The following is a 115,343-nucleotide window of genomic DNA, read 5'->3' as shown; positions in this document are numbered from 1 at the left end:
GTGCGAAATCCGACAGTTGCGCAAAGGACGGCGCCACCAGGACCACCCGCCCCGCCTCGTCAGCAAGTTCTTCGCGCTGCTCGCTGTTGAGGAACTCCCGGGGGTCCAGGAACAGCAGCGTGGCACCGGGGTTCGCGTCCAGGGCGGCATAGGCCTCGGCCAGGTCCTGCGGATGCTGCACTTTTACGCCTTGGCCGGCCAGGACCTCCGCGACTGCCATGGCACCGTCCGGAGCCGCGTTGTCCGGCGACAGGGGCTCACTGTCCTGCCGGGGGCGGGCAAAGACCGAGAGGGCCGCCACAACGGCCAGGACCAGGACCAGTGCCAGCAGGACCCGGTGCCGGCGGAACCAGCCAAGCACCCGGCCCGGGTCGGCAGCACGGACTGCGGGTGATCCCCCGGGGCTCCCGCCGGTATCCGTTGTGGGCAGGCCGGGCAGGCCGGCGGGGACCGGGGGAGAGGGGATGCGCGTACCGGTCACCGGGGTGCCGCCATGGCAGGTTCGGGGGACAAGGCAGGACGGGCGGATTCCAATGCCCCGTCCAGCGCGGCGGCCCGCCGGCAGTCATCGGAGGAAGCGTGCTCTGTACCGTACATGACCTCATCAAAGCGCCGGCCAAGCCACAGGAGTTCCGTACGGGCTTCGGGGAACGCCGACGCCAGGGCGGCGCCTGCTTCGGCAGCAGTCCGCGAAGGGCGTGCCTCGAAGACGACCCGCTCCTCGGCGGACCGGACCATGGCGCGGAACCGTTCCGCGAGCGCCTCGTTCCAGCGCTGCGCAGCCTCGGCCTGTTCGGCGCGTGCACGGTGCTGCTGCGCCGCTTCGATCAGGTCTTGCGCGAAGACTTTCCCGGGTTTTTTCGCGGCGGAGGAGAAGCGGGGCCGGAATATGAGGACAACAACGACGGCAACCGCCGCGGCGGCCAGCGCCAGGACCAGCGTCCCCGGCCCGGCGTCGAGGCCCTCCAGTCCGTCAAGCAAGTCGCCCAGCCACTCGGTCACGGCCTTCCACGCACGCTGAAGCAGCCCTGGTTCGGCGTCTGCATAGATGTCCCGGGACAGTTCATCGCTTAGCCATTCCCGTGCCTGGTCCGACTCGGGATCCACCGGCACGTCACCGGGAACCCGGGTGGGAATCATGGCATTCCCGGGCCGGGGTAGGTGCCGCCCGGCGCGGCCGGCGCGGCCCTGCCCGGCAGGAAATCGGGGTCCTGGATGCGGGGATTCTCCTGCTCCCTCATCAGGGCGATATCGAACCCTTCACGCCGCATCCGCAGGTCCACGTAAAGCAGGGCAGTCACGGCACCCTGGAAGGTATAGGCGATGCCGGCAACCAGCAGCGAAAGCGCTGTCATGAGCAGCGCGAACGTGCCGCTGTTTGCCGGGTCCGCGCCGAGTGACAGGGACGTGATGAGGCCGAGCGGGACACTCAGGACCTGCATCAGCACCGAAGTGATCAGTCCGGTCAGCAACAGCACCCCGAAGACGCGCCACCAGTTTGTCCGTGTCACCTGCCAGGCCCGGGCCAGGGAACGAAACACGCCGGTTCCTTCCAGGACCAGTACCGCAGGGGCCACCATGAGTTTTACCGATACCCACGCGAGGAGGGCTATCGAAGCCAGCGAACCGAGGACCGTGACGACGATTCCCGCGTCGCCCAGCATGTAGATGACCAGGCTGAAAAGCAGGACCAGCAGGGTGAAGACGGCAAGGAACGCGGCCATCAGCAACAGTATGAGTCCGGCCAGGCGGAGCAGTACCGGACCCAGGATCCGCCACGTTTGGCCGAAACCGGTCTTGAGGTTGAGCACGGCGCGGGCCACCGGGATCACCATAAGGCCCTGGATCAGCAGGGCTCCGGCCGTGTTTCCCAACGCCACCCAGCCGAACAGGGACAGGATGCTGAGCGTGGACCCAAGCACCTCGTCGTCGGACATGCCGGCATCTGACAAGTCACCCGTCACGGGGTCGATGACGATCTGGTCACCGAAAATGAAACCGAGGATAACCGTGACGAGCGCTATGAAAGCCTGGATCAGCAGCGCGCTGCCGAACGTTGCCGCGGCACTGCGACGGCAGGCACGGAAGGCGCCGTCCAGGATTTCGCCCACGCCCAGCCGGCGCAGCGGGACGATGCCCGGCTTGGGCGGGGGCATGTACGCACCAGGAGGCATTGGCCCGCCTGCGGGCTGTCCCCACGGGTTCGGCTGTCCCCACGGGTTGGGCTGCTGGCCCCACGGGTTGGGCTGCTGGCCCCACTGGTTGGGCTGCTGGCCCCACTGGTTGGGGGCGGGTTGCTGCTGGCCCCACTGGTTAGGGGCGGGTTGCTGCTGGCCCCACTGGTTAGGGGCGGGTTGCTGCTGGCCCCACTGGTTAGGGGCAGGCTGCTGCCACGCACCGGGGGTACCATCTGCTGCCCCTGGAGCAGCCGGCGGACCCGGTGTACCCGGACCGGCGTCCGGTCCGTTGCCCGGCCCAGTGTGTTCCTGCTCGCTCATTTGACCCGTTTCCCCCGCAGCCAGTCGTGATAATTACCTCGACTATAGTTATCCGGCCCCGAATCGGCACAGGAGGCGAGCCGCGGCCGGATTTGTGTCCTCTAGGATGATAGGGATTAACTTGGGCGGCAACGCACGCCTTGGGGGAGCGGCAGCCGCCAGGACTGCTGGCCCCGGCGCGCAACTGCGCGCGGACGGACGCAAGCAGCGAAACAGGGAGCTATGAAGTCACGCATACTGGTCGTAGACGACGACGAGGCATTGGCCGAAATGATCGGCATTGTGCTGCGCAACGACGGGTTCGAACCGGTGTTCTGCGCAGACGGCTCCTCGGCACTGGAAATCTTCCGGAACAGCAAGCCCGACCTCGTGCTGCTGGACCTGATGCTGCCCGGTATCGACGGTATCGAAGTATGCCGGCAGATCCGCAGCGAAGCCGATACCCCCATCGTGATGCTCACCGCGAAATCCGACACGGCCGACGTCGTACGCGGCTTGGAATCGGGAGCCGACGACTACGTGCCCAAGCCGTTCAAGCCCGCCGAGCTGGTGGCCCGGGTCCGGGCGCGGCTGCGCCCGGGCGACCAGAAGTCCCCGGAAACGCTGCGTATCGGCGAAGTGTCCATCGACGTGGCGGGCCACTCCGTCTCCCGTGGAGGAGACAGCATTTCGCTGACTCCGCTTGAGTTCGACCTGCTCGTGGCGCTGGCACGCAAGCCGTGGCAGGTTTTCACCCGGGAAATGCTCCTGGAACAGGTTTGGGGATACCGCCACGCTGCGGACACGCGGTTGGTGAATGTGCATGTGCAGAGGCTCCGCTCCAAGATTGAACGCGACCCCGAAGCACCCGAGATTGTACTGACGGTGCGCGGTGTCGGATACAAAGCGGGCCAGAGCTAAGTTGCCGGGATTCCTGGCCGGGGCGGCCGGGAAATCCCCGATCCTCAACAAGTCACTGCAGGCCGCCCGGCGCCTGCGCGAAACCGTCCGCCGAGCGACGCTGCACCGGATCGCGCGGCAGTGGCGGCGGTCCCTGCAGTTCAAGACCGTCGTGTCCACCCTGCTGCTGGTGGCACTCGCCGGTGCGGGCATCGGCGCCTTCCTCTCGCACCAGATAGCCGGTTCCCTCTACGAGGAACGCCTGGCCCAGTTCCAGACCGAAGCCACCACCGGCCTGTCCAACGTGAAGAACAACTTCCGGGACACCACGGCCAGCGACCGGGAGAGCACCGACCGACTGGTCATGGACACGCTTCCACTGCTGCAGGGGCAGGGGGCGGACGCCCAGCGGACCTATCTCCTGACCCCGCTGCCCACCAACGACCCGCTGTTTGTGAACTACTCCATTAACAGCGGCAACATTACTGCCGGCGGAATCCCGGTGGCCCTGAGCGACGCCGTCGCCGCGGGCAAAGCCGGCGACGCCGACGCCGGCAACGTCTACTGGTCCCCGCTTGAGCTGGCCCACGGCGAACCCGGTATCGCCTTTGGCACCAAGGTCACGCTGCCGCCGAACAATGCGGAGTACGCGCTCTACCTGATCTATGACCTGTCCTCCATGCAGGAGACGCTCAACAAAATCCACCGCATCCTCTGGATCGCCGGGTTCCTGCTGCTGGCCATCAGCGGCACTATTGCCTGGATTGTGGCCAAGGCCGGCCTGGGCGCAGTCAGCGACGCGGCGGCAGTGTCGGAGAAGCTGGCCGCCGGCGAGCTGCAGGAGCGCATGGAAGTCAAGGGAGAGGACGAAGTGGCGCGCCTCGCGGCGTCCTTCAACCACATGGCCGGAACCCTGCAGGACCAGATCACCCAGCTCGCTACACTCTCCCGTATGCAGCAGGTTTTCGTCTCGGACGTCTCGCACGAACTGCGGACCCCGCTCACCACCGTACGCATGGCTGCCGAGGTCCTCTACGATGCCCGCGAAAGCTTCGACCCCATGTACCGGCGCTCCACGGAACTGCTCTACCACCAGGTGGAACGCTTCCAGGCGCTGCTGGCCGACCTGCTGGAGATCTCCCGGTTCGACGCCGGCGCCGCAGCTTTGGACCTTGAACCCACCGATGTCTTCCACATTGTGCGCGACGTCATGGACGCCACCGAACCGCTGGCGAATAACTCCGGCTCGGAAGTCACGGTTGTTTCCAAGGAGTCCAGTTGCGTGGTGGACGCCGATCCGCGGCGCATCGAACGCATCCTGCGCAACCTCCTGGTCAACGCACTGGAACACGGGGAGGGCGAGCCCATCGAGATAGCGGTGGCCGCAAATGCCGACGCCGTCGGCATTGCCGTGCGCGACCACGGGATCGGCATGACCGAGGAAGATGCCGGGCACGTGTTCGACCGCTTCTGGCGGGCGGATCCGGCCCGGGCACGCACTACGGGCGGCAGCGGCCTGGGCCTGTCCATTGCGGCCGAAGACACCAGGCTGCACGGCGGATGGCTCGAGGCGTGGGGCGAGCCCGGCAACGGTTCCTGCTTCCGGCTTACGCTTCCGCGGCGCCACGGAGGGGACTTCGAAGCCTCGCCAGTGCCGCTGTCACCCCGCAAGGCGGCTGCCGAACCGTTGGCACTGACCGCGGCAGTTTCCTCGGAGGAGACCGATGTCCTTTAGCCCAATGCCGTCCGCCGAGCCGGCCCCGTCCCCACACGCTTCCATTGGGCTAACCGCTGTCCGGGGACCCGGGCAGTTCGCCCGCCTGCTGGCCCTGGTGCTCGGTGCTGCCTTGGCGCTGGCAGGATGCTCCTCCATACCCACCGTCGGCCCGGTGGGCACCGCCTCCGCCCAGCGCGGAGACGAGCAGCAGGAGGAAGCGGTCTTTTCGCCCGAAGGCCCGGCTGCCGGCGCTACGGCACAGGAAACCATCCGCGGCTTCATGGAGGCAGGCAAGGGGGCCGCCGACGACTACAGCGTGGCCCGCCAGTTCTTGTCCCCGGGGATGGCCGAAACGTGGTCTCCGGCCCAGCGGGCCACTGTTTACCGCTCGTCACGGGTTGTCGCTACTCCGGATCCGAACCTGTTCCAGATCCAGCTGGAGGTACAGAGTACCGTTGACATCCAGGGGATCCGGATCGAAGCACCGGCGGGAAGCACCGAGAGCATTCCGGTGCAGGCGGAAAAGGTCGACGGCGAGTGGCGGCTCACCGCCGTTCCGGACGGCATCATGCTGTCCCTGGCCAGCTTCCCGGCCGTCTTTATGGCCCACAACCTGTACTTCTACTCAAGCGACTACGAGTACTGGGTGCCGGACACCCGGTGGTTCATCCGGCGCGCAGGCATAGCTGCGAACATCGTCAACGCGGTCCTGGTGGGGCCGGCACCCCACCTGCAGGGCGCCGTCGTCAGCGCTTTCCCGTCCGGTACCGAACTTGCCCGCGACGCCGTGCCCGTGGCCTCCGGAGAAGCCACCGTGGATTTGGCCGCGGATTCGCTGAGCGACGCCACCGACCTGAACCGGCAGCAGATGACCGCACAGCTGCAACAGAATCTCCGGAGCCTGAACAACATCACTTCGGTTGCCATGACCGAAGGCGGGCATTCCGTGGACCTCGGCAAGGGCAACGGCGAAGTACGGTCCGCCATTGCCGATCCGTCAGCCGGCGCCACCCAGATTGTGGTCTATCAGGGCGAACTGGCCTTTTACGGCGACGGTCCGACCGCCGTCGAGGGTGTGCCGTCGGTGGCCGGATACGGACCCAGGAGCCCCGCGATGTCTGCCGACGGGGCCACCATTGCCTTCCTGGACAGCCAGGAAGACACCCTCCTGGTTACCGGAAAGGGTCAGGAAGTCCGGGTAGCGGCCGAGGGCGCCCGGTTCACCGCGCCCAGCGTGGATCCGAAACAGTGGGTCTGGACCACTCAGCCCTCCGGTTCCGGCACCGCGGTCCTGGCCATTCCCCCCGGCGGCAACCGTGACTCGGCAGCAGTTCTGTCAGCGCCTTGGCTCGAAGGGCTGGGCGTCACCGAGCTCAGGGTTTCCCGTGACGGCACGCGGGTACTGGTTGCGGCCGCCCAGGGCGGGAACAGCAGTGTGATGATTGCCGGGATCGTCCGTTCGGCAGAAGGCGTTCCGGTATCGCTGACGACGCCGGCAACGCTGCAGGTGCCGGCCGAAGCGGGTGCAGTGGACCGGGTGAAGTGGGCAAGCGAGGATACGGTTGTCGCTGTCCGGACCGGGGCGCAGGAGTCCGTCCCGGTGATCCTTGGTCCCGGGCGGGAAGCACAGCTGCTCGCGCCGAAGGAAGGGATCCTGGGGCTCAGCGCCGGCAACGGTACCGAGGACGTCTTTATCCAGACCGACGCCGGCATCTTCAACAAGGTCGGCAGCAGCTGGGCGCTTCGGTCCGAAGGGGTGCGGGACCCGGCCTTCCCGGGCTGACGCTTCCGCACCGCTCCTCCACAGCCGGCGGTCGGTGCTCCCGCGGGCCGTAGCGGTGCACCTTGCCGTCCACGGTGCGGACGGCGCCGCCCGGGCGGGGTCAGCATGGCAGCATGCGTATTTCCTTCCCGGCACTTTCCTTCCCGGCATTTTCCTTCCCGGCACCGAGCCGGGCACTTGACCGGTTGGTCTTCTCACCGGCAGGGCAGGCGGCAGCTGCGGCTCTGTCCGGACTTGCCGCAGGGCTCGTTCCTGTCACGTGTGCAGCCTGCGGTGCTCCGGACCGTTCCTTGTGCAGCAGCTGCGCGGCGAAGGCGCGCCGCGGGACCATACGGCCATGTTTCGTCCAGGAAGGCGCCGCCGCGCTCCCGGCCGCCCAAGCTGCCGAATCTGCAGCGTTTGCACCGCTGCCGGTCCTGGCCGCCGGAACTTACCGCGGGGACTTGGCCCGAGTCTTGCTCGCTTTCAAGAACCGCGGACACACGGACCTGGCCGGTTTCCTTGTCCCGGTGCTGGCCGGGGTGCTGCAGGAGGCAGCGCAGGAGGCGTTCCGGTTGTCCGGCGCCCGCACACTGGTGCTGGTCCCGGTCCCTGGATCCGCCCGTTCCATGCGCCGGCGCGGCTACGCCCCGCTGGCGCTGCTGATCAGGCGGCTAGAGCGCGCAGGGCTGTTGCCGCCCGGGTGTTCCGCCGCACCCCTGGTGTCCTACGTGCGCGGGTACGGGAGCGCCGTGCCGTTCCTCCCCGGCAGGGCGGGCAGCCGGGCAGCGGACGGCCGGCGCCTGGCACAAAAGGGGCTGGGCAGCGGGAACCGGCGCCGTAACGTCCGCAACACCATGACCGCGGCGCCGTCCCGCAGCAGCCGCGGAACCGGAGGTGCCGGGGAGGGCAGCCTCGTGGGGGTCAGCTGTGTGGTGGTTGATGATGTTCTCACCACCGGGGCCACCATCGGCGAAACCGTCCGGGCGCTGCGCGCCGAAGGTGCGGGGGTCTTCTGCGCGGCGGTTATGGCTGCCACACCAGCCCCGGGACGTAACACTTCTCCCGGATCCGGTGCCGCTGCGGGGGCGCATCCGCAAGAGTATGGAAACGGAATAGGGGGACGTGAATAAAGGTCGGCAGTGTTCTAACGTGTTGGTATGGATAGCTTCAAGAAGCGGGGTTATCCTGCGGCAACGGCCGTGAAGGAAACTGGCAGCGGCCGTTGTTGTGTCACCGAAATATATTGGAGGGCACCATGGAATTCATGATCAGCGGACGCAACGTTGCAGTATCTGACCGGTTCCGCGAGTACGCCGAAGAGAAGATCGGCAAGGTCGAAGCGCTCGGCGACAAAGTCCAGCGGGTGGAAGCCAGGGTCACGAAGCAAGGGAACGTCCGGGACGCAGACAGCGCCCTGACCGTGGAAATCACGGTGACCGGGCGGGGACCGGTGGTTCGCGCCGAAGCAACGTCCGGAGACAAGTTCGCTGCCTTCGACATCGCGTACGGAAAGCTGCTGGAACGCCTCCGCAGGGCGAGCGACAGGCGCAAGGTGCACCACGGACGCCACGCACCGGTGCCGGTCCGGGTAGCCACCGCTGATCTGGGTCCCGTGAGCACCTCCGAACCGCTTTACGCCCAGATGGGTTCAGCCGCAGAGGAAGAGTCCGCTGAGCCGACCGGCAATGATGCCGCAGCGGAAGAGGCCAACGGTGAATGCCCCGTTTTGATCCGTCGCAAGGTTTTCCCGGGTGCCCCCATGAGCCTTGACGACGCCGTGGACAACATGGAACTGGTAGGCCACGATTTCTACCTGTTCGTCGATTCAGCCACGGGAGCCCCCTCGGTGGTCTACCGCCGCCGGGGCTGGACCTACGGTGTGATTACCCTGGACTCCAAGTGTGCTGAAGGCTCCGAGGAGCCGCGGGAGGAAACACGGGGTTACCGGGTCACTGAAACGCCCGTCGATGAACGGGCCACCGCGTGAGGGTTTCCCCGCCCTAAGATGAGTGGATGAAACCCAAGCTCTCGCTCCGCCAGGCCCGCCGCACGGCACTGTCGGCGCAGGGATTGGCCCGTGCGCGGCCCACCGGCCTTGTTGGTTCAAGGCAGGTGGGCCGCACCTTTGAGCGGCTGGCGCTGCTGCAGATCGATTCCGTAAACGTTCTGACCCGCAGCCACTATCTGCCGCTGTTTTCCCGGCTTGGGCCCTACGGGCAGCCGGATCTGGACCGGATGGCCAACCGCCGTCCGCGCCGGATGGTGGAGTACTGGGCGCACGAAGCAAGCTATGTGCGGCCCGATCTTTTCGCCGACCTCCGGGCCGTTCAGCGGCGGACCTGGATGACAGCCCATTCCATGCCGGCGGCGCTGGCCGAGGACCTGCGCCGGCGCATCCTGGAAATCCTGGAGTCGGCAGCCCGGCCCCTCACGTCCCGCCAGACCGCGGAACTGTTGGGCCACAGCACGGAACGGGCCACCGCAAACTGGGGATGGAACTGGAATGCCGGCAAGCGGGTGCTGGAAGACCTGTTTGCCGCGGGCTTGGTCAGCTCTGCAGGACGGACGCCCCAGTTCGAACGTCTCTACGCGCCCACCGCCCGGATCCACCCGGCCGGGGCTGCAGCCTTGGAACCGTCTGACCCGCAGCAGGCCGTACTGAGGCTGGCCGAGGCCGCTGCCCGGGCACACGGCGTCGCCACCGTCCGCGGACTTGCCGACTACTTCCGGCTGCCGGTGCGGGAAACCGCCGACGCCGCGGCGGAACTGGTCCGCAAGGGAATCCTCGAACAGGTGGAGGTGGCCGGGTGGAAGCAGCCGGCGTTCCTGCACGCGGAGGCCGTGGTTCCCCGGGCAGCGGCCGGACAGGCCCTGCTCAGCCCGTTCGATTCGCTGGTCTTTGAACGGCGCCGGCTCGAGGAGCTGTTCGGCTTCCACTACCGGATTGAAATTTACACTCCTGCTCCCGCCCGCAGATACGGCTACTACGTCCTGCCGTTCCTTCTGGGAGAGGACCTGGTTGCCCGGGTGGACCTCAAAGCAGACCGTGCCGGCGGTAAGCTGCTGGTTCAAGGCGCCTATGCGGAACCGGATGCCCCGGGCCACACGGCGCGTCAACTGGCTGCCGAGCTTGCGCTCATGGCACAGTGGCTTGGGCTTGGGGAGATTGAGGTACGTCCGGCGGGGGACCTTGCTGCGGCCCTGAAGCTGGCAGTATGCAGGGAATAACCGTCAACCGGGAACCGCGGCCGTCCGCCGCACGTCTCTCACGTAGACTGGGGACGCCAGATTTCGGCAACTAGATTGGGAGCAAATCAGTGGCATCACTACTCGAACGAGTTCTTCGTACCGGCGATAAGAAAACGCTGAAGACACTGCGTAACTACGCCGACGCGATCAACGTGCTCGAGGATGAGTTCAAGGGCATGACCGATGCCGAACTCAGGGGTGAAACGGACCGCCTCAAGGCACGCTACGCCGACGGCGAGTCCCTCGACGACCTCCTGCCCGAAGCCTTCGCGGCGGTCCGCGAAGCTGCCGGCCGGACCCTTGGCATGCGGCACTTCGATGTCCAGCTGATGGGCGGCGCCGCCCTGCACCTGGGCAACATCGCCGAAATGAAAACCGGTGAAGGCAAAACCCTCGTTGCCACCGCCCCGGCCTACCTGAACGCGCTGACCGGCCGCGGCGTGCACATTGTGACCGTCAATGACTACCTGGCCGAGTACCAGTCGGACCTGATGGGGCGGGTTTTCCGCTTCCTCGGCATGACCAGCGGCTGCATCCTGTCCAACCAGGATCCCGCGACCCGGCGCGAGCAGTACGCCGCCGACATCACATACGGCACCAACAACGAGTTCGGCTTCGACTACCTGCGCGACAACATGGCGTGGAGTGCAGCCGAACTGGTCCAGCGCGGGCACCACTTCGCCATCGTTGATGAAGTGGACTCCATCCTGATCGATGAGGCCCGTACGCCGCTGATCATTTCCGGCGCCGCCAGCGGCGATGTGAACCGCTGGTACACCGAGTTCTCCAAGGTGGTCCAGCGGCTGACGCTGGAAACCGATTACGAGGTAGACGAGAAGAAGCGCACGGTCGGCATCCTGGAGCCGGGTATCGAAAAGGTCGAGGATTACCTCGGCATCTCCAACCTGTACGAAGCGGCCAACACCCCGCTGATCGGTTTCCTGAACAACGCGATCAAGGCCAAGGAACTCTTCAAGCGGGACAAGGACTACGTGGTCCTCAACGGCGAAGTCATGATTGTCGACGAGCACACCGGACGCATCCTGGCCGGGCGCCGTTACAACGAAGGCATGCACCAGGCGATCGAGGCCAAGGAAGGGGTGACCATCAAGGCCGAAAACCAGACGCTGGCCACGGTCACCCTGCAGAACTACTTCCGCCTCTACGAAAAGCTCGCCGGCATGACCGGTACGGCCGAAACCGAGGCCGCCGAGTTCATGAGCACCTACAAACTCGGTGTGGTCCCCATCCCCACCAACAAGCCGATGGCCCGCATTGACCAGTCGGACCTGATCTACAAGAACGAAGTGGCGAAGTTCGACGCCGTCGTCAAGGACATAGCCGAACGGCATGCTTCGGGCCAGCCCGTCCTCGTGGGCACCACCAGCGTCGAGAAGAGCGAATACCTCTCGAAACAGCTGGCCAAGGCCGGTATCCGGCACGAGGTCCTCAATGCCAAGAACCACGCGCGTGAAGCCGCCATCGTGGCCCAGGCCGGGCGCAAGGGCGCCGTCACCGTGGCAACCAACATGGCCGGCCGCGGTACCGACATCATGCTGGGCGGCAACGCCGAGTTCAACGCCGTCGCGGAGCTGGAACGCCGAGGGCTGGACCCGAACGAAAGCCCCGAGGACTACGAAGCGGCCTGGCCCGAAGCGCTGGAGAAGGCACGCCACGCCGTAGCCGCCGAGCAGCAGGAAGTCATTGACCTCGGCGGGCTGTACGTCCTGGGTACGGAGCGCCACGAATCCCGCCGCATCGACAACCAGCTGCGCGGCCGCTCCGGCCGGCAGGGCGATCCGGGTGAATCCCGCTTCTACCTGTCGCTGACCGATGACCTGATGCGCCTGTTCAACTCCGGTGCCGCCGAGCGGATCATGAACAGCTCCTCCATGCCCGACGACGTCGCGCTGGAATCCAAGCTGGTATCCAAGGCCATCCAGAACGCCCAGGGACAGGTGGAGGGACGCAACGCCGAACAGCGCAAGAACGTCCTGAAGTACGACGACGTCCTGAACCGCCAGCGCGAGGCCATCTACGGCGACCGCCGCCGCATCCTTGAGGGCGGTGACCTGCAGGAGAAGATCGGTTTCTTCCTGGAAGACGTTGTGACCGCGGTGGTGAACGAAGCTACTGCCGAGGGCCACGGCGACGACTGGGACCTCGAGCAGCTGTGGACGAACCTCAAGACCCTGTACCCGATCGGTCTCACCATCGACGAAGTGGTGGAGGAAGCCGGCGGCCGGTCCAGGCTGACCCGCGAGTTCCTCCACAACGAGATCCTCTCCGATGCCAAATTGGCCTACCAGGCCCGCGAGGAAGCCCTGGGCTCGGCCACCATGCGCGAACTGGAGCGCCGCGTGGTGCTCTCGGTAATCGGCCGCAAGTGGCAGGAACACCTGTACGAGATGGACTATCTGAAGGAAGGCATCGGCCTGCGCGCCATGGCGCAGCGCGACCCGCTGGTTGAGTACCAGCGCGAGGGCTTCGTGATGTTCCAGACCATGATGGAAGCCATCCGCGAGGAGAGCATCGGCTACCTCTTCAACGCCGACGTGCAGGTCAGCGAGCCGGCCGCCACGGCACCCAGCGCCCTGTCAGGCGTCAAGGATGCACGCGTCGTCGTCGGCGCTCCGGTGATCAAGGCTGCCGGCCTGGATGCGCCCCGGCAGCCCGCCAGCCTGCAGTTCACAGCCCCCGACAGCCAGGGCGGCGTGGAGACCAGGGTGGAACGCACCACGGCAGGCGACAGCGCCAAGGCGGCCAAGCAGGCAGCACCGGCAGCGGGGAAGGCAGCACAGCCCGCCGGCAAGGCCGGAGCCAAGAAGGGCAAACGCCGCAAGTAAGCACGAGGCAGGCCTGCTAAGAACAGGCCGGCCTAGCCGATTTCCAACGCGGTAACCCGCCAGAGCCCGCGCCGCAGCTGAACCCTCAGCGCAACGGCGCGGGCTCTGTCGTTTTCCAGCGCCACTACTGCGCCCTCGTAGATTCCTTCCGCTACGGGGCAGATCCGGCAGGACCTGATACGGACGCCGCGGTGCAGCTGCTGCGGATCCGGAGCCGTTCGGGACCGCCCCGCAGGGTTTTGCCGCAGTCCGCGCACCAGGTTGGCGCGCAGCTGCATCCGCTCGTAGTTTTCGGGATCCAGCCAGCGGGACATTTGCTGCAGTGGACGAACCCCGCCCAGCACCTCCAGGGCAGCCAGTGCCACGGACTGGCAGATGGCCTTCACCCGGGCATCGTCGGCCGGATCGGACTGCCAATGGGCGGCGGTTCCCTGCGCACCTTCCGTGCCCGGCCCGGCCATGCTGCCGGGACCGGCCGGGGGTTCCCCGGCGGCAGGTGCCGGCGGTACTGCGGTTTCCCTGGGCGAGGCAGGTACGGGCGCCGGGAGCAGGTCCTGCAGGGGAGCACGGTAAACGGCTATGGGTGGGGCGCTGTTTCCGGCCTCGGATGCAACCGGAGCTTCGGGGGCCGGAAGATAAATCACGCTGGTCATGGTGTGGTCCTTAGCGGGAGATGGAACACCAAAGTGCGGGGATGAAGGATGGCTGCAGGGGAAGCGGTCACTAAAGCGGTGGTGCCGTGAGTATCTGACCGGGGTGGATCAGGCCCGGATCAAGTCCGATGGTTTCCCGGTTCAGCTCGTACCACCGCGGCCAGAGCGCTGCTATCTCGGCATCGCCGGCGCCCGGACCGAGTTGCTGCCCGGCCAAAGACCAGAGGGTATCTCCAGCCGCTACAACCACCTGACCCGTTTCTTGCCGGGGTGTCCCGGTTAGGAGGCCGCCACCCGGAGGCTGCGGGGGAAGCGGCCGCCAGAGGGGGGACACCGCGTCTGCAGTACCGCCCGCTCCCGGCTCCGTGCCGGCAGCAGGCCCAGCCGCGCCGGCTGGGTCAGCAGCAGCCCCTGCGGAGGGGACGGCCGGGGCGGCCGGGGCGGCGGCCTCCGGAACCGCTAGGGCCGCGGCCGGCACGGACCCGGCGGCGAGGGAGAACCCCAGCAGGGCAGCGGCCAGGCGGCGCAGCGGCCCCGGGGCCAGGAACAGTGCGCGGGTGCCGGCGGCAGGAAAGCCTGCCCGATGCAGCAGGCAGCCGACCAGCGCACAAAGCGATCCGAGCACCCACCACAACGTCAGCAGGATGCCTGCGGCAGCGGCACCGAAACCCGCGAGGAAGGCAAAAACGGAGGATGGCGCGGCTGCGCGTGAAAACAAGGCGTGACCGGCCGCCGCTGCGGAGGGCAGCAGCACGGCCCCGCACCACAGGAGGAACGCGCCCAGCAGAGCAACACCGCCGGCAATGAATGCGTCCGGCCCCGGGCCGGAACGGACAATCGATGCTGCCATTGCACCCTCCGTAAATGTTCGTTTTGCTTTGCCCTGCAACGAGTCCCGGTTAAGGCCGCTTTGGTCCTTGTTGGTCCTTTGCTGCTGTTTGGGTGATTTGTTGTCGTTTGGGTCGATTTTGTTCGTGTGTTGCATGTTGTTGCCGTTGACGAGTGGTGGTGCATCTACGCCGGGAATAGACGCTCTTGTTGTCGTCTGGCCCGTGTGATGGTCGTGTCTACACTTCGCTTCCATCAGTGTCCAGAGTGGTCACCATGGGCCGCTGGAGGCTAGCCTTGGCCGATGCGATGGGATGCCCTGTTCAGGGACATGGAGGCACAGATGGCAGCGTCTGCCGCGCTTGAAGCCGAGGACGAGATCGCCGAGCGCGTCCGCATCGAAGTGCAGGGCGTGAGTCTTCAGGACAGGCTCCGCAGCCAGGCCGGAAAACACCTGGTTTTTGATCTGGGACCGGCCGGCAGGGTGGAGGGAACCCTGCGGCAGACGGGGACCGGATGGGCGGTGCTGAAACAGCAGCGCGGCGGCCAGGTGCTGGTGGTCCTGTCACACGTGGCCTGGATTCGGGGCATGGACCGCTATGCCGCTCTGCAGGCGGGGGCCGTGCACCTAGGTCTGGGTTCGGCGCTGCGCGGGATAGCACGGGACCGCAGTACCGTCACTGTCCGCTGCGCGGGAACAGCCGCCGAAACAGCATTGCACGGCACCATCGACCGGGTCGGCGGCGATTTCCTGGAACTGGCAGCGGTTCCGGGCGGCGGCGCCAGGCGCAGCAGCAACGTCACGGGCATGTACGTCCTGCCAACGGCGTCTGTTGCCGCGGTCCTGTCCCGGGACTCCGGGTGGGAATAGCTCCGGTGTTTGGAATAACGCCGGTGTTGGAATGATGCGTGCTGGAAAGACGCGAAGGCGGCAGGTGGCCCCAAGGGACGCTGGCGGCTAGGCCCCGGGGGCGCTGTTCTCCTCCACGGGTATGCCCTGGCGGACCGCTGCCGCCGACTTGCGGTAGGCCCGGGAGATGTACTCCTCCAACTGCTGGGCTTCCACCCTCCACTGGCCACGGCCGCCGATCTGGATGGCCGGCAGCTCCCCGCTGCGTACAAGGGCGTAGGTCTGCGAGGAGGAAATGTTCAGTACCTCGGCGACATCGGCCAGCGTCAGGAATCTCTTCTCGCCCACGGCACTCACCTTTCACACCGCACCACTGCGGCTTCCACCCGTTGTACATCAGCAGCACCAGTCTGGCATCAGCGAAAACCGGCTCCGTGGTTATCCACAGATACCGCTTCCCGCCGGGACCACCGTTTCAATCCGGGTGCAGGTACCCCACAATGGCTCCAGCAGGGCCCGGGCGGGTAAAGAGCATGGTCCGCAGGGGTAAAGAGCATCACCGGCGGGGTAAAGAGCATGGTCCGCAGGGGTAAAGAGCATCACCGGCGGGGGCTATCGGGACTGCCCGGAAGGGCAAGGGGAATCGGGGGAGCATGAGCCAGAGGTTGGGCGAGGGCGGCAGCAGTGCGGGCACGGAGACTGGCCTGAGAACGGCGTACCGTCCCGCCGCCGGCCGCACCATCCGTCCCGCGCCGGCCGCAGCCCGGCTGCGGAAACCCTCTTGGCGCGACCCCAGGCTCTTGCTGGGCGTGCTCCTGGTGCTGGGATCCGTGGCCGGCGTGGTCGCCCTGGTCGATAGCGCGGACAGGACCACGCAGGTGTACGCCGTCCGGCACGACATAGCCCCCGGCAGCCCGGTCCGCGGCGAGGACCTCGTGGCCGTACCGGTCCGGCTGGGCGGAGCGGAAAAGCGATACCTGACCGTTTCCGAAGGAGTACCCCCTGACGTGGTGGCGGGAACAGTCCTCCGCGAAGGTGAGCTGGTGGCCCTGTCGGCTCTGGCTGAACCGGCCACGCTGGACCGCAAACCGGTTGGCCTGCGCGTGGAGGACCCGTTGCCGGCCAGTACGGAAACCGGTTCGCGGGTGGATATCTGGGCTTCCATGCCCAACGCGCAGAACGGCTTTGAGGAACCGGAGCGGTTGATTGAAGCGGCGGAAATATCGGAGCTGACGGTTACCGAGTCAGCGCTGGGGGCCAACCGCAGTACTGAACTGCTGGTGCTGGTGGATGACTCGGACCTGCCCCTGCTGCTCAGCGCGCTCTCCAACCAGGCAAAGGTCACCGTGGTGTCCAATCCTGCCGCGGGCAAGTGAACATCCCCGTAGCCACCGTCGGGGCCGCCACCGCCGGTGTCCTGGACGGGCTGGAACGCCTGCAGGGACCGGTGACGGTGGTGCGCCGGTGCGCGGAACTGACAGAACTGGTAGCGCTCTCGCAGACCGGTATCGTCCGTGCTGCCGTCGTCGCGGGCGACACCGCAGAACTGACTGCTGCCCTCGCGGAATGGCTGGGGGCAGCGGGCGTGGCCCTGGTCGCGCTCGCTGACGATTTCCTCCTCCGCCAGCGGCTGGAGGCCATGGGCATCACCAACGCGCCCGGCACTGTGCAGGCCGAAACGCTGGCCGGACTGATCTCGACGGCGGTGCAGGCGCTGGAACACTCCGGTGCGGGGCGCGGCCTGGCGGCCGGCATTGCCCTTGCCGACCCGGCGGCCTCCTTCGGCACCGGGATTGAGGCACCCGACGGCGGTGCACCGGCAGCAGAGGAGCCGGACGTCCGTTCCGGCACCGTCACCGCTGTCTGGGGCCCCACGGGCGCACCGGGACGCACCACGCTGGCGGTGAACCTGGCCGCGGAAGCCGCAGCGGCGGGGCGGAGCGTGCTGCTGGTCGACGCCGACACCTACGGGTCCAGCGTGGCGGTTAGCCTGGGGCTTTTGGATGAGTCTGCCGGCCTTGCGCAGGCCTGCCGGCTCGCGGACCAGGGCATGCTGGATGATGCTGCCCTTGCCCGGATCTGCGCGGACGTCTCCCTGCGGGGGCACCGCTTGCCGGTGCTGACCGGCGTTACCCGGGCCGACCGCTGGATTGAGCTGCGCCCGGCAGCGCTCGCAGGTGTCCTGGCCGCCGCACGCAGGATGGTGGACGAGATCATTATCGACTGTGGATTCTCACTGGAAAGTGATGAGGAACTGAGCTTCGACACCATGGCGCCGCGGCGCAACGCCGCAACGCTGCTGGTGCTCGAAGCGGCGGACACCCTCTACGCGGTCGGCGCGGCCGATTCGGTGGGCGTGCCCCGCCTGGTCCGGGCGCTGTCGGACTTGGCCGCCGCCGTTCCCGCTGCCCGGCCGCAGATTGTGCTCAACAAAGTCCGCGCCTCCGCCGTGGGCAGGAACCCGGAAAACCAGCTTCAGGGGGCCTGGGAACGGTTCGGCCCCGGGCAGGAGATCATTGCGTTCCTGCCGGCGGATTACGACGCCGCCGACGCCGCCCTGCTGTCCGGGACAGCCCTGCTGGAAACCGCTCCGGCATCGGCGCTGCGGGCTGCTGTTGCAGAGCTGGCGGGTGTGCAGGCTTCCCGGCGGCGGCCCCGGCGGCGCGGCAGGAGCGCAAAGTGACCTTTCACCCATTCAGAGCTAGGCTCAATACGAGGAGGCTGCAACGGGGCAGCCGGACGTAAGTACTATCGGAGGCGTATTACATGTCGTCAGGATCCAGCATCGCGGATCTTTTAAGTTCGGACACTTCCCTGGATGAGTTCATCGGGAACTACTACGAGCATCTGGCGCGTGAAGATGCCCAGGCGTACCCGCCGTCGGTACTGCGGGAGCGGGCCCAAAAGCACATGGAGCTGGCCCTGACCCGGGCGGAGGGAACCGCTGCAGTGGACGTCGTGGACCAGGGGGATACCAGCGTCATCCTCATCGTCACGGACGACATGCCCTTCCTCGTTGACTCCGTCACGGCGGAAGTGGTCCGCCGCAACGCCGCCATCCGGCTGGTGGTCCACCCCATTTTCCTGGCCACCCGCGATGCGGTCACCGGCGGACTGCAGCAGGTGCGGCGCGTACCTGCTGCCGCCGGCGTGTCCAGCGGGGACACCGCAGCCCTCCCCAACCTGGCCGACCTGCTGGGCGGGGACGGCGGCACCACCCGGGTGGAGTCCTGGATCGCCGTCGAGGTGGCCCGGATTGCCGATGAAGAAAAGCGGACCCAGCTGGTTGAGGGCCTTCGGAAGGTCCTGGACGACGTCCGCGTAGCGGTGTCCGACTGGCCCGCCATGCGGACCAAGGTGCACGAGATTGCCCGCTCACTGGAGACCATTCCGGGCGCCCGCGATATTCCCGACCTGCAGCAGGCCCGGGAACTGCTGACCTGGCTGGACAACGGCAACTTCACCTTCCTGGGTTACCGGGAATATGACCTGATCACCGAAGACGGCGAAGACGCACTCCGGCCCACCGAGGGCAGCGGCCTGGGCCTGCTGGGCCGGCAGTCCTCCTCCCGCCGGATCCACCGGCTGACCGGGGCGGGCCGGGCCAAAGCCCGCGAGAAACGTGCCCTGGTGATCACCAAGGCCAATTCGCGCTCCACCGTGCACCGCCCGGCTTACCTGGACTACTTGGGCGTGAAGCGCTTTGACGAGAAGGGCAACGTCAACGGTGAGCGCCGCTTCATCGGTTTGTTCGCCACCGGTGCCTACACTGGTTCCGTCCGCAGCATCCCCATTGTCCGTGACAAGGTCCGCGACGTGATGCGCAGCTGCGGATTCCCCGCAGACTCCCACTCGGGCAAGGACCTGCTCTCCATCCTGGAGACCTACCCGCGCGACGAATTGTTCCAGATCGATCCGGCCACGCTGCTGGATACCTCCCTGGCCATCCTGCGGCTGCAGGAACGGCGCCGCACGCGGCTGTTCCTGCGCCCGGACATCTACGGCCGGTTTATGTCCGCACTGGTGTTCCTGCCGCGCGACCGGTACACGACGCCGGTCCGGCTCCGCATCCAGGACGAGCTGCGTGCCACCTTCAACGCCGAGTCCATCGACTACGAGGCTCGGATGACCGAGTCCGCGCTGGCCCGGCTGTTCTTCCGCATCCGGCTCCCGCGCGGCGGGGAGATCACCGACGTCGATACCGCGGCACTTGAGGCACGGCTGGTCACGGCCACCCGGTCCTGGTCCGAGGGCATCGAAGAAGTGGTCCGCACCAAATTCGCGCGGCCCGAGGCGGAAAAGCTTTCCGCCCTTTGGGCAGATGCCTTCCCTGCCGCCTACCGGGTGGCGTACGAAGTCGAAGACGCCATGGAGGACATTGCCCGGTTCGAGGCACGCGTTGCCCGGCCCGATACGGCCCCGGAGCTCTTCGTCTATGTTCCCGAGGACAGGGACGGCGAGGGACAGGCGGACGCCCGGCTGAAGCTGTACCTCACCGAGCCGAAGTCGCTGACCCAGATCCTGCCGTTCCTGCACAATCTCGGCCTCGAAGTCCTGGACGAGCGGCCGTTCGAGATCCGGCGCGGCGACGGGACCACCTTCTACCTGTATGACCTGGGCCTGGTGTACCCGGCGGGCATCGACCCGCTGAAGACCGGTACGCTGCTGGCCGAAGCCTTCCGTGCCGGCATGTCGGGCACCGCCGAGTCCGACGCCTTTGACCGGCTGATCCTGCAGCAGGGCATGCACTGGCGCCAGGTGGTGATCCTGCGTGCGTACGCCAAGTACATGCGCCAGGTCGGCACCGCCAACTCCTACGGTTTCGTTGCCGGCACGCTCCTGGCGAATCCCGACGTCGCACACACCCTGATCGCGCTGTTCGAAGGCCGCTTCAACCCGGACCTGACCGAAGAAGAGCGCCGTGCCGCCGTCGAGCAGGCAGGCGCTGCACTGGAGGCCGGCCTTGAGCAGGTTCCCACGCTCGACGCCGACCGGGTGCTGCGGACCTTCGCCACCCTGATCAACGCCACCCTGCGCACGAACTTCTACCAGGACAAGGCATACGTCAGTTTCAAGCTGAACACCGGCGCCATTGACGGTGCGCCGTTCCCGCGCCCGAAGTATGAAATCTGGGTTTACTCCCCGCGGGTTGAAGGCGTGCACCTGCGCTTCGGTGAAGTGGCCCGCGGCGGACTGCGCTGGTCTGACCGGCGCGAGGACTTCCGCACTGAAATCCTTGGCCTGGTGAAGGCGCAGACCGTCAAGAATGCCGTGATCGTGCCCACCGGCGCCAAGGGCGGTTTTTACGCCAAGAAGCTGCCTGATCCCGCCGTGGACCGCGGAGCGTGGATGGAAGAAGGCAAAAACAGCTACCGCACCTTCATCCGCGGCCTGCTGGACCTGACCGACAACCTCGTGGTCACGGAAACCGGCGAGGAAGTGGTTCCACCGTCCCGCGTGGTCCGCCACGACGGGGACGACAGCTACCTTGTGGTCGCTGCCGACAAGGGCACGGCGTCGTTCTCCGACATCGCCAACTCCATCTCGGCGGAGTACGGTTTCTGGCTGGGCGACGCCTTCGCCTCCGGCGGCTCGGTCGGATACGACCACAAGGCCATGGGCATCACCGCCCGCGGGGCCTGGGAATCGGTCAAGCGGCACTTCAGCGAACTGGACATCGACACCCAAACCGAGGACTTCACGGTGGTGGGCGTGGGCGACATGAGCGGTGACGTGTTCGGCAACGGCATGCTGCTGTCCGAACACATCAAGCTCGTTGCCGCGTTCGACCACCGGCACATTTTCCTGGACCCCAACCCGGACCCGGCCGCATCGCACGCCGAACGCCGCCGGCTCTTCGAACTGCCCCGTTCCTCCTGGGCGGACTACGACGAGACGCTGATCAGTGCCGGCGGCGGGATCTTCCCGCGGCAGTCCAAGAGCATCCCGCTCTCGCCCGAGGTCCGCGCGGTGCTTGGGCTCGCCGATTCGGTAACCAAGATGAGCCCGCCGGAACTCCTGAAGGCCATCCTGAAGGCACCCGTAGACCTGCTCTACAACGGCGGTATCGGTACCTATGTGAAGGCCTCCGGCGAAACCTCGGCCGACGTCGGCGACAAAGCCAATGATCCGATCCGCGTGGACGGACGGGACCTGCGGGTCAAGGTGGTGGGCGAAGGCGGCAACCTGGGCATGACCCAGCGCGGCCGCATAGAAGCCGCCCGCGCCGGCGTCATCCTTAACACCGACGCCATCGACAACTCCGCCGGCGTCGACTGCTCCGACCACGAAGTGAACATCAAGATCTTCGTCGACCGGATGGTCGCAGCCGGACGGCTGGACCCGGCGGAACGCGCTGCGTTCCTGCACTCCATGACCGACGAGGTGGGACAGCTGGTCCTGCAGGACAACATCGACCAGAACATGCTGCTGCTCAATGACCGGCAGCGGGTCCTGGAATGGAGCCCGAGCTTTGAGCGGCTGATGGACTGGCTCGAAGAGCACGCAGACCTCGACCGGCAACTGGAGGCACTGCCCACCAACGAGGAACTGCATGCGCGCATCGCCGCCGGCGAGGGACTGACCTCGCCGGAACTGGCTGTGCTGGCTGCCTACGCCAAGATCGAACTGACCAAGGCACTCACACGCTCCAACCTGGCCGACGACCCCTACTTTGCGGGCACCCTGCGCCGGTACTTCCCGAAGCAGATCGTGGAGCGTTTCGGCGACCAGCTGGACACCCACCCGCTGCGCCGCGAGATCATCTCCACCATGGTCGCCAATGACATGATCAACATAGGCGGCATCACCTTCGCCTTCCGGATCATCGAGGAAACGTCCGCGACCGAAGCCGAAGCAGCACGCGCCTTCACCGCGCTGCGGGAGATTTACGGCGTGGACAGCGTCCTTGCGGAACTCGGCGCCCTGCCGGCCGGGTTCTCCACCCAGACCTGGTCCATGATGCACCTGGACCTGCGCCGGCTCCTGGACCGCGCGGTGCGCTGGTTCGTGAACCATGTGAGCCGGGGCACCACCATTGCCGAGGACATCGAGGCGTACAAGCCGGTGGTGCGGCCGCTGCTGTCGGATCTGACCCGCTATCTGCGCGGCGGCGACGCAGCGCGGGTGCAGGAGCTGGAGGACAAGGCCCGGGAGCTGGACGTTCCCGCTGCCTTGGGCAGCTACTGGGCCGAGCAGTTCGAATCCTTCGGGCTCCTCGACGTCGCCCGCGTCAGCCGGACTGCCGGGGAACCCGCGGCAGACGTGGCAGCCGTGTATTACGCGGTCTATGACCGCTACGGCATCGATGACCTGCTCGAGCGGATCACCAAGCTGCCCCGGGATGACCGGTGGCAGGCCCTGGCCCGCGCTGCCCTGCGTGACGACCTCTACTCGACTGTCGCGGACATGACCACGGCTGCCCTGGAAGCAACGCCTGAGCTCGACGCGGCCGATCCGGTACAGCGCATGGAAACCTGGGAAGAGGAAAACGCAGACCACCTGCAGCGTGCCACGAAGATGTTCAACGAGGTGAACCGCCTGGAGCAGGACGACATGGCCTCACTGTCCGTGGCGCTGCGCCTGCTGCGTTCCATCGTCCGCCGCTAGTCCGGAGTACACGTGGCAATCTTTACCGACCCGATAAAGGACCACGCCGACTTCGGTCCGGGGGACGCCGAATGGCTCCACCTGCTGGTGGGGGACTGGCAGATGGTGGCAGACCTCGCCTTCGCCGACCTGGCGCTGTGGTTCCCGGTGCCCGAGGGCGGGTACGTGGCCCTGGCCCATGCCCGCCCCTCGACGTCGCACACCGTGTTCCACAGCGACTTCGTGGGGGAGCGCATCCGGGCCGACCTGCAGCCGCTGGTGGACACAGCATGGCGCAGCCAGCACATCGAGCGGTCCAGTGAAACGAGCTGGACCGCCGAGACGGCCATGCGTGTGGAAGCCATCCCGTTTGTACGGAACGGACGGACCCTGGCAGTGGTGACCTCACACATGGATCTGTCCAGCTCGCGGATGCCCTCCCGGCTGGAGCTGACGTACCGGCAGTGTGCCTATGACCTGCTGCGGATGGGAACCCTGGGGCTGTGGCCGGACTTCGCCACGCCCACCGGATCGCGCCGGGGAGCTCCGCGGGTAGGCGACGGCCTGATCCGGCTGGATGCCGAGGGGATTGTGCAGTATGCCAGCCCCAACGGTGTGTCCGCGTTCCGCCGGTTGGGGGACATGGAAACGCTGGAAGGCCGTTCCCTGGCCGAAATCACTACGGCCCTGCTCAAGGACCGGCGCATGGTGGACGAAACGCTGCCGCTGGTAGTCACGGGCCGGATGCCGTGGCGCACCGAGATCGAGTCCCGGGGCGTCAGCCTGTCCCTGCGGGCCATTCCGCTGCGGGACGAAAAGGAACGCTTCGGTGCCCTGGTGCTGTGCCGGGATGTTTCGGAGCTGCGCCGGCGGGAGATGGAACTGGTTTCCAAGGACGCCACCATCCGCGAAATTCACCACCGGGTGAAGAACAACCTGCAGACCGTGGCCGCCTTGCTGCGGATGCAGTCCCGCCGGATGGAGAGTGAGGAAGGCAAGCAGGGGCTGGCCCAGGCCATGCGCCGCGTCTCCACCATCGCCCTGGTGCACGAGACACTGTCCCAGGGACTGACGCAAAACGTGGACTTTGACGAGCTGATCGACCGCCAGTTCCGGATGTCCGCCGAGGTGGCTTCCCCTACGCAGGAAGTGCGCACCCGCCGGGAAGGATCATTCGGTGAACTGCCCAGCGATCTCGCTACGCCGCTGGCCCTGGTGATTAACGAACTGGTGACCAACGCCGTCGAGCACGGACTGGCAGGCCGCCGCGGAACCGTGGGCCTGTCTGCCCGTCGCCACGGCCCGGCGGGGCGCGAGGAAAGGCTCACCGTCACTGTGTCCGACGACGGCGTGGGCCTGCCGCCGGGACCGCGGAGGGAGGGTCTGGGGCTGCAGATTGTCCGGACCCTGGTCCAGAGCGAACTCGACGGGACCATCGAGTGGTCCGCCGGCAAAAACAGCGGCACCCAGGTCACCATCGAAATGGGGCTGGATACCGAGTACCGGCGCACCTGAGCAGTTCCAGCCGGACCCGGCAGCAAAGACACCGGGTACGCAAAAGGGCCGTTGCTGCGAGGCAACGGCCCTTTGACGTACCCGGCGTTCCGGAAAGTCCTGCTATGAGGCCCGGCGTGCGCGGGCGGCGCGGCGCTTCAGTGCGCGGCGCTCGTCTTCGCTCATGCCGCCCCAGACACCTGCGTCCTGGCCTGTTTCGATGGCCCACTGCAGGCACGTATCGATGACCGGGCACCGCCGGCATACACTCTTGGCTTCTTCGATTTGAAGAAGAGCCGGGCCTGTGTTGCCCACGGGAAAGAAAAGCTCCGGATCTTTATCCAGGCAAGCTGCGCGGCTCCGCCAATCCATGTTGATCACTATCTCCTCTGAAGAGTTGACTCCTACGTGTTTGTGAAAACATTCACGAGCAACTACAAACTAAAGGGGCCGGTCTCGGCCCCTGATTTCCCTGTATCTAGCGTGGCACGTCAGGCCAAAGCAAACAAGGGGTAAGCAGCGTAAATTATGGCCACAGTGCTGAGGGATGCATCACAGTACGGGTGTTTTGTACCGGGGTACTGCCGGGACGGTGCGGTCCCTCCGGCGCCCATGGTGCTGCGGCGTCCTGCGGGCTGCACGGTCCGCCACCAACCGGCAGGGGAGCACTGGCTGCGCCTGTCTCCGGTATTCTGCCTATGTGTCAACACCCCCAAATGCGCCAAAGCGCACCCCGGCCGTCCTGGTCATCTCTGCCGTTCTTGTCCTGGAAGCGGTTTGCCTCCTCGCCTTCGCCGGCTGGTACGGCTATGAGCTTGCCACGTCAACGCCGCTGTCCATGGGTGGGGCTGTCTTCACCCTGGTCTTCGCTGTAGCACTTGCGGTGTGGCTGCTCGCCGTGGGCCATTTCTTTTTTCGCGGATACAGGTGGACCCGTTCGGCAGCGGTGGTCTGGCAGCTCTTTGTGGTCATCATCGCCGTTCCCACGCTTCAGGCGGGACTGGTCCTCGCCGGCCTGGCGATGCTCCTGCCGGCCGCGGCCGTGCTGGTGCTGCTTTTCACCAAGCCCGTGCTTGCCCACACAAGCCGGCTGACCGACGGCGCCAAAACCTTCTGAACCCTGTCAAGGTCCTCATTCGTCCCGATAGGCCGTCTGGGCTTCCACGGACTGTGTTCCTTCCACTAGGAAGCATCTGCCCGGAGGGCGCCTAAGCGCGGTATCAATCCGGATGCCGAAGATATCCCCGTCCACGGGCGACGCGGGACACAGGAGTGCTCCCCGCGGTGCCGAACGGACCTGCAGGGCCAGTGGAACCCGGGCCGTCAGCTGCGGTCCGGATGCGGCTGCCAGCACGACCCGCGCGCCCTGTGACTGCAGCTCGGCAAGCCTGCGGTGGACCGGAGCCGGCAGCAGATCAGCGTCATCGACCAGCAGCAGCAGGCGGTGGACCAGGCCGGTTCCGGGCGCCGCCAGGAACGCGTCGAGATTTTCCTGGAAGTCCGCGGCACTGTTTCCGGAAAAAACATCCAGTGACGGATGTGCCGCCCGCTGCATCTGGCGCAGGAAAGATGTGCGCCCGGACCCGGGCGGGCCGGCCACTAGGAAAACCGACCCCCGGGGGACCTGCGCCGCGGCCGTGCCCAGCTCATCTCCGCATAGACCCACTGCCACGGAATCGGTGCCGGGCTCCGCTGTCAGGCGATCCGGCGCAACGATCGCGGGCAGGGGCTCTATCCGGTGCGGGGGAGGGACCCCGTCAGGCAACCCGGGCAGCCCGGAGTGCGGCTCCTGTCCGAGGAGCTGCGCGGCAAGGCCTTCCGCCGTTCCGATCCGTCCCTGGACCAGGGCGCGGCCGGTGATGCGGTCCATGGCCGGAAGCCGCGGCCACAGCAGCAGCGTCTCTGCGCTTGCATCTGCGGGAAAAAACAACCGGTTGGGGATGAGCGGGAAAAACCGGGAATTGAGCAGTTCCCGCTCACCGGCGATGACTACGCATATACCCGCCCGTTCTCCGTCCCGGACGAGGTCCGCCAGGTCATCTTCGCCCGCCAGGCCCCGCCCCGAACGGAAGGCTGTGCACCAGCGTGCCCATCCGGAAACTACGAGGGTAATCTCGGCTGCCCGGGAAGTGTGGCTTCCGCCGGCGGTGGCGCCTCCGGCCGAAGCCATCCGCGCCACTGCTTCACCGGCCAAAAAGGCGAGCACGCGTGCTGCGCGTTTCGTGTCCTGCGGGCCCACATAAGCGCCTGTCTGCCCGGCACCTGCCAACCAGGCGAGGCTGCCGTCAGCGTCGAGGATATACAGGTGCCGGCCTGGTTGGGCCGCCACCAGTCCGGAGGTGACCAGTTGCAGGCAGTCGGATGTTCCGGCCCGCGGCGAACCGAGTACCGCCAGATGGGAGTCGGTGCCCGGATGCCAGGACAGTTCCCGTTGATTCTGGTTTTCAGGGTCGTCCAGCAGTCCGAGCAGGACTGTCCCGGCGGGGGAATTGCCGGGCACCGCCGGTTCAGCCGCGCCGATGCCAACTAAACCGGTCACAGCCGATGCCGCGGCTGTGTGCGCATTGAGCCGTTCCCGGGAGAGGGCACGGGGGAGCGGCTGCAGCACCGGGCGGAACGGCGACGGGTATGCTCCCCGCTCCGCGGCTTGGCAAACCGCGGCGCAGTATATTCGCAGTGCATTCGGCGACGGAGCGGCCTGCTCCCGTGCCCCCTCCTGCTGGGCGAGGAGATACGCCGCCAGATCCGTCACGGCAACGCTGCCGGTGCCGGGGCGCTGGGCGGTGGAAAGGGACTGGAAGGCCAGCGGCTGTCAGCCGCCCTTGGCGACAAACGCCCGGCCGGGCAGGGCAGCCGGGATGGCGGCAGCACAGTCGGAACCGAGAATGTCCCGGGATTCTGCGGCGGACGAGACCCGCAAGGCAATGGTGGTGGCAATGTTTGCCCGGATGTCGCTGGTCAGTGCTCCCTGCGGCCGCTGGGTTGCCAGCAGCAGGTGCAGGCCGAGGGACCGCCCGATGGCTGCAATGCGCATCAACTCCGGCAGGGCTGCCGGTACCTCGTCAGCCAGCATCCGGAACTCGTCAACCACCACCAGCAGGCGGGGAAGAGGCCCGGCAGCCCCCGGACGGAGATTGTAGGCGGCCATGCTGTCGGCTCCGGCTTCGGCAAAAAGGGCTTCGCGGCGCCGTACTTCCGCCCGCAAAGACATAAGCGCCCTGGCCACATCCCCGGCGGACAAATCCGTCAGCAGGCCCACAGTGTGCGGCAGGCCGCCCAGCGGTTCCAGGCCCGAGCCGCCCTTGAAATCGATCAGCAGGAAGGTGACGGCGTCTGGCGGGTGTCCGGCCGCCAGTGCCGCAATGAAGCTGCGCAGGAACTCTGATTTGCCCGAGCCTGTGGTGCCCCCCACCAGGAAATGGGGGCCGTCCTTCTGCAGATCCAAAGTGACGGGGCCGTCCGCAGCCATACCGACAACTGCCGCGGAGCCGGCTGTCCCGAGCTTCCAACTGCGCAGGATGTCGTCGGGTTCGGAGGGGTGGTGCATACCAAAAGCCGCCAGCTCCGGCACCCGGGCGACAGCGGCGGAAGGAGCCGGACCGGCGCCGCAACCGGCAGCCCGGGACGCGGCCAGCGCCCGGCTGAGCCGTTCGAAGGTTTCCGGGCGGATCAGGTCCGGTATGAATTCCAGGGTGTTGGTGCCGTCGGCATAGATGCCGCGGAGGGAAGACATGGAGACGGTGACCGCTGCCGGACCTCCGCCGAGCCGGACGACACTTGTATGTTCGCGGAGGGTATCGGGCAGGGCGGCCAACAGATCCCCGGCGTGCTGCGACCAGCCGCCAGTCAGGCAGAGGGCAAGCACCGTTCCGGCCCCAAACCCGGCATCCTTATGCAAGGCGGCTATCCTGGCGCCGGCAGAGGCAGCCCGGGCAGCCGAGGCTTCCGGCAGTGCCGCGAACGTGACGCCGGGGAGGAAGCGCGCGGCCGGTTCCCAGTCTGCACTGCTGCCTGCACACACGATGTGCAGGGTGGATCCGGATGCCTCGGCAGAAGCGGCCTGCAGCAGTATCGTCCGGCATAGTGCCCCGGCATCCGGTCCCCGCAGGCAGATATCCCGGTCCCTGCCGAGCCGGAGGATTACGGGCGCGTCGGGGAGTACCGGAGCAACAAAGCGGGAGCTGGGCGGGACCGGCACCAGGTTGGCGGGCTGAGGAGCCGTTCCAATGCGGACCGGGTAGCAGGGCCCGGCATCGTCCGCCTGGTGGAGCGCCAGGCCGGGCGGCGCAGCAGACGTAACCGGAGCTGAAGGTCTGCCGAAGGAACCCTCAACAGTCCCAAGTACGGCGGCCAGTGCGGTGGTTCCCGGGTCCGGGGCCGCCAAGCGGCGTCCCCGGGCGTCCTCTCCGGCAGCCTCGTCTATGGCCCTGGTCTGTTCCCTGCGCCGCCGGCGCGCGCCAGCTGCACCAAGCAGTGCGGTTACGGCCGAGAGTCCGCTGAACGCCAGGAACATCCACATCCCGGTGGCCAGGGCCAGGACCACTCCCAGAATGAGCGGCAGCAGTGCTCCGACGAGCAGTAGGCCGCCTTTCTGCCCCTGCTCGGACAGGTGCACGGTTTGCGGCTCGAAAGGATCAGTGCGTGCTGACTCCGGGTCCGGAGCGGCAGAGGGCACCGCCAGCCGGCATGAACTGTAACCGAACCGCAGGGTGGAACCGGTGTCCACCACGGCCGCATTCACCGGCCTGCCGTCGACCCAGGTGCCGTTGGCTGAGCCTTGGTCGCGGACCTCCACCGAGTCCGTTCCGACAACGAGAAGGGCGTGCTTGCGCGAAAGCGCCGGATCCGCGATGGCGATCCGAGGCGCCGTGTTAACGGCGGTGCCCGTTCCGGATCGGGACCGCCGGCCGACCTCATAGGAACCCCGGTGCAGCGCCGTAACGGAACCTGAATCCGGACCGCTGCAGACAACCAGCAAGAGGGGAGCGTCCATCACTTGCGGCGGGTGCGCTTTGCCCGGAGACACTGCCCCGCTGGGCAGAGGCGGGGACCAGATGATGACGGCGCCGTTAGCGAAAGGGGAGCGGCCCGGCACCAGATCCTGGAGGAGGACACCGGCAATCCTGAAGGTTCCGGGCCCATACCGTTTCACCAGCACAGCGGCAACAGCGTTGCCGCCTAGTCCATCCGTGACCTCTATTACTATTTCCCTGGAAATGCAGCGGTCCGGTTGGAGGTTTATCTCCGCCCCCGGAACGGCGGCTAGTGTGACATGAAGCAGCAAGGCTCCTCCTTTCCTGCAATCTGCCAGCAGGATTGCAGGCGTTTGTTCCGCGCGGCACTACGGGCAAAAAGGGGCGGGGAAAGGCGCAGCAGGTATGCGGCCTGGGGAGGACGGGTTCCGGCCCGCAGTAAACTGCTGAGGAAGACCATCCTGAAAGGCAAGATTGACTCGCTTACATACTGCTCTCGGTTCCGCTCCCGCTGATGCGGCCAGCGGACCGGAAAAACGCGCCTACCGGCCCGATATCCAAGGCCTGCGCGCGTTGGCGGTACTCATGGTCGCGGTCTACCACATCTGGTTCAACCGCGTGTCCGGCGGGGTGGACGTCTTCCTGCTGATCTCCGCATTCCTGCTGTCCCTGTCCTTTATCCGGAAGGCCGAATCGGGAGCCGGGATACGGCTGGGGTCCTACTGGCTCCACGTTTTCAAACGGCTGCTGCCCGCCGCCGCCGTAGTTTTGGTGGGCACCCTTGCAGCCACGGCCCTTTTTGTCCCCAGATACCGCTGGACGGAGATCCTTGCACAGGCGTGGACGTCGCTCCTGTACGTGCAGAACTGGGCCCTGGCCGCGGACTCGGTCGACTATTACGCCGACAACAGCAGCGCGAGCCCGTTCCAGCATTTCTGGTCGCTGTCGGTCCAGGGCCAGGTCTTTATCCTCTGGCCCCTGCTCTTTGCGCTCTGCGTGCTGATCGCGCGCTCAGTGAAACTGCGGTTCCGAACCGTTGTGCTGATGGTCTTCGGGTGTGTTTTCGCCGTCTCGCTGACGTTCTCCGTTATCGAGACTTACACCAACCAGTCCTTCGCGTACTTCGATACGCGGGCGCGCTTGTGGGAGTTTGCCTTCGGCACCTTGCTGGCCCTTGCACTGCCCTACCTGAAACCGGGCAAGGGACTCAGAGTCGCCGCCGGTTGGATCGGCCTGGCGGCGATCCTTTCGGGCGGGTTCATCCTGGACGTGCAGGGACAGTTCCCCGGATTCGTGGCGCTGTGGCCGTTGGCAGCCGCGGCCCTGATCATCGTGGCGGGGCAGACGGGCAGCCGTTTCGGAGCCGACAGGTTGCTCTCATGGGGGCCCCTGGTCCGGATGGGCAATATGTCCTATGCCCTCTATCTGTGGCACTGGCCGGTGCTGGTCATCTACCTGATCAGCCGGGGGCGCGACTCCGCCGGACCGCTCTCCGGGGCAGCGGTCATCGCAGTCTCGCTGGTCCTCGCCTATCTGACAACCCGGTTGATCGAACGTCCCCTGCGCAGGATGGACTGGGCGCAGCGGCGGCCGCTGAACGGCGTCGTTGTCGTGGCCGCCTGCGCGGCACTCGTAGCAGTACCGGTCCTCTCCTGGCAGACGTCGCTGCGCGTGCAGTCCGAGAACCTGCTGGCGAACGCGGACCGCAACAACCCCGGAGCCGCGGCGCTGGAACCGTATTACACCTTCGAGGGCGACCCCGACGCCCCGCTGCTGCCGACCCCGGAGAACGTCTGGCGCGAATTCGCCCCCCTTGAAAGCCGGTGCTCGGGACAGTTGGCCCCGGATGCCGAGGCACTCGAGGGCTACAACTGCTCAGAGGTAGTCGCCCCGGAGAATCCGGAGAAGGTCATTGTTGCCGTCGGCAACAGCCATGTGCGGCAATGGCTTGCAGCGCTGCAACCGGTCGCCGAGGAACGCAACTGGGCATTGATTGCCCTGATCCAGGGAGGATGCCCATTCCAGGGCTTCCTTTCGGAATATGCCGACGGATGCAATGACCGCAACGAAGCCGCATTAGAGTACATTTCGGAGCTGAAACCGGACGCGGTGGTCACCACTGCGACCTATGCCTTGGACGGGCCGCCGTACGAGGTCTTCCCGGAGGGATTCGCCGAGGCGGCCGGGGATGTCCTGGCGCAGGGGACTAACCTGGTGGGAATCCGGGACAACCCGCGGTTTAGCTTCGACATGGGCCAGTGCCCGGAGCAGTTCGGAAATGATGCGCCGGAATGCAATCCGGCCTACGAGACGGTGCGGAACGTGGGGACATACGTCCTGGAGACCATGGGAGAGGCAGTCGAGGGATTGACCCTGATGGACCTTGACGACTTGTTGTGCCCTGCCGGGACGTGTCCTGCCGTCATCGGAAATGTGAGGGTGTATATCGACAATAACCACCTCACTCGGACCTACGCGGAGTCAATGGCGCCGCAGGTCGGACAGCGGCTGCTTGACTCCCTCGGATGGTGACCGGGCTCGCCGAAAATGCCTGAAGCCGAAATCTCGGATAACCTTGACCGTCGGGTGCCTGCCCGGTTGGGGCGTACCGGAAATATACAGGAGTAAATGTGAACGTTGACCTCGTCGTCGTAGGGTCGGGCTTTTTCGGCCTGACCGTAGCCGAGCGCGCCGCCAAGGAACTGGGACTCAAGGTCGCTGTTCTGGACCGGCGCCACCACATGGGCGGCAACGCCTATAGCGAGAACGAAGCGCAGACGGGCATTGAAGTGCATCGTTACGGTGCGCACCTGTTCCATACCTCCAACGAGCGGGTCTGGGAATACGTCAACCGCTTCACCGGCTTCACCAACTACGTGCACAAGGTCTACACCAGCCACAAGGGCGAGGTGTACTCCATGCCCATCAACCTGGGCACCATCAACCAGTTCTTCCGCGCTTCCATGGGGCCGGCCGAAGCGAAGGCACTGATCCAGGAGCAGGCCGGCGAACTGGCCGGCACGAACCCGGCGAACCTTAACGACAAGGGCATTTCCCTTATCGGCCGCCCGCTGTACGAGGCATTCATCAAGTACTACACGGGCAAGCAGTGGCAAACCGATCCGAAGGACCTGCCGGCAGAGATCATCAGCCGGCTTCCGGTGCGCTACAACTACGACAACCGGTACTTCAACGACAAGTATGAGGGCCTGCCGGTGGACGGCTACACGGCATGGATCGAGCGGATGGCGGACCACCCCAACATCCAGGTGCACCTCAAGACGGACTTCTTCGACGACGGGCACGAGTTCTCCCGCAACAACACCGTGGGCCAGGTACCGGTCATCTATACGGGCGCAGTCGACCGGTACTTTGACTACGCCGAGGGGGACCTGTCCTGGCGCACCATTGACCTTGAAGAGGAAGTCCTGCCTATCGAGGACTTCCAGGGCACATCGGTCATGAACTACCCGGACGAAGACGTTCCCTACACCCGGATCCACGAGTTCCGGCACTTCCACCCCGAGCGGGATTACACCAAGGACGCCACGGTGATCATGCGTGAGTTCTCCCGGTTCGCGGAAAAGGGCGATGAGCCGTACTACCCCGTCAACACGGCCGCAGACCGCTCCAAGCTGCTGGCCTACCGGGACCTGGCCAAGGGCGAGAACTCAGTTCTGTTCGGCGGCCGGTTGGGCACCTACAAATACCTGGACATGCATATGGCCATCGGATCGGCGTTGTCAATGTTCGACAACAAGATCAAGCCCCACTTCACCGGGGGCGCAAAGCTGGAAAGCGGAGGAGTCGACGCGTGAGCAACGGCATAGTGGATGAGGCAGGCTACCTGCCCGGTATAACGACGGCACGTGCGGAGGACGCCAGCCCGGCGGCGCTGCGTGTGCTGCAGCGCGTTGTCCTGCCCAAAGACAAGGACCTCGACACCCTTCCCCTCTATATCGACAGCGATACCGGCAAGGGCGGACTGGACCCGGAGAGCAGGCGCCAGCGGGCACCGATCGCTGCTGCCGTCCGCAAGCTGCACCCCGAGGACATCCTCAGCCGGTCTTCGGTCCGTGTCCGCTCGGGCGAGCGTCTTTCCTTTGGCTCGTACTTCAACGCATTCCCTGCCAGCTACTGGCGCCGCTGGACCACCGTGGAGAGCGTCATCCTCCGGGTGGGCACCGTTGGCGAAGGAACGGTCGTGGTTTACAAGTCCAATGCCCGTGGTGCTGCCCAGCGCGTGGAGTCACGCCAGGTCACCGGCACCGAAAGCTCCGTCTTCGACCTCACGCTGGCTCCGTTCGGCGACGGCGGCTGGTACTGGTTCGACCTCATTGCGGACTCGGACGGCATGCGGCTGGAATCGGCCGACTGGAGCGCCGCATCCGACAAGCCGGCCGGAAGCGTCACGCTGGGCGTCACAACCTTCAACCGTCCCGATTACTGCCTGAACACCATCAAGGCCATCCAGTCCGACGCCGGCGTCCTCGAGATCCTTGACGAACTGATCATTGTGGACCAGGGCAACCAGAAGGTTGCCGACGAGGCCGGTTTCGACGACGTGGCCAAGGCTATGGGCAGCCAGCTGCGGATCATCATCCAGGGCAACCTGGGCGGATCCGGCGGCTTCGCCCGCAACATGAGCGAAGCGGTCAAGGAGGGACGTTCCGACTATGTGATGCTGCTCGACGACGACATCATCGTCGAAACGGAAGGCATCCTCCGGGCCGTGGCGTTCGCGGATATGTGCCGCAAACCCACGATTGTGGGCGGGCACATGTTCGACATGTACAACAAGTCCGTGCTCAACGCCTATGCCGAGGTAGTCAACCAGTACAAGTTCCGCTGGGGACCGGTGGAGGGCCTGGCCAACCACGACTTTGCGCTGGAAGGCCTGCGTTCCTCGTCCATCCTGCACCGCCGCTGGGATGCCGATTACAACGGCTGGTGGATGTGCCTGATCCCGACTCGGATCATCCGCGAGATCGGCCTGTCCTTGCCCGTTTTCATCAAGTGGGACGACGCCGAGTATTCCCTGCGTGCCCGATCCATGGGATACGCCACAGTTTCGCTCCCCGGAGCGGCAGTCTGGCACGTTTCCTGGGCCGATAAGGACGACTCCGTGGACTGGCAGGCCTACTTCCACGAGCGCAACCGGCTTATCGCCACGTTGCTGCACTCCCCGTATGCCAAGGGTGGACGTATCCTGCGCGAGAGCATGAACACGGATGTCAAACACTTGTTCTCGATGCAGTACTACCCGCAAAAGGCCCGCCTGATGGCCCTGCGCGATGTCCTTCAGGGACCCGAGAAGCTGCACGAATCGCTTCCGGCCATGATGCCGAAGCTCCGGGCACTGCGCTCGGAATTCACCGACTCCGTGGTCAAGCAGGATCCCGGTGCTTTCCCGGATCCGCACATGCGCAAGCCCCCGAAGAAGCCCATCAGCACTAAGTCACCGTCCCTGGTCTCCCTGGTTCCCTGGGCGGCCAAGACCATTTTGAAGCAGACCGTCCTTCCGGTTGCCCCGGAGTCGCGGGAAAACCCGCAGCTAGTGGTAGCAAACCAGGACAGCAAGTGGTGGGTCCTGTCCAAGCTGGACAGTGCCGTGGTGTCCAACGCCGACGGTACCGGTGCTTCGTGGTACCAGCGGGACCCGAAGAAGGTCCGGAGCATGCTGGCCGAAGCAGCGGGCCTCAAGGCGCAGTTGTTCGCAGAGTGGGAGCAGCTCAGCGCCCGTTACCGCGAGGCGCTGCCCGACATCACGTCCATGGAATCCTGGCAGCGGACATTTGATGAGAATCCTGGAAAGTAAGACAGCCACGGCGGGAATGCGCATGCAGGAAGAACTCATTGTTCCGGGCCAGCCCGGCAGCCTGAAGGACGTACTGCGGCACCGGTTCCTCCTGAAGCTTCTGGTCTCGAAGGAGCTCAAGGTCCGCTACCGCGGCTCCGTTCTTGGCTTGCTCTGGTCCTACGTCAAGCCGGGCATCCAGTTCCTGGTCTTCTACATCGCCCTGGGTGTGTTCCTGGGGCTGGAGCAGAGCCCGGCGAACCGGGACGGGCTGCCGAACTATGCGATCTATCTGTTCTCCGGGATTGTGCTGATCAACTTCTTCACGGAAGCCTTAGGTAATGCCTCGCGGTCCATTGTGGGGAACGGGGGGCTGATCAAGAAGATCTACCTGCCGCGGCAACTTTTCCCGGTTGCCTCGGTGTGGGTTTCCGGTGTGCACTTCGTACCGCAGATCGTAATCCTGATCGGCGCGTGCCTCTTCAACGGCTGGCGGCCGTCCCTGCTGCAGCTTGCCGCGGCAGCGGCCGGCTTCATCATCGTGGCCATGCTCGCCACCGGGCTGGGCCTGCTGTTCGGCGCCATCAACGTCTACTTCCGCGATGCGGAGAACCTTGTGGACATGCTGTTGATGGTTGCCACCTGGGCTTCCCCGGTTCTTTATTCCTGGAACATGGTGCAGTCCAAGCTGGGAGAGACCGTCTTCCACATCTACCAGCTGAATCCCATCACCGTCGGCGTGGAAACGTTCCATTACGCCTTCTGGCTTCCCACGACGGATAGTCCCGGGGCCATCCCGCCGCATCTGCTGTCCCTGTGGATCCCTGTCGCGCTGGTCGTTTCAGCAGCAGTACTGCTGCTTGGCCAGCTCGTTTTCCGTCGCCTTGAGGGCCGTTTCGCGCAGGAGCTGTGAACCGTGGCTAGTGCCATTGAAATCCATAACATCAACAAACAGTTCGTCCTGCGGCATACCCGCTCCATGAAGGAAGCCTTTGTATGGCTCGTCAAGGGGCGCAAGGGCGACCTTTCCGAGAAGTTCCATGCCCTCAAGGGGGTCTCGCTCAACGTTGAACAGGGTGAGACCGTAGCCCTGCTGGGCCTGAACGGCTCCGGGAAGTCCACGCTGCTGAAACATATTTCCGGCGTGATGCGCCCCGACAGCGGGACCGTGGGAACCCGCGGCCGCGTCGCCGGCCTTATTGAAGTGGGCGCCGGGTTCCACCACGACCTCAGCGGCCGGGACAACGTGTACCTGAACGGGGCGATTCTCGGTATGACCGAGGATGAGATCAACGAGAAGTTCGACTCAATCGTTGAATTCTCCGAAATCGGCCAGTTCATCGATACCGAGGTGAAGTTCTACTCCTCCGGCATGTACCTCCGCCTGGCGTTCTCGGTGGCGGTGCATACCGATCCTGAGGTCTTCCTCGTGGACGAGATCCTCGCCGTCGGAGATGAGCCCTTCCAGCGCAAGTGCATCGACAAGATCAAGGAGCTCGCGGGGGAGGGGAAGACGCTGGTAGTTGTCAGCCACGATCTTGACCTGGTTTCGCGTATCTGTGAGCGGGGAGTGCTCCTGGAACACGGTGAAGTGGTCATGGACGGGCCGGTACGCGACGTCGTTGACCGTATGCGCGGCAAAAGCTAGGCAAGGTACGGGGTACGCCACGAATAAGTACGAACGCTCAGTGCGAGTCTAAGGGAAGGCCCCGTCACCACGGTGACGGGGCCTTCCCTTTACCTGCTGCCGTGGATTCCCTGGCTTAGCCGCAGACCGAAATCCGGTAGAGTTTGGCGTCGCCCTCGGAATCGATGAGGTCAAAGCCTTCCCGGTTCCCGACATTCTCAGGACCGAGCGCATGGTTGCCGCCGTGGACTTCCCTGGAGCCGAAGTCCAGCACGTAGTAGCTGTTCAGGGAAGCAGCCTCATCGCAGATATCCGCGGACAGCGGCTCGTCGTCATTGAGTTCCTTCAGCAGCTCCTGGGCGGCCCCGGAGAGATCACCGTAGACGAACGGGGTCAGGGCCTTGCGGTCCGCCAACGCATAGACCAGCGAGGCTCCCGTCCACGGGCTGCCCACAACGGTGGCATCTTCGGGCACCTGATCGTCCACGCGTTCCAGCAGGGCCTGCTCATCGGTGGAAAGCAGCGCGCCGTCTTCCCGGAGGATGTAGGACTCGCTGCCGCGGACCTGTGCGGAGGTAATGTTCTGTCCCTGGACCAGCCAGGAGAGAACAGCAGCCCCGGCCACACCGAGGACGGCAGCAGCGGCGACGCTGTAGCGCGCGGTTCCGGCAAGGACAGCGGTGCGGCCGGCAACGACGTGCTTGACGCGGTCGGCCAGCCATTGGACGAGCGCCGTGCATCCGACGGCGGCGACGGCAATGGCGGGGATGGGCAGCAGGGAGGCAAGGCGGTACGAGTCGTTATACCAGACACCGACAACGGCCCACCGGAAGTCGCCTATTGGGCTGGAAGCCACAACGACGAAGAGTGCGCCGACCACTAGGAACGAACCCAGCGCCCACTGGTAGGTACGGCGCCGCACACACACCGCTATGCCCACAATTGTGCAGATCAGGACAAACCAACCAATGGGGCGGCCCTGGGGGGCGTTGGCGAGGGCCTCGCCAATGGCCTGCGCCTGGGTCTCGAAGGGTCCCCAGAAGGACGCTTCCTCCAACGGCCGCAGGTAGGTCCAGGCGAAGTACACAAGCGCCGCGTAGACGATAATGCCTCCTGCCGGGACGAGGTACCAGGCCGGAGCCCTGCCGGCGCGGTGCAGCACCTTCCCGGCGTGCACGAGGGCGTAGACGGCGGCGGGGGCGGCCATGCCCAGCAAGGACACCACCGAGCTGGGGTGGGCGAGTGCCATGCCGGGAATGACGCCGATCAGGGCGACGGCGGCCACCCATCCGCGGGGCGAGCCGTCGGCGTCCTGCCGCATGAGGGAGACAACCAGGCCCAGTGCGACGGGCAGTACGGCCAGTGACAGCGCATACGGGAAGAGGACACCGAAGTCGAGCATCAGGTAAGGGAAAGCAGCGAAACCGGTGGCCAGGACGCCGGTGACAATCAACGGGATAGGCCGGGTCCCCAGGACCCGTGAGGCCAGGAACATGGCGCCCAGGGGCCACATAAGGGCTGCGATGACGATATTGCAGATGTTTACCGCGACAGGGAGGCCGGCGCCGGTGAGCTGCATGAGCAGGACAACCATGTCGTGCCAGGCAGCCGGGTAAAAGGTGGGCGGCGTCTCGCTGCTGGTCATTCCGGAGATCAGCAGCGAGGAGGCATTTCCGGTGTCGAAGGCGTACCGGATGGCGTTGAGGTGGAAGATGTTGTCGTACGTCTGGGAGATGTTCTCCGGAGCGCCGAACATGTGCACCAGCCGGAACGCGAGGATGAACGCGGCGACGCCGAGTCCAAGCACCGCCGCAGCGGCGGTTACCCACGGGATGGAGCGGGGCTGCCCGGAAGGGATAACAGCCCGCAGCGTCCGCCGCCGGGTGCCGGCGGCGGTGCTGTCCTCCGTGCTGCCGCGTGCGCGGCGCGGCGCCAGCCGGACGAGGACGGCGACCAGAACTGTCAGTACGGTCATAGCCAGCAGGGAGACGATGTTCCAGCGGATACCGGCAAATCCGGCAACCACCGCACTGACTCCCGCCAGGGACACGGTGATGGCAGGGGCCGCGGCCCACATTGGAAGGCCTTTAAGGCCGATGGCGCGGGCCGCGGCCAGGCCGGGCAGAAAGAACACAGCGCAGGCTGCGATCAGGGTCGGTGCAGTCTGCCACCAAGACATGTGGTCGAGTCCTCTTATTTTTTATTTGGCGTGGGCGAGTTCAAGCAACGTCAGCAGGTATGACCCGTAGCCGCTCTTGACCAGGGGCTCGGCCCGCTGGCGCAGCTCGTCATCGGAGAGGAAGCCCAGGCGCCAGGCCACTTCTTCCGGGGCACCGATTTTCAGTCCCTGCCTGGCCTCCACCGTGCGGATGAAGTTCGATGCCTGGTTCAGGGAGTCGAAGGTGCCGGTGTCCAGCCAAGCGGTGCCGCGGGGGAGGATATCCACCTGGAGTTTCCCCCGCTCCAAGTAGACACGGTTGAGATCGGTGATTTCCAGTTCCCCGCGGCTGGAGGGCTTCAAATCGCGCGCAATATCCACTACGTCGTTGTCGTAGAAGTACAGGCCGGGCACGGCATAGTTGCTCTTGGGGCGGACCGGCTTCTCTTCCAGGGACAGTGCCCGCCCTTCGGCGTCGAACTCCACCACGCCGTACGCCGTCGGGTCGGCCACCCAGTAGCCGAAGACGGCGGCGCCGTCGATGTTCCTGAAGCGGCGGAGCTGGGTGCCCATGCCGTGTCCGTAGAAGATGTTGTCGCCCAGGACCAGCGCCACCGGCTCGTTGCCGATGTGCTCGGCGCCCAGCACGAAGGCCTGGGCAAGGCCATCCGGTGACGGCTGCTGGACATAGGTGAGGTTCACGCCGAACTGGGAACCGTCTCCCAGAAGCCGCTGGAACTGCTCAGCGTCGTGCGGGGTCGTGATAATCAGGATGTCCCGGATGCCTGCCAGGATCAGGGTGGACAGCGGGTAGTAAATCATCGGCTTGTCGTACACGGGCACCAGCTGTTTGCTGATTCCGAGGGTAATGGGGTGCAGCCGGGATCCGGTTCCGCCGGCCAGAATTATTCCACGCATGGCGTAATCATCCCCCAGGCCATATGGGCGGACAAAATCAGCTGCGTCCCGCGAGTCGGCCGGGAGCGGCCGGCCGGGCAGTCTGTCCGGTATTCTGGTCCGTGGACTCCGCTGGCTTCCCGCCGCTGCGAAGCCGGTACGGAAGCCAGTGAAGAAGCAGCGCAAGCCAGCGCAGAAGCCAGTACATAATCATTGCGCGGCCGCCGTCCGCCCGTGAAGCGGCCCGTCCGCCCCCGTGAGAACCGAAGTTAGGTCTGTTTTGGAGAGAAAGCCTGCAGGACCGAAGCCCGAAGAGGCGACCATCGGCGCGTCTTCCGCTGTTGGAGTCGGCTCTGCCTCACTGGTCTCAGCGGTGGTCGGGTATGTGGTGCTGCTTTTGGCCGCCCGCGTCCTGGACCAGGAGTCCAACGCCGTGTTCCTGACTTTTTGGTCTTTCCTTTTCCTGCTGTTCGGCATTCTCGGCGGCATTCAGACGGAAACCACGCGCGCATCGAATCAAAGCAGATTAACGCCGCCAAATCCGCGTAACCCGCAGATGGGATTTATCGCCTTATCCATTGGTGCCGGTACGGCCGCACTTCTCGCGCTTTCCTCGCCCTGGTGGGGCGCGCTGATCTTCGGCGGATATTCGGGGCTGGTCACCGTTGTATGCATCGCCGCGGCCGTCTACTCGGGCCACGCGGCCTTGATGGGTTCACTGGCCGGGCAACAGCGCTGGGGCACCTATTCAAAGCTCATTCTTTCGGAATCCGTGCTCCGGCTGGCCGGGGTGGGCCTGGTTGTCCTGATCGGGTCCTCCGTAGCGGGCCTGGCCTGGGGGGCCGCTGCCGGCGCTGCCGCGTGGCTGTTCTTCGTGCTGTTTTCCAAATCCGCCCGGCAGTCCTTTGTCCGGCGGGCGGACATTGGGGTCGGCGCTTTTTACAAGACGCTCGGTTATGCCTGCCTTGCCGGCGCTGCCAACGCCGCGCTTGTGGTCGGTTACCCGATCCTGCTGCGCGTCTCCACACCCGACCAGGAGTACCTGTCCTCGGCAGCCCTGCTTATGGCGCTGTCGCTGACGCGTGCGCCGCTGCTGATCCCGCTGAACGCGTATCAGGGCGTGGCGATCTCGCATTTTGTTTCCCGCCGCACCCGCGGGATCAAGGCCATCCTGCCCATCCTTGGCGTCGTCCTGGGCGTGTCCGTCCTGGGTGCTGTACTGGCCTGGCTCGTCGGACCCTTCCTGATGACCCTCCTGCTGGGGCCGTCCTACGGCATGTCCGGCGCAGTACTGGCGGCGCTGACGTTCGACGCCGGCCTGCTGGGGCTCCTGACCATCACCGGGGCGCTGGCCATCGCCTCCGGCAAACACCGCGCCTTTTCCGCCGGGTGGGTGGCCGCTACGGCCATATCCCTTGGACTGCTGTGGCTGCCGCTCGACATCCAAACCAAAACCGTGCTCAGCCTGGCCGCCGGCCCGCTGGCGGGCGTGCTGCTTCATTCATTTTTCATTGCCCGTTCCATCGGGCACAACAAGGAGGCCGCTGTCCTCCGAGTATCGGAGGACAACTAATGCCAGCCCCGGAAAACATCCGCGTCAGCGTCTGCATGGCCGCCTACCGCGGCGAGGCTTACATTAAGGAGCAGATCGATTCGATCCTGGCGGAGCTGGGACCCGACGACGAGCTGATTGTTGTAGACGACGCATCCGGCGACGGCACGGCGGGCATAGTTGAGGCCTTTACCGGCGACGCCCGGGTCCGCCTGGTGCGCAATGAGCACAACATGGGTTATGTACGCACCTTTAACCGCGCCGTCGGGCTGGCCCGCGGGAAATACCTGTTCCTCTCCGACCAGGACGACGTCTGGATGCCCGGCCGGGTGCAGCGCATGCTTCACGCGCTGCAGGACTCTGCCGTGGTGGCCACGAACTTTGCGATCCTGGGGCAGGACGGCTCAGGGAAGCGCACCGTGCTGCGCAGCCGTGACAGCACGCACAACATCCGGAACATATTCGCCGTCCTCGTGGGGTACCGCCCCTACTTCGGCTGCGGCATGGCCATCCGTGCGGACGCGCTTGACCTGTTTGCCCCTGTGCCGTCCTTTGTCTTCGAATCCCACGACCTGTGGCTGGCCCTGACGGCCAACGCATCCGGTCAGATGGTGCACCTTGACGAGCCGACGCTGTACCGGCGGCTCCATGACAACAACGTCACTCCGTCCACCCGGCGTCCGCTGGCTAAGATCCTCAGGGCCAGGATCATGGCCTTCCGGATGCTCGGCGAAGCGCTCAGGCGGCGCAGCGCGAACCCTGGCATCCGCCGCCGGCCCGGCTTCTGAGCCCGGGCGCCGCCAACGGGCCCGATTCGAAGCCCAATTGCCAGCAGGTACGCTAGTGGCATGCAAAAACTCCTTGTCACCGGCGGCGCCGGCTTCATTGGTTCGAATTTCGTGCACTACGCCCTGGACAACACGGATGCGCACGTAACGGTCCTTGATAAGTTCACCTACGCCGGCAACCGCCGGTCACTGGCCGGGCTGCCGGAGGACAGGTTCGCCCTGGTGGAAGGTGACATCTGCGACGCCGCGCTGGTAGACGGGCTGGTGGCCAACGCCGACGTCGTGGTGCACTACGCGGCGGAGTCCCACAATGACAATTCGCTCCATGATCCGCGGCCGTTCCTGGACACCAACATCATCGGCACGTACACGCTGATTGAAGCCGCACGCAAGCACGGGACCCGGTTCCACCACATCTCCACCGATGAGGTCTACGGCGACCTGGAACTGGACGATCCCGAACGCTTCACCGAGTCCACGCCTTACAACCCGTCCAGCCCGTACTCCTCAACGAAGGCCGGCTCGGACCTGTTGGTCCGCGCCTGGGTGCGTTCCTTCGGCCTGCAGGCCACGATCAGCAACTGCTCGAACAACTACGGCCCGTACCAGCATGTGGAGAAGTTCATTCCGCGGCAGATCACCAACGTGATTGACGGCATCCGCCCCAAGCTTTACGGGGCCGGGGAAAATGTCCGGGACTGGATCCACGCAAATGATCATTCGTCGGCAGTGCTCACGATCATCGAGAAGGGCGAGATTGGGCAGACCTACCTGATCGGAGCCGACGGCGAACGGAACAACAAGGAAGTTGTTGAGCTGATCCTCAAGGAAATGGGCCAGCCCTCGGATGCCTACGACCAGGTTATCGACCGTCCGGGCCATGACCTGCGCTACGCCATTGACTCCTCCCGGCTGCGCCGCGAGCTGGGTTGGACGCCCCGGTTCTCCGATTTTGAGCAGGGGCTGGCGGACACAGTGAAGTGGTACCGCGACAACGAAGACTGGTGGCGGCCGCAGAAGTCCGAGACTGAAGCCAAGTACAAGGTACAGGGGCAGTAGAACCATGGAACTCACGTTCTCCAAACCGCTCAAGGCCCACACGACGCCGATCCCCGGCGTCGTGCTCTATGACCTGCCCGTGCACGGCGACAACCGCGGGTGGTTCAAGGAAAACTGGCAGCGCGAAAAGATGGTTGCCCTCGGCCTGCCGGATTTCCGGCCGGTGCAGAACAACATTTCCTTCAACGAGAAGGCAGGCACCACGCGCGGCATCCATGCCGAGCCGTGGGACAAGTTCATCTCCGTGGCCACCGGCCGCATTTTCGGTGCCTGGGTGGACCTGCGCGAGGGCCCGTCCTTCGGTACCGTCTTCACGGCCGAGCTGGACCCCAGCCAGGCGATCTTCATCCCGCGCGGAGTGGGCAACGCCTTCCAGACCCTGGTGGACAACACCGCATATACGTACCTGGTCAACGACCATTGGAGCGCCGACGCACAGGGCCAGTACACGTTCCTGAACCTGGCGGACCCTTCGTCTGCGATCGCCTGGCCCATCCCGCTGGAACAGGCCGAGCTCTCGGACAAGGACCGCATGCACCCGGTCCTTTCCGACGTCGTGCCGATGCCGGCGAAAAAGATCCTGGTGCTTGGCGCTAACGGCCAGCTTGGCCAGGCGCTGCGCCAGGCATACTCCGGCACCCCCACCGTCGAGTTTGCCGGCCGGTCCGAGTTCGACCTGACCGATCCGGATGCCTTCTCCGGCCGGAACTGGCGCAACTACTCGGCCATCATTAACGCCGCGGCGTACACCGCCGTCGACGAGGCGGAGACCCCTGAGGGGCGCCGCGGGGCCTGGGCCGCGAACGTTTCCGCCGTCGCCAAGCTGGCGGAAGTTGCCGAGGCCAACGGGATCATCCTTGTCCATGTCTCCAGCGACTATGTCTTTGACGGCACGCGCCCGGTCCACACGGAGGACGAGCCGTTCTCCCCGCTGGGAGTGTACGGCCAGACGAAGGCGGCAGGCGACGCCGTCGTGGCTGCGGTGTCCAGGCACTACATCATCCGCACAAGCTGGGTTATCGGTGCCGGCAAGAACTTCGTGGACACCATGGCTTCCCTGGCAGAACGCGGGATCAGCCCCACCGTCGTGGATGACCAGATAGGCAGACTCAGCTTCACACAGGACATCGCCGCGGGCATCGTGCATCTGCTGGAAACCGGGGCGCAGTTCGGCACCTATAACCTCAGCAACACCGGTGAGCCGCGTTCCTGGGCTGAGATCGCCCGCAGCGTGTTCGAACTCAACGGGCGCAGCGCAGCAGACGTAACCGGCGTGAGTACAGAGGAGTATTTTGCCGGTTCTGCTGCCGCTGCACGCCCGGCCAACAGCACCCTGGACCTGTCCAAGATTGTTGACGCCGGGTACCGGCCGCGGGACATGGACGAAGCGCTTAAGGCCCACACGGCCGCAACACGGCAACGCCAGGGCTCGTAGATTTAGAGATATGGAATACTAATACGGTGAATCGCACTTGGATAGTCATCCCCATGTACAACGAAGCCACGGTAGTTGGCTCGGTGATCGAGGGACTTCTTCCGTATTTCCCCAACGTAGTATGCGTCGATGACGGAAGCCGGGACGGGTCCCAGGAGGTCGCCCGCGCGGCCGGCGCCGTTGTGGTCCAGCATCCGATCAACCTCGGCCAGGGAGCTGCTCTGCAGACGGGTATCTCCTACGCGCTCCAGGATCCGGACATGGACTGCGTCGTGACGTTCGACGCGGACGGCCAGCACCGGGTTGAGGACGCCATTGAGATGGTCAAGCGCGTGCAGAACGGTGAGGCCGACATAGTGCTCGGCTCTCGGTTCCTGGACGACCGCACACAGATTTCCTCCATGAAGCGGCTTGTGCTGAAGACTGCGGCCATCCAGATGCGGATGGCCACCGGGCTTCGGCTGACCGATGCGCACAACGGCCTGCGGGCGTTTAACCGCAAGGTGGCCGGCGGGTTCGACATTACGCAGAACCGCATGGCACACGCGTCCGAACTGATCCACCAGCTGGCCAAGATGAAACCGGCCTACGTTGAGCATCCGGTGGAGATTATCTACACGGATTACTCCAAAGCCAAGGGGCAGTCCCTGCTGAACTCAGTCAATATCCTCGCCGAACTCCTCTTCAAATAAACGAACAAGGTATCCCGTGCTTCCAGTCGTACAAACAGTTCTCGTACTCGCCGTAGTACTGATCTCCCTCGTTTTGATGCGCGGGGGAACCAACGCCCGCCACTTGGCGATCCGTCGCATGCTGGTGGTGGTGTTCGCAGCCGGTGCCGCCTTCTCGATCTTCTTCCCCGAACTGCTGACCGCTGTAGCCAATTTCCTGGGCATCGGGCGGGGCACCGACTTGGTCCTGTACGCCACGGTTGTTTCCTTCCTGGTATTTATGGCTACGACGTACCAGCGTTTCCGCCAGCTTGAAGTTTCCCTCACCCGACTCTCACGCCGCGTGGCACTGGATGATGCCGAGCGGCCGTGGGAAGGCGCGTGACGGAAAGGGCCGAACCGGCCCGGACCGGACCCGTTTACGGGCAGAAATTCAACAAGAACAACAGCCTGAACCTCATCCGCCTGGTGCTCTCGGCAATGGTGCTCTTTGCCCATGGCTTCTATCTGGCCGGACTGGGACACGGTCCCGAGATCTCCGGGGAGAACCTGGGCGGATGGGCCGTAGCCGGATTCTTCACCATCAGCGGCTACCTCATCACCGCCAGCCGGTTCTCCAACAGCTTCGGTACCTACCTGACCCACCGGGTGGCGCGGATCTATCCGGCGTTCATAGTCTGCCTGCTGGTAACGGTGCTGGTATTCGCGCCCATCGCCTATGTGCAGCAGAACGGTGGCCTCAAGGGATACATGAGCACGGAGACCACTCCGCTGCGGTTCCTGTTCTCCAACATGTTCCTGAAGATGAACGTCTACGACGTTTCCTACACGCCCGCGAATGTGCCCTTCGCAGGATCCTGGAACGGATCACTGTGGAGCCTGTACTTCGAGTTCCTGTGTTATCTGATGATCGGTTTCCTCGGCTTGTTCGCCGTGGTTCGCCGTTCCCCGTGGCCTATGATTGCTGCCTTCGCCGTCAGCGTGGCAGTCTACGCCAACCTTGAGGCCTTGGCTCCATACCTGTCGACCTCCGATTTCCAGCTGCTTGCCAGGCTTGCGCCGTTCTTCCTGGGCGGGGCGGTCATCCGGCTGCTGTCGCCGTGGATAGGGCTCCATTGGGCCGCGGGCCTCGCTTCGCTGGTCCTGAGCCTGGCGTTGATCCTGTTTGTGCCGGTCTGGGGAGGCCAGTTGGCCTCTCCGCTTATTACCTACTTCATCCTGTGGTTCTCCACGGTGCTGCCTTCGCCGCAGCTCATCAAGGACAACGACATCTCGTACGGTTTCTACATCTATGCCTGGCCGGTACAGCAGCTGCTTGCCATGGCCGGGTTGCACGAGGCCGGAATTGTGCTATTCGATCTGGGCGCCGTTGCCGGAACCGCCGTCCTGGCCGTTTTGAGCTGGCTGCTGGTGGAACGGCCGGTCATGGAACGGGTGCGGAAAAGCGGAGCCAAGGGCTTTACCGCCAAGCAGTTGCCTGCCACGGTGTAGCCCCCTCCCGTCGCGGCGCAAGGGGCGGACAGGCGCAAGGATGCGCAAACAAGAATGGGAGCCCTCCGTGGAGGGCTCCCATTCTTATTTGCACTTCTTTGTCTTTTCGGATCCGTCCCGGCTACCCGGGGCCCAGGCCTAGAGCTGGTCTTCGATCCAGGTTGCGAGGATCTGGATGCCCTCTTCCAGCGAGTAGCGCGGCTTCCAAGGCAAAGCGGCCTTGGCAGCCTCGACGTCGGCCCAGGCATGGCGTACATCGCCCTGCCGGAACTGCTCAGTGACGTGCGGAGCGGGCGCGCCGTAGAAGCGCGCAATCAGCTCTGCGGCAGTGCGGATGGTCTGGAACTCGCCTGAACCGATGTCCAGCGGCTGATCGGACACAGTTGCCGAGGTGGCCGCTGCCACGAGGGCGCTGGCGACGTCATTGATCAGGACAAAGTCGCGGCGGACCTCGCCGTCTTCGTACAGCGGGATGGACTTGCCTTCGCGGGCAATCCGGCAGAACAAAGACATGATGCCGGTGTAGGAGTTGATCAGGGACTGGCCCGGTCCGTAGACGTTCTGCAGGCGCAGGACTGCGATTTCCACGCCGAAGGACTTTGCCCAGGAGAGCAGGATGTGCTCCTGGGCCAGCTTGGTGGCGCCGTAAACACTCACAGGAGCGGGGAAGACCTTTGCGGCAGTCATCGCGACAGGCACGGCGTTGGGGAAGTCCCACTGGTGCCGGGAGAGGATCTCGTTCGAGCGCTGTCCGGGGTAGAACAGTTCGCCGTCCGCTTTCTGCCACGCACCTTCACCGTAGACGGCGCGGCTGCTGGAGAGCACGATTCGACGGGGGCGGGCGTCGTGCCGGTTCAGGCCGTCCAGCATCTGCGTGGTGCCCACTACGTTTGTGTTGCCGTGGCGGGTGGATTCCTCCAGGGACTGCCCGGTGCCTGTTTCGGCTGCCAGGTGGATCACGACGTCGGGCCGGACCTCGGAGAGTACCTTGTCCCAGGTTTCGGCGAGCGTGATGTCGGCGACGATCAGCTCCGCACCCTCCGCCAGGGCGGCCGGGCGCTCGGACGTTGCGTGGATCTGCGGGTGGAGCATGTCCACCACAACCACGCGCTGGAAGTTCCGGGTCAGCTGTTCGGAGATGGCGCAGCCAATGAACCCGGCCCCTCCGGTGACCAGGACGGTCTGGTTAGATGCCTCAATGGGTGAACTGCTCACTATCTGATGCCTTTCTTGGCGGATCGATGAAGCTTCGGCGGCCAGCCGGACGCTAGGCGCCGAATGCGTGGCGGATGACGGTTTTGAGGGCCCGGGTGCTGCGGATGGCAGCGGCCTGCGGAAGCAGGGACAGGGCATGTGCGCGGGAAAGCAAGCGCATGCGGGCGGCACGCGCGGCCCGCGGCCAGCCCTTCTCCAGGGTCAGCTGCCGGGCGATGGCCGCGTACTCGCGGTCGCCCCGGAAGCGGCTGCCGTCCAGCAAGGTCGCGGCGGAGGCGCTGGCAGAGTGCCGGCGGTAAGAGAAGGCCAGGGTGGGGACGTATAGCAGGGATTCGTCGCGCAGTGCCATATCGATGACGAGGGCAAGGTCCTGGACAATGGGCAGCCCGTCGCGGAACTCGACCTTCATCACGCTGTCCCGCTTGAAAGCGAGGGACGGCCAGTAAAGCCAGTTTCCGCGCAGCAGGCTGACCGCAAGGTCCTCGCCGCTGAGCACGACGGGGGACTCGGTCCGCGGTGACGCGATGCGGTCCTTGACCGCGTCGGCCAGGGATTTGACCACTGCACCCGTCTCGTCGATGACCTGGACCCCGGGCTGGATGATGGCGGCCTCGGGGTGGTCCTTGTGGGCCTGCTGTATGAGGCTGACGTAGTTCGGGTGCATCACGTCATCGCAGCCCATCAGCACTACCAGCTCAGCTGTGGCCATGGACAGGCATGTGCGGTAGTTCTCCGTGATGCCCTGGTTCGTCTCATTGCGGACGTAGTGGACGCGCGGGTCCTTCAGCGAGGCGAAGTATTCCGGAACCGTTTCATCGGGGTAGCAGTCGTCCACCACCGTCAGCTCCCAGTTGGGGGAGTCCTGGGCGAGGACGCTCTCCACGGCTTCCCGCAGCAGAGCAGGATCGCCCCAGAAGGGCAGGAATATTTCCAATGTCATGAGTGCTTTCCGGTTGAGAATTTTGCGGCCCGAGGGCCCCAGCATCCGGCGTGGGCCGGGCTTTCACAAGAATTAACAATAGGCCATTGGTCCGCGGCACCCGTTTGGGCGGGCTCCGGCCTCACCGGAAATCCACCGCCAACCCGGTACGCGTGTCCCAGGAAATCGTTCCGCCTTCGAAAGTCTGGGAGCAGGACGTGGTGCCGCACGTCTCTTCCGAGAGGGGGAACCTGAACTGGCCGTACTGTGCCCCGTACTGGCGCCACAGGCTGCCAATGGCGGTGGAACTGTAGACGCCGTGGGCACCGGCCACGGTGGACCACAGAACGTCTCCGTGCTGGAAGGACTGCCAGCAGGCAACGGCTCCGCAGAACTCGTCCGAGGTGGGGTAGCCCATCCGGCCCTTTCCGCCGCCCAGTGACTGCCAGCGGGAGGTGATTGCATTGTTGTAGGCGGGCCAGGAACCGGACTCCGAGGTCCAGTAGATGGTCCCGTTTACGAAGCGCTGCTGGCAGGCAGAGCCCTCGCAGCTTTCGTCAGCCAGCGGGTAGGAGAGCCTGCCGTTTTCGGCTCCGCCGCGCTGCCAGGTGCTTCCGATTCCACTGCCGGTACGGACGACGGCGGCCGCAGTGGCCGTGTTGGCTGCCAATACCAGTCCGCCGCTGAACTGCTGCCTGCATCCGGTGGTGGCCGTACACATGGTGGCCGGGGAAACCGGGTTGCCAAGGCGTCCGGCCGAGGCACCTTCACCCGTCCATTTCTTGAAGATGGGCCGTGAGGTTGCCCAGGCCCCGGACGCAGGCGTCCAGACCACCAGCCCGGTGGAGAAGGCCTGGCTGCAAATCGTTCCTTCGCAGGACTCTTCGCCCTTCGGGATCCCCAGGGCGGAGTTCCGGCCACCCATGGCCATCCATGTGGTTCCGATTGCTGAGCGGTAGACAGCGTATGTGGTGCCGGCCGTGTCCTGGACCAGGTCACCGCCCTGGAAGCTCTGGGTGCAGACGCCCCAGGAGCAGGCTTCATTCCCGGTGGGGTAACCCAGCCGTCCGTTCTGCCCGCCGCGGCTCTTCCAGGCGGCACTGATTTTTCCGTCCCGCACGGACGCCACACCTGAAGAAGCGGTCCAATAGATCATGCCGGTGTCAAAGGTCATGGTGCAGACGGTGGTGCCGCAGGTCTCTTCGCTGCGGGGGTAACCGAGGATTCCGGCCCCGCCGCCCTGTTGCCGCCAGAGCTGACCGATGGCCGTGCGGAAAACCTGTACGTTGCCCGTCGACTGCTGCCAGTACACCTCGCCGCCCTCAAAGCCCTGCTGGCAGACAGTAGTGCCGCAGGATTCGTCCGTGGTGGGGAACCCCAGCCTGCCGGTGACATTGCCCTGGTTCCACCAGAACGAGCCGATTCCGGAGTTGTATACGGCTTGGGCCCCGGTCCACGAGGTCCAGAAAATGGAGCCGCCCTGGTACATCACGAAGCATCCGGAGCCCCCGGCGAGGGAGCAGTCCTTAGCGCGGGTGAGGGCGCCGAGCCGGCCGGACGAGCCGCCGAGCTGGCTGTACTTTGCAGTGATCGGATCCTGGGACCCCCCGGCGAATGCCGCAAGCTCCGCTTCCCCGGCGTACCAGACATTTGAATCACCCACGAACGGACCGGTGGAAGAGAACTGCCAAATGGCGTAGCGGCCCCATCCGTTGGGCAGCGGGCCCACGTCCTTCGCGTAGGACGCGATGTGCAGGGAATGGTCGGAGAATGCACCGGTGTTGCCCGTGCAGCGGCTCCACCAGTCGGTGGTGGTGTAGATGACCGGCAGACGGCCGGTTCGGGCCTGCACAACCTGCGAGAAATCGTAGACGTATTGGGTCATGGACGCCGGACCCATGTTGTAGCAGGTGTCGCCCAAGCTCGGATAGGGGTTGTATTCGATGTCCAGGAGCGGGGGGAGAGTCCGCCCGTCAGCCGTCCACATACCGCCGTTGTCCAGGAAGAAGTTGGCATCGCCGGCGCCGCTGCCGGGGGTGGGGATGGCAAAGTGGTAGGCGCCGCGGTACATGCCTACGGAACCGGCACCGGCGTATTGGCTCTTGAATTCCGGGTTGCGGTAGTACTGGCCTTCCGTGGCCTTTGCATAAGCGAATCGGGAGCCTTGGTTCCAGGCTGTGCGCCAGTCAACGGTCCCTTGGTGGCTGCTTACGTCCATGCCGAGGATGCCGCTCGGCTGGAACGCCGCAGTGGTGATGTTAGCGGCGGCAACCGCGTTGTTTGCCTGCGCGGCTGCCCCCGGCAGGGAGGCCGGGCCGGCGCCGGCGGGGGGCACCGCTTCGGAAATGTCCTCACCGTTCTTGGCCCGCTCCACCAGGTCGGTTTCTTCAGCAGTGGGAACCTGGGGGTCACCGGTTTCGATCAGCCGTTCCAGGCCCTGACCCATGCGCGCGCCAAGCGGTCCGACCTCTTCCTCAAGGGTCGGCGGCAGCTCCCCGGCGGTCAGGCCGGGCGCGCCGTCCGTGGGCAACCCTTCGGAGTCGGGCACCTGCTGCGGAGTCGCAGCCGGGCTGCTGCCTGTGGTGTCCGGGTCCTCCCCGGCCGGGGCCTGCGTTGCCGGCGGCTGCACCGGGACTGCGGTTTGCGCGGGCGCGGTTTCCGCCGGGGAGGTCTCCGTGGTCAGGGCATGGGCCGGCAGCGTTCCGGTTGCCATAGAGGCGGCCAGGAGGGTACTTGCTATCCAGCGGAAGGCTGCGGATGATGTCACTGGAACTCCCGGTGTGGCTGTGCTTATCAGCATCAGTTATTGAGTGCGGCGGCTGGAGCAGACGAAATGTGAGCGAGCCGGGGTAAGTGGCTATTGATGCCACTGTGGCGTTGTGAAGCCGAACATAGTCTAGGGCAAGCCACAACCGGCATCCGGCATTTCGGTTTCGGGAACGGCGGATTCCATTTGGTGCTGCTTACAGCAGCAGCCCGGGAGCCGATAGGGAAAGATGCAGGTCCGACAGCAGGGACCGCCTACGGATCAGGAGGAAGTATGTTGCGTTTGAGGATCTCCGCAACGGCCGTCTTCCTGCTGACGGCGACACTCGCTGTTGCCGTGCCCTCCCAGGGGGCCGGGACAACGGCCATCGATACGCTCTACCAGGCGCAGGGTGGCTCCGCAGGCGCGCTGGGCGCGGTTAGGGACAAGGAGCGGTGCGGCTTGCGGGCCGGAGGTTGCTTCCGGGCCTATGAACACGGCTCGGTCTACTGGTCCCCGCAGACCGGCGCCCAACCGGTACAGGATCCTTTGGCCGCGACGTGGCACCGACTGTCCGCGCAGGACGGTGCCCTGGGCTATCCGGTCAGAGCCATGGGATGCTCCCATGGAACCTGCAGCCAGGACTTTGAACGCGGGAGTCTCGCGTGGACGGCTGATACGGGCACGGTCGCCTCGCAGGACACGGACGACCCTGCCAGCATTTTCGTCCTCGTGAACAAACAGCATGCCCTTGCCCCAGCCGATTACCGGCCGGAGGACCTTGTCTCGGTGGATGGTTCCAGCCTGCGCGCAGAGGCGGCGGAAGCATTCGGAGCAATGCAGGCGGCCGCCGCGAAGGAAGGCGTGGGCCTGAAGATGGTGAGCGCCTTCCGTTCCTTTGACACGCAGTCCTCGCTCTACCGGGGCTATGTAGAACAGCACGGCTCGGAGCAGGCAGACACCTTCTCTGCCAGGCCCGGCTTCAGCGAACACCAGACCGGGCTGGCCCTGGACATAGCTGATGCGGGGGGAACCTGCACCCTGCAGGCCTGCTTTGAGTCGACCGCCGCAGGAACGTGGGCGGCATCGAACGCGTCCGACTACGGTTTCATCATCCGCTACCCGGCCGGTTCGGAGGCCGTGACGGGCTACTCCTACGAACCCTGGCACCTGCGTTACGTCGGGGTGTCTGCAGCCTCTGCACTTCGCACGGACGGGATTGCGACCTGGGAGGAATTCCTGTCCCTGCCGCCGGCACCGGGGTACTGAACAGGTGCACCCGAAAAGTGTGTGGCTACGAAAGCACATGCCGCAGCAGCGCGGCTGAGCTGTGCAGGCGGGACCTGGTCAACAGGGCCCGAGGGTGGGCGAGGGACGCAAGCAGGACGGTGGCAGCGTTCAGCCGGGAGGTCCAGTGCACCCGGGCCGCAAACGCGGCGCGGTCCCAATGACAATCCGCAAACCGGCTGGCCTGCGAGCGGAAATAGGAGCGCTCCTCCCGGAACCGGCTGCCGTCCAGTGCGCGGACAGCGGAATCCGAGGCCTTATGCCTGCGGTAGTGGAAAACCACCTCGGGAGTAATCACGATGGAACCGTCCTCGGCCGCGATATCGATCAGCAGTGCCAAATCCTGAACTACATTGAACTCCGGACGGAATCCGATGCGGGCAATCACGTCCCGCCGCCAGGCAATCGACGGAAAATAATGCCAGGGGGCGTGAAGCAGTGAGACGGCCATGTCTTGGCCTCGCAGGACAAGGGGCTGCTCGGACCGCGGAGCCGTAAGGGTCTTGACCCTGTCCGTGAGCGAATGGGTGAGGCGACCGGCGCCGTCGATCACGCGGACTCCCGGCTGGACGGCGGCCGCCTGTGGGAACTCGCCTAGGGTGTTGAGGATCTGCTCCAGATACTGCGGCAGCATGATGTCGTCACCGCCCATCATCACCACCACCGGTGCTTCGGCCAGGGACAGCGACCGCCGGTAGTTCGCGTTGGCGCCCAGATTAGTTTCGTTGCGCAGATAGGTCACGCGGGTATCCGCCAGGTTGGCGAACCAGCGGGCCGGCTCCTCATCGGGATACCGGTCATCTATGACGGTCAGCCGCCAATCCGGGTTTGATTGTCCGACGACGCTCCGAACGGCCTCTTTCATCAGCTCCACATCGCCGTAATACGGAAGAAGAACGTCGACTGCATGCATAGAAGGAATTCCTGTCTGTGCCTGTGCCTGCCACGTCTGCAGCCGATTGAGAGCAGCGTCCCATGCGTCCCAACAACGGTACCGGCGGCCCCGGGGCGGGTCAAGGGAAGGAGGAACCGCAGCCTGCGGCCGGTGCTTTATCCACAGCCCAAGCGGCACTCTCGCCAGCCGAAGGAAATGCCCCTAGTCTCGCCGCTCATACGTCGGGTTGGGCGCAGCGTCATCTTCACTCAATGCGGCAGAGGGCGCAGAAGCCGGTGACCGGCGCGGCACAACACGGGGGGAGAAGCATGGACGCCATGCGGATCGTCGAGGACGAGGTGCGCGAGCTCATCCGCGTGCGCGGCCTGGACCCGCAGGAACAGGTCAATGAAGTACGGCGTTTGGTGGACGCGGCCGTGTCGGACTACGACGAACGTTCCCTGCTGGGATCGCTGCCCCCGCTGGGCCGGCTGGACAGCGTCCGGCAGCAGGTGTTTGATTCGGTGGCTGGCTTCGGCGTGCTGCAGCCGCTGCTCGATGACCCGGGCGTGGAAGAAATCTGGATCAACTCGCCCACGGAAATCTACCTGGCCCGGGACGGCCGGTCCGAACTGACCTCACTGTCGCTTACACCCGAGCAGGTGCGGCTGCTGGTGGAGCGCATGCTGAAGTCCTCCGGGCGCCGCCTGGACCTTTCCTCGCCATTCGTGGACGCCGCCCTGCCGGACGGCTCCCGCCTGCACGTGGCCATTCCGGATGTCACCAGGCGCCACTGGGCAGTGAACATCCGCAAATTCGTGGCCCGGGCGCGGCGCCTGGAGCATCTGGTGGAGCTTGGCACATTGTCCGCGCCGGCGGCCCGCTTCCTCGGGGCCGCTGTCGGCGCCGGACTGAACATCCTTGTCTCCGGGGCCACGCAGGCCGGCAAAACCACCATGCTCAACTGTCTCGGTGCCTCCATCGGGCCAAGGGAACGGATAGTGACGGTGGAGGAGATCTTCGAGCTGCAGCTGCCGCTGCGCGACGTAGTGGGCCTGCAGTGCCGGCAGGCAAACCTGGAAGGCGAGGGCGAGATTCCGCTGCGACGGCTGGTCAAAGAGGCACTGCGCATGCGCCCGGACCGCCTGATCGTGGGAGAAGTCCGGGAAGCGGAGAGCCTGGACATGCTGATTGCGCTGAATGCCGGGCTTCCCGGCATGTGCACCATCCACGCCAACAGTGCCCGGGACGCCGTTACTAAGCTATGCACTCTTCCCCTTCTGGCAGGCAGCAATATTTCCAGTGCCTTCGTGGTTCCCACGGTTGCCTCCTGCATTGACCTGGTGGTCCACTGCGCACGGACACCGTCGGGACGTCGGGAAGTCACGGAAGTGGTTGCGCTGGGCCGCCGGGTGGAAAGCGGGGTCATCGAAACGTCGTCGGTATTCTCCCGCACCGGCGGCGGGCAACTGGCCGCGACCGCGTCGTCCATGCCGGCTGCGGAGAAGTTCGCCCAGGCAGGGATCGATGTGGCCGCATTACTGGAGGCCCGGGCATGAGCGCTGCTGCCGGGCTGTGCCTCGGGCTGGGGCTGCTGCTTTTGTGGCAGTCCTGTTGGAACCGTGGACCGGCTCCAGCGCGGCGCCGAACCGCGCGCGTTGAGGAACTCCTGCGCCAGGCAGGTATTGAACGGGTCAGTGCGGCAGGGCTGCTGGCCACCTGCGCGGGCACGGGAGCGGTGGTGCTGGCCGGGTTCTTCATCGTTACCCTGTCCCTGCCGATTGCCGCCTGTTTCGGTCTCTTTGGGGCCGGGCTGCCTTACACACTGGTACGGATGCAGGCCCGGCGCAGGCGGGCTTCGCTGGCCGAGCTGTGGCCCGACGTCGTTGACCACCTCCGCTCGGCGATCCGGGCCGGGTTGCCGCTTCCGGAGGCACTCATCCAGTTGGCGGACAACGGGCCCGGCGAATTGCGCGGCTACTTCCGTGCCTTCGCGGCCGATTACCGCTCCGCAGGGGATTTCGAGGATGCGCTGAACCGGCTGAAGGACGCGCTGGCTGATCCGGTCGCAGACCGTATTGTCGAGGCCCTGCGGATCACCCGTCAGGTGGGCGGCACGGATCTGGGACGGTTGCTCGGTACCCTGGCCGGTTTCCTGCGGGAGGACGCCCGCACGCGGAGCGAGCTGCTGGCGCGGCAGTCGTGGACGGTCAACGCGGCCCGTCTGGCAGTGGCGGCGCCGTGGGCCGTGCTGCTGCTGCTGGCCGCCCGGCCGGAAACAGCGGCCGCCTACAACACCGGTGCCGGGGCTGCGGTGTTGGCGGCGGGTATGGCGGTCTCGATCCTTTGCTACCGGCTGATGCTGCGGATCGGCGCCCTGCCTGAAGATGTAAGGGTGCTGCGGTGATGCCCGCCGGCCCCTTGGCCGTACTGGCCGGTGTCCTCCTGGGGTTCGGACTCCTGCTGCTGGCCGCCAGGCTGCCGGCGGCGCGGGGCACCTCCTTTGCCGAGCGGGTGGAACCGCACCTGCGCTCAGTCACGCCGGCCTCCCGCTTGCTGTCGCAGGGGGAAATCACCCCTTTCGGCACCCTGGAACGTATTCTGCGGCCGGTGCTGCGGGACACGGTCCGGCGCCTGAACAGGCTTTCCCCGGCCAACGGCCCCCTGGCCGTGCGCCTGGAACAGGCCGGCGGCCAAAAGTCGGTCCTGGACTTCCGGGCGGAACAGGTTCTGTGGGCCGGGGCAGGGTTGCTGGCCGGAGGGACGGCCGGTGTGCTGCTGGCGGGGAGCGGGCGTATCGGAGCGTTTTCCGTGGTGGCGGGCACGGCAGCGTGTGCCGCTGCCGGTTTCCTGCTGCGTGATTACGTGCTGACTCAGCGGATCAAGCTCCGCAATGCCCGGATCCTGGCGGAGTTTCCGAGCCTCGCCGAAATGATGGCGCTCGCAGTGGGCGCGGGGGAGAGTGCGGTTGGTGCACTTGAACGGGTCTCTGCTGCGGCCCGGGGCGAACTGGCCGGGGAGTTCCGCAAAGTCCTCGCCCAAACCAGGTCGGGGATCCCCCTCACCGAAGCGCTGCAGGACTTTTCGAACCGGATCCGGCTGGCGCCGCTGAGCCGGTTCGCGGACGGCGTGAGCGTGGCGGTGGACCGGGGCACCCCGCTAGCCGACGTTATGCGTGCCCAGGCCCAGGATGTGCGGGACGCAGCCAAGCGCGAACTGATGGAAACGGCCGGCAAGAAAGAGATCGGCATGATGGCGCCGGTGATTTTCGGCATTCTTCCCCTGACCGTCCTGTTTGCCGTGTTCCCCGGGCTCGCGCTGCTGCGCCTGGGGCTATAGGCAGCCGGTGAGGGAAGTACAAGAGGCAGACGGATTCGAGCAAAGGACTCAACATGGCACAACGCCAGAGCAGGCACCGGGACAGCACGCGCGAACCGGTGGAAGCGTGGAAGACGGTAGTAGCCGTTGCGGCGGGATGGTGGTACCGGTTGGTGCAGCAGTTCAAGGCGGCCGCTGCTCCCGCCGACCGGGAGCGCGGAGACGTACCGGGCTGGGTGATGATCACATTGATGTCCGCCGTCCTGGTCGCCGGACTCCTCGTGGTAGTCCAGCCTGCCCTGGAACGGCTCTTCGACTCCGCCATGGAACAGGTGCAGCCATAGCCCGGCAGGCAGCCCGGGAAGCGACGTCCGGAGCGCGGGAGCAGGGTTCTGCAGTGGTGGACTTCGTGATGGTGGGGGCGCTGGTAAGCCTCATGTTCATGGCGGTCATCCAGCTGGCACTGGTACTGCACGTGCGCAACACCCTTATCGACGCAGCTGCCAGCGGGGCGCGCTACGGCGCCCTCGCGGACCGTTCCACGGCCGATGGGGCAGAACGGACATCCGGGCTGATTGAAGGTGCCTTGGGCGGGGAGTATGCCGCTGACGTGAGAAGCAGCGAGACGGTGGTGGACGGTGTTCGGATGCTGGAAATCACGGTGCGGGCACCCCTGCCGGTGATCGGGTTGATCGGTCCGCAGGACGGGATAGAGGTCACCGGCCATGCGCCTTCACGCTGACCGCGGGCCGGCGCCTGCGCCAACGCCGGCGGACACCGAAGCCGGCAGCGCCGTCGTCGAATTCATCTTCCTTGGCCTGCTCCTGATGGTTCCGGTGGTCTACTTGGTGATGGCCGCGGGGCAGGTCCAAGCCGCTTCCTTTGCCGCCGTCGGCGCTGCGGACGCCGCCGCGAAGGTTTATGCCTCAGCTCCCGGGACCGCGGCGGCGGAGCAGCGTGCCGGGGATGCTGCCGAACTGGCACTCGGCGACTTCGGCCTGCCGGCGGAAGCGATGCGGATTCAGATCAGCTGCCCGGCCCAGTGCCTGCAGCCCGGCTCGACAGTCACCGTCCGTGTGCAGGTGGATGTTCCGCTGCCCGGGCTGCCCTGGCCCGGCGCCTCGGCAGTGACCGTGGACTCCGAATCCACCCAGGTCGTGGAGCGCTTCGGATGAGGCATGCCGCCCGCCGGGGGAGCGGAGACGAGCTGGGACAGGTGGGAGTACTGATCATCGGGTATGCCCTGCTCACCCTGCTGACCGTCACAGTGGTGATGGCAGCGTCCTCCGTGTATATCGGACAGAAGAAGCTGCTCTCCGCCGCCGACGGAGCAGCTGTAGCGGCAGCGGACACGTTCTCGCTGGGGGAACCTTCGGCCGGAGCAGGGCCTGCAACGGTGCTGGATCCCGATGCCGTACGCGCCGCGGCCCGCAGCTACCTGACCGACACACGGGCGCACGAACGGCTGCCCGGCCTGGCCGTAGAGGAGGAAACCGGCACGGCGGACGGCCGGACCGCACACGTGGTGCTGACCGCACGGGTGCATCCGCCGATCGTGAATTTCCTGGTGCCGGAAGGAATTACCGTTACGGCGGTCAGTGAGGCGCGGGCCCGCCTGCTGCAATGAGGAAAGGCAGCCGCCGGGCTGTCCTTGGAATCAGGACGCCCGGCGTTCGCTCTCTGCCGCAGCTTTGTCCCGGGCCGGCCCGTGGCCCCAGCCCCCGTGGTCGATGTCCAGGATCTGGCCGTCCTCGCCGTAACAGATGGTCACGCGCTCACCGAACTGGTCGCAGTCCTCGTCAGGGCACCGGTCTGTCATGGAACCGGCGAACTCGTTGGCAAAGTGCTGTTCCCACTCATCCACCTTGCCCATGGCCCAGGGGTCGCCCTCCTCCGCCAGGTCGTTGAGCTCATCGAGGGTGTACATGCGTCCGCGCTGCGGGTGTCCCTGCTGATCGGCCAAAACAGGCTCCTTCCGGAAGGCAAATTGTCCGTTCCTTTAATCTAGCGCGGGCTGCCGGGACAGCCTTGCGGGCGGCCCGGCGCGTCACGGATCGGCTGCGGCGGAAGTACGACGGCGGATCAGCAGCGGCACAGGGACATGGCGTAGTCTGTTAGCACCATGGCAGAAATAGATTTTCCCGCAGAAATCCGCGCCCTCCGCTCCACCTTCGCCTCCATTGAAGAGGTCTCGGACGTGGCAAAGATCAAAGAGGACATCGAAGAGCTCAGCGAGATGGCCGGCGTTCCGGACCTCTGGGATGACCCTGCCGAAGGGCAGAAAATCACCTCCAAGCTCTCGCACCGCCAGTCCGAACTGGAACGGCTCCGGACTATCCAGTCCCGCATCGATGACCTTGAGGTCCTCGTGGAACTGGCACAGGATGAGTCCGACGCAGATTCCAAGGCCGAGGCCGCGGCGGAGCTCGAATCCCTGCGCAAATCCCTGTCCCAGCTGGAAGTCGTCACCCTGCTCTCCGGCGAATACGACGCCCGCGAGGCCGTGGTGACCATCCGCTCAGGAGCCGGGGGAGTGGACGCCGCCGACTTCGCCGAAATGCTGTTGCGCATGTACCTGCGCTGGGCCGAACGCCACGGTTACCCCACACAGGTGCTGGACACTTCCTATGCCGAAGAAGCAGGACTGAAATCTGCCACCTTCGAGGTGAAGGCCCCCTATGCCTTCGGCACCCTGGTGGTGGAGGCCGGTACGCACCGGCTGGTCCGCATCAGCCCGTTCGATAACCAGGGCCGCCGGCAGACCTCCTTTGCCGCCGTCGAAGTTATTCCGCTCATTGAGGCGACAGACCACATCGACATCCCGGACAACGAGATCCGCGTGGATGTTTTCCGTTCCTCCGGCCCCGGCGGCCAGTCCGTGAACACCACCGACTCCGCGGTGCGCCTGACCCACCTTCCCACCGGCACCGTGGTGTCCATGCAGAACGAAAAGTCGCAGCTGCAGAACCGTGCCGCCGCCATGCGCGTGCTCCAGTCCCGCCTGCTGCTGCTGAAGAAGGAGCAGGAGGACGCCGAGAAGAAGGCGTTCGCCGGTGATGTGAAGGCCTCCTGGGGAGACCAGATGCGTTCCTACGTGCTCAACCCTTACCAGATGGTCAAGGACCTGCGGACCGAACACGAGGTGGGCAACACCTCCGCAGTGTTCGACGGCGAGATCGACGACTTCATTGACGCCGGCATCCGCTGGCGCGCCACCGGCAGCATCCCGGCCACGAAGTAGGACCGGCCGGGCGCAGGCTCGGAACTGCACGCCTGGTCGACACGCGGTGCCCGGTTATGGCTGATCGCCTTCGAAGCTGGCTATAGTCGAGGGGCCGGTGCCCATATCCCGAACCAAGGCCCGTGTCTCCGGCTGCTCCATGGGCACTAAGTAGTCATGATTACCTTCGACAATGTCACCAAGCTCTATGACCGGAATTCCCGGCCGGCGCTCAACTCGGTCAGCCTTGACGTGGACCGCGGCGAGTTCGTCTTTTTGGTCGGTGCGTCCGGATCGGGCAAGTCCACCTTCATCCGGCTGATCATGAAGGAAGAGCACGCCACGCGGGGAACGGTGTACGTGGCAGGCGCCAACGTCGCCAAGATCCCCAGCTGGCGCGTACCGCGGCTGCGCCGGGGGATCGGCGTCGTTTTCCAGGACTTCCGCCTGCTGCCCAATAAAACCGTTTTCGCCAACGTGGCGTTCGCCATGCAGGTGATCGGACGCAGCCGCGCCGTCATCCGCGACTCCGTCCCGGAAGTGCTCAAGACCGTGGGTCTGGAGGGCAAGGAAGACCGCATGCCGCATGAACTTTCCGGCGGCGAGCAGCAGCGCGTTGCCATTGCCCGGGCCATCGTCAACAAGCCCGGCATCCTGCTGGCGGATGAGCCCACCGGAAACCTGGACCCCGCAACGTCCCTGGGCATCATGAAGGTGCTGGACCGGGTGAACCAGAACGGCACCACCGTAGTGATGGCCACCCACGACGACGACATTGTTAATGCCATGCGCAAGCGCGTGGTGGAACTGCGCAACGGCAACATCATCCGTGACGAGCACGAGGGCATCTACCTGGGTGAACCTGCGGCGGAAACGCGCACCGCGCCCGATGTTCCGGCGCGGCGCGAGAGCGGGGTTGCCGAATGAGGCTCGCATTTGTCCTGGGGGAAATCGGTTCCGGGCTTCGCCGCAACCTGTCCATGGTCATCTCGGTTGTCCTGGTGACCTTTGTATCGCTGACCTTCGTGGGTGCGGCCGGGCTGCTGCAGCTGCAGATCGGGCAGATGAAGGGCTACTGGTACGACCGCGTGCAGGTGGCTGTCTACCTGTGCACCGACAATGATGTCTCTGCCTCCTGCGCCTCCGGTGCCGTCACGGACGAACAGCGTGACGCGATTGAAGCGGATCTGCGGGCCGACAAGTACGTCGAATCCGTGGAGTACGAAGACCAGGAAACGGCGCTGTCGCATTTCCGTGAGCAGTTCGCCAATTCGCCGATCGTGGACAGCATAACGGCCGATATGCTGCCCGAATCCTTCCGGGTGTCCCTGGTGGATCCCGAAAAGTACGAGGTCATCAACGAGGCTTTCTCCTCGAAACCGGGGGTTGAGTCCATCAGTGACCAGCGCGAGCTCTTCGAGAAGATGTTCACCTACCTGAACCTCGCCTCCGTGGCTGCCCTGGGTGTGGCCGCAGTCATGCTGATCTGCGCCATCCTCCTGATAGCCACCACCATCCGGCTATCGGCTTTCAGCCGCCGGCGGGAAACCGGCATCATGCGCCTGGTCGGCGCGTCCAAGGCCGTCATCCAGCTGCCCTTCGTGCTCGAAGGCGTGATCGCCGCCGTCATCGGGGCAATCCTGGCCTCCGTGGCACTGTGGAGCACCGCCCACTTCTTCATCGGTGCGCTGGCGCGGCAGTACCCCACCACCGCTTTCATCTCCTCGGAACAGGTGCTGTACCTGACACCCGTCCTACTTGTTCTCGGTGCGTTGCTGGCAGGGGTATCCTCGCTGTTGACGCTCCGCCGGTATCTGAAGGTCTAGAGTCATGAAGCAAGCAAGTGCCGGCGCCGAAGGTGCAGGATCGGAAGCCGCAGGAACAGGGAGAGTCTCGTCAATGGATAATGCTGTCCCAAAGCGTCCCAGGCGTGCTCCCGCAGCGCGCGCGGCGGCGGCCGCCGCCGTTCTCCTGACCCTGACGTTTTCGGTGGCCGTCACCGGGCCCGCTGCCAACGCAGATGACTTGGATAACCGGCTGGCAGGTGTGGAGGCCGAAAAACAGAAGGTCCAGCAGACCTACGAGTACCTTGGCGAAGACATTGCCGAAACCGTGGCCAAGCTGAACATCTACCAGGGCCAGCTGCCTGCCGCCCAGCAGTCCCTGGCCGACGCCGAGGGACGCGTGGACAGCGCTGCCGGCAAGGTCAGCGCACTGAACGACCGCGTGGCCCTTGCCCAAGAGACACACAAAACCATTACCGCCCAGATCGAGAAGGACCGCGAAGACATCGCGGCCACCGAAAAGGCCATTGGACAGATCGCTTCCCAGGCCTACAAGAACGGTGGAGTTCCCTCCACACTTTCCCTGATGTTCGGCGCCAAGGGTGCCGACAGCCTGTCGGACTCCCTGGGGATGGCCGAGCAGGCGCTCAAGGGACAGAACGCTGCAGTGGAGAAGCTCTCCCAGCAGAATGCGAACAACGTCAATTCAGAGGCCCGGCTCGCAGCCGTGGCCGAAGAAATCAGCAAGCTCAAGGCACAGGCAGAAGAAGCGCTGAAGGCCGAGCAGTCGGCCCGGGACGCTGCGGCCGTCGAAAAGGAAAAGGTCGACGGCCTCATCGCTCAAACCGCGGCCATGAACGAGGAACTGGAGGCCCAGAAGCCGAAGCTCCAGGCGCAGATGGCCAACCTGGAGCAGGAAAGCGCGCAGATCAACGCCGACATTGCCGAGCGGCAGCGGGTCCTGCTGGAGGAATACCGGCAGCGCGAACAGGCACGGATTGACGCCGCCAACCGCGCGGCCGCTGCCGGGGGAGGCGGCGGTGCCCCGCAGCAGATGCCGGCGCCCAGCGCCCCCTCAGCAGCTTTCGGGCTGCGGTACCCGGTGATGAATGCACCCATCTCTTCGGGCTTCGGTTGGCGGGCGACCCCAGCCGGAACCATCGACTTCTACGGCAAGGGCGGCTACCTGCATGCGGGCACCGACTTTGCCGGCGGGTGCGGAGCCCCCATCTATGCTGCCGCGGCAGGAGAGGTGTGGCGGGCCGTTCCTTCAACCAATCAGTCGGAAATGATCGGCGCCGGTAACTACGTGGTGCTGAACCACGGCGTGGTGGGCGGCCACGTCCTGGCCACGAATTACTACCACATGACCCAGTACGTTGTTGCCCAGGGCCAGTGGGTCAACGCCGGCCAGCTGATCGGCTACATCGGCCAGACCGGAAACGCCCAGGGTTGCCACCTGCACTTCGAGACCATCCTGAACGGTAACCCCGTTGACCCCATGACCCTGCTGTAGGCCTACAATGGAACTTTCGTTTCAACCTACTAAGGAGTTGCCCCGTGCCTAAGGAAAGTGGCCGGAAGGTAGTGGCCACCAATCGCAAGGCCAGGCATGACTACGAAATCCTCGATACCTACGAGGCTGGAATGGTATTGATGGGCACCGAGGTCAAGTCGCTGCGCGAGGGCAGGGCCTCGCTGGTGGACGGATTTGCCACCTTCTACAACGGCGAACTGTGGCTCGAAGCTGCCTACATTCCCGAGTACCTCAACGGCAGCTGGACGAACCATTCAGCGCGCCGCCGCCGTAAGCTCCTGCTGCACCGGGAGCAGCTGGAAAAGATCATGCGCAAGACCAGCGAGTCGGGTTTCACCATTGTGCCGCTGCAGCTCTATTTCCTGGACGGACGGGCAAAAGTCGAAATAGCCGTCGCCCGCGGTAAGCGCGAGTACGACAAGCGCCAAACCCTGCGGGAAAAGCAGGACAACCGCGAGGCCCTGCGTGCCATGCGGGACAAGAACCGCGGCGCATGAGCGGCACGTTCTGGGAACCACAGGAAGAAACCGCTGAGGAAGCATCGGCCCGCAAGCCGGTTTGGACCTGGGCGGTTGCCGTCATTGACCTTTTGATCGTGCTGGCCGTAGTGCCGGTGGTCATCCTGGTAGTGGTGCCGTTCTTCGCGGTCTATTACCTCTATCTGGCGCACCTTCTGGTATGGGCGGCGCCGGCGCTGGTCCTGGCCAACGTGGCGCTGTTCCTCTGGGCCTTCCGCCGCAAGGCTGCAGGCATGACGGCGCTGAGCATCCTGTCCGTGTTTTTCGTGGCGCTCTCCTGGGTCCTGCTGATCGTCTGGCGGGCGCCCGTGGTGGTCTTCGGCATCACCTTCTGAGCGCCGCCGGTGCCGCATGCGCTACAATAGGTGTTCCGGCTTCGGCCGGATTGGCAACTCAATAAGGGGATGACCGGTTTCGACGATGTTTTGTTGAGACAGGGGAAGCGGGCCGAGGATACAGGGTTATCTCGTTAACGATCTCTGTAAACCAATAAGTGCCGAATCAAAGCGCACTGACTTCGCTCTTGCTGCCTAAGCAGTAAGGCATAGTCCGTCAGCCCGGGGATGCTCTCGCCCCGGTGCCTGGCGTCATTTAGAGGGCCACTGCTGAACACCTTCGCCGTTGGGGTGTTCGGGACTTTTAGACGGCTGGGTCCGGATCAGCCACTTGTCTGCGTGATGGCTGGGACCGAGAAAATCCGCTGCAGACTGCGCCCGGAGAAGCCCTGACAAAGCGACATCGGACGGGGGTTCGATTCCCCCCATCTCCACTGAAGGTTCCAATGGGCAGAAATGCTGCACTGGGAGTTGCCTCAGAGCGGGAAGCGTCTCCGGACGCTTCCCGCTCTGTGTTTAAGGGTTTACGCGCTGCCTTGGGGAGTCATTTCTCACACCCAAGGGGTTTAGCCTGCCGACGGGCTTTTTCCCGCCGGGCAAGCGGGGCTGCATTGGTAAACTTGCACTAACGCACTACCCGCGCCGGCAGGACCCGGGGCGGGCGATATAACCGGTCGGAAGACCTTGTAGGAGACGCACCACCTTATGCAAAGCCCGGCAGTTGAATCCCAGCATGATGACCTTTGGAACCGACGGTACGACCCCAATGTTGCGGACGTGAACCAGCTTTGCGACTCGCTGGCCGAGATGAAGCCCGGCAGCCAGGTCCCGTACATCGACCCCATGCACGATATCGGCGAGTGCCGCATCGTCAGCCTCTTCTCCAACATCGGCGAAGCCCATGAGTCCGGTTTCATTACGGCCGGCGATAACGAGGCCATGGCCAGGCTGCTGGGCGTCCACTGGCAGGCCGGGCTGCGTCCCGAGTTCGTGATGCCGTGGAATACCTACCCCTGGCACGTGCCCGGTGAGCCTAACGGCAAGCTGACCAAGGAACAGGTGCAGGAAGGGTTGCGGCCGCTTCTGCGCTTCCTGGCCCTGGTACCGCGGGCATCGGTGATCGTAGCGCACGGTACCGAAGCCCAGCGGCTGGCGGCAACGTTCCTCAAAACCGAAAACCGCATGATCTACCGCCGCAGCATCAAGGTGTACAAGGCCCGTTCACTTTCCGGACGCTCGTTCGGCGCCACGGCTGAGCGGCAGCAGGAGGCCCTGGATGACATGCGGGCGGCGTACACCGATGCGATGGCCAGAACGGGCCTGAGCGCTTCCCGCTAGGCCCCTTCGCCCCGGGGCTGCTCCACGGGCGAGTCGACGACGCCGATGAACCGGGAGCCCACGCCCTCGTATTCGCTGCGTACGGCGCCCGGGGCCAGTTCCGGCAGTTCCCGGACGCTGTGGTCGAAGCAGGCCAGGAACGTAAATTCCGGCCACCATTTCTTGGGCCGTGCCGTTTCCGTGTACCCGCACACCGTGCACGTCAGCGTTACCCAGACCGGCCGTTTTCCGGTGCGGTTGGCGCGGGACTGCACCAGCCATCCCGGCGGGTTGGCCTGCAGCTGCGCCAGTTCGGAGTTGCTCAGACGTGCCGGAATGCCGTGGCGCGTCGCCATTTCCAGTGGAATATCGAGGATCTGTGCGGCCTGGCGTCGTGTAGTCATCGGTTAAACGATACGCGGAAAAAACGTGCGGGGCCGTCCCGGGGATGCTGTCAGTCCCCGGAAACGGCCCCGCTTCGCTGTAATGAGGTGCTACGCGGCCAGGCCCTCTTCGTCCTCCCGTGCGCGGGCAAGCTCATCGGCAAGCCGCGTGCGGCGGACGCTCCACAGGTGGGTCAGCGCCAGCAGGCCGGCGCCGGCGGCGAGCCAGATGGCCAGTTTCAGCAGGTCGGTGCCAAAGGCCTGCCCGGGGAAGTACACGAGGCCCTGCGCCGCATGCAGCCAGGCCGCCCCGTTCCAGAATGACCCGAGGGCAGCGAAGAACGGGGGGACCGTCTCAAAGGTGAAGATGCCCCCGGAACTGGTGAAGTTGAGCATCACGAACAACAGGGTCAGCGTGGGGGTGGTCCACTTCCGCAGCATCGGGTACATTGCGACGCCGAGAAGGGTGATCGTGGCCACGTAAAGCCAGGTCAACAGCCAGATCCCCCAGTGGCTGTGCTCGATGACGCCGTAAACGGGTCCGGCAATGATGACGCCCATCGCGGCGATCACTGCGGAGGACGCCAGGGCAACCGCAGCCCGCCACAGGACGCTGATGCGGCCTGCGACGGCGGAGATCGCCACGGCGCTGGAGTAGCCGCCCACGCTCATGGCCACGAGCAGGAAGAACAGTCCCTGCGAGGTGGGATCGTGTTCGTTGGTGGGTACGACATCCACCACCTGAAGCGGTTTTTCCGACTCGTAGGCAAGGGGAAGGAAGATCTTCTTGGCTACTTCTGCCGTGGTGGCGGAACCGGCCGTGGAGACGTACAGAGTGGCGTCGTCCGATCCGGTTTCGTAGGCCACGGAGATATCGCGGTCGGTAATCAGGCGCCGCGCTTCCCCGGCATCGGGAACCGTGCGTACGTCCAGCTTGTCGGGTGCCGAGTCGTTCAACCGCTGGGCGAAGACCTCTGCCTGCGCGCCGGTTCCCACCACGGCGACGGCGAGATGGCGGGGCTCCGGTTCGTGGAAGGCGCCGAGGTAGGCCAGCCCCATTCCCGCCGCAAGGAAGAACGGGATCAGGATGTGGGCTCCCAGTGAGCGCCAGAAACCGGCGTCGGGGACCGACCCGCGGCGTCCATACTGGGCCCGGCGCTCCGTATGGCGGGCCGCGGGTGGAGCGACGTGTGCATCGGGTGCGGGTGCGGGTGATGCAGCGGCGCCGGGGCCTGTTGCCGGCACCGTTTCTGCCAGCACGAGTTCGGTGGAGCGGGGGGAGCCGTCGGATAGATCGGGGCCGGAATGGGGGTCGGACATGGAACCTCTCGAAGCAGAAGAAGCGCAGCGGAGCACCGCCGCAGTGTTGCGTTATGCAACTTTGGTGAACACACCATTGTTGCATAATGCAACAGCCAGCGCCCGCCGGGAGGATTAGGTGCCGGGAGGGTAGGTTGGATACGTGGTGAAAAAGCAGGAAACCCAAGATGATCCAGTCGACAGCGTCTACGACGAGATCGAAGCGATCTACCGCCGGGCGCTGGCCCGCTCACGGCGGATCAATGCGCCCCTAACCCAGGTGGAACATTCGCTGCTGTCCTTCATTGGTGCCCACCCCGGCTGCCGGGCCACTGACATCGCGTCCGCGTTTTCCCTGAACCGTTCCACGGTCTCCCGGCAGCTCCACGCGCTGGCGGACCTGTCGCTCGTCACTGCCGGGGAGGAAGAACAGGGGCAGGGGCGCCGCGGCCGGATGCTGTACGTGACTGATGAAGGGCTCCGGCGCCTGGAGACGTCCCTCTCCGTCCAGCGCAGCGCAGTGAAGTCCCGGCTCCGGGGCTGGAGCCAGGCGGAACTGCAGGATTTCCTGGCGGCCCTCAAGAGGTTTAACGAGGAACCCGGAAACTCATGACAGGGGAACGGGACGGCAGCCGTGGCTGCCGTCCCGTTCCGGCCGCGCGGTAGGCGCGCGCTGCCTTGCCCGCTATGCGGGGGTTGCCTCGGAGAATGCCGCCCGGAGGTTTTCTTCCTCGTCCTTCGAGAGATTCGTGTAGATCAGCTTCATGCCCTCATAGCCCTTGAAGGCGTCCGCTACGCGGTCTTCAACGGCGTCGGAGGAAAGAACGAACAGCGCCGACGTTCCGGGAGTAACTTCCTGGCGGATCCGGGCAATAAAGTCATCACTGATGCCCACGTCCACCATGGACGCGGACAGTGCGCCCACGGCCGCGCCCACCGCGGCGCCGATCAGCGGCACAAAGAAAATCAGGCCGAACAGCAGTCCCCAGAACCCTCCACCCAGGGCGCCGGCTCCGACCAAGTTGTGTTCCTGGATGGTCTTCGGCTTCTTTTTGTCCCGGGGCCACGTGACGATTGCTTCATCCTGCACGTTGATCAGCCCCTGGGACTGCAGGCTTGCAAGGGTGTCCGTGGCGCGTTCCGCGGCCCCGGAATCGGAGAATTTCCAAACGGTAAGTGTTGCCATGGCAGTTACTCCAAACGTTTGAGTTGTGAGGAAGCGCCCGCGCGGGACCCCTCTGCAGCGCCAACGTTAGTGTCGTGCCGGTGCCCGTTCAAGCGAAAAGGCCGTCCCCCGCCCAGCCGGCCCCGTAACGTCCGGCAGCCCTGTGCTGGCCGGATACCGGGACGTAAAATGCTGGGACACTGTGAAAGGACGGACGTCCATGGAGAATCCCAACCGTCCTGCCTGGTGGGCAAACGCCGTCGTCTACCAGATCTATCCACGCAGCTTTGCCGACTCCACCGGGGATGGGGTCGGTGACATCGGCGGCATCATCGAGCACCTTGACCACCTCGTAGACCTTGGTATCGACGTGGTCTGGCTGTCACCGGTCCACCAGTCCCCGCAGTACGACAACGGGTACGACATCAGCGACTACCGCCGGATCGACGAGCTCTTCGGCACCAATGAACAGTTTGAGGAACTGCTCGGCGGGCTGCACGACCGGGGGATAAAACTGGTCATGGATCTCGTGGTCAACCACACCTCCAGCGAGTATCCCGGATTCGTGGACTCCCGGTCTTCCCGCAGCTCCCGGAAACGGGACCGGTACTGGTGGCGGGATGCGCGGCCGGGCTTCGAGCCCGGGGAGCCCGGCGCAGAACCGAACAACTGGCGGTCCCTCTTCGGCGGGTCCGCCTGGACCTACGACCAGCTCACCCGCCAGTACTACCTGCACTTGTTCGCGCCCCAGCAGCCGGACCTGAACTGGGAACATTCCCGGGTACGGGAGAAGGTCTACGAAATGATGAACTGGTGGCTGGACAAAGGGGTGGACGGCTTCCGCATGGACGTCATCAACTTCATTTCCAAGGACCCCGCGCTGCCGGACGGGGTAGTGACGGAACCCTCCGGGGTGTGGGGCGACGGCAGCCCCTACTACGTCAACGGGCCGCGCATCCACGAGTACCTGCAGGAGATGCACCGGCGGGTCTTTAGCGAGCGTGACGGGGAGTACCTGACGGTGGGGGAGACCCCCGGGGCCACGGTGGACCAGGCCCGGCTGTACACGGACCGCCGCCGGCACGAACTGGACATGGTTTTCCAGTTCGAACACGTGAGCCTGGACCAGGGCCCGGGCGGGAAGTTCGACTACCGCCCCCTGTCCCTGGCGGACCTGAAAACCAGTTGGAACCGGTGGCAGCGAGGCCTGGCGGAAACGGGCTGGAACAGCCTCTACCTGAGCAACCACGACCAGCCGCGCGTCGTCTCCCGCTTCGGCGACGAAGCCCGGTACCGGTATGAATCGGCCACCATGTGGGCCACCCTGCTGCATTTGCAGCGGGGTACGCCCTACGTCTTCCAGGGCGAAGAGATCGGCATGACCAGTGCCGGGTTCACCTCGATAGATCAGTACCGGGACGTGGAATCGCTGAACTACTATGCCGAGGCGCTGGAGCAGGGCATGGACCGGCAGGCGGCGCTGGAAGCCCTGCGGCGGATGAGCCGGGACAACGCTCGGACCCCCATGCAGTGGACCGGTGGACCGAATGCGGGGTTCGGCGCAACCACGCCGTGGATTCCGCTGGGCGCCAGCTATCCCGCGGTCAGCGTGGAAGCGGACCGGGCGGCGGAGAAGTCGGTTTTCCGGTATTACCAGCGGCTGATTCAGCTCCGGCATGAGTCGGCCCTGGTGTCGCTGGGTGATTTCCGCATGCTGGACCCCGAGCACTCGACACTGTTCGCGTATAAGCGTACGCGGGGGGACCAGGCCCTGCTGGTCCTGGGAAATGTATCCGGCGATGAGCTCGGCATACCGTCCAACGCCGAAACCGGAACACTGGTGCTGGGTAATTACGGCGACGTCGGTGATCACCACCTGCTGCGCCCATGGGAGGCGCGGGTGCTGGATATTTCAACGTACCCGGGCGGCTGAGGAGTGCCTACTCGGCCGTCAGCGTTTCGGCGTAGAGGTCCGCAAGGGCGGTAAAGCCGCCTGAGTGCACGGCGGCCCGCTGCCGCTCCGCGCCGGTGCCGGCGGCAAGGAGCCTGGCAATTCCTGCCAGTGCGAAGTCCCGGTCTCCGCTCGCGTCCAAGGCCGGTGACACGTAGTCCAGCAACGCGGCCAGATGGTCGGCGGCCGGGATGCTGCCACCGTGATGGGCCAACAGGTTTCCGCCCAGGCCGAACCGTGCAGCCTGCCACAGGCCCACGTCGAGCAGCTCGGGATCGGGAACAGCGGCAAGGTCCCCCTCGTTTCCGGCTGAGGCAAGGGTTGCCACCAGCGCCCGGACCAGCACTGCCAGCAGCACGGAGTCCCGTGCCTGCAGTTGTGCGTCGGCAATCCGGACCTCCACGGTGGGAAAGTGCTCCGAGAGCCGGGCTGCCCAGCCCACGTGGCCGGCGTCGGGTACGACGTCGGTGGCCAGGAGCCCGGCGAGGCGTCGGGCGTAGTCTTCGGCGTCCTTGAAGAGCGGCGGGCAGCCCTGTACGGACCAGCGGCGGTAGTGGACCATCCGCCAGCTGGCGAAGCTGGTGTCCCCGCCGCGCCAATACGGCGAATTGGCACTCAGGGCGCCCAGCAGGGCCAGCCACGGACGCAGCCCGTTCAGGACCCGCACCCCGCTCTCGCGCGAGTCGATGCCGACGTGGACATGGGTGCCGTTCACGTATTGCTCATTGGCTACCGCCCCGGCCAGGATTCCCATGCTCTGGTACCGTTCGGAGTCATTAAAGACGGCGGCAGTTGAGGGCATCAGGGGAGCTGTACCGGTGGCGGCAACCGCGGCTCCTGCGGCAGCGGCCGCCGCCGCCAGCCCCGTACGGAAGCCAAGCAGTGCCTCCATTGCCTCGTGCCGGTCCGTGCAGACCCGGGTGGAGCTCTCCACCTGTGCGTCCAGGAGCTCGGCGGAGCTGGTGAAGTTGTCCGCAGCGCCGGAGGCCAGCGCCGGGGCCAGTCCCGGGACCTGGGTGGGCAGTCCCGTGCGGGGATCGGTGAGGAGGAATTCTTCCTCGATCCCGAAGGTTAGGGCCATGTGCTCATCTCCCTGATACGCCGGGGTTTTCGGATGCGCCGGTGTTTGCCAATTCGCCGGGGTTTCCCAATTCTAGGGACGGCGGCGTATGGAAGCACACGGTTCACGCAGGAGGCCGTTGGCCGGGCCGAAGCGGGCGGCCCGGCGCCGCCGGACGCCGGACTGTTCAGGCTGCCCGGACCGCCCGCCAGGTGAGAGTGAGATAGGGCAGGTCCAGGACTTCCCCGGGATGGTGGCCGAGGTGTTCGTACAGGTACCAGGTGAGGTTAGCATGCAGCTTTTCGCGTGCAGCGGTATCTGCGGAGAGGTAGAAGGCGCGGGACTTGGCCAGCTCAAACAGGTCTTCGGGCGTCATCTGCTGCGCCCACGGAACGGTCGAGGAGGATTCCAGGATGAATTCCGGGCCCAGCTCCGGGCGGAATCCAGGGCGCAGTACATCTCCGGCGTGGATGATGCGCGAATAGCGGTGCACCCACGGCACACTGACGTCCAACTGGTTCCAGACCAAGCCCAGGATCCCGTGCGGGCGCAGCACCCGGGAGAACTCGCGGCTGGCCGCTCCCGGATCGCACCAGTGCCAGGCCTGGGCGACCGTGACCGTATCCGCAGACCGGTCGGGCAGGCCCGTGTCTTCCGCGGTGCCGACGCTGACCGGAACCTGCGGGAGTGAGCGGGAGAGCTGTGCCAGCATGTCCGCGGACGGGTCCACGGCGTGCACGGACAGGCCGGCAGCCTGCAGGACGCGGGTGTATTTCCCGGTGCCCGCGCCGACGTCCGCCACGTCCCGGACCGGCGGGAAGCCGGGGCGGGAAACCAGCCAGTCCACGGCCTCGGCGGGGTATCCGGGCCGGATGCGGTCATAGTGCTCCCCGCCGGCCTGATAGCTGTCAGCCAGCTGGCGGCGCCGGAGCGCTTCCAGCCGGGGCCCGGAAGTACCCACTGTTAGAGCAGATCGTCCAAGTCGGGGTTCAGTCGCTGCAGCACTTCGCTGTGCAGCGTCCCGTTGGTGGCCAGCGCATTGCCGCCGAACGGGCCGTCCTCGCCCTCCAGCGAGGAGAACCGGCCGCCCGCCTCGGTGACGATAGGTACCAGTGCCGCCATGTCGTAGAGGTTCAGTTCCGGCTCGCAGGCGATGTCGACGGCGCCTTCGGCGACCATGCAGTAGGACCAGAAGTCACCGTACGCACGGGTGCGCCAGACGGATTCAGTCAGGTCCAGGAATTCTTCCAGGTTGCCGCGGTCCTTCCAGCCGCCCAGACTGGAGTAGGACAGCGAGGCGTCGGAGAGCCGGGAAACGTTGGAGACCTGCAACCGGGTGGCAGAGGCCAGCGACCGGCCCATGTAGGCGCCCGTGCCGGTGGCGGCCCACCAGCGCTTGCCCAGCGCGGGAGCGCTGACGACGCCGAGGACGGGCACGCCGTCGTCCACCAGGGAAATGAGGGTGGCCCATACGGGGACGCCGCGGATGAAGTTCTTGGTGCCGTCGATCGGGTCGATGATCCACCGGCGCGGACCGGAGCCGCTGGAGCCGAACTCCTCGCCCAGCACCGCGTCCCGGGGACGGGCACGCGAAAGCTGCCCGCGGATGGCATCTTCTGCAGCCTTGTCGGCGTCGGTGACCGGCGTGAAGTCGGGCTTGGTCTCGATTTTCAAGTCCAGGGCCCGGAAGCGCGACATGGTCTGGTCATCCACGGAATCGGCCATCACATGGGCCAGGCGCAGGTCATCGTTGTAGTTTTGAACGAACGGCATACTGTTCAACTTATCCTTATTCGGCGGCCGCTGCCCGGCATTTCGCCCGTAAAGCAGGCGGTGTCCCGGCAACCGGCCGGGCTACTGCTCACCCAGCTCTTTGGCGGAGGACTTGTTTTCGGTACGCGTTCCGGTACCCAGCAGCCGGCGCAGCGACGCCAGGCGGGCCGGTCCGGCCGGACCGGCCTGGCCCTGCTCAACGTACGGATCCAGTCCGCAGCCGACGGCGGCCGAATCGTGCCGGCAGCCGCGTTCACAAGCGGCGGTTCCCGGCTCGAGGTCGGGGAAGGCCTGCAGGATCCGGTCCGGGTCAACGTGCGCCAGGCCGAAGGAGCGGATTCCGGGGGTGTCGATGATCCAGCTGCCCGCGGGGGAGTTGCTCAGCCGCAGCGCCAGCGCTGACGACGAGGTGTGCCGCCCGCGGCCGGTCACCGCGTTGACGCCGCCGGTGGCCCGTGCTGAGCCGGTCAAGGCGTTGACCAGTGTGGACTTGCCGACACCGGAGGGACCCACCAGCACGCTCACGTTGCCTTCCAGGACCCCGTGCAGCGCCTCGACGGCCGTGCCCTGGAGCCTGGCGGAGAGGCCGTCGTCGGAACGCGCGTCGATGCCGGAGGCATCAGCGGCGGCGGTGCGGCTGATGATGACTTCCAGGTCCAGGTGCTCGTAGTTGGCCAGCAGTTCCGCCGGGTCCTTGATATCGGCCTTGGTGATGCACAGGACCGGGGAGATGCCGGCGTCGTACGCCGCCACCAGGGCACGGTCAATGAACCCGGTGCGCGGTTCCGGGTTCGCGGCCGCCACCACGATCACCAGCTGGTCGGCATTGGCCACCACTACGCGTTCCACCGGGTCGGTGTCGTCGGCGCTGCGCCGCAGGACGGTGGCGCGTTCCTCCACCCGGACCAGCCGCGCCAGGGTATCCGGGGCACCGGACACATCGCCCACCAGTGCCACCCGGTCTCCGGCGACCACGGGAGTGCGCCTCAGTTCGCGGGCGCGGGCGGCAATGACCGTTCGTTCATCTGCTGTGTCTTCGTCCACGACGGCGGTGTACCGTCCGCGGTCCACGGTGATGATCCGGCCGATGACGGCGTCGTCATGGGCGGGACGGTCCTTGGTGCGCGGGCGTGAGCCCTTTTTGTTGGGCCGGACGCGTACGTCGGATTCGTCCCAGCCGCTGGTGCTTCGCGCCATGGTTATGCCACCGCCGTTTTGGTCAGCTGCTGCCACAGCTCGGGAAATTGGGGGAGGGTTTTGGCGGTGGTGCCGATGTCCTGCACCTCGACGCCGCGGACGGCCAGGCCGATTAGTGCCCCGGCCGTGGCCATCCGGTGGTCCGCATACGTGTTCCAGGTGCCGCCGTGCAGCGCGGCCGGGCGGATCAGCAGCCCGTCTGGTGTTTCTTCGGCGTCGCCGCCGAGCCGGTTGATTTCCGTGACCAGGGCGGCGAGCCGGTCGGTTTCATGGCCGCGCAGGTGCGCGATCCCGGTAAGGACGGAAGGAGAGTCGGCAAGCGCACACAGCGCCGCGACAGTGGGGGCAAGTTCGCTGGTGCCGGCCAGCTCCGCGCCGGAGATCCGGCCGCTGCCGGTGACGGTCAGGGTGCCGTCCGCGAGGTGGACCTCAGCGCCGAGTGCGGGCAGGATGCTGCGCCATTTGTCGCCCACCTGGGTGGTTTCGGCGGGCCAACCGGCAATGCGGACGGTGCCGCCGGTGACGAGGGCAGCGCCGAGGAAGGGCCCGGCGTTGGAAAGGTCCGGTTCAATGGCCGTGTCGAACGCGGCGATGGGGCCCGGCGCTACCTGCCACTCATTAGGAACGGAATCGTCCACCTGTACGCCGACGCTGCGCAGCACATGCACGGTCATGGCGACGTGGTCCGGGCTGGGCAGGGCCGGACCGCGGTGGACCAGGTGCAGGCCGTTCTCGAAGCGGGGGGCGGCCAGCAGCAGGGCGGAGACAAACTGTGAGGATGCGCTTGCGTCGATCACCAGCCGGCCGCCGGACGGGGCGCCGGACGCGGTGAGCGTAAAAGGCAGGGTCCCGCGGCCGCCGTCGTCCACCTGCAGCCCAAGTCTGCGCAGCGCATCGATAACAGCGGACATGGGGCGTACCCGCGCGTGCGGATCGCCGTCGAATACGGTGCTGCCGGGCACGAGGGCAGCCAGCGGCGGGACAAAACGCATCACGGTGCCGGCCAGCCCGCAGTCCACCCGCCGCGGACCGGCCGCGGCGGGGAGGACAGCGGGCAGGGGATCAACCAGCAGATCGGGCCCGAACGGGCCGCTGCCGTCTACTTCAGTGACAACGGCGCCAAGCGCCCTGAGGGCGGAAACCATCAGCTCCGAATCCCGGGAATGCAGGGGCGTCCGCAGCCTGGACCTGCCGTCCGCGAGGGCGGCAAGGACCAGGTAGCGGTTGGTCAGCGACTTCGACCCCGGAACGGAGACGGTTGCCTCCACGGGCGAGGCAGCGAAGGGCGCGGGCCAGGGTGCCGGCAACCCGGCGTTCGGAGCAGTCATTGGTGCTAGGAACCCACGATGTCCGACGCAGCGTTGGACACGGCCTTGAGCTGCTTGCCGGTGGTCTTCTTGACCGCCTTCGCAGCGGCACGGCCCTTGCGGCCCGTGTCGGCGGCCAGGTGGTTGGCACGCCAAGCCAGTCCCGGACGGCCGTTCGTGTCCACTGCGGAGAGCAGGACGCCGCCGATCAGGGAGAGGTTCTTGAGCAGCTGGTTGCGCCGCTCCTTGCGCTCGGCAGCGGTGGAAGCCTCTGCGTTGCGGTACTCCACCACCGAGTTCAGAGCGGTGGTGCCGGCGAGCAGCAGGGACGCCAGACGGGCAAACTTGCCCATGCCCAGCAGGGAGGCAGCAGCTACCTGGGTGTACCCGGCAACCCGGGCCACCAGCACGGGGTTGGAAGCGGCCCCCGCAGCAGCCGGTACGGTTTTGCCGATGAGGTTAAGGGTGGGGGTGAGCTGTTCGGCGGTCTGGTCAACATTGCGAAGGCGCTCCACGCCCACGGCAACAAAACCGGTGGCGAGCAGCGGGCGTGCAATCAAACGGACTAACGACATAAGTGCCTCCTGGCGAATCCACAAGTTACGCGAAAAACAACATTTGGTGCTGCCTCCACCTTAGTCCGGCTCCGTGCGGCTTTGGCACAATCCGGGCCTCCGGCGGGAATAGGGGGACCGGCGCCGTCGTTGGGACCAGTATCAGGATGTGCTTTCAACTGTTGAGGAGACGCCATAGTGCCAGCTGCCACGCTGACCGCAGTGCAGACTGCGCCGGAGCCGAAGCTACGCGTACGGGTGCCCGCCCGCACCGTAGACTGGGAGGTGATGAGAACTGATGCGCCGGAAGGCAGCCCCCACGTGGAAAACTTCGAACTTGACGTTGCCACCGAATCGGACGAGGCACGCAAGCTGCGCTTTGAGCAGGATGCCATGCAGTACGTGGACCAGCTCTATTCGGCAGCCATGCGGATGGCACGGAACCCCTCTGACGCGGAAGACCTGGTGCAGGAGGCCTACACAAAGGCATTCTCCGCCTTTCACCAGTACCGGCCGGGAACCAACCTCAAGGCCTGGCTGTACCGCATCCTGACCAACACCTACATCAATCTCTACCGGAAGCGGCAGCGGGAACCCCTGCAGGCCAATTCCGAGGGCGTTGAGGACTGGCAGCTGGCCCGCGCAGCCGAGCACAGCTCCACGGGGTTGCGCTCCGCAGAAGCCGTGGCGCTGGACCATCTGCCCGACTCCGACGTCAAGGATGCCCTGCAGTCCATTCCGGAGGAGTTCCGGCTTGCCGTGTACTTCTCCGATGTGGAGGGTTTCGCGTACAAGGAAATCTCAGAAATCATGAACACGCCGATCGGCACCGTGATGTCCCGCCTGCACCGCGGGCGCAAGATGCTCCGAGAACTCCTGGCGGAGTATGCCCGCGACCGCGGCATCAAGGGCAAAGTGCCCGCAGCCGAAACCGGCGCATCAACCAAGAAACAGGGGAATGAGCTATGAGCGATTGCCAGAGCCTGGGCGATTGCGAAGACGCCCGCATCGAACGGCTGTACGAGTACCTGGACGGCGCGCTGTCCCACAAGGACCTCGTGGAAATCAAGGAACACCTTGACGGCTGTCCCGAGTGCGCGCAGGAACACGACCTGGAATGCGTCATCCGCTCCGTGGTGAAGCGTTCCTGCACCGAAGCGGCTCCCGAGACGCTGAAGGCAAGCATCCTCAGCCGCATCAGCCAGATCCAGACAGCGGACCACTAAGACCGCCGCAGGCATGAAAACCCCCGGTACCTGCTGGTACCGGGGGTTTTCTGTGCCTGGCCAAAAACGGCCACGCGGCTCACCATTCTTGCTTAGGTGTTGGGACGCTTACCGTGGTTAGCGCCGCCGCGCTTACGGTCACGACGCTTGCGTGCACGCTTGCTCATAGCTGCCTCCTTTGATTCCGAAAAGTTCTGCCCTCCAGTGTCCCACATGCCCCGCGTGCACGCCTAAACGGTCCTGTGCCCGGCACCACCCCTAGGATTGGGGTCACGAAGAGCCGCAAAACGAACAAGGGAGTTTCCAGATGCGAGCCGTATACGCACAAACCCAATCCGCCGGCGATCCGATCAGCGGCCTGCGGGTGGGGGAGCTCGAGCCGCCGCAGCCGCCGGAAGGTTTCCGGCGCGTACGGGTCAAGGCCTCTGCGCTGAACCACCACGACCTCTGGTCCCTGCAGGGGGTGGGCCTGCCGGACGAGCGCCTGCCCATGGTCCTGGGCTGTGACGCCGCCGGCATCGACGACGACGGCAACGAGGTTATTGTCCACGCCGTTGTGTCCTCCCCGGGCTGGGAAGGGGATGAAACCCTGGATCCGCGGCGGAGCCTGCTTTCGGAGAAACACCCCGGCGCCATGGCCGATGAAGTGTGGGTTCCCGAACGCAACCTGGTGCCGAAGCCCGCCGGGCTGAGCTTCGAGGAGGCGGCCTGCCTACCCACCGCCTGGCTGACGGCATACCGGATGCTCTTCACGGTCAACCCTGCGGCGCCGGGATCCACTGTCCTGGTCCAGGGCGCCGGCGGGGGAGTGGCGACGGCCCTGATCAGCATGGCTTCCGCTGCGGGGTACCGGGTATGGGCCGTCAGCCGGAGCGAAGCCAAGCGGGAGCACGCCCTGCGGTTGGGTGCGGAACAGGTCTTCGACGCCGGTGCCCGGCTGCCGGAGCGGGTGGACACGGTTTTCGATTCGGTGGGCGAGGCCACCTGGGCCCATTCGCTGAAGTCGTTGAAGCCCGGCGGTGCCCTGGTGACCTGCGGGGCCACCAGCGGACCCAACCCGCCGGCGGACCTGAACCGCGTGTTTTTCCTGCAGCTGAAGGTCCTCGGATCCACTATGGGGACCCGTGCCGAGCTGCAGCGCCTGGTGGCGTTCCTGCTGGCCACCGGAGTGCGCCCGGAGATCGACTCCGTGCTGCCGCTGGAGGAAGCGGAAAAGGGCTTCCGGAAAATGCAGGACGGCGACGTCGTGGGGAAGATCGTCTTCCGCCACTGACGCCGCCGCCGTTCCGGGCCGTACCCGGGGCAGCTCCTGTCCGGGAGCTGCCGCCTGGTGCTGTTCCTACTCGGTGCCGCCGGCGGAGAGCAGGGCGTGGCGCTGCTCCCGCCGGTAGGCCTGTTCTGCCGGATCCGGGACCGGGGCAGCTGCCAGCAGCCGCCGGGTGTAGGGATCCTGCGGGTACTTCAGCACCTGCTCCGTGGAGCCCTGTTCCACCATCCGGCCCTTGTTCAGCACGGCAATGTGGCTGGCCAGGATTTCCACCACGGCCAGGTCGTGGCTGACAAACAGGCACGCAAAGCCGTACTCGCGCTGCAGGTCCTGCAGCAGCGCCAGCACCCGGGCCTGGACGGAGACATCCAGGGCCGACGTCGGTTCATCCGCCACCAGCAGCGACGGCCGCAGCGACAGCGCCCGGGCAATACCCACGCGCTGGCGCTGGCCGCCGGAAAGCTCATGCGGGTAGCGGTTGCGGAAGCTCTTGGGCAGCTGCACGTCATCCAGCAGGTTCTCCACGCGCTTGTCCAGGTCTGCCTTGGACAGCTTCTCGTGCAGGAACAGCGGCTCGCCGATGCTTTCGCCGATGGACATGCGCGGATTCAGCGACGCCGCCGGGTCCTGGAAAACGATGGCGAACTTCCGCCGCAGCGGACGCATTTTCTTGGGCGAAAGCCCGGCAATATCGGTCCCGTTGATCCGCACGCTGCCTTCGGCCACGGGCAGCAGCCCGGTCACGGCGCGTCCAATGGTGGACTTGCCGGATCCGGACTCGCCTACCAGGCCCATGACCTCGCCGGGCATGATGGTGAACGATACATCGGACACGGCACGGAACGCCGGCTGGCGGAACCGGCCCGGGTATTCGATGGCGACGTTCTCCAACTGCAGCGCCGGGGTCTGCGACGATGTCGGGTCGGTCACCTCGTTGGATTCAACCATCACCTGGCGGGGTGCCTCGGTGATTTGCAGGGAACCGTCGTCCTCCACCTCCACCGCGGCGAGCACGCCGCCGACCTTTGAGCCCAGGTGCGGCACGGCGTCGAGCAGGGACCTGGTGTAGTCCTGCTGCGGGGCACCGAAGAGGTCCGCGACAGAGGCCGCTTCCACGATCCGGCCGTTCTGCATCACCACCACGTTGTCCGCCAGGTCGGCCACCACGCCCATGTCGTGGGTGATCAACAGGATGGCACTGTTCAGGCGTTTGTTGAGCTTGCGCAGCAGTTCCAGAACCTCTGCCTGGACGGTGACGTCCAGTGCGGTGGTGGGCTCGTCGGCAATGAGGAGGATCGGATCATTGGCGATGGCGATGGCAATCATTGCGCGCTGGCGCTGTCCGCCGGAGAACTGGTGCGGGTAGTTCCCGTAGCGGGTTTCCGGATCCGGGATTTCCACCATGCGCAGCAGCTCAATGGCTCGCTCGCGCGCCTGTGCCGGCGAGGCGTCGGTGTGCTGCTCGATGATTTCCTTGATCTGCTCACCCACGGTCAGCACCGGGTTCAGTGCGGTCATGGGTTCCTGGAAGATCATGGCGATGTCATTGCCGCGGATCTTCCGCAGCGCCGACTGCGGCGCACCGATCAGTTCCTTGCCCTGCAGCTTGGCACTGCCGGTGGAGCGCCCGTTGCCCGGGAGCAGGCCGAGCAACGCCATGGAGGACATGCTCTTACCCGATCCGGACTCGCCCACGATGGCCAGGATTTCGCCCGGGTACACGTTGTAGTTCACGTCTTCGGCGGCCATGACCCACTCGTTGTCCACGTTGAAGTCGACGCCGAGTCCGCTGACCTCAAGGATGGCGGATGCTGTTCCCGCCGCCGGGGTGTCGCTGTATACCGGTGTGGAGGTCATTGCTTGTTCCTTGTCTGTCGGGGATCAAACGCATCCCGGAGTCCGTCACCGATGAAGTTCACGGCAAGGGCGATGGCCACAATGAAGATGCCCGGCCACAGGAAGACCCAGGGGCGGACGGTCATCGCGGACCGGTTCTCGTTGATCAGCTTGCCCAGTGAGGTGTCCGGTTCCTGCACGCCCAGGCCCAGGAAGCCCAGGGCGGTTTCCAGCAGGATGGCTCCGGAGATGGCCAGCGTGGCGGAAACGATGATGACGCCCACGGTGTTGGGCAGGATGTGCTTGAAGATGATCCTGCTCGAGGTGGCGCCCACCGACTTGGCCGCTTCCACGAACTCCTTTTCCCGCAGGGACAGGAACTCGCCGCGCACAATGCGGGCCAGGCCGGTCCAGGTGAGCATGCCAAGGAAGACAGCGAAGACCACGATGCCGGCCTTGGCCACGATGGTGGACAGGACTGCGGCAACCACGAGCAGCGGGATGGTGATGATGACGTCGGTGAAGCGCATCAGGACGGCTTCGACCTTGCCGCGGTAGTAGCCGGCCAGGGCACCGACCACGGTGCCGATGACGGTGCCGACAATACCGACAATGAAGGCGATGGTCAGGGAGATCTGGGCCCCGCGCATGGTCATGGCGAAGTAGTCCCGGCCCAGGGCATCCTGGCCGAAGGGGTGTTCACCCAGCCCGGTCCAGGACAGGGTGGGCCTGCCGCCGTTGGATGTTTCCATCACTTCCGAGAAGGTGTGCTTCCACCAGCCCGGAATCTGTACGGGGCCAACACTCAGGCCGATGGAGGTGAAGGCCAGCACCACGATGAAGAGCAGGCCGATCATGCCGCCCATGGCACCTTTGTGCCGAAAGAAGCGTTCGCGGACCAGCTTGGACTGGCTCTTGGCTTCAGTGATTTTCGGTTCGGCGACGACGCCCTGCGTAGCGGGGGAGTCTGCCGTGACGGTCCGCTGGCTCGCCAGCGTCATGGCTGCCAGCTCCGGGCTGGACTCCTTCGACCCGTCAGGGGAAATCTTGTTATCTGTCATTGGTCTGCCAATCAGTTCAGGCTGATGCGCGGGTCGAGGAAGGCGTACGCGATATCAGCCAGCATGTTGAAGGTCACCGCGGCCACGCCCGTGACGAGGAAAAACGCCATGATGACGTTCGGATCCACGTTGGTGAGCCCGTCGGTGAACATCTTGCCCATGCCGTTCCAGCCGAATACCGACTCCGTGACCACGGCGCCGCCGAGGACACCGGCGAAGTCGAAGGCCATCAGGGTGGTGATGGGGATCATCGCGTTGCGGAAGGCGTGCTTCACTACCACGGTCCGCTCGCTCAGGCCCTTCGCCCGGGCGGTGCGGATGTAGTCCTGGGTCATGACGTCCAGCTGGCTGGCCCGGGTGTAGCGGGTGTACATGGCGAAGGAGATGAGCATGATGGCTATGGTCGGCAGAATCAGGTACAGCGCGTAATCCAGGTTCACCTCCCAGAACGTGCCCTCCAAGTTGGGAGTGGAGGAACCGGTGGTGGGGATCGGCCGGCCGCCGTTCTTGCGTGAGAGCGACGGGTAGGCGTGCAGGAGGGCGTCCAGGAAGACGATGAAACCGATCAGCAGCCCGACGACGGCGGTCAGCTGGCGGGCCTGTTTGGCATAGGGTCCGCCGACAAAGTGGCCGATGGCCGCGGACACAGCCACAGTCACGACCGCCAGTGCGGCGATGGTGAGCCAGTTGGGATCTTCCATGAGGGGCATGGTGACCAAGTAACCGACGAATCCTGCGGCTGCCGTTGCAAGGGTCGCGTAGACCACGCGGCGGCGCCGGAACCCGGCGAACAGGGCCGTGGCCCCCACTGCGATGGCGAAGGCACTGACCAGGACACCGAAGGGACCGAAGCCCGGAGTCTTGAACCATCCGGTGATCAGCAGGAGCAGGAAAGTCAGAGAGGTTGCCACTGCGGCGATGGCGAAGACCCGTACCCGCCGGCGGGTGTCGCCGCCGATGACGATCATCCAGATCAAACCGGCCACGAGTCCCAGCACCGCTATGCCCAGATAGGACATGGCCGGATTCGCGAGCCACGTGTTCAGTCCAATGGCCAGGTACTGCTTGAGCAGCGTGGACAGCCAGAACAGCGGCATGGAGAAGAGCAGGAAGGCTACGAAGGTGATCGAGTAGTCGAACACGCTGTACTGGCGAAGGGCCGTGACGACGCCGACCAGGACACCGAGGATGATCGCCAGCACCGTTGCTACGATCACCAGCCGGAAGGTCGAGCCGACAGCGGACTGCAGTTGCTCCACAACCGGGTTGCCTACGCGGTCCAGGCCGAGGGTGCACTGTGCCCCGCCCGGAACGATGCAGCGGCCGATTTCCTGCAGCCAGAGTATGTACCGGATATGGACCGGCTGGTCGAGGTGCATGGCTTCGGTGCGGGCTGCGATGCGGGACTCTTTGTCCGGACCGCGCAGCTCTGCGAGGTCGTGGTAAGGATCGCCGGAATTGATGGCCAGGACAAACATGAGGGCTGTCGCGGCGAGGAGGATGAAGAACGAGGAAACCGCTCTTTTAAGAATGAAGTAGAACACCGAGGGCTCCTTGGAGGGTGGGGCTAAAGAACACTGCGGGCATAAGCAGGGGGATGGACAGACACTGAGGTCTGCCCATCCCCGCTTATGCTGCGGCTAGCGTGGTATGGCTAGGCCTGCTTGGTCCACTTGTAGGCATTCCAAGTGATGCCGTTCTGGCTCGGGTTCAATTCCACGTTCTCCATCTTGGAGGTGTGCGCAACAACTCCGGAGTTCGCGTAAAGGACCACGTTGTAGACCTCTGCGGCCAGGATTTCCTCGGCCTTGGTCTTCAGTTCCTTGACTTCTTCTGCGTCAGTGGAGCTGGCGATCTGGTCCCAGAGCTTGTCCAGTTCCGTGTTGGTGAACTTGCCGTAGTTCTGCTCACCGTCGGAGACGTAGATGGACTGCGCGCTGGCGGCCAGGCCGGAACCGGCCCAACCGAACAGGATGGCATCCCATGCTCCGGGCTCGGAGAGCTTGGCGCTCCACTTCGGGTCCGGGGTCGGAACGATGTCGAAGCCGGCCTGGTCACAGGAGTTCTTGATCAAGGTGACGATGTCCGCACGCAGCTGGCTGGTAGAGGAGAACATCAGGCGCACGGAGACCGGGGTGGTCTTGCCGGCGTCGGCGAGCAGCTTCTTGGCGCCCTCAAGGTCCACTTCGTCGTAGTCGCTGGCCGACGGCGCGCCTTCCAGGACGTCTTCGTAATCTTCCTGGCCCGGCTGGTACTCGCGCAGGTTGTCCACGGTGGCGTTTTCGTCGACCGGCTTCGCGAACTTCTCGACAATGTCCTCACGCGGTACGCACTTGGCGAAGGCCTGGCGTACGGCCAGATCCTTGAACACACCGTTCTCGGACTGGTCCAGGTCGATGTGGCTGAAGGTCAGTTCCGGACCGGTCAGCATTTCAACGCTGTCACCGATGTTTTCGATGGCGGTCTTCGTGTCAACCGTTGCGCCGGACGGCTCGATGATGTCGACGTCGCCGTTCTGCAGGGCCTGAACGGCCTCGGTGTCTTCGATTGCCTTGAAGACAATGTTCTCGGTCTTGCCCTTGCGCTCGTCGCCCCAGTAGTTCTCGTTGCGCTTCAGGGTCAGGGTGCCGTCAGTGGCGTTGTCCAGCATGTACGGACCGGAGGACGGGATCAGCTTGGCATCCGGAAGCTTGGCAAGGTCTGCCTCATAGTTCCAGCCGGTGTTCCAGAAATCGGCCATGGGGGTCAGCCCGGCAACGTCGTTCGCCTGGATGGCCTTGATCAGTGCCTCGCCGTTGTTCTCCGTGCTCATACCGCCCTGCTCCGCAGCGATGTGCGCAGGCATGAGCGGGCCGATCATCAGGGCTTCCCAGTCGGCGTAAGGAGTTTCGAAGACCATCTCGAATTCCTTGTCGCCTGCTTCGCCTTCGATCATCTTCGTCTGCGAGAAACCGTTGGTGGAGGAGGGCTGGAAGATGTTCTCGCCGTCGGCGCCCACAGTCTTGCCCGAGTAGGCGGCCCAGTTCAGCAGGACGTCGTCGAAGTCGATGGGCGTACCGTCGGACCACTTGGCGTCTTCGTTGATGGAGTACTTCACCGTCAGCGGATCGTCGCTGGTCTTCTCCATGGTGCCGAATTCTTCGTTGTGAATAACGCCGTTGGGGCTGTACTCCACGAAGTTGCTGTGCACCAGGTTGTCAACGTACGTGTTGTACGTGCTGTTGGTGTTGGCCGTACCGGAGTTGTACGCGTCCGGAGCCTGGCTGATGGCGACGGTGATGGTCGAGGCAAGGTTTTCGGTCTCGTCGGCACCGCCTTCGCTTTCGGTTCCGCCCCCGGCGGATCCACAGGCGCCCAGGAACAGGGCACCTACGGAGAGTGCGGCAAGAGCTGCCGTGCGCTTAGTACGCATCTGTAGTCCTAACTGGTGATGAGGAGTCAGGAACCACCAAAGATGGCCCCCCACGCGGCGAGTGATTGCCGCCACATGTGGAGAAACACTAACCACTAAATGTTTCCGGTGTGAGACAAGTTACGGGTTGTTAACTGATCGTTACCTGATCGTGGCCTCATGGGGGAACAAATGGGGAGCTGCATGAAAACAAGATGAAAATGCATGCAGAAAGGCCCTCCCGGAGCAATCCGGAAGGGCCTTTTGAAGGCTGTGCAGGCCAGCAGCGTGCAGTTAGTTCATATCTGGCAGGTCGAGCCACTGGTACCAGCCGCGGTGCAGTACCAGCCATGCCATGAGGCCGTAACCTGCCTGGCCTGGCGTTCCGCCGTTGGCAGCCAGATCGGTGCGCCACTGCTCATGGTTCAACAGCGGATTGAGGGTGTCCACGTACATGTGCTTACGCCGCGTGGTGACATCGCCGAAGGCTGCAGACAGGTCCGCGAGCTTCCGGTTCCGCTCCGGGTTCAGCCCCGGGGGAGGCCCGACGACAAAGACCTTGATGCTCATCTGGGCCGCACCGTCGAGGATGTTCGCCAGGTTCAGCCGGCTCCGCGCCGTGGTGAGCTCCAGATCCAGGTCACGGTCCGACAGTCCGATGACCAGGCGGTTGTCGCAGCCGTCCTCGAACCGGCGTCCCGCTTCCGGGAGCCACCGGTTGGCAAGGGCCTCCGTACCCTCATGGGGCGCGGCAAGGCTGTAGGCCTGAAGGTTCACGTTGTCGGGCGAGGTGCGGGCCAGGACACGCCCCAGCCAGCCGAGTGCCCGCGGATCCCCGTGTCCGGCCAGCAGCTCATCACCCACCGCAGCAAGCCGAATTCTGCGTTGTTCCACTAGTCACCTTCTCAAGTCAAAAAACAGGGTGGGACGCCGAAGCGCCCCACCCCAAACCTAGCCTACTGACGTTCGAAGGCCTTCTTCACGAGGATGTCCTGCTCCACGGCATGGCGCTTGGCCGAGCCGGTAGCGGTGGACGCCGACGCCGGCCGGGAGACCAGGCGCAGGCGGGAATCCAGGTGCTGCGGCAGGTTCAGGCCCATAAACGGCCACGGGCCCTGGTTGGCCGGCTCATCCTGTGCCCAGACAATCTCCGCATTCGGGTACTTGCCCACGGCGGCACGGATCTCGTCGACCGGGATCGGGTAAAGCTGCTCCACCCGGACAATGGCCGTCTTCTCATCCCCGGTCTTCTGGCGGTTGGCCAGCAGATCGTAGTACAGCCGTCCGGAGACCAGCAGTACCCGGTCCACGGCATTGGCATCCAGCTCGGCATGCTCGGGGATAACCGGCTGGAACTCGCCGTGCGTGAAGTCCTCCACCGACGTTGCCGCTGCCTTGAGGCGCAGCAGCTGCTTGGGCGTAAAGACGACCAGGGGCTTCCGCGGCCGGCTGTACGCCTGACGGCGCAGCAGGTGGAAGTGCGAGGCACCCGTAGTCGGGTTGGCAACAATCATGTTGTCTTCCGCGCACATCTGCAGGAAACGCTCAATGCGGGCGGACGAGTGGTCCGGACCCTGGCCCTCGTAACCGTGCGGGAGCATCAGCACCAGCGAGGAACGCTGGCCCCACTTCTGCTCGGCGGAGGAGATGAACTCATCGATGATGGTCTGGGCACCGTTGACGAAGTCGCCGAACTGCGCCTCCCAGAGCACCAGGGCGTCCGGGCGTTCCACCGAGTAGCCGTATTCGAAGCCCATGGCCGCGAATTCGGAAAGCAGGGAGTCATAGATCCACAGCTTCGCCTGGTTCGGGTCCAGCTCCGCCAGCGGCATCCATTCCTCGCCGGTGGCCCGGTCGTGGAAGACGGCGTGGCGCTGGGTGAAGGTGCCGCGGCGGGAGTCCTGGCCGGCAAGGCGTACGGGGACGCCTTCCATCAGCAGCGAGCCGAAGGCCGCAATCTCTGCGAAGCCCCAGTCGATGTTGCCTTCGCGGGACATCTGCTCGCGCTTCTCCAGCAGTGACTTCAGCTTCGGGTGGACGGTGAAGCCTTCCGGCACAGCCACGTGGGCCTTGCCGATGTGCGCCAGGACCTCGGGGGAAACCGCGGTGCTGGCCGGCTTGATGATCGTGGTGCCTTCCTGCTGGGCGGCAGGACGCTCCAGGTCGGAAATGGCTTCCGTGTCCTTGGTGATCACGGGGATGGGCGAGGTTTGAGCGGCATGCGTTTCAGCGAAGACCCGCTCGAGGCGGCCCTGGTAGTCGCGCAGGGCCTGCTCGGCCTCGTCCTGGCTGATATCGCCCCGGCCGATCAGGGACTCGGTGTAGAGCTTGCGTACCGAACGCTTGGCCTCGATCAGGCTGTACATCATCGGCTGGGTCATCGAAGGGTCGTCGCCTTCGTTGTGTCCGCGCCGGCGGTAGCAGACCATGTCGATGACAACGTCCTTGTGGAAGCGCTGGCGGTATTCATACGCCAGCTGGCCCACGCGGACCACTGCTTCGGGGTCGTCTCCGTTGACGTGGAAGATGGGCGCCTGGACCATCTTCGCGACGTCGGTGGAGTAGACCGAGGAGCGGGAGGAGGTGGGGGAGGTGGTGAAGCCCACCTGGTTGTTGACCACCACGTGGATGGTGCCGCCGGTGCGGTAGCCGCGCAGCTGGGAGAGGTTCAGCGTTTCCGCCACCACGCCCTGCCCTGCGAAGGCCGCATCGCCGTGCACGAGGATCGGCAGGACGGGGAATTCGTCGCCCTTATCCAGGCGGTCCTGCTTGGCGCGGACAATGCCTTCGAGCACCGAGTCGCCGGCTTCGAGGTGGGAGGGGTTGGCTGCGAGGTAAACCTTGGTCTGGTTTCCGTTGTCGGAGGTGAAGGTGCCCTCGGTGCCGAGGTGGTACTTCACGTCGCCGGAACCCTGGACGCTGCGCGGATCCTGTGTGCCTTCGAATTCACGGAAGACCTGGGCGTAGGTCTTGCCCGCAATGTTGGTCAGCACGTTGAGGCGCCCGCGGTGGGCCATGCCGATGCCAACCTCTTCGAGGCCGTCGTCGGCGGCACCGGAAATCACCGCATCGAGCAGCGGAATCAGGGATTCGCCACCTTCCAGCGAGAAGCGCTTCTGGCCCACGAACTTGGTCTGCAGGAAGGTTTCGAAGGCTTCCGCAGCGTTGAGCTTGCTCAGGATACGCAGCTGCTCTTCGCGGGTGGGCTTGGTGTACTTGGTTTCCAGGCGGTCCTGGAACCACTGGCGCTCTTCGGGGTCCTGGATGTGCATGTACTCGATGCCCGCCGTGCGGCAGTACGCATCGCGCAGGACGCCGAGGATCTTGCGCAGTTTCAGCATCGGCTTGCCGCCGAAGCCGCCCGTGGGCCACTCGCGGTCCAGGTCCCAGAGCGTCAGGCCGTGGTTGAGGACGTCCAGGTCCGCATGGCGGCGCTGCACGTATTCCAGCGGGTTGGTGTCGGCCATCAGGTGGCCGCGGACCCGGTAGGCGTGAATCAGCTGCTGGATCCGGGCAACCTTGTTGATCTGCTCGTCAGGGTTGACCTGGATGTCGGGGCTCCAGCGGACCGGTTCGTACGGGATGCGCAGGGATTCGAAGATCTCATCGTAGAAACCCTGCTCGCCCAGCAGCAGCTGGTGGATGATGCGCAGGAACTCGCCGCTGCCGGCACCCTGGATGACGCGGTGGTCATAGGTGGAGGTCAGGGTGATGACCTTGCTGATGGCGTTGCGGGCGAGGATCTTCTCGTTTGCGCCCTGGAACTCCGCCGGGTACTCGAGGGCGCCGGCGCCGATGATGGCGGCCTGGCCCTTGGAGAGGCGGGGCACAGAATGCACGGTGCCGATGCCGCCCGGGTTGGTCAGGGAAATGGTGGTGCCGCGGTAGTCGTCGGCGCCGAGCTTGCCTGCGCGGGCCCGCTTGACCAGGTCCTCATAGGCGTGCCAGAACTCCGAGAAGTTCAGGGTTTCGGCCTTCTTGATGTTCGGTACCACCAGCAGGCGGGTGCCGTCCGGCTTGGGCATGTCGATGGCCAGGCCGAAGTTCACGTGTGCCGGCTGGACGGCAACGGGCTTGCCGTCCACTTCGTCGTAGTGCACGTTCATGGACGGGAACTGGGCGGCCGCACGGATAATGGCGTAGCCGAGCAGATGAGTGAAGGAAACCTTGCCGCCGCGGGCACGCTCCAGGTGGCTGTTGATAACGATCCGGTTGTCGATCAGCAGCTTGGCGGGAATGGCCCGCACCGTGGTTGCCGTGGGAACGGTCAGGCTCAGGTCCATGTTGGTCGCAATGGCCTTGGCCGGTCCGCGCAGGACGGTGACTTTGTCCTCTTCGGTGGCGGCATCGCTGGGCTGGGTCTTGGGCAGCTGTGCGGGGATGGGGGCAGCCTTGGGAGCTTCGGCCTTGGGAGCTTCAGCCGGGGTAGCGGCCTTGGCGGGTTCCTTTGCCACCGGCGGCTTGCCCGACTGCTGCGTTGCAGCGGGGGACTCGCCGGATGCCTTGGGTGCGTTGGGGGCGGTCGACTCTGCCCGTACGGCCGGCAGCTGCCGGGTTACCGGGTGGGCACCGAGCTCTGATGGTGCACCGGAGCCGTTGGAGCCATTTGAACCATTGCCTGACTTGGCGTCTTCAGCTTTGAAGGATTCGAAAATGCTCCACCACTTCTTGTCAACGGAATCCTTGTTCGACAAATACTGTTCGTACAGTTCATCGACAAGCCACTCGTTGCCCCCGAATTCCTCCGGCAGGCGGTGGTTGGATTGGTCTGGCACTAGATATACGCCTCTTCCATGAGTTGCCGTTTGCCCTGATGGCACCATGAGCGGTTCCGCCTCAAGACTTGCTGGTGCGGCCCGGTGCGCAGTGACCGAGACTTCATGCCAGTCTAGTGACATATTCGAAGATGTGGCCAATCCCGCACTGTTGCATGAACGCCTTGCCTGCCGATCAGCCCGGGAAGGGTATGGCGCAGCCTCCGGAAGCGGCTGTGGCGGGGGCGGCGCAAACCTGTAAACTGGCTTTCCTATGGACAGTTTCTCTAGGCGCCGGCCTGCGTCCCGGACTGCGGTTGCCGCAGCCGGTGCGCCCCGAGCCGGCAAAGCCCGCACACGTTCACCCCAGCATTCGCCTGCCGCTTCTTCGGAGCCTTCCAGTTCGGCTGCAGTCGACCACCCTCCGTCTGAACGTTTCGCTGCATCGCACTCACCCCTTTCTTTAATGGCGGTGGCCTGACATGGAATGGCTGTATTTGCTGTTCGGCCTGCTGCTCATTCTTGGCACGGGCTTCTTCGTCGCAGTGGAATTCGCCCTGGTGGCTTTGGACCAGCCCTCCGTCCGCCGCGCAGTGGAAAACGGTGACAAGGCAGCCGAACCGCTGCTGCGCTGCCTGACCACGCTTTCCACCCAGCTTTCAAGCTGCCAACTGGGCATCACCATGACCACCCTCCTGACGGGTTTCGTTATGGAGCCCTCGGTGGGCCGGCTGTTGGAAACACCGTTGACGGCCGTCGGACTGCCGCCCGTGGCCGTGGCCTCCGTCTCGGTCACCGTTGCCATGATCCTGGCAACGTTCCTCTCCATGCTGCTGGGTGAACTGATCCCCAAGAACATGTCTATTGCCATGCCCTTCCGCATCGGCAAGGCGCTGGCCCGGCCGCAGTTGGCCTTCACCGTGGTGTTCAAGCCTGCCGTCCTGCTGCTGAACGGTTTTGCCAACCGCATCCTGCACCTCTTCGGCCTTGAGGCCAAGGAAGAGGTCTCCGGCGCCCGGACCCCGTCCGAACTTTCGTCCATGGCGCGGCGGTCGGCGGAAATGGGCACCCTGGACAAGGACACCGCAGCGTTCCTTTCCCGCACGTTCTCCTTTGCCGGCCGCACAGCGGCCGACGTGATGACCCCGCGCATCAGGCTGGAGACGATCGACGCCGAACAGCCGGTGGCCGACGTCATCGAAGCTGCGCGCCGGACCGGCTACTCGCGGTTCCCGGTGCTGGGGGACTCCCCGGACGATATCCGCGGCGTCGTACATGTAAAGAAGGCTGTGGCCGTACCCCGCAGCCGGCGGGCCACGCTCCCTGCGGCGGCGATCATGAGCGAGGTCCTGCGGGTGCCGGAAACGGTGCACCTGGATTCCCTGCTCTCGGAACTGCGCAACGCGAACCTGCAGCTCGCCGTCGTCCTTGATGAATACGGCGGAACCGCCGGCGTTGCCACGCTCGAGGACCTGGTCGAGGAAATTGTCGGCGAGGTGTCCGACGAGCATGACAAGGCCAAGCCCGGCGTACTGCAGAGCGCTTCCGGCGCCTGGTACTTCCCCGGAATCATGCGTCCCGACGAAGTATCGGCACTGGTGCCGCTGCTGCGGATGCCCGACGAAGCCGGCTATGAAACTGTGGGCGGCTACATCATGGCTGAACTGGGCCGCATTGCCCGGGCCGGGGACCGCGTTCCGGTACCCGGCGGCCTGTTGGAAGTGGAACGGATGGACGGCCGGCGCATTGACCGGGTGAGCTTCATTCCGCAGGACGAAGAACAGGATGAATCCCATGTGGAGGACGAGGACGCTGCCGCTGCAGAACGGCCGGCACGCAGGGAAGGCATCCGATGAGTGACCTGGCAGGAATTTTCTGGCTCGTGGTCCTGCTGCTGGGCAACGCCTTCTTTGTAGGCGGCGAGTTTGCCGTGATGTCCGCGCGCCGCAGCCAGATCGAGCCGTATGCCGAGGCTGGCAGCAAGCGGGCCAAAACCACGCTGTGGGCCATGGAGCACGTCTCGCTGATGCTTGCCTGCGCCCAGCTTGGCATCACCGTCTGCTCGCTGCTGATCCTGTCCGTGGCCGAGCCGGCCATCCACCACCTGCTGTCCGTGCCGCTGGAAGCGGTGGGACTGCCGGTAGAAGCGGCCGACGGCGCCGGTTTCCTGGTGGCGCTGCTGGCGGTCACCTTCCTGCACGTAACCATCGGCGAGATGGTCCCCAAGAACATCTCGGTGTCCGTGGCGGACCGGGCCGTGCTCCTGCTGGCACCGCCGCTGGTATTCATCTCGAAGCTGGTGCGGCCCGTCATCGGCACGCTGAACTGGCTGGCCAACCATGCCCTGCGGCTGATGGGCATCACGCCCAAGGACGAAGTGGCCTCCGCGTTCACACTGGAGGAAATGCAGTCCATCGTCGAAGAGTCCACCAAGCTGGGGACGGTAGCCGATAACTCCGGCATCATTTCCGGGGCACTGGAATTCTCCGGGCAGACCGCCGGCACGGTCATGGTGCCGCTGGAGGAACTGGTGACGCTGCGGACCGATTCCACTCCTGCCGAATTCGAGCGGGCGGTGGGCCGGACCGGGTTCTCGCGCTTTGTCCTGGTGGACGAAGCGGGAAACCTGACCGGCTACATGCACTTGAAGGACATCATGTCGATTCCTTTGGAAGCCTATGAACGGCCGATCACGGAGAACAAGGTCCGCACCCTGGCCAACCTGCGCCTGGATGACGAAATCGAAGATGCGCTGGCCGTGATGCAGCGCACCGGCTCCCACCTGGCCCGCGTGCTGGACCGGGAGGGAACCACCCGGGGCGTGCTGTTCCTGGAGGACATCATCGAACAGCTCATCGGGGAGATCCGGGATGCCACCCAGGCGCAGGGGTTCAGGCGGACGGGCGAAAGCCTGTAACTGAATGCGCCGGCCCGGCATAATCTAGATGCGAACGATTCGCGTTTAGGTTATGCTGGGAAGGCTCCGGCGCCGGCCGGGCGCGCTACCTTACCCACGCCTATCAGGAGCACACCCCCTTATGCCCCGCATCCCCGCCCGTCTGGCCGCAACCCTCATGGCCGGCGCTCTGGCGTTGGCCGGCTGCTCCGGCAGCGGGGAACCCGAAGATGCTAACGACGACGTAGTGAACGTGGTGGCGTCCACGGACGTATACGGCAACATCCTGAGCCTGGTGGGCGGCGAAAACGTGGAAGTGACAGCGCTGATTGACCGGCCGAGCCAGGACCCGCATTCCTACGAAGCCACTGCACGGGACCGCCTGGCCGTGTCCAAGGCCGATCTGGTGGTGCTGAACGGCGGCGGCTATGACAGCTTTATGGAAAAACTCGCGGAGGATGAGGGAATCCCCGCGGAGGACATCCTCAACGCTGTGGAAATTTCCGGCCTTGAGGACTCCGGCGGGGATGGACATGCCGGGGAAGATCACGCCGAAGACCACGCCGGGCACAACCACGGTTCGTTCAACGAGCACGTCTGGTACAGCCCCGAAGCCATGGGCCTGCTGGCAGAGGCCGCTGCGGAACGCCTGGCCGGCCTGGACACCGGTGCCGCCGAAACCTTCCGCAGCAACGCCGCGGACTTCAATGCTGGCATCGAGAAGATCAACGCCTCCCTGGCTGCCCTTCGGGAAACCGCCGGGGGACGCGACGTCGCCCTGACCGAGCCGGTGCCGGACTATCTGGTGGAGGAAGCCGGATTGCACAACGTGACGCCGTCGGACTTCACCGAAGCCGTCGAGGAAGGCTCCGATGTACCGCCGCGGATCCTGAGTCAAATGCAGGATCTGGTCACCGGCGGCGGAATCGCTTTCCTGGGCTACAACGAACAGACCTCCACATCCCAGACCGAAGCGGTCCGTGAAGCCGCGCAGGATGCGGACGTGCCGGTGCTGGACTTCACTGAAACCCTGCCCGAAGGGCAGGACTACCTGCAATGGATGACCGCCAACACGGCCGCCATGGAAAGGGTGCTGCAGTGAAGCCTCCCGCAGAGCCGGTGGTCAGGCTGCGCGATGCCGGTCTCTCCTTCGGCGGCCGCACGTTGTGGAAGAACCTGGACCTGGACATCAACGCGGGGGAGTTCCTGGCCGTGCTGGGGCCCAACGGCTCCGGAAAGACCAGTTTCCTGAAGGTCCTGCTGGGGCTGCAGCCCCTCACCGGCGGCACCGTGACCATCAACGGCCGCAACGTGCACCGCGGCAGCAAGGACATCGGCTATATACCGCAGCAGAAGTCCTTCAGCCCCGGCACGCCGCTGCGCGGCCGGGACCTGGTGGGGCTCGGCGTCGACGGCGACCGCTGGGGCCTGCGCCTGCGCCGGGCACCGGTGCGGCGCCGGGTGGACCGGCTGCTCGAACAGGTGGGGGCCACCTCCTACGCCGATGAACCCGTGGGACAGCTGTCCGGGGGTGAGCTGCAGCGGCTGCGTGCCGCCCAGGCGCTGGCTACCAACCCGGACCTGCTGCTCTGCGACGAGCCGCTGCTGTCCCTGGACCTGCATCACCAGCAGGCGATCAGCTCGCTGATTGAGCAGCGCTGCCACGACGACGGTTCCGCCGTTGTGTTTGTGACCCATGAGATCAACCCGGTGATCGAATACGTGGACCGGGTGCTGTACCTCGCGGGCGGCCAGTTCCGCACCGGCACGCCTGCCGAGGTGCTGCGCAGCGACGTCCTGTCCGAAATGTACGGCAGCCGGGTTGAAGTGCTGCGCAGCCATGGCCGCATTGTGGTCCTGGGCATTCCGGACGCCACCACCCACCACCACGGAGAAAGCGAGGGGGACCTTGGACCTGCGTAGCTTCTTCGACGCCGTTTTTGACTTCAGCGACTACGGCGAGCTGTTGCCCTTGGTGCAGAACTCCATCTGGGCCGCAGCCATTCTGGGGCTGGTCGGCGGATTGATCGGCACCTTCGTGCTGATGCGCGACCTCGCCTTTGCGGTGCACGGCATTGCCGAACTCTCCTTCGCCGGCGCGTCCTTCGCCCTGCTGATCGGGGCCAACGTGGTGGTCGGCTCCCTGGCCGGGTCCGTTGCCGCCGCCGTCCTGCTTGCCGTGATGGGCTTGCGGGCCCGGGACCGGAATTCGATCATCGGGGTGATCATGCCCTTCGGACTGGGCCTGGGCATCCTATTCCTGGGCCTTTATGAAGGGCGCTCCGCCAACAAGTTCGGCCTGCTGACCGGGCAGATAGTCGCGGTGGACGCCGTCCAGCTGAACCTGCTGGCCGGCGTGGCGGCCGTGGTGGTGGCAGCCCTGCTCTTCATCTGGCGGCCGTTGACCTTCGCCAGCGCCGATCCGGACCTGGCTGAGGCACGCGGCGTGCCGGTCCGGGTGCTGTCGATTGTCTTTATGTTCCTGCTGGGCCTGGCCGTAGCCCTGTCCATCCAGGTGGTGGGGGCGCTGCTGGTGCTTTCGCTGCTGATCACCCCTGCGGCTGCGGCACTGCTGGTGACTTCCTCGCCGCGGCTGGTGGTGTTCCTCAGCGTGGCCTTTGCGCTGGTTTCGTCGGTGGGCGGCATCCTGCTGGCCCTGGGCGGCCGGATTCCGATCAGCCCGTACGTCACCACGGTGTCCTTCGTGATCTACCTGGTGTGCCGGATTATCCGGCGCGTCCGCAGCGGTTCCCGGCGTGAACTGAGCCGGAACACGGCCACCGCCGGGGCCTAAGGGTTACCCCGAACCTGGGCCGGCTGCCGGAACCTAGGGTGACGGGGTTGCTTTGGCGGCGCTGCATTCGGGACACAGCCCGAAGACTTCAACGGTGTGGGCCACCTCGGTGAACCCGTGCCTGGCGCCCAGCCCTGCCGCCCAGCTTTCGACGGCCGGTGCTTCCACCTCCACCGCCTTGCCGCACTCGCGGCAGACCAAATGGTGATGATGGTGTCCGACGGCGCAGCGCCGGTACAGCGCCTCGCCGTCGCCCGTGCGCAGGACATCCACCAGATTCTCGTCAGCCATGGACTGCAGGATCCGGTAGGCGGTGGCCAGCGAAATCCGTTCACCGCGCTCCTGCAGCAACCGGAAAAGTTCCTGGGTGCTGACAAAGTCGTCCAGTTCGTCCAAGGTGCGGCCCACTGCCAGGCGCTGGCGGGTCACACGCGTTTCCGGTGCCCGCTTGGACGTCCGGGATGTCTCTGGTGACACGGCGGTTCCTCCAGGCGTATTGGTCGGGCGAACCCCTAGATTATCAGCCGGCCTGCGGCAGCGTCCTGCCCGCCCGCATCCCGCCGGAGTAGGGTGGCGCTATGAAAATGACGAAGTACACGCACTCCTGTGTCCGTTTCGAACAAGGCGGCAACGTCCTGGTGCTGGACCCCGGCACGTTTTCCGAGGTTGACGAGGCGCTGGACGGCGCCCACGCCATCCTGGTTACCCATGAGCACGCGGACCATCTGGACCGCACTCGGGTGTTCGCGCAAATGCAGCAGCAGCCCGGCTTGGAGCTTTTCGCCCCCCAGTCCCTGGCCGACCTGCTGCGTGCCGACGCACCTGACCTCGCCGCCCGGATCCATGAGGTGCAGCCCAACACGGCGTTCACCATTGCCGGTTTCGGCATCCAGACCTTCGGCGGCCAGCATGCCCTGATCCATCCGCTGATCCCCATGGTGGCCAACATCGGCTACCTCGTCGAAGGCAGGGTCTACCACCCCGGAGACTCCTTAGTGGTCCCGAACGGCCTGCGCCCCCGCACCGTGCTGGTGCCCGTCCACGCGCCCTGGTCCAAGCTGGGTGAGGTACTCGATTTCGTCATCGCCACCGGTGCCGAGCGGGCGTATCCCATTCACGACGCACTGCTGAATGAGACCGGGCTGGGCATGGTTGAAGGCCACGTCACCCGGTTCGGCAAGACCTACGGGACCGAGTACCGGCACCTGTCCGCCGGTGAAAGCGTGGAGCTGTAGTGGATGTCCTGATTTCCGTACCGGATCTGGCACAGGCACTGGAATCGGACCGCCCGCCGGTGCTGCTGGACGTGCGGTGGGTGCTGGGCGCCAGCGACGGGCGGGAAAAGTACCTGCAGGAACACCTGCCGGGAGCGGTCTATGTGGACATGGATACCGAACTGTCCGCACCGGCGGTCCCTGCAGAGGGCCGGCACCCGCTGCCGGATCCGGCGTCGTTCGCCGACGCCGCGCGCAGCTGGGGTCTGAATCCCGGCGACACGGTGGTGGCCTATGACGACGCCGCCGGCACGGCGGCCGCCCGCGCCTGGTGGCTGCTGCGGCACGCGGGGTGGGAGGACGTACGCCTGCTCGACGGCGGGCTGGGGGCCGGGCGGGCCGCCGGCCTGCCGCTGGAGACCGGTCCGGTCACCGTGCAGAAGGGAACTGCGGAGTTGTCCTGGGGGAACATGCCCGTGGCCGGCCTGGAGGACGTGGAAGGCCTGGCCGCGGCCGGGACCCTGATCGACGCGCGGGCGCCGGAACGCTACCGGGGCGATACCGAACCGGTGGATCCCCGCGCCGGGCACATTCCCGGCGCTGTGAACCGTCCTTCCACCGACAACCTGGCACCGGACGGCACCTTCCGCAGCCCGGCTGAACTGCGCAGCGCGTTCGAGGCACTGGGCGTACGTCCCGAGGCGCCGGTGACGGCTTACTGCGGCTCCGGCATCTTCGCCTCCCACGAAGTCGCCGCCCTGGCACAGGCAGGGATCCCCGCGGCGCTGTATCCGGGATCCTGGTCGCAGTGGTCCAACACTCCCGGCGCGCCGGTGGCTACCGGATCCGAACCCGACCGTGCTGAAGAGCCGCACGAAAAGGGGTAGCGTCGAATCATGTTTACCGGCCGACCCGTCCCGCCGCCGTTCCGGGCACCCCTGCCCGCCGTCGACCGCACGGAGCACCCTGAAGGAGAACCCATGCCCACCCTGTTCACGCGAATCATCAATGGGGAGATTCCCGGCCGTTTCGTCTGGAAGGACGACGAGGTGGTGGCGTTCCTGAGCATCGGTCCGCTCAGCGACGGCCACGTGCTGGTGGTTCCCCGGCAGGAGATCAATAAGTGGACGGACGCACCGGCGGAGCTGATGCAGAAGCTCATCACCGTGGCCCGGGCCATCGGCGCTGCGCAGGTGGAGGTGTTCGGTTCGGAGCGGGCCGGCCTGACCGTTGCCGGATTCGAGGTGGACCACCTGCACCTGCACGTCTGGCCAGCCAACTCGATGGAGGACTTTGACTTCAGCCGGACCGAGTCCAACCCGGATCCGGAGCGAATGGAGGCCAACGCCCAGAAGCTGCGCCAGGGACTCCGGGACGCAGGCTACGGGGAGTTCGTTCCCGAGGCCTAACCTGGCACCGGTCCAAATGCAGCCTCCGGCACGGTCCGGTTCGTTTCTCCGAAACGAACCGGACCGTTTTCGGTTTCAGACTCTTGAATCCGGTCCCTGTATCACAATTAACGGAATCACTGTTTTACCGGAACAGGTATTGAATTCAGGTATTTAATTACTGTGGTCAGTCTGTAATCACTCATCAAAGATGGCGCCTGCTGGCGTTTATCGGATGAGTGAGAAGGACAATGCGGAACCTCGAAAACGAAGAACTCAGGACAACGAACGGAATGCGCAACAAGCGGCGCCGGGGATACAGAACAGCCTTGGTGACCGGTATTGCCGTCATGGCCGGCTGGTTCATTGCGATGGGTGGACCGGCCGTCGCAGACCCCGGCGAAACCGTGGTGGTCCCTGAACTGCAGCTGGTTGACCCAGATTATGACCAGACTATTGAACGCGGGCTTTACATCTATCGGAAAGTCGATCCGGACGGTATTGCGGACTGGGGTAATTCAGGCCCGCAAACCCTCTTGGACTCGCAACCGGGCTATGGGACGTTTTCGGGCGTATGGGACTTACTACCCCCTGGGATCTGCGGGCAGGATTGGGCGCTTGCGGAGTACAACATTCAGCATGTCGCCCCCTTTACCTGGCCGCAGACAATCACTTACCCGAATTTCCCGGCCGTTGACCTCCTGGATGTCTGGAACGAAAGCCTCAATAACATATGGGTAATCCCGGACTGTGAGCCTACGGTTGAACCGACGGTTCCGCCGACGGATGGTCCGACGGTTCCGCCTACGGTTGAACCGACGGTTCCGCCGACGGATGGTCCGACGGTTCCGCCGACGGATGAGCCGACTGGGCCGCCGACGGATGGTCCGACTGGGCCGCCGACGGATGGTCCGACTGGGCCGCCGACGGATGAGCCGACTGGGCCGCCGACGGATGAGCCGACTGGGCCGCCGACGGATGGTCCGACTGGGCCGCCGACGGATGGTCCGACGGTTCCGCCGACGGATGAGCCGACTGGGCCGCCGACGGATGGTCCGACTGGGCCGCCGACGGATGGTCCGACTGGGCCGCCGACGGATGGTCCGACTGGGCCGCCGGCGGATGGTCCGACTGGGCCGCCGGCGGATGAGCCGACTGGGCCGCCGACGGATGGTCCGACTGGGCCGCCGACGGATGGTCCGACTGGGCCGCCGACGGATGGTCCGACGGTTCCGCCGACGGATGGTCCGACGGTTCCGCCGACGGATGGTCCGACTGGGCCGCCTACCGATGAGCCGACGGTTCCGCCGACGGACAGTCCTACTGATCCGCCTACGGGAGAGCCCACAGACCCGCCCCAGGTTTGCCCGGCGCTGCCGCCGTCAGATACCCCGGATGAACCGACGGCCTCGCCGACGGGTACTCCCACGTCGCACCCGACGGCCTCGCCGACGGGTACTCCCACGTCGCACCCGACGGCCTCGCCGACGGGTACTCCCACGTCGCACCCGACGGCCTCGCCGACCGGCACTCCTACGGCCTCGCCGACCGGCACTCCGTCGGACGCCCCGTCGGATGCCCCGTCGGGTCCGGCATCGGATCAGCCTTCCGGTAGCCCGTCAGCGGGTACACCCGGTCTGCCTGGCGACACCACGCTGCCGGAGTTGCCGGTCACTGCACCTCTGGCTCCGCCCGCCGGCGCCGGCAATGGCATACCGCCAAGAGTCACGCCCACCACCACAGGCCAGGGTGCTGCGACTCCCGGTTCAGGGGTGCGTATCCAGGCAAATCCTGCCCAGCGCGTTCCTGAATCCGGACTTGCCTCTACCGGTGCAGAAGGCATGTGGGTCACGGGAACCGCGTTACTTGTCCTAGCCGCCGGGTCGGTGTTGCTGCTGTCAGCACGACGCAGGGAGAGCTAGCACGACGCAACTGGCTCCGTTGGGGCACCCGGCCGGTGAATCGGCCGGGCGGGTGCCTCAGGCCGGAGCCAGCGCCGAGTTCAGTGCGGTCCGGATCCGTTTCTCCGAAACGGTCCGGGCCGTGCCCAGTTCCTGGGCAAAGAAGCTGATCCGCAGTTCCTCGATCATCCAGCGCACCTCGGCAAGTTCCGGGGGAGTGCCGCGGCCGGGCGCCAGCGCCGCCACGGCGTCGTCGTACTCATCCTCCAGACGCTGGACCACTGCCATGGACAGCCCGTCGCGCTGCACGTTGCCGGGCAGCTTCTCCAAACGCCGCTCAATGCCGGCCAGGTAGCGGGGCAGGTGCATCAGCTGGGCGTAGCCCGTTCGGGCCACGAACCCCGGATACACCAGGGCGTCCAGCTGTGCCCGGATGTCGTTCAGGGCGCTGATCAGGGACAGCGAAGTGGTGCCCTTGAGCGCCTTCGTGATCCGCCTGGTGCTGGCGAGGATCTTCTCCACAATGGCGGTGACGGTGAAGACGGTGTCGATCAGTTCAGCCCGAACGGTTTCATAAAGTGCATCGAATTCCGCGCGGGTCCAGGGCAGCACCTCCGGGGTGAGCTTGTCCACTGCGGCCAGCGTGCAGTCCTCGATCAGCGCAGCCACACTGCCGTGCGGATTTTGGCTGAAGGTCAGCTTCTCGGTGTTGCTCAGGTGCTCCAGTACGTATTTAGCCGGGCTGGGTACCCGCAGCACCAGCAGCCGGATGACTCCGGCGCGCATTGCCGTGCGCTGTTCACCCGGGCTCTGGAAGATCCGCACGCCGGCCGTGCTGCCTTCATCCACCAGCGCCGGATAACCGGTCACGGTGTGGCCGGCCACCAGCCGCTGGACCTGCTTCTCCAGGGTGCCGATGCTCCACTCGGTCAGTCCGGTCCGCTCCGCCACGGAGGAGGAGGAACCGCTGCCGTTCGCAGTAGCTGGGGCCTTGCCGTTGGACCCGTTGGACCCGTTGGACCCGTTGGAACCCTTGGAACCCTTGGCGCCCTTGGGTCCGCGCGGCTGAACGGTCGACGGCGTGGCGCCCAGTGACTCGGCAATGGCGCGCCGGGTGGCCGGGGCCAGGGCCTCCTGCAGTGCCGCAAGGTCCTTGCCTTCGTCCAGCACCCGACCGGCGGAATCCACCACGGTGAAGGTCATCCGCAGGTGCGCCGGCACCGCGTCCCAGTTCCAGGAACCGGGCGGAATGATGGAGCCCTTGAGCCGGCGCAGCACCAGTTCCAGGGACGGCTCCAGCTCATCGGAGGCAGGGTCGAAGTCCGCGGCCAGCGCAGCGGCAGCCGAGCGGGCGACGTCGGGCGCAGGAACGAAGTTCTTCCGCACCGCCTTGGGCAGGGACTTGATCAGGGCGGTGATGAGTTCGGCGCGCAGCCCCGGGATCTGCCACGCGAAGGGTCCGGGCGTGAGCTGGTTCAGGAACAGGACCGGCACTTCCACCGTGACACCGTCGTTGGCGCCGGGCACGCCGGGCGTGAACTCGTAGGTCAGCGGCAGCTCGAAGGAACCGTAGAAGAAGGACTTGGGGAAGTCGTTCTCGTCCAGCCCCTCGGCGTTGTCGGTGCGCAGGGCATCCGGGTCAAAGTCCAGCAGGGCGGGGTTCTCGTGCCGGGCGGACTTCCACCACTTGTCGAAGTGCCGCTCGGAGACGACGTCGGCGCCCACGCGCTCGTCGTAGAACTCGAAGAGGGTCTCGTCATCCACGCGCAGGCCGCGGCGGCGGACCCGGTTCTCCAGTTCCTCCACTTCGGCCAGCAAGGCCTGGTTGCGGTGGAAGAACTTGTGGTGCGTGCGCCAGTCGCCCTCCACCAGGGCGTGGCGGATGAACATCTCGCGGGAGAGCACCGGATCGATCCGGCCGTAGTTGATGCTTCGCTGGGGCACCACGGGAACGCCGTACAGGGTGACCTTCTCATAGGCCATTACCGCGCCGCGGCTCTTGGACCAGTGCGGCTCGCTGTAGGTGCGCTTGACCAGGTGCGGCGCCACTTCCTCGGCCCAGAGCGGATCAAACGACGCCGCCACCCGCGCCCACAGCCGGGAGGTCTCCACCAGTTCGGCCGCCATCACCCAGTCCGGGGACTTCTTGAACAGGGCCGAACCGGGGAACACCGCGAAGCGGGTACCCCGGGCGCCGGCGTATTCGCGCTTGCGCTGGTCATAGAGGCCGATGTGGCTGAGCAGCCCGGCCAGCAGCGACATATGGATTTCCTTATGCCGGCCCACCGGGTCCACCGGGTCCGGGGACAGGGTGATGCCCAGCGGCTTGGCCAGCTGGCGCAGCTGCGCAAACAGGTCCTGCCATTCGCGGATGCGCAGGAAGTTCAGGAACTCGTTCTTGCACAGCCGCCGGAAGGCGGAGGAGGACAGCTCCTTCTGCTTTTCCTGGACGTAGCGCCACAGGTTCAGGTAGCCGGTGAAGTCCGACTTCTCGTCCACGAACCGCTTGTGCATTTCCGCGGCCTTCTGCGCGCGGGCCGGATCGTCCTTGGAGGGCCGCTCGCGCGGATCCTGGATGGTCAGGGCGGCGGTCAGGACCATGAGCTCCTTGGCGCAGCCGCGCTGGCCCGCTTCAACGATCATCCGGCCCAGCCGCGGATCCACCGGCAGCTGGGAGAGCTTGCGGCCCACCGGGGTGATGCCGCCCTTGGGATGCAGGGCACCGAGTTCGCGCAGCAGCACCGCGCCGTCGTTGACCGCCTTGGAATCCGGCGGCTGGACGAACGGGAAGTCGGATACATCCTTGGGGCCCTTGGCCACGCCCATGGCGGCCATCTGCAGGATGACGGCGGCGAGGTTGGTGCGCAGGATTTCCGGATCGGTGAACTCGGGCCGGGACTCGAAGTCCTCCTGCGAGTACAGGCGGATGGCGATGCCGTCCGAAACACGGCCACAGCGCCCGGAGCGCTGGTTCGCCGAGGCCTGGGAGATGCGTTCGATGGGCAGCCGCTGGACCTTGGTGCGGTGCGAGTAGCGCGAAATGCGGGCGGTGCCGGTGTCCACCACGTATTTGATGCCCGGCACGGTCAGGGACGTCTCGGCGACGTTGGTGGCCAGCACGATCCGGCGGTTGCGGCCGGGGGAGAAGACCTTGTGCTGCTCGGCCAGGGAGAGGCGGGCGTACAGCGGCAGGATCTCGGTGTTCGCCAGCCGGGGGTTGCGTGCCACCGAGGAACGCAGGGCGTCGGCGGCGTCGCGGATTTCGCGCTCGCCGGAGAAGAACACGAGGACGTCGCCGGGCGCTTCGCGGGAAAGTTCGTCCACTGCGTCGCACACCGCGTCCACCGGGTCGCGGTCCTCTTCGAGTTCGTCTTCGGGGCCGTCGTCGTCGCTGCCGCCGTCCGCGGGCTGGTTCAGCGGACGGTAGCGGATTTCCACCGGGAAGGTGCGGCCCGACACTTCGATGATGGGCGCCGGCTTGCCGTCCAGGGCGAAGTGCTCCGCGAAGCGCTGCGGATCAATGGTGGCCGAGGTGATGATCACCTTCAGGTCCGGGCGTTCGGGCAGCAGCCGGCGCAGGTAGCCGAGGATGAAGTCGATGTTGAGGCTGCGCTCGTGCGCCTCGTCAATGATGATGGTGCTGTACTTCTTCAGCTTCGGATCATGCTGGATTTCGGCCAGCAGGATACCGTCGGTCATCAGCTTGACCTTGGTCTTGCGGCTGGTCTCGCCGGTAAACCGGACCTGGAAGCCCACTTCGTCGCCGATTTCGACGTCGAGCTCGGACGCGATGCGCTCGGCCACGGTTCGCGCGGCAAGGCGGCGCGGCTGGGTGTGGCCGATCAGGCCCTTTTCCGCCAGCCCCAGTTCCAGGCACATCTTGGGGATCTGGGTGGTTTTACCGGACCCGGTTTCACCGGCAATAACGGTGACTTGGTTGGCCGCGATGGCAGCCATGATGTCTTCGCGGCGCTCCGAAACGGGCAGCTGGGCGGGATAGGAAATTGTCAGTGCCATGTTGCCACCAGTCTAGTGGCTTGGCTCGGGCCGCTTAGGGAGATTCCGCCGTGGGCGGGATTTCGACGGCGTGCTGCAGCAGGGTGACGGCGCGGCGGGCACGCTCGCGCATCTCGGGCGGCTCGAGGATCTCGAAAGGCACACCCCAGGCCGTGAGGTTGATCAACGGCAGGTCCAGTGAATCCCAGCCGCCGCGCAGGATGGTGTGCCCCGGCCCGTCCGCGCTGAGGTTGGCGACATCCGGCGGCACGCGTTCGGCGACCATGGCCAGCGGTGCGGCCAGGCGCACCACCACGGTGTAGCGGTACGGGTTGCGGGTAATGGATTCCTGCACGTAGGCGGCAAGGTCCCGGGCCGGCAGTGGACGGGGCGTAAAGCGTTCCCGCTGGGCCGGTGTGCTGTCGCAGCGGTCCACCCGGAAGGTCCGCCAGTCGCAGCGCTCCAGGTCCCAGGCCACGGCATACCAGCGCCGCCCGGTGCTGACCAGCCGGTAGGGCTCCACCATGCGGCGGGCGGATCCGCCGTCGGCGCCGGTGTACCGGAAGGAAACAACCCGGTGCTCGGTGATCCCGGCGGAAAAAGCGGTAAGGATGCCGGGGTCCACCCCGCCGGGCGGCCCGGACAGGGTGGAGACCGATTGGCGCAGCGCGGAGAACTTGGGCCGCAGGCGGCCGGGCAGCACATGCTCCAGCTTCGCCAGTGCCCGAACGGAGGCTTCGCCGATGCCGGTCACGGGTCCGGTGGCCACCGCCGTCAGCCCGAGGGCGACGGCGAGCGCTTCGTCGTCGTCGAGCAGCAGCGGGGGCAGCTGTGCGCCGGCTCCCAGCTGGTAGCCGCCGGCGATACCCGGGGATGCCGAAATGGGATAGCCCAGCGTGCGCAGCTTGCCGATGTCCCTGCGCACGGTGCGTTCGGTGATGGACAGCCTCTCCGCCAGGGCGGACCCGGTCCATTCGCGGCGCAGCTGCAGCAGGGACAGCAGTTGCAGCAGCCGTGCTGAGGTTTCCAACATGGAAATCAAGCTACGCCGAATTCAGGTCAAAAGCTGTCCTGATCTGTTTCTAGGCTGGGAAAACTTCCGTACGAATTCCCCAATCACACGAATCCCCAAGGAAAGGCGCAGCCATGACGCAGGACCAGCAGCAGGAGAACCGAGTGGAACAGCAACGCGTGCCGGCGGCCGAGCTGGCCGGGCAGCTCGCGTGGCACTGGGAGAACCAGGCCCGCCCCCGGCTTGCCGGCCTCACTGACGCCGAGTACTTCTGGGAACCGGTGCCCGGATGCTGGAACGTGCGCCCGCGCGGTACCAGCATGGCTCCGGTGCAGGGCGGGAGCGGAGACTTCACCATCGACTTTGCCTTTCCCGAGCCGGAGCCGGCGCCGGTCACCACCATCGCCTGGCGGGTGGCGCATCTGCTCGTCGCTGTCCTGGGCATGCGGAACGCCGCCCATTTCGGCGGCCGGCCGGTGAGCTATGAGGACTTCGACTATCCCGGTACCGCTCAGGAGGCCCTCGAACTGCTGGACGGGTACTACGCAGCCTGGATTACCGCGGTGTCGGCGCTCAGCCCCGGGGAGCTGGCCGCTCCGGCCGGTGAGGCGGAGGGCCGCTGGGCGCAGGAGCCGATGTCCGCGCTGGTGCTGCACATCAACCGGGAGATGATCCACCACCTGGCCGAGATTGCGCTGCTGCGGGACCTGTACGCCAACGGCCTGCGCTGACCAACCGAATCGGCTGCTCCCGGACATGCCTCGGGTGCGGCGGCTACCCGGCGCCGCTGCTGCGGCACCCTAGTGCCGATGACCGTACAGCTGCTGGTAGCCGCGCACGGCATCGAAGCCGGACGCCGGCGGCACATCATCGCTGCCCTCCGTGGTGAGCGGGGGAAGGTGCCCGGTTCCGTCGGTGCGCACGGCACGGACTGTCGCAGTGAGGAGCGCGGCAAATCCCGCCGCCAGGAGGAACACAATGACCAATGCTGACAAAAATTCCATACCCCCAGACTGCGGCGGTCCTCCCGGAAAAATAAGTGGCAGAAAGGACCATTAGCGTGAAGAAACTGCCATACTGGCCGCATGCTGAAAACGGTGGCGGTGATCGTGCTGGACGGACTGGCGGTGTTCGAGCTCGGGGTGCTGGCCGAGGTCTTCGGCATCGACCGGACGGAGCGGCCCGGAGGTGTGCCCGCCTTTGACTTCACCGTGTGCACGCCGGAGCCGGGACCGGTCCGCACCAAGGCCGGATTCAGCATGAACGTTGAGCACGGCTTGGAAGCCGCGGACCGGGCGGACCTGGTGGTGATGGCACCCTCCGAGGGGACCGGAAACCGTGTGCCGGAATCCGTGACAGCGGCGCTCCGGGCTGCCCATGAGCGCGGTGCATGGGTGATGAGCGTTTGCTCCGCCGCCTTCGTGCTGGCCGAAGCCGGGCTCCTGGACGGCCGCAGGGCCACCACGCACTGGATGTACTCGCGTGAACTCGCGGAACGGTTTCCGCAGTGTGAGGTGGATGAGGACGTGCTCTACGTCCAGGACGGAAACATCCTCACCAGTGCCGGGACCGCGGCGGCCATCGACGCCGCCCTGCACCTGGTGCGGGGAGAGCTGGGGGCAGGCGTCGCCGCCGCCATCGCGCGGGACATGGTGGTCCCGCCGCACCGCGACGGCGGCCAGGTCCAGTTCATCGCCCGGCAGGTTCCGGCCGCGGCCTGCGAGACACTCGAAGAGATGCTGGTCTGGATGGGAGAAAACCTGGGCCAGGAGCACACAGTGAAGGACCTGGCAGCCCGGGCCAGCATGTCCGAGCGGACTTTTGCACGCCGGTTCAAGGCCGAGACCGGTTCCACGCCGGCCGCCTGGCTCACCCGCCAGCGGGTGCTGCGGGCCCAGGAACTGCTGGAGGATACAGACCTGGGCATTGATGAAGTGGCCAGGGCCACCGGTTTTGGACAGGCCGAGCTGCTGCGCCACCATTTCCGCCGCGGACTGGGCGTCAGCCCCGCAGCCTACCGCCGGACCTTCCGGGGCCGGAGTGCTGCGGCGGCCGGGTAAGGCCTGCCATTGCGCAGCGCAGCTCCATCCGCCGCGGCGCGGCGCCGCCAGGCTGCGGACCACCATTGCGTTGCATACCGGCTGGTCGGTATTGTCGGCCCCACATTGCCACACCCATTGCCATACCCGCCACGCCGGTCCGCGCACTGAGGCACGGACGGCAACCAAGGAGAGCCATGTCTGAAACACCAGTAAGCTCCACCCGACGTGTAGCCGTAGTTACCGGTGCCGGCCGGGGAATCGGCGCAGCCGTTGCCGCCCGGCTGGCCGCGGACGGCCATGCCGTAGCGGTCATCGACCTCCGGGAGGAAGACACCGCGCGGACCGTCGAAGCCATCCGCCACGCCGGGGGAGAAGCCCTCGGCATCGGCGCGGACGTGTCCGATGCCGCCGCCGTCGAACAGGCCGTGGCCCGGATCGCCGCGGAACTGGGCCCTCCCACCATCCTGGTGAACAACGCCGGCATCCTGCGCGACAACCTGCTGTTCAAGATGAGCGAGACGGACTGGGACGCCGTTATGGGGGTGCACCTGCGCGGCGCATTCCTGATGAGCCGGGCGGTGCAGGCCCACCAGGTGACGGAGGAGTGGGGACGGATCATCAACCTCTCCTCCACCTCCGCCCTCGGCAACCGGGGCCAGGCCAACTATGCCGCCGCCAAAGCCGGCATCCAGGGCTTCACCAAGACGCTGGCCATCGAGCTCGGCCGCTACGGCGTCACCGTGAACGCGATTGCCCCCGGATTCATCGAAACCGACATGACCAGGGCGACGGCGGAGCGCGTGGGGGTGCCGTTCGAGGACTTCATGGCGCACGCCGCCAAGGAGATACCGGTGGGCCGGGCAGGTACCCCGGAGGACATAGCTGCTGCCGCGTCGTTCTTCGCCCGTGCGGAATCCTCCTTCGTCTCCGGCCAGGTGCTGTACGTCGCCGGCGGACCCAAGGACTAGCGGTGGCACACTTCGGATCCGTTGCGGAGCTGTCCGCTGCAGAGGGACACGTGGAAACCAGCGACTGGATCACCATCGACCAGGAACGCATCAATATGTTTGCCGATGCCACGGATGACCACCAGTGGATCCATGTGGATCCCGAGCGAGCCGCCGATGGCCCCTTCGGCAGCACCATTGCCCACGGCTACCTCAGCCTGGCCCTGCTGCCGGCGCTCGCCTCCGGCCGGTTCCGGGTGGACGGCATGGTGATGGGCGTGAACTACGGCCTGGACAGGGTCCGTTTCCCGCACCCGGTGCCGGTGGGCAGCCGGGTGCGGGCACGCTCCGAAATTGCCTCGGTGGAGCAGGTGGACCGTGGCGTGCGGGTGAAACTGCTGGTGACCGTGGAGATTGAGGGCGTGGACAAGCCGGCCGCAGTGGCCGAGTCGATCTCGCTCTACGTGCTCGAGTAAGAAAGCGTGCTGGAGTAAGAAAGCGTGCTGGAGTAACCACAAAGGAGGGCCCGTTTGCGAACGGGCCCTCCTTTGTTTCGGGTTTAGGCGGGATGCCCGGCGGGCCTAGTCCGGCAGCCCGTTGGCGGGCATAGCGCTGCGTTCCCCGGTGTATTCCTGGACGTCGTCGCCGTCGACCGTGTACGCGGCGCCGAAGTAGGACTGCACCCCGTTATCCACCCGGGTCAGCATGGCTCCGGTGTAGCCGCGGTGGCTGTCCCCGCTGAAGCCCAGGGGCACCAGGCCGTTGCCGGTGACATTGCCGGATTCCAGTGCCTCAAGCAGGGATTCGCGGGTGGGATTCTCTCCGGCCTCCTTCAGTGCTTCCACGAACAGGTAACCGATGGACATTCCGAAGACGGTGTTCCCGTCGAAGGCGGCGCCGGCGTTGTACTCCTCGTTGATTTCCCGGAACTTCTTGATCCAGTCATCCTCGGTTTCCGAATAGGCGGGAAGGTAGTTGGCGCTGACGAACCCCTGCAGCAGCTTGTTCGTGTTTTCACCCAGATAGCCGGACAGGGTGTTGTAGTCTCCTCCGGCAGAGGAGGCCATCCACTGCGGGAAGTAGCCCAGCTTGGCAGCAGTTCCCACGGCCTGGGCGCTGAAGCCGTTGATCGTGGCCATGAAATTCACCTCGCAGCCTGCTTCCTTCATGGCGCTGATCTGGGCGGCAATGTCGGTATTGGCCGTGGAATAGACCTGGGCATCGGCCAGCCCGTCGGAACCCAGCACCGCTTCCAGGCCGGCTTTGAACTCGTCGCCGAAGTCATCGTCCTGGCCGAAGAAGCAATAGGTCTTGTCCGGGAACTCCTCCTGGGCATAGGTGGCCAGGATCCGGGACTCGGTGGGGTAATCCACCATGAAGCCGTAGGTGTAGGGGTACTCGTCGGGCTGGTCCCAGGTGGGGGAACCGGAAGCGACAAAGAGGTCCGGCACCTCGTTGTCGTTGACGAAGTCCAGGACGGCGCTGTGCGGCGGCGTGCCCAGTCCGCCCACCAGGGCAAACACCTCGTCCTGGAGCACCATTTCCCGCACGGCGGACTGCGTGTTGGCCGGGTTGTAGCCGTCATCTTTCACGATGTATTCGATGGTCCGGCCGTTGACGCCGCCGTTGTCGTTCACATAGTCGAAGTAGGCCTGGGTGGCCGGGGAGATGGTGGAATAGCCGGCAGCCGCGGGGCCGGTCAGCGGCTGATGGGTGCCCACCGTGACGGTGGTGTCCGTGATGCCGGGAACGTCTTCGGCAGCCGGGTCGGAGCCTTCCTCAGGCGAAGCGCATGAGGATAGACCAAGGGCTGCTGCTGCCAGGACGGCGGCACCTATGCGGAGCGGGGAACGAGTCATCATTGACCTTTCTGGGTTGCGGGTTGCTCCGCCGGCTGGTGCCGGATCGGAAGAGTCGGGGAGGCCGGACGCTGGGCGGACGCAGGCGCCGCGGACCGGGCGGGGGATGCGGAACGTTTGAAACCGGTCCGGTGCCAAAGCTTCACAAGCAGGCCCTGGATGCCCTGCGGAGCGAGCAGCACCACCAGGACCAGGACGAGCCCGAAGATGGCTACGGAGAGATTGCCGTCCAGGCGCTGGGCCAGGTCCGTGGGCAGTGCCAACCGGGAGGTGGCCGTGCCGATCAGGTGGGGCAGGGCCACCAGGAGCACCGCACCCCAGACCGCTCCGGTGAGCGAGCCGATGCCGCCGACAACGGCGGCCATCAACAGGAACAGTGAGAACACCAGCGAGTAGGCTCCGGGGCTGGCGCTTTGCGTGGTGTAGGCCAGCAGGCCGCCGCCCATGCCCGCCGCACCCGAGCTGATCACAAAGGCAGCCACCTTGGTGCGGGCCGGGTTGATCCCGGCCAGCGCAGCTGCCACGGGGTTGTCCCGCACGGCACGCAGTTCACGGCCGAAGCGCCCGCGGAGCAGGTTGGCCAGCACCGCCATGACCGCCACGGCGCAGACGACGGCGAGCCAGGCCTGCCAGGCCTCCGTGGACACGGTCCCGCGCAGGGCTGCCGGACGCTTCTGAACCGTGACCCACAGTCCCTGGTCTCCGCCCAGCACGGAGGAAAACGTGCTGGTTACGGCGGGCAGCGCGACCACCAGGGCCATGGTGAAACCGGCCAGATAGGGCCCGTGCAGCCGCCCGGCGGCCAAGCCGATCACCAGGCCCAGGACACCTGCACCGGCCACGGCCGCGACCAGCGGCACGACGAGCAGCAGCGGACCCTCCACCCCGGCGTCGTCCAGCGCATTGGCGGTCAGCGCGTAAGTGTAGGCACCGGCGGCCATCAGGGCCGCCTGGCCGAGGGAGAGCTGCCCGCCGGCTCCGGTCAGCAGGGTCAGCCCGGCGATCCCGCACAGGTAGGCGCACGCCGTCGCCAGCTGGTAGGAGGTGAAGGACGGGATGATGAACGTCAGGCCGATCAGGAAGACGGCCGCGGCGGCGGCAACGAAGTAACGCAGAAGGACGCTCATACGGTTCGCTCCTTGGTCATTGCGAAAATGCCGCCGGGCCGGACAAGCAGTACGGCCAGCAGCAGGACCAGGACGGCGACGGGGGCCAGGGTGGCGCCCAGGTAGCCGCTTACCCAGCTGAGCAGGACACCCACGGCCAGTCCGCCGATGACGGCGCCGGCGGGCGAATCCAGTCCGCCGATGACGGCCACGGTGAAGGCGTACACAAAAACCGTGTCGGCCGCGTGCGGGTTCAATCCCAGTTCGGTCGGGATTACCAGCAGTGCGGCGAGCGCACCCAGGGCCGAGGACAGAGCCCACCCGAGGGTGAGCATCCGGGATGTCCGCACCCCCAGCAGCCGGGCGAGGTCCGGTGCAAAGGCTGAAGCACGCAGCCGCAGCCCCAGAGGTGTTTTGGTGAAGAGCAGCACCAGGGCTCCCACCAGCAGGGCAATGCAGGCGAACACGAACAGGTCGTAGGAGGAGACCGCGGTGATGCCGAAGATTTCCACGGGGTTGGAACTGAACGGCGTTGTCATGGTCCGGTAGCTGTTGCCGAAGACCATGCCCAGGACCGCCTGGATCACCAGCAGCAGTCCCAGCCCGGCGATGACCGGGTTCAAGGGCGAGGAGTTACCCACGAAGCGCATGACGCCGCGTTCCACCAGGGCTCCGATGAGGAAACCGGCAGCGAGCGCCGCCGCCAGGCCGGCCCAGTAGTTGCCGGTCAGCGCGGTGACGGTGAAGGCGATGTATGTGGCGGCCACTGCCATGGCGCCCTGGGCAAAGTTCACGATCCGCGCCGCTCGCCAGATGAGGACCAGGGAGAGGGCAAAGGCCGCCAGGACAGCACCCCGTGCCAGTCCGTCGAAGGTGAGGAAAAGGAATCTGTCCATTAGAACCCCAGATAGGTGTGGCGGAGGCCGGTGTCGGCGGCCAGCTCGGCTGCGGGCCGTGCTGCGACGATTCGGCCCAGGTTGAGGATGATGCCGTGGTCCGCGACGGCCAGGGCGCTGCGGACGTTCTGTTCAATCAGGAGTACGGTCAGCCCGGTATCGTCCCGGAGGCTGCGGAGCATGCCCAGGATCTGGGCGGTTACCTTCGGCGCCAACCCGAGGGACGGTTCATCCAGCAGCAGCAGCGATGGTGCGGCCATCAGTGCCCGGCCGAGGGCAAGCATCTGGCGCTCGCCGCCGGAGAGCTGGTGCCCGGGGGCTTTCCGGCGGCGGGCCAGGGGCTCGAACAGTGTGTACATCTCCGCCAGGACAGCGGCTGCCGCCTTGCGGTCGCGCCGCCACAGCCCGCCCAGGCGCAGGTTCTCATCCACCGTGAGTTCGGTAATTACGCCGCGGCCTTCGGGAACGAGCGCTACTCCCTGCCGCACCATGGCCTCCACCGGGACGCGGGTGAGGTCTTTGCCGCCCAGCCGGATGCTTCCGGCCCACGGCCGCAGCTGGCCGGTGACGGTCCGCAGCAGCGTGGTTTTTCCTGCGCCATTGGCTCCCACCACCGCGGTGATGGAACCCTCTTCCACCGTGAGCCCGACGTCGTGCAGGACCCGGACGGCGCCGTAGCCGGCATTCACGCCCTCCAGGACCAGTCCGCCGCTCATGCGACGTCGACCCCCAGATAGGCATCGGCGACAGCAGGGTCCGCACCGATTTCTGCCGGCGTTCCTTCTGCGATCAGCCTGCCGAAGTCCAGCACCGCGATCCGGTCGCAGACGTCCATCACCAGGTCAACGTGGTGTTCCACGAGCACCACCGAGCAGCCGTTGCCGGGCATGGTGCGGATCAGCGACGCGAGTTCCTCGATGTCTTCGTGGGCCAGCCCGCCGGCGGGTTCATCCAGCAGCAGCAGCCGCGGTTCGCTCACCAGTGCCCGGGCCAGGGCCACCTTCTTCCGGATGCCGTAGGGCAGGGTGTCCGGCAGTGCTGCGGAATAGCCGGCGACGTCGAGGGCAGCGAGCGCGGCCAGCGCACGGTCCCTGAATTGATCCTCCTGCCGGGCGGCGCCGGGCAGGGCCAGCAGGTCCGCTCCGCGGCGGGATTCAGCAGCGAGTCCCGCCATCACGTTCTGCAGCACGGTCAGCCCCGGGAACAGGCCCAAACCCTGCAGGGTGCGTGCCACGCCGTGGCGGGTAAGCCGGTGCGGACGGGGGTGGAAATCCCGGCCGTCCAGAGCCAGGCTGCCCCCGGTTGGCGGGAAAACTCCGCAGATGACATTGAAGAGGGTGGTTTTGCCGGCACCGTTGGGTCCCATCACCCCCACGACCGCGCCGGCCGGAATGTCCAGGGACACCGAGTCCAGGGCGGACAGGCCGCCGAACCGGACGGTGATCCCGTTGAGCTGCAAACGCGGCGGTTCCGACCGGTCGGTATGTTGCTCCTGCATGAGTACTCCATCGTCTCTGCTCTTACCTTGCGTGCTGTGGTGGCGCGTGTGTTGCGGTAGGGAGGGAGGTGCGGTGGTGCTGGAGGTGCGGTGGTGCTGGAGGTGCTGGAGGTGCAGTGGTGCTGGTGGTGCAGTGGTGCTGGCTTCGGCTACTTTGCCTGCAGGCCCGCCAGGTAAAGGTCGGTCAGTTGGGCTGCTACCGTCTCGCGGCTAATGGCCCCGCCGGGGGAGTACCAGTAGGAGAGGTAGTGCGGATCTGAGAAAAAGTTTGCTGCGAGTACCGGAATGGGGATGTCGGTGCGGAACACTCCATCCTCCTGGCCTCGGACCAGGATGCGGGTGAAGGCCTTGTTGAACTCGCGCCGCCGCCGCTGCACCTCTTCCAATCGGTCTTCGCTCAGCATGTGCTGCGAACGGAAGAAGACTGTCCCCTCCCGGATCCAGTCAATGGAGGTCCGAATCAGGTCCTCGCACACCAGCCGCAGGGTTTCCGCGGCGGGCAGCCCCCGCCCGATGATCTCGGTCAGGTGCTCGTGCTGCAGGGTCAGGATGCGGTCGTAAATGTCGAAGAGCAGGTCATCTTTGGAATTGAAGTAGTGATACAGCGCCCCCTTGGTTACTCCTGCAGCGTCCACAATCTGCTGGACGCTGGTTTTGGCGTAGCCCTGCCGCGCGAAGAGCTCCACGGAGGTCCGTGCCAACTCTTCTTTGATGTTCATGGTTTTCATTGCGGCAGGTCCGGGTTTCTCGCGGGTATTCGGGGTCCGGCGGCGGAGAGCTCAGAACCGACCGGTTGGTATGTGCGAACACCATAACCCGGGAAGGTCTGCAGAGCGCAAGGTTTTTGGCGGAATTGTTTTGCGCGGCCCGCATGATTCCGGTTTCGGGAAAACGCTGGTGCCGGCCTTACAGTGGCGGCATGCAGGAACAGAACTACGCTCCTATCCCGTTTCAGCCTGCCGGTCCGGACTTTCCGGGTTGGCCCATGCCGGCGTCGGTCCCGCCGGGAATGCGGATGGAACTGAGCCGCGCGAAACTGCTGGACGGACGGGAATCGTCCTTCGATGACTGGATGGCCATGCTCCATGAGCGGTACGAGGAGTGTCTCGCCACCTTGGACCGGGAACTCATGGCTGTTGAGGCGACGTTCCTCAACCAGGAGGCTGACGGGTCGTGGTGGATGTACCACTTCCAAATGATGGGGGAGGCAAGCCCCGGACTTGTTCCAGACAACCCGCTGGACCAGGCGCATCTCGAGTTCGGGAAGAAAACCAAGCATCAGGGCTGGGAAGAGCTGCAGCCGCGTTTTTTCCTGGCTCCGCCTGCGGTGCGGGCCGCCGTCGAGCAGGCGGGTACCCCGCTGTCCGATGCGCAGCCGGGAGAAAGCATCGATTAGCGCATCGGGGCGTGCGATCGGGACGTGGCGCAAGAGGGGTGCAAAGCAAAAGAACCCCGCAGCATGGAGCTGCGGGGTTCTTCCGTGTGTCTCAAAGTGCCCTCGATAGGATTCGAACCTACGGCCTGTTGCTCCGGAGGCAACCGCTCTATCCCCTGAGCTACGAGGGCAAGGACACCGGTAAACCGGACGTCCTGTGGGACTCAAGAAGCTTAGCAGGTTTAGGCCGGTGCTGGAAAACCCTGCCGGATCCGCACGGATTCGCGGGATCCCATGCTCGGGAATTGGAC

The 115,343-nt window shown here is 65.6% G+C and carries 100 protein-coding genes, 1 tRNA gene and 1 other RNA gene (1 of these 102 running past the window's edge); 59 read left to right on the top strand and 43 right to left on the bottom strand.

Translation table 11 applies throughout. From position 1 onward, the window contains the following. The 3 genes in view from LJ754_RS01025 to LJ754_RS01015 are tightly spaced (each overlapping or abutting the next) and all read right to left on the bottom strand, a layout consistent with a single transcriptional unit that may run on beyond the window. A protein-coding gene (locus LJ754_RS01025) for a DUF4350 domain-containing protein (RefSeq protein ID WP_227924987.1) crosses the window boundary here: on the bottom strand, positions 1–481 show its 5' end (the start). It extends 779 nt beyond the left edge of the window; only the first 481 of its 1,260 coding nucleotides appear in the window; the start codon lies at positions 479–481; its stop codon lies beyond the left edge, outside the window. Then, positions 478–1,140: a DUF4129 domain-containing protein gene (locus tag LJ754_RS01020; protein ID WP_227924986.1), complete on the bottom strand. Its 663-nt coding sequence runs from the start codon at positions 1,138–1,140 to the stop codon at positions 478–480. The genes LJ754_RS01025 and LJ754_RS01020 overlap by 4 nt, the downstream gene beginning before the upstream one ends. Continuing rightward, complete coding sequence (locus tag LJ754_RS01015) at positions 1,137–2,498, bottom strand: hypothetical protein (protein ID WP_227924985.1); 1,362 nt, start codon at positions 2,496–2,498, stop codon at positions 1,137–1,139. The genes LJ754_RS01020 and LJ754_RS01015 overlap by 4 nt, the downstream gene beginning before the upstream one ends. A gap of 222 nt (positions 2,499–2,720) precedes the next feature. On the opposite strand from LJ754_RS01015, the gene mtrA reads away from it, so the two are divergent. The 7 genes from mtrA (at position 2,721) to secA (ending at position 12,954) form a co-directional block, all read left to right on the top strand. Next, positions 2,721–3,398 (top strand): MtrAB system response regulator MtrA, encoded by a 678-nt coding sequence (mtrA, locus tag LJ754_RS01010; RefSeq protein ID WP_227913687.1) that lies wholly within the window; start codon positions 2,721–2,723, stop codon positions 3,396–3,398. Beyond that, on the top strand, positions 3,370–5,112 hold the full coding sequence (mtrB, locus tag LJ754_RS01005; protein WP_227924984.1) for an MtrAB system histidine kinase MtrB: 1,743 nt from the start codon (positions 3,370–3,372) through the stop codon (positions 5,110–5,112). The genes mtrA and mtrB overlap by 29 nt, the downstream gene beginning before the upstream one ends. Then, entirely contained in the window at positions 5,102–6,877 is a 1,776-nt protein-coding gene (locus LJ754_RS01000) for an LpqB family beta-propeller domain-containing protein (protein WP_227924983.1), read from the top strand. The genes mtrB and LJ754_RS01000 overlap by 11 nt, the downstream gene beginning before the upstream one ends. 443 nt (positions 6,878–7,320) lie before the next feature. Next, entirely contained in the window at positions 7,321–7,989 is a 669-nt protein-coding gene (locus LJ754_RS00995; protein ID WP_227924982.1) for a ComF family protein, read from the top strand. A 125-nt stretch (positions 7,990–8,114) separates the two neighbouring features. Continuing rightward, a complete protein-coding gene (gene hpf, locus LJ754_RS00990; protein ID WP_227924981.1) occupies positions 8,115–8,846 on the top strand; it encodes a ribosome hibernation-promoting factor, HPF/YfiA family in 732 nt (243 codons plus the stop codon). Between the two features lie 26 nt (positions 8,847–8,872). Continuing rightward, entirely contained in the window at positions 8,873–10,087 is a 1,215-nt protein-coding gene (locus LJ754_RS00985) for a winged helix-turn-helix domain-containing protein (RefSeq protein WP_227924980.1), read from the top strand. An 89-nt stretch (positions 10,088–10,176) separates the two neighbouring features. Further along, entirely contained in the window at positions 10,177–12,954 is a 2,778-nt protein-coding gene (secA, locus tag LJ754_RS00980; protein WP_227924979.1) for a preprotein translocase subunit SecA, read from the top strand. Positions 12,955–12,986: 32 nt separating this feature from the next. Here the strand turns inward: secA and LJ754_RS00975 are convergent, their stop codons facing one another. Beyond that, positions 12,987–13,607 carry an Rv3235 family protein gene (locus LJ754_RS00975; protein ID WP_227924978.1) on the bottom strand — a complete coding sequence of 207 codons (621 nt, stop codon included), beginning with the start codon at positions 13,605–13,607 and terminating at the stop codon, positions 12,987–12,989. A 70-nt stretch (positions 13,608–13,677) separates the two neighbouring features. Further along, complete coding sequence (locus tag LJ754_RS00970; RefSeq protein ID WP_227924977.1) at positions 13,678–14,457, bottom strand: LysM peptidoglycan-binding domain-containing protein; 780 nt, start codon at positions 14,455–14,457, stop codon at positions 13,678–13,680. A 282-nt stretch (positions 14,458–14,739) separates the two neighbouring features. On the opposite strand from LJ754_RS00970, the gene LJ754_RS00965 reads away from it, so the two are divergent. Next, entirely contained in the window at positions 14,740–15,306 is a 567-nt protein-coding gene (locus LJ754_RS00965; protein WP_227924976.1) for a hypothetical protein, read from the top strand. Positions 15,307–15,393: 87 nt separating this feature from the next. Here the strand turns inward: LJ754_RS00965 and LJ754_RS00960 are convergent, their stop codons facing one another. Then, complete coding sequence (locus tag LJ754_RS00960; RefSeq protein ID WP_227924975.1) at positions 15,394–15,633, bottom strand: helix-turn-helix domain-containing protein; 240 nt, start codon at positions 15,631–15,633, stop codon at positions 15,394–15,396. A 305-nt stretch (positions 15,634–15,938) separates the two neighbouring features. Here LJ754_RS00960 and LJ754_RS00955 point away from each other — a divergent pair, with 305 nt between their 5' ends. The 4 genes from LJ754_RS00955 (at position 15,939) to LJ754_RS00940 (ending at position 24,387) form a co-directional block, all read left to right on the top strand. Continuing rightward, positions 15,939–16,661, top strand: a complete 723-nt coding sequence (locus tag LJ754_RS00955; RefSeq protein ID WP_227913706.1) for a hypothetical protein — start codon at positions 15,939–15,941, stop codon at positions 16,659–16,661. After that, positions 16,658–17,968, top strand: coding sequence for an AAA family ATPase (locus LJ754_RS00950; RefSeq protein ID WP_227924974.1), 1,311 nt, complete (start codon positions 16,658–16,660; stop codon positions 17,966–17,968). Before LJ754_RS00955 ends, LJ754_RS00950 begins: the two co-directional genes overlap by 4 nt. A gap of 83 nt (positions 17,969–18,051) precedes the next feature. Then, positions 18,052–22,893 carry an NAD-glutamate dehydrogenase gene (locus tag LJ754_RS00945; RefSeq protein WP_227924973.1) on the top strand — a complete coding sequence of 1,614 codons (4,842 nt, stop codon included), beginning with the start codon at positions 18,052–18,054 and terminating at the stop codon, positions 22,891–22,893. Between the two features lie 12 nt (positions 22,894–22,905). Further along, on the top strand, positions 22,906–24,387 hold the full coding sequence (locus LJ754_RS00940) for a sensor histidine kinase (RefSeq protein ID WP_227924972.1): 1,482 nt from the start codon (positions 22,906–22,908) through the stop codon (positions 24,385–24,387). Positions 24,388–24,489: 102 nt separating this feature from the next. On the opposite strand, the gene LJ754_RS00935 is transcribed toward LJ754_RS00940, so the two are convergent. Next, positions 24,490–24,738 carry a WhiB family transcriptional regulator gene (locus LJ754_RS00935; RefSeq protein WP_055239553.1) on the bottom strand — a complete coding sequence of 83 codons (249 nt, stop codon included), beginning with the start codon at positions 24,736–24,738 and terminating at the stop codon, positions 24,490–24,492. A gap of 328 nt (positions 24,739–25,066) precedes the next feature. On the opposite strand from LJ754_RS00935, the gene LJ754_RS00930 reads away from it, so the two are divergent. Continuing rightward, positions 25,067–25,483, top strand: a complete 417-nt coding sequence (locus tag LJ754_RS00930) for a hypothetical protein (protein WP_227924971.1) — start codon at positions 25,067–25,069, stop codon at positions 25,481–25,483. Between the two features lie 15 nt (positions 25,484–25,498). Here LJ754_RS00930 and LJ754_RS00925 read toward each other — a convergent pair whose 3' ends face one another. Then, positions 25,499–26,905, bottom strand: a complete 1,407-nt coding sequence (locus LJ754_RS00925; RefSeq protein ID WP_227924970.1) for a hypothetical protein — start codon at positions 26,903–26,905, stop codon at positions 25,499–25,501. Between the two features lie 273 nt (positions 26,906–27,178). Further along, complete coding sequence (locus tag LJ754_RS00920; protein ID WP_227924969.1) at positions 27,179–29,359, bottom strand: FtsK/SpoIIIE domain-containing protein; 2,181 nt, start codon at positions 29,357–29,359, stop codon at positions 27,179–27,181. A 454-nt stretch (positions 29,360–29,813) separates the two neighbouring features. Between LJ754_RS00920 and LJ754_RS00915 the strand changes: the two genes are divergently transcribed. The 5 genes from LJ754_RS00915 to LJ754_RS00895 all read left to right on the top strand — a co-directional run bounded on the left by LJ754_RS00915 (position 29,814) and on the right by LJ754_RS00895 (position 36,784). Then, complete coding sequence (locus LJ754_RS00915; protein WP_227924968.1) at positions 29,814–31,871, top strand: acyltransferase family protein; 2,058 nt, start codon at positions 29,814–29,816, stop codon at positions 31,869–31,871. Positions 31,872–31,969: 98 nt separating this feature from the next. Then, complete coding sequence (gene glf / locus LJ754_RS00910) at positions 31,970–33,157, top strand: UDP-galactopyranose mutase (protein WP_227924967.1); 1,188 nt, start codon at positions 31,970–31,972, stop codon at positions 33,155–33,157. Further along, the gene (locus LJ754_RS00905) at positions 33,154–35,157 is read left to right on the top strand and encodes a glycosyltransferase (RefSeq protein ID WP_442860297.1); all 2,004 of its coding nucleotides are present in this window, start codon (positions 33,154–33,156) and stop codon (positions 35,155–35,157) included. The genes glf and LJ754_RS00905 overlap by 4 nt, the downstream gene beginning before the upstream one ends. Before the next feature lie 22 nt (positions 35,158–35,179). Continuing rightward, complete coding sequence (locus LJ754_RS00900) at positions 35,180–36,049, top strand: ABC transporter permease (RefSeq protein ID WP_227924966.1); 870 nt, start codon at positions 35,180–35,182, stop codon at positions 36,047–36,049. A gap of 3 nt (positions 36,050–36,052) precedes the next feature. Next, the gene (locus tag LJ754_RS00895) at positions 36,053–36,784 is read left to right on the top strand and encodes an ABC transporter ATP-binding protein (RefSeq protein ID WP_227924965.1); all 732 of its coding nucleotides are present in this window, start codon (positions 36,053–36,055) and stop codon (positions 36,782–36,784) included. Between the two features lie 115 nt (positions 36,785–36,899). Here the strand turns inward: LJ754_RS00895 and LJ754_RS00890 are convergent, their stop codons facing one another. Continuing rightward, entirely contained in the window at positions 36,900–38,942 is a 2,043-nt protein-coding gene (locus LJ754_RS00890) for a DUF6541 family protein (protein WP_227924964.1), read from the bottom strand. A 21-nt stretch (positions 38,943–38,963) separates the two neighbouring features. Continuing rightward, positions 38,964–39,839 (bottom strand): glucose-1-phosphate thymidylyltransferase RfbA, encoded by an 876-nt coding sequence (rfbA, locus tag LJ754_RS00885; RefSeq protein WP_227924963.1) that lies wholly within the window; start codon positions 39,837–39,839, stop codon positions 38,964–38,966. A gap of 259 nt (positions 39,840–40,098) precedes the next feature. Here rfbA and LJ754_RS00880 point away from each other — a divergent pair, with 259 nt between their 5' ends. The 7 genes from LJ754_RS00880 to LJ754_RS00850 are packed head-to-tail and all read left to right on the top strand — an operon-like array spanning position 40,099 to position 46,814. Beyond that, entirely contained in the window at positions 40,099–41,391 is a 1,293-nt protein-coding gene (locus LJ754_RS00880; protein ID WP_227924962.1) for a lipopolysaccharide biosynthesis protein, read from the top strand. Then, a complete protein-coding gene (locus LJ754_RS00875) occupies positions 41,391–42,158 on the top strand; it encodes a glycosyltransferase family 2 protein (RefSeq protein WP_227924961.1) in 768 nt (255 codons plus the stop codon). The genes LJ754_RS00880 and LJ754_RS00875 overlap by 1 nt, the downstream gene beginning before the upstream one ends. 60 nt (positions 42,159–42,218) lie before the next feature. Further along, complete coding sequence (gene rfbB, locus LJ754_RS00870; protein WP_227924960.1) at positions 42,219–43,217, top strand: dTDP-glucose 4,6-dehydratase; 999 nt, start codon at positions 42,219–42,221, stop codon at positions 43,215–43,217. Between the two features lie 4 nt (positions 43,218–43,221). Next, positions 43,222–44,652 carry a sugar nucleotide-binding protein gene (locus LJ754_RS00865; RefSeq protein ID WP_227924959.1) on the top strand — a complete coding sequence of 477 codons (1,431 nt, stop codon included), beginning with the start codon at positions 43,222–43,224 and terminating at the stop codon, positions 44,650–44,652. 26 nt (positions 44,653–44,678) lie between these two features. Continuing rightward, a complete protein-coding gene (locus LJ754_RS00860; protein WP_227924958.1) occupies positions 44,679–45,344 on the top strand; it encodes a glycosyltransferase family 2 protein in 666 nt (221 codons plus the stop codon). Positions 45,345–45,360: 16 nt separating this feature from the next. Next, positions 45,361–45,708 carry a DUF2304 domain-containing protein gene (locus tag LJ754_RS00855; RefSeq protein WP_227924957.1) on the top strand — a complete coding sequence of 116 codons (348 nt, stop codon included), beginning with the start codon at positions 45,361–45,363 and terminating at the stop codon, positions 45,706–45,708. Further along, positions 45,705–46,814 (top strand): acyltransferase family protein, encoded by a 1,110-nt coding sequence (locus tag LJ754_RS00850; protein ID WP_227924956.1) that lies wholly within the window; start codon positions 45,705–45,707, stop codon positions 46,812–46,814. Before LJ754_RS00855 ends, LJ754_RS00850 begins: the two co-directional genes overlap by 4 nt. 138 nt (positions 46,815–46,952) lie before the next feature. On the opposite strand, the gene LJ754_RS00845 is transcribed toward LJ754_RS00850, so the two are convergent. The 3 genes from LJ754_RS00845 to LJ754_RS00835 all read right to left on the bottom strand — a co-directional run bounded on the left by LJ754_RS00845 (position 46,953) and on the right by LJ754_RS00835 (position 51,661). Beyond that, complete coding sequence (locus LJ754_RS00845) at positions 46,953–48,029, bottom strand: NAD-dependent epimerase/dehydratase family protein (protein WP_227924955.1); 1,077 nt, start codon at positions 48,027–48,029, stop codon at positions 46,953–46,955. A 52-nt stretch (positions 48,030–48,081) separates the two neighbouring features. Further along, complete coding sequence (locus tag LJ754_RS00840; protein ID WP_227924954.1) at positions 48,082–48,969, bottom strand: glycosyltransferase; 888 nt, start codon at positions 48,967–48,969, stop codon at positions 48,082–48,084. Positions 48,970–49,090: 121 nt separating this feature from the next. Then, entirely contained in the window at positions 49,091–51,661 is a 2,571-nt protein-coding gene (locus LJ754_RS00835; RefSeq protein WP_227924953.1) for a GH25 family lysozyme, read from the bottom strand. A gap of 336 nt (positions 51,662–51,997) precedes the next feature. On the opposite strand from LJ754_RS00835, the gene LJ754_RS00830 reads away from it, so the two are divergent. After that, entirely contained in the window at positions 51,998–52,963 is a 966-nt protein-coding gene (locus tag LJ754_RS00830; RefSeq protein ID WP_227924952.1) for a D-alanyl-D-alanine carboxypeptidase family protein, read from the top strand. 25 nt (positions 52,964–52,988) lie between these two features. Here LJ754_RS00830 and LJ754_RS00825 read toward each other — a convergent pair whose 3' ends face one another. After that, on the bottom strand, positions 52,989–53,894 hold the full coding sequence (locus tag LJ754_RS00825; protein WP_227924951.1) for a glycosyltransferase family 2 protein: 906 nt from the start codon (positions 53,892–53,894) through the stop codon (positions 52,989–52,991). A gap of 290 nt (positions 53,895–54,184) precedes the next feature. Here LJ754_RS00825 and LJ754_RS00820 point away from each other — a divergent pair, with 290 nt between their 5' ends. From LJ754_RS00820 to LJ754_RS00790, 7 genes are read left to right on the top strand one after another with little or no spacing between them, the layout of a single operon-like run. Further along, on the top strand, positions 54,185–55,414 hold the full coding sequence (locus tag LJ754_RS00820) for a CpaF family protein (RefSeq protein WP_227924950.1): 1,230 nt from the start codon (positions 54,185–54,187) through the stop codon (positions 55,412–55,414). Then, positions 55,411–56,262, top strand: coding sequence for a type II secretion system F family protein (locus tag LJ754_RS00815; RefSeq protein ID WP_227924949.1), 852 nt, complete (start codon positions 55,411–55,413; stop codon positions 56,260–56,262). Before LJ754_RS00820 ends, LJ754_RS00815 begins: the two co-directional genes overlap by 4 nt. Further along, on the top strand, positions 56,259–57,194 hold the full coding sequence (locus tag LJ754_RS00810) for a type II secretion system F family protein (RefSeq protein WP_442860296.1): 936 nt from the start codon (positions 56,259–56,261) through the stop codon (positions 57,192–57,194). The genes LJ754_RS00815 and LJ754_RS00810 overlap by 4 nt, the downstream gene beginning before the upstream one ends. Positions 57,195–57,247: 53 nt before the next feature. Continuing rightward, positions 57,248–57,517: a hypothetical protein gene (locus LJ754_RS00805; RefSeq protein ID WP_227924947.1), complete on the top strand. Its 270-nt coding sequence runs from the start codon at positions 57,248–57,250 to the stop codon at positions 57,515–57,517. A 53-nt stretch (positions 57,518–57,570) separates the two neighbouring features. Beyond that, entirely contained in the window at positions 57,571–57,915 is a 345-nt protein-coding gene (locus tag LJ754_RS00800) for a TadE/TadG family type IV pilus assembly protein (RefSeq protein WP_227924946.1), read from the top strand. Further along, the gene (locus LJ754_RS00795; RefSeq protein ID WP_227924945.1) at positions 57,899–58,348 is read left to right on the top strand and encodes a hypothetical protein; all 450 of its coding nucleotides are present in this window, start codon (positions 57,899–57,901) and stop codon (positions 58,346–58,348) included. Before LJ754_RS00800 ends, LJ754_RS00795 begins: the two co-directional genes overlap by 17 nt. After that, complete coding sequence (locus LJ754_RS00790; protein WP_227924944.1) at positions 58,345–58,800, top strand: hypothetical protein; 456 nt, start codon at positions 58,345–58,347, stop codon at positions 58,798–58,800. Before LJ754_RS00795 ends, LJ754_RS00790 begins: the two co-directional genes overlap by 4 nt. Before the next feature lie 30 nt (positions 58,801–58,830). Here LJ754_RS00790 and LJ754_RS00785 read toward each other — a convergent pair whose 3' ends face one another. After that, positions 58,831–59,136, bottom strand: a complete 306-nt coding sequence (locus LJ754_RS00785) for a hypothetical protein (RefSeq protein WP_227913764.1) — start codon at positions 59,134–59,136, stop codon at positions 58,831–58,833. Between the two features lie 159 nt (positions 59,137–59,295). Between LJ754_RS00785 and prfB the strand changes: the two genes are divergently transcribed. The 8 genes from prfB to LJ754_RS00745 all read left to right on the top strand — a co-directional run bounded on the left by prfB (position 59,296) and on the right by LJ754_RS00745 (position 65,905). Then, the gene (gene prfB / locus LJ754_RS00780; protein ID WP_227913766.1) at positions 59,296–60,414 is read left to right on the top strand and encodes a peptide chain release factor 2; all 1,119 of its coding nucleotides are present in this window, start codon (positions 59,296–59,298) and stop codon (positions 60,412–60,414) included. Positions 60,415–60,570: 156 nt separating this feature from the next. Then, entirely contained in the window at positions 60,571–61,320 is a 750-nt protein-coding gene (gene ftsE, locus LJ754_RS00775) for a cell division ATP-binding protein FtsE (protein WP_227913768.1), read from the top strand. Beyond that, complete coding sequence (gene ftsX, locus LJ754_RS00770) at positions 61,317–62,219, top strand: permease-like cell division protein FtsX (RefSeq protein ID WP_227924943.1); 903 nt, start codon at positions 61,317–61,319, stop codon at positions 62,217–62,219. Before ftsE ends, ftsX begins: the two co-directional genes overlap by 4 nt. A 73-nt stretch (positions 62,220–62,292) precedes the next feature. Continuing rightward, complete coding sequence (locus tag LJ754_RS00765; RefSeq protein ID WP_227924942.1) at positions 62,293–63,693, top strand: M23 family metallopeptidase; 1,401 nt, start codon at positions 62,293–62,295, stop codon at positions 63,691–63,693. Between the two features lie 44 nt (positions 63,694–63,737). Continuing rightward, complete coding sequence (gene smpB / locus LJ754_RS00760; RefSeq protein WP_227913773.1) at positions 63,738–64,211, top strand: SsrA-binding protein SmpB; 474 nt, start codon at positions 63,738–63,740, stop codon at positions 64,209–64,211. Then, positions 64,208–64,567 carry a hypothetical protein gene (locus LJ754_RS00755; protein ID WP_227924941.1) on the top strand — a complete coding sequence of 120 codons (360 nt, stop codon included), beginning with the start codon at positions 64,208–64,210 and terminating at the stop codon, positions 64,565–64,567. Before smpB ends, LJ754_RS00755 begins: the two co-directional genes overlap by 4 nt. A gap of 65 nt (positions 64,568–64,632) precedes the next feature. Then, positions 64,633–65,004, top strand: a transfer-messenger RNA (tmRNA) gene (ssrA, locus tag LJ754_RS00750). Between the two features lie 268 nt (positions 65,005–65,272). Further along, positions 65,273–65,905 (top strand): uracil-DNA glycosylase, encoded by a 633-nt coding sequence (locus tag LJ754_RS00745; RefSeq protein WP_227913776.1) that lies wholly within the window; start codon positions 65,273–65,275, stop codon positions 65,903–65,905. Here the strand turns inward: LJ754_RS00745 and LJ754_RS00740 are convergent. Both LJ754_RS00740 and LJ754_RS00735 read right to left on the bottom strand, forming a co-directional pair. After that, positions 65,902–66,288 carry a hypothetical protein gene (locus tag LJ754_RS00740; protein WP_227924940.1) on the bottom strand — a complete coding sequence of 129 codons (387 nt, stop codon included), beginning with the start codon at positions 66,286–66,288 and terminating at the stop codon, positions 65,902–65,904. The genes LJ754_RS00745 and LJ754_RS00740 overlap by 4 nt on opposite strands. 90 nt (positions 66,289–66,378) lie before the next feature. Beyond that, entirely contained in the window at positions 66,379–67,587 is a 1,209-nt protein-coding gene (locus LJ754_RS00735) for an ABC transporter permease (protein ID WP_227924939.1), read from the bottom strand. Between the two features lie 142 nt (positions 67,588–67,729). Here LJ754_RS00735 and LJ754_RS00730 point away from each other — a divergent pair, with 142 nt between their 5' ends. Further along, entirely contained in the window at positions 67,730–68,179 is a 450-nt protein-coding gene (locus LJ754_RS00730; RefSeq protein ID WP_227924938.1) for a MarR family winged helix-turn-helix transcriptional regulator, read from the top strand. Positions 68,180–68,251: 72 nt separating this feature from the next. Here LJ754_RS00730 and LJ754_RS00725 read toward each other — a convergent pair whose 3' ends face one another. Beyond that, the gene (locus tag LJ754_RS00725) at positions 68,252–68,752 is read right to left on the bottom strand and encodes a DUF1269 domain-containing protein (protein WP_227913788.1); all 501 of its coding nucleotides are present in this window, start codon (positions 68,750–68,752) and stop codon (positions 68,252–68,254) included. Between the two features lie 199 nt (positions 68,753–68,951). Here LJ754_RS00725 and LJ754_RS00720 point away from each other — a divergent pair, with 199 nt between their 5' ends. Then, positions 68,952–70,664, top strand: a complete 1,713-nt coding sequence (locus tag LJ754_RS00720) for an alpha-glucosidase (protein WP_227924937.1) — start codon at positions 68,952–68,954, stop codon at positions 70,662–70,664. Between the two features lie 7 nt (positions 70,665–70,671). Here LJ754_RS00720 and LJ754_RS00715 read toward each other — a convergent pair whose 3' ends face one another. The 6 genes from LJ754_RS00715 to LJ754_RS00690 form a co-directional block, all read right to left on the bottom strand. Beyond that, complete coding sequence (locus LJ754_RS00715) at positions 70,672–71,763, bottom strand: carboxylate-amine ligase (RefSeq protein WP_227924936.1); 1,092 nt, start codon at positions 71,761–71,763, stop codon at positions 70,672–70,674. A gap of 166 nt (positions 71,764–71,929) precedes the next feature. Then, positions 71,930–72,703, bottom strand: a complete 774-nt coding sequence (locus LJ754_RS00710; protein ID WP_227924935.1) for a class I SAM-dependent methyltransferase — start codon at positions 72,701–72,703, stop codon at positions 71,930–71,932. 2 nt (positions 72,704–72,705) lie between these two features. Then, positions 72,706–73,515: a histidinol-phosphatase gene (hisN, locus tag LJ754_RS00705; RefSeq protein ID WP_227913792.1), complete on the bottom strand. Its 810-nt coding sequence runs from the start codon at positions 73,513–73,515 to the stop codon at positions 72,706–72,708. Positions 73,516–73,596: 81 nt separating this feature from the next. Then, positions 73,597–74,712, bottom strand: coding sequence for a ribosome small subunit-dependent GTPase A (gene rsgA / locus LJ754_RS00700; protein ID WP_227924934.1), 1,116 nt, complete (start codon positions 74,710–74,712; stop codon positions 73,597–73,599). A 2-nt stretch (positions 74,713–74,714) separates the two neighbouring features. Further along, positions 74,715–76,040, bottom strand: coding sequence for a 3-phosphoshikimate 1-carboxyvinyltransferase (aroA, locus tag LJ754_RS00695; RefSeq protein ID WP_227924933.1), 1,326 nt, complete (start codon positions 76,038–76,040; stop codon positions 74,715–74,717). A 5-nt stretch (positions 76,041–76,045) separates the two neighbouring features. Then, entirely contained in the window at positions 76,046–76,594 is a 549-nt protein-coding gene (locus tag LJ754_RS00690; RefSeq protein ID WP_227913795.1) for a DoxX family protein, read from the bottom strand. A gap of 267 nt (positions 76,595–76,861) precedes the next feature. On the opposite strand from LJ754_RS00690, the gene LJ754_RS00685 reads away from it, so the two are divergent. Together LJ754_RS00685 and rsrA are read left to right on the top strand one after the other, a co-directional pair. After that, a complete protein-coding gene (locus LJ754_RS00685; RefSeq protein ID WP_227913796.1) occupies positions 76,862–77,542 on the top strand; it encodes a sigma-70 family RNA polymerase sigma factor in 681 nt (226 codons plus the stop codon). Beyond that, on the top strand, positions 77,539–77,799 hold the full coding sequence (gene rsrA, locus LJ754_RS00680) for a mycothiol system anti-sigma-R factor (protein WP_227913797.1): 261 nt from the start codon (positions 77,539–77,541) through the stop codon (positions 77,797–77,799). Before LJ754_RS00685 ends, rsrA begins: the two co-directional genes overlap by 4 nt. A gap of 92 nt (positions 77,800–77,891) precedes the next feature. Here the strand turns inward: rsrA and LJ754_RS17010 are convergent, their stop codons facing one another. Next, entirely contained in the window at positions 77,892–77,966 is a 75-nt protein-coding gene (locus LJ754_RS17010; RefSeq protein ID WP_369299106.1) for a 50S ribosomal protein bL37, read from the bottom strand. A gap of 140 nt (positions 77,967–78,106) precedes the next feature. Here LJ754_RS17010 and LJ754_RS00675 point away from each other — a divergent pair, with 140 nt between their 5' ends. Next, positions 78,107–79,072, top strand: coding sequence for a zinc-binding dehydrogenase (locus LJ754_RS00675; RefSeq protein ID WP_227924932.1), 966 nt, complete (start codon positions 78,107–78,109; stop codon positions 79,070–79,072). Between the two features lie 66 nt (positions 79,073–79,138). On the opposite strand, the gene LJ754_RS00670 is transcribed toward LJ754_RS00675, so the two are convergent. From LJ754_RS00670 to LJ754_RS00645, 6 genes are all read right to left on the bottom strand, one after another. Further along, positions 79,139–80,923, bottom strand: a complete 1,785-nt coding sequence (locus tag LJ754_RS00670) for an ABC transporter ATP-binding protein (protein ID WP_227924931.1) — start codon at positions 80,921–80,923, stop codon at positions 79,139–79,141. Next, positions 80,920–81,963, bottom strand: coding sequence for an ABC transporter permease (locus tag LJ754_RS00665; protein ID WP_227913800.1), 1,044 nt, complete (start codon positions 81,961–81,963; stop codon positions 80,920–80,922). The genes LJ754_RS00670 and LJ754_RS00665 overlap by 4 nt, the downstream gene beginning before the upstream one ends. Before the next feature lie 11 nt (positions 81,964–81,974). After that, entirely contained in the window at positions 81,975–83,507 is a 1,533-nt protein-coding gene (locus LJ754_RS00660) for an ABC transporter permease subunit (RefSeq protein WP_227924930.1), read from the bottom strand. 110 nt (positions 83,508–83,617) lie between these two features. Beyond that, positions 83,618–85,375, bottom strand: coding sequence for an ABC transporter family substrate-binding protein (locus LJ754_RS00655; RefSeq protein WP_227924929.1), 1,758 nt, complete (start codon positions 85,373–85,375; stop codon positions 83,618–83,620). 273 nt (positions 85,376–85,648) lie between these two features. Next, complete coding sequence (locus LJ754_RS00650) at positions 85,649–86,248, bottom strand: GDSL-type esterase/lipase family protein (RefSeq protein WP_227913803.1); 600 nt, start codon at positions 86,246–86,248, stop codon at positions 85,649–85,651. Positions 86,249–86,310: 62 nt separating this feature from the next. Further along, the gene (locus LJ754_RS00645) at positions 86,311–90,129 is read right to left on the bottom strand and encodes a multifunctional oxoglutarate decarboxylase/oxoglutarate dehydrogenase thiamine pyrophosphate-binding subunit/dihydrolipoyllysine-residue succinyltransferase subunit (RefSeq protein ID WP_227913804.1); all 3,819 of its coding nucleotides are present in this window, start codon (positions 90,127–90,129) and stop codon (positions 86,311–86,313) included. A gap of 461 nt (positions 90,130–90,590) precedes the next feature. On the opposite strand from LJ754_RS00645, the gene LJ754_RS00640 reads away from it, so the two are divergent. The 5 genes from LJ754_RS00640 (at position 90,591) to LJ754_RS00620 (ending at position 95,798) form a co-directional block, all read left to right on the top strand. Then, positions 90,591–91,964, top strand: a complete 1,374-nt coding sequence (locus LJ754_RS00640; protein ID WP_227913805.1) for a hemolysin family protein — start codon at positions 90,591–90,593, stop codon at positions 91,962–91,964. After that, on the top strand, positions 91,961–93,025 hold the full coding sequence (locus tag LJ754_RS00635; protein WP_227913806.1) for a hemolysin family protein: 1,065 nt from the start codon (positions 91,961–91,963) through the stop codon (positions 93,023–93,025). The genes LJ754_RS00640 and LJ754_RS00635 overlap by 4 nt, the downstream gene beginning before the upstream one ends. Positions 93,026–93,146: 121 nt before the next feature. Further along, positions 93,147–94,106 carry a metal ABC transporter solute-binding protein, Zn/Mn family gene (locus LJ754_RS00630; RefSeq protein ID WP_227924928.1) on the top strand — a complete coding sequence of 320 codons (960 nt, stop codon included), beginning with the start codon at positions 93,147–93,149 and terminating at the stop codon, positions 94,104–94,106. Then, positions 94,061–94,927 carry a metal ABC transporter ATP-binding protein gene (locus LJ754_RS00625; protein ID WP_442860295.1) on the top strand — a complete coding sequence of 289 codons (867 nt, stop codon included), beginning with the start codon at positions 94,061–94,063 and terminating at the stop codon, positions 94,925–94,927. The genes LJ754_RS00630 and LJ754_RS00625 overlap by 46 nt, the downstream gene beginning before the upstream one ends. Beyond that, positions 94,914–95,798 carry a metal ABC transporter permease gene (locus LJ754_RS00620; RefSeq protein ID WP_227913809.1) on the top strand — a complete coding sequence of 295 codons (885 nt, stop codon included), beginning with the start codon at positions 94,914–94,916 and terminating at the stop codon, positions 95,796–95,798. The genes LJ754_RS00625 and LJ754_RS00620 overlap by 14 nt, the downstream gene beginning before the upstream one ends. 33 nt (positions 95,799–95,831) lie before the next feature. On the opposite strand, the gene LJ754_RS00615 is transcribed toward LJ754_RS00620, so the two are convergent. Then, positions 95,832–96,275, bottom strand: a complete 444-nt coding sequence (locus tag LJ754_RS00615; protein ID WP_227913810.1) for a Fur family transcriptional regulator — start codon at positions 96,273–96,275, stop codon at positions 95,832–95,834. 101 nt (positions 96,276–96,376) lie between these two features. On the opposite strand from LJ754_RS00615, the gene LJ754_RS00610 reads away from it, so the two are divergent. The 3 genes from LJ754_RS00610 (at position 96,377) to LJ754_RS00600 (ending at position 98,421) form a co-directional block, all read left to right on the top strand. Further along, positions 96,377–97,033 (top strand): MBL fold metallo-hydrolase, encoded by a 657-nt coding sequence (locus LJ754_RS00610; RefSeq protein ID WP_227913811.1) that lies wholly within the window; start codon positions 96,377–96,379, stop codon positions 97,031–97,033. Continuing rightward, positions 97,033–97,899, top strand: coding sequence for a sulfurtransferase (locus LJ754_RS00605; RefSeq protein WP_227924926.1), 867 nt, complete (start codon positions 97,033–97,035; stop codon positions 97,897–97,899). The genes LJ754_RS00610 and LJ754_RS00605 overlap by 1 nt, the downstream gene beginning before the upstream one ends. Positions 97,900–97,992: 93 nt before the next feature. Beyond that, positions 97,993–98,421: an HIT family protein gene (locus LJ754_RS00600; RefSeq protein ID WP_227925406.1), complete on the top strand. Its 429-nt coding sequence runs from the start codon at positions 97,993–97,995 to the stop codon at positions 98,419–98,421. A gap of 1,958 nt (positions 98,422–100,379) precedes the next feature. Here the strand turns inward: LJ754_RS00600 and hrpA are convergent. Both hrpA and LJ754_RS00585 read right to left on the bottom strand, forming a co-directional pair. Continuing rightward, the gene (gene hrpA / locus LJ754_RS00590; RefSeq protein WP_227924925.1) at positions 100,380–104,318 is read right to left on the bottom strand and encodes an ATP-dependent RNA helicase HrpA; all 3,939 of its coding nucleotides are present in this window, start codon (positions 104,316–104,318) and stop codon (positions 100,380–100,382) included. A 34-nt stretch (positions 104,319–104,352) separates the two neighbouring features. Next, entirely contained in the window at positions 104,353–105,330 is a 978-nt protein-coding gene (locus LJ754_RS00585) for a helix-turn-helix transcriptional regulator (RefSeq protein ID WP_227924924.1), read from the bottom strand. Between the two features lie 113 nt (positions 105,331–105,443). On the opposite strand from LJ754_RS00585, the gene LJ754_RS00580 reads away from it, so the two are divergent. Next, positions 105,444–106,040, top strand: coding sequence for a DinB family protein (locus LJ754_RS00580; protein ID WP_227924923.1), 597 nt, complete (start codon positions 105,444–105,446; stop codon positions 106,038–106,040). Positions 106,041–106,109: 69 nt separating this feature from the next. Here LJ754_RS00580 and LJ754_RS00575 read toward each other — a convergent pair whose 3' ends face one another. After that, positions 106,110–106,313 carry a hypothetical protein gene (locus LJ754_RS00575; RefSeq protein ID WP_227913816.1) on the bottom strand — a complete coding sequence of 68 codons (204 nt, stop codon included), beginning with the start codon at positions 106,311–106,313 and terminating at the stop codon, positions 106,110–106,112. Between the two features lie 81 nt (positions 106,314–106,394). On the opposite strand from LJ754_RS00575, the gene LJ754_RS00570 reads away from it, so the two are divergent. The 3 genes from LJ754_RS00570 (at position 106,395) to LJ754_RS00560 (ending at position 108,774) form a co-directional block, all read left to right on the top strand. Further along, positions 106,395–107,369, top strand: a complete 975-nt coding sequence (locus LJ754_RS00570; protein ID WP_227924922.1) for a helix-turn-helix domain-containing protein — start codon at positions 106,395–106,397, stop codon at positions 107,367–107,369. A gap of 176 nt (positions 107,370–107,545) precedes the next feature. Then, on the top strand, positions 107,546–108,319 hold the full coding sequence (gene fabG, locus LJ754_RS00565) for a 3-oxoacyl-ACP reductase FabG (RefSeq protein ID WP_227924921.1): 774 nt from the start codon (positions 107,546–107,548) through the stop codon (positions 108,317–108,319). Positions 108,320–108,321: 2 nt separating this feature from the next. Further along, the gene (locus tag LJ754_RS00560) at positions 108,322–108,774 is read left to right on the top strand and encodes a MaoC family dehydratase (RefSeq protein ID WP_227924920.1); all 453 of its coding nucleotides are present in this window, start codon (positions 108,322–108,324) and stop codon (positions 108,772–108,774) included. A gap of 105 nt (positions 108,775–108,879) precedes the next feature. Here LJ754_RS00560 and LJ754_RS00555 read toward each other — a convergent pair whose 3' ends face one another. The 6 genes from LJ754_RS00555 to LJ754_RS00530 all read right to left on the bottom strand — a co-directional run bounded on the left by LJ754_RS00555 (position 108,880) and on the right by LJ754_RS00530 (position 114,376). Further along, on the bottom strand, positions 108,880–110,157 hold the full coding sequence (locus tag LJ754_RS00555) for an ABC transporter substrate-binding protein (protein WP_227924919.1): 1,278 nt from the start codon (positions 110,155–110,157) through the stop codon (positions 108,880–108,882). Further along, positions 110,157–111,284: a branched-chain amino acid ABC transporter permease gene (locus LJ754_RS00550; RefSeq protein ID WP_227924918.1), complete on the bottom strand. Its 1,128-nt coding sequence runs from the start codon at positions 111,282–111,284 to the stop codon at positions 110,157–110,159. The genes LJ754_RS00555 and LJ754_RS00550 overlap by 1 nt, the downstream gene beginning before the upstream one ends. Further along, positions 111,281–112,159, bottom strand: coding sequence for a branched-chain amino acid ABC transporter permease (locus LJ754_RS00545; protein WP_227913822.1), 879 nt, complete (start codon positions 112,157–112,159; stop codon positions 111,281–111,283). The genes LJ754_RS00550 and LJ754_RS00545 overlap by 4 nt, the downstream gene beginning before the upstream one ends. Beyond that, positions 112,159–112,875 (bottom strand): ABC transporter ATP-binding protein, encoded by a 717-nt coding sequence (locus tag LJ754_RS00540; protein ID WP_227913823.1) that lies wholly within the window; start codon positions 112,873–112,875, stop codon positions 112,159–112,161. The genes LJ754_RS00545 and LJ754_RS00540 overlap by 1 nt, the downstream gene beginning before the upstream one ends. Then, positions 112,872–113,657, bottom strand: a complete 786-nt coding sequence (locus LJ754_RS00535) for an ABC transporter ATP-binding protein (protein ID WP_227924917.1) — start codon at positions 113,655–113,657, stop codon at positions 112,872–112,874. Before LJ754_RS00535 ends, LJ754_RS00540 begins: the two co-directional genes overlap by 4 nt. A 149-nt stretch (positions 113,658–113,806) precedes the next feature. Continuing rightward, positions 113,807–114,376: a TetR/AcrR family transcriptional regulator gene (locus LJ754_RS00530; RefSeq protein WP_227924916.1), complete on the bottom strand. Its 570-nt coding sequence runs from the start codon at positions 114,374–114,376 to the stop codon at positions 113,807–113,809. A 200-nt stretch (positions 114,377–114,576) separates the two neighbouring features. Between LJ754_RS00530 and LJ754_RS00525 the strand changes: the two genes are divergently transcribed. Beyond that, positions 114,577–115,053: a DUF6176 family protein gene (locus LJ754_RS00525; protein ID WP_227924915.1), complete on the top strand. Its 477-nt coding sequence runs from the start codon at positions 114,577–114,579 to the stop codon at positions 115,051–115,053. Positions 115,054–115,150: 97 nt separating this feature from the next. On the opposite strand, the gene LJ754_RS00520 is transcribed toward LJ754_RS00525, so the two are convergent. Continuing rightward, positions 115,151–115,223, bottom strand: a tRNA-Arg gene (locus LJ754_RS00520). Positions 115,224–115,343 lie beyond the last annotated feature (120 nt).

This window comes from Arthrobacter sp. zg-Y40, assembly GCF_020731535.1.
Classification (GTDB): Bacteria; Actinomycetota; Actinomycetes; order Actinomycetales; family Micrococcaceae; genus Arthrobacter_B.
This window is presented reverse-complemented; position numbering and strand designations above follow the sequence as displayed.

Bases quoted from the DNA above. Each gene is read 5' to 3' on its own strand.
- LJ754_RS00820 (WP_227924950.1), top strand. From the start codon at position 54,185: ATGGACGCCATGCGGATCGTCGAGGACGAGGTGCGCGAGCTCATCCGC.
- hisN (WP_227913792.1), bottom strand. From the start codon at position 73,515: ATGCCGTTCGTTCAAAACTACAACGATGACCTGCGCCTGGCCCATGTG.
- LJ754_RS00955 (WP_227913706.1), top strand. From the start codon at position 15,939: ATGAGCCAGAGGTTGGGCGAGGGCGGCAGCAGTGCGGGCACGGAGACT.
- LJ754_RS00545 (WP_227913822.1), bottom strand. From the start codon at position 112,159: ATGGACAGATTCCTTTTCCTCACCTTCGACGGACTGGCACGGGGTGCT.
- LJ754_RS00975 (WP_227924978.1), bottom strand. From the start codon at position 13,607: ATGACCAGCGTGATTTATCTTCCGGCCCCCGAAGCTCCGGTTGCATCC.
- LJ754_RS00625 (WP_442860295.1), top strand. From the start codon at position 94,061: ATGGATGACCGCCAACACGGCCGCCATGGAAAGGGTGCTGCAGTGAAG.
- rfbB (WP_227924960.1), top strand. From the start codon at position 42,219: ATGCAAAAACTCCTTGTCACCGGCGGCGCCGGCTTCATTGGTTCGAAT.
- hpf (WP_227924981.1), top strand. From the start codon at position 8,115: ATGGAATTCATGATCAGCGGACGCAACGTTGCAGTATCTGACCGGTTC.
- LJ754_RS00970 (WP_227924977.1), bottom strand. From the start codon at position 14,457: ATGGCAGCATCGATTGTCCGTTCCGGCCCGGGGCCGGACGCATTCATT.
- LJ754_RS00715 (WP_227924936.1), bottom strand. From the start codon at position 71,763: ATGGCCCTAACCTTCGGGATCGAGGAAGAATTCCTCCTCACCGATCCC.
- rsgA (WP_227924934.1), bottom strand. From the start codon at position 74,712: ATGGCGCGAAGCACCAGCGGCTGGGACGAATCCGACGTACGCGTCCGG.
- LJ754_RS00815 (WP_227924949.1), top strand. From the start codon at position 55,411: ATGAGCGCTGCTGCCGGGCTGTGCCTCGGGCTGGGGCTGCTGCTTTTG.
- LJ754_RS00795 (WP_227924945.1), top strand. From the start codon at position 57,899: ATGCGCCTTCACGCTGACCGCGGGCCGGCGCCTGCGCCAACGCCGGCG.
- LJ754_RS00540 (WP_227913823.1), bottom strand. From the start codon at position 112,875: ATGAGCGGCGGACTGGTCCTGGAGGGCGTGAATGCCGGCTACGGCGCC.
- LJ754_RS00720 (WP_227924937.1), top strand. From the start codon at position 68,952: ATGGAGAATCCCAACCGTCCTGCCTGGTGGGCAAACGCCGTCGTCTAC.
- LJ754_RS00575 (WP_227913816.1), bottom strand. From the start codon at position 106,313: ATGGAATTTTTGTCAGCATTGGTCATTGTGTTCCTCCTGGCGGCGGGA.
- LJ754_RS00835 (WP_227924953.1), bottom strand. From the start codon at position 51,661: ATGGCAACCGGAACGCTGCCGGCCCATGCCCTGACCACGGAGACCTCC.
- mtrA (WP_227913687.1), top strand. From the start codon at position 2,721: ATGAAGTCACGCATACTGGTCGTAGACGACGACGAGGCATTGGCCGAA.
- LJ754_RS00585 (WP_227924924.1), bottom strand. From the start codon at position 105,330: ATGTTGGAAACCTCAGCACGGCTGCTGCAACTGCTGTCCCTGCTGCAG.
- LJ754_RS00535 (WP_227924917.1), bottom strand. From the start codon at position 113,657: ATGCAGGAGCAACATACCGACCGGTCGGAACCGCCGCGTTTGCAGCTC.
- LJ754_RS00525 (WP_227924915.1), top strand. From the start codon at position 114,577: ATGCAGGAACAGAACTACGCTCCTATCCCGTTTCAGCCTGCCGGTCCG.
- rsrA (WP_227913797.1), top strand. From the start codon at position 77,539: ATGAGCGATTGCCAGAGCCTGGGCGATTGCGAAGACGCCCGCATCGAA.
- LJ754_RS00655 (WP_227924929.1), bottom strand. From the start codon at position 85,375: ATGCGTACTAAGCGCACGGCAGCTCTTGCCGCACTCTCCGTAGGTGCC.
- LJ754_RS00635 (WP_227913806.1), top strand. From the start codon at position 91,961: ATGAGTGACCTGGCAGGAATTTTCTGGCTCGTGGTCCTGCTGCTGGGC.
- LJ754_RS00685 (WP_227913796.1), top strand. From the start codon at position 76,862: ATGAGAACTGATGCGCCGGAAGGCAGCCCCCACGTGGAAAACTTCGAA.
- LJ754_RS00965 (WP_227924976.1), top strand. From the start codon at position 14,740: ATGCGATGGGATGCCCTGTTCAGGGACATGGAGGCACAGATGGCAGCG.
- LJ754_RS00865 (WP_227924959.1), top strand. From the start codon at position 43,222: ATGGAACTCACGTTCTCCAAACCGCTCAAGGCCCACACGACGCCGATC.
- LJ754_RS00555 (WP_227924919.1), bottom strand. From the start codon at position 110,157: ATGACTCGTTCCCCGCTCCGCATAGGTGCCGCCGTCCTGGCAGCAGCA.
- LJ754_RS00600 (WP_227925406.1), top strand. From the start codon at position 97,993: ATGCCCACCCTGTTCACGCGAATCATCAATGGGGAGATTCCCGGCCGT.
- prfB (WP_227913766.1), top strand. From the start codon at position 59,296: ATGGCAGAAATAGATTTTCCCGCAGAAATCCGCGCCCTCCGCTCCACC.
- hrpA (WP_227924925.1), bottom strand. From the start codon at position 104,318: ATGGCACTGACAATTTCCTATCCCGCCCAGCTGCCCGTTTCGGAGCGC.
- LJ754_RS00935 (WP_055239553.1), bottom strand. From the start codon at position 24,738: ATGGATTGGCGGAGCCGCGCAGCTTGCCTGGATAAAGATCCGGAGCTT.
- LJ754_RS00665 (WP_227913800.1), bottom strand. From the start codon at position 81,963: ATGACAGATAACAAGATTTCCCCTGACGGGTCGAAGGAGTCCAGCCCG.
- LJ754_RS00890 (WP_227924964.1), bottom strand. From the start codon at position 38,942: ATGTCTTGGTGGCAGACTGCACCGACCCTGATCGCAGCCTGCGCTGTG.
- aroA (WP_227924933.1), bottom strand. From the start codon at position 76,040: ATGACTGCTCCGAACGCCGGGTTGCCGGCACCCTGGCCCGCGCCCTTC.
- ftsX (WP_227924943.1), top strand. From the start codon at position 61,317: ATGAGGCTCGCATTTGTCCTGGGGGAAATCGGTTCCGGGCTTCGCCGC.
- ftsE (WP_227913768.1), top strand. From the start codon at position 60,571: ATGATTACCTTCGACAATGTCACCAAGCTCTATGACCGGAATTCCCGG.
- LJ754_RS00875 (WP_227924961.1), top strand. From the start codon at position 41,391: ATGCCAGCCCCGGAAAACATCCGCGTCAGCGTCTGCATGGCCGCCTAC.
- LJ754_RS00825 (WP_227924951.1), bottom strand. From the start codon at position 53,894: ATGCATGCAGTCGACGTTCTTCTTCCGTATTACGGCGATGTGGAGCTG.
- LJ754_RS00755 (WP_227924941.1), top strand. From the start codon at position 64,208: ATGAGCGGCACGTTCTGGGAACCACAGGAAGAAACCGCTGAGGAAGCA.
- LJ754_RS00570 (WP_227924922.1), top strand. From the start codon at position 106,395: ATGCTGAAAACGGTGGCGGTGATCGTGCTGGACGGACTGGCGGTGTTC.
- LJ754_RS00735 (WP_227924939.1), bottom strand. From the start codon at position 67,587: ATGTCCGACCCCCATTCCGGCCCCGATCTATCCGACGGCTCCCCCCGC.
- LJ754_RS00550 (WP_227924918.1), bottom strand. From the start codon at position 111,284: ATGAGCGTCCTTCTGCGTTACTTCGTTGCCGCCGCCGCGGCCGTCTTC.
- LJ754_RS00745 (WP_227913776.1), top strand. From the start codon at position 65,273: ATGCAAAGCCCGGCAGTTGAATCCCAGCATGATGACCTTTGGAACCGA.
- fabG (WP_227924921.1), top strand. From the start codon at position 107,546: ATGTCTGAAACACCAGTAAGCTCCACCCGACGTGTAGCCGTAGTTACC.
- LJ754_RS00945 (WP_227924973.1), top strand. From the start codon at position 18,052: ATGTCGTCAGGATCCAGCATCGCGGATCTTTTAAGTTCGGACACTTCC.
- LJ754_RS00985 (WP_227924980.1), top strand. From the start codon at position 8,873: ATGAAACCCAAGCTCTCGCTCCGCCAGGCCCGCCGCACGGCACTGTCG.
- LJ754_RS00640 (WP_227913805.1), top strand. From the start codon at position 90,591: ATGGAATGGCTGTATTTGCTGTTCGGCCTGCTGCTCATTCTTGGCACG.
- LJ754_RS00725 (WP_227913788.1), bottom strand. From the start codon at position 68,752: ATGGCAACACTTACCGTTTGGAAATTCTCCGATTCCGGGGCCGCGGAA.
- LJ754_RS00610 (WP_227913811.1), top strand. From the start codon at position 96,377: ATGAAAATGACGAAGTACACGCACTCCTGTGTCCGTTTCGAACAAGGC.
- LJ754_RS01015 (WP_227924985.1), bottom strand. From the start codon at position 2,498: ATGAGCGAGCAGGAACACACTGGGCCGGGCAACGGACCGGACGCCGGT.
- LJ754_RS00675 (WP_227924932.1), top strand. From the start codon at position 78,107: ATGCGAGCCGTATACGCACAAACCCAATCCGCCGGCGATCCGATCAGC.
- LJ754_RS00740 (WP_227924940.1), bottom strand. From the start codon at position 66,288: ATGACTACACGACGCCAGGCCGCACAGATCCTCGATATTCCACTGGAA.
- LJ754_RS00630 (WP_227924928.1), top strand. From the start codon at position 93,147: ATGCCCCGCATCCCCGCCCGTCTGGCCGCAACCCTCATGGCCGGCGCT.
- LJ754_RS00920 (WP_227924969.1), bottom strand. From the start codon at position 29,359: ATGGACGCTCCCCTCTTGCTGGTTGTCTGCAGCGGTCCGGATTCAGGT.
- LJ754_RS00900 (WP_227924966.1), top strand. From the start codon at position 35,180: ATGCAGGAAGAACTCATTGTTCCGGGCCAGCCCGGCAGCCTGAAGGAC.
- LJ754_RS01000 (WP_227924983.1), top strand. From the start codon at position 5,102: ATGTCCTTTAGCCCAATGCCGTCCGCCGAGCCGGCCCCGTCCCCACAC.
- LJ754_RS00530 (WP_227924916.1), bottom strand. From the start codon at position 114,376: ATGAACATCAAAGAAGAGTTGGCACGGACCTCCGTGGAGCTCTTCGCG.
- LJ754_RS00790 (WP_227924944.1), top strand. From the start codon at position 58,345: ATGAGGCATGCCGCCCGCCGGGGGAGCGGAGACGAGCTGGGACAGGTG.
- LJ754_RS01020 (WP_227924986.1), bottom strand. From the start codon at position 1,140: ATGATTCCCACCCGGGTTCCCGGTGACGTGCCGGTGGATCCCGAGTCG.
- rfbA (WP_227924963.1), bottom strand. From the start codon at position 39,839: ATGCGTGGAATAATTCTGGCCGGCGGAACCGGATCCCGGCTGCACCCC.
- LJ754_RS00805 (WP_227924947.1), top strand. From the start codon at position 57,248: ATGGCACAACGCCAGAGCAGGCACCGGGACAGCACGCGCGAACCGGTG.
- LJ754_RS00580 (WP_227924923.1), top strand. From the start codon at position 105,444: ATGACGCAGGACCAGCAGCAGGAGAACCGAGTGGAACAGCAACGCGTG.
- LJ754_RS00840 (WP_227924954.1), bottom strand. From the start codon at position 48,969: ATGACATTGGAAATATTCCTGCCCTTCTGGGGCGATCCTGCTCTGCTG.
- LJ754_RS00670 (WP_227924931.1), bottom strand. From the start codon at position 80,923: ATGACCTCCACACCGGTATACAGCGACACCCCGGCGGCGGGAACAGCA.
- LJ754_RS00765 (WP_227924942.1), top strand. From the start codon at position 62,293: ATGGATAATGCTGTCCCAAAGCGTCCCAGGCGTGCTCCCGCAGCGCGC.
- LJ754_RS00690 (WP_227913795.1), bottom strand. From the start codon at position 76,594: ATGTCGTTAGTCCGTTTGATTGCACGCCCGCTGCTCGCCACCGGTTTT.